Source organism: Phyllobacterium sp. 21LDTY02-6 (genome assembly GCF_023554255.2).
Taxonomy (GTDB): domain Bacteria; phylum Pseudomonadota; class Alphaproteobacteria; order Rhizobiales; family Rhizobiaceae; genus Phyllobacterium.
Genome location: NZ_JAMJWD020000002.1, coordinates 112,716 through 228,058, shown reverse-complemented (window position 1 = coordinate 228,058; position 115,343 = coordinate 112,716). Strand labels below are relative to the sequence as shown.

The window sequence follows — 115,343 nt, the reverse complement described above, 5'->3', positions numbered from 1 at the left end:
TCCGCTTGGAACGATATTCCGGCAATACGCAGGAGCGCCCGAGTTCGAGGAACCGCAGTTCCGGCTTGGCGGCGACGAGCCGCTCTATGTCATATTCGCCGGCGGAGTAGAAACCGCCGGTCTCGAAGGCCTTTTCCGACCGCAACAGGCGATAGGTGCCGACGATCTGCTTGTGCTTCGGCCCTGGGATGGCGGTGTCATAGACGAGGAGATGATCGCAGAACGGGTCGAAACGGTCGGCGTCCCGCTGTTCCAGCGTCGCGGAGCCGCGCGCGCCGAGCTCGTCGAAGAACACCTTGAAACGCAGCTGCTGGGACGATGCCACTTCATCCTCGGTTTGCGCCAGACACACTTCCAGCGTACCGATGCGGCCAAGCACCGATCCGAGCTGTATTGCCTTCAAGGGCGAAGGCGTTGAATCAACCTGCGACATCATCCCTTGATCTTTAGAGATTGAAGCAGGTTCAAGCAAGGCGATGTCCATGACGATTCGCTCTCTCAAGCAGTTGATTGCTGATGTACTTTGGCCTGAATACTACGGATCGATGACGACAGCATGACGCTGCCGACGCGCCTACTCGCCGCTGCGTGCGCGTCGCTCGCGCAGCCATACGGCCAGTTCCTCGAGGATCACCAGCGCCGCGCCTATGGAAATATAGGCATCCGCGAGGTTGAAGACCGCAAACGACCAGCTCGGCAGGTGGAACAGGACATAGTCGATCACATAGCCATGAAGGCTCCGGTCGATGAGGTTTCCGAGCGCCCCGCCAATGATCAGGGCAAAGCCGGCGCGGGAGATCCAGCGGGCGGTAGCCGTCGTCCACCACAGATAGCTGACGAAACCTATGACCGCCAATGTCAGCACGATCAGCGCCGTATCATGCAGATCGCTCAGCATCGAGAAGGCAATTCCATCATTATGGACGCGGAATAGCGCGAGAAATGGCAGGATATCGATCTGCTGGCGGTAATCCATGCCGGTTTCGACCAGATATTTGACGATCTGGTCGCTGGCGACCGCAAGCACGAGGATGAGCGCGAGGCTCTGGAAGCGATTGTCCTTCATGATGGGTCAGTCCGCCTTGTCGAGGGTGAGGGCGCCGCGCCTGATCTCGAACAGCATGACCCCGGTGGCGATCGCCAGATTGAGCGAATCGGCGCGTCCCTGCTGCGGGATGCGCGCCAGCCTGTCGCAATTCTTTGCCAGCGTGTCGGGCAATCCCTGCTGTTCATTGCCCATCAGCAGGATCACCGGGCGGCCGGCATAGTCGATCTTGCGGTAGTCGACGGCGCCCTTCAGATGCGTACCGACGACAAGCCCGCGGAAATCCTTGCGCCAGGCGAGGAATTCCTCCTCGCTGACCCGGGTGATCGGCATCGCGAATACGGAACCCATCGTTGCCCGCACCGTCTCCAGCGAAAACGGATCGGTCGTATCGCCGATGAGGATGAGACCTTTCGCACCCACGGCGTCCGCCGTGCGCAGGATCGTGCCGAGATTGCCCGGATCGCGCACCCGATCGAGCGCGATATAGACATCGTCGCCCTTCGGCTCGATGGCCGCCAGAGGCTGCAGTTTCTGCTGGAAGACGCCGACGACCATTTGCGGATTGTCGCGCCGGGTTATGGCGCCGATCACCTTTTCGCTCACCTCGAGCACGTCGCCGCCCTTGGCGATGGTCCGTGCGGCAACCTGTTCGACAGCCGCATTGCCCTTGCCGGCCTTGGAATAGACCAGCGTCCTGATCGTCCAGCCGAGATCCAGCGCGTCGATGACGAGCTTGAGGCCTTCCGCCAGGAACACCCGCTGCTGGTCGCGATATTTCTTCAGCGCCAGCGACCGCAACTCCTTGACGATTGGGTTGGTCAGGCTGGTGACTTCCTTGACCTTTCCGGGGCGGGCAATGCCCGGCTGCTGGTCGTCGATGCGGTTCATTTGGCGCTCCAGCGGCTGAAGAGTGAGGTAGACAGGGCGCGGCCGGCGGACCGTTCGCGCAGGATGAGTTCGCCGGATTGAAGATTGCCGCCAAGCCCGGTGAAGACGTCCCGCATCAGTTCGTGAATGGCGAAGAACGACGCCCGGATCGAATAGGCGGTGAGGACGACGGCGAGCGGCTGCGGCGTGAGGATGTAGCGGCACAGATCGACCATGTCGGGCAGATTGTCGAACAATTGCCAGACCTCGCCATTCGGGCCGCGGCCATAGGCGGGCGGATCGAGCAGGATGATGTCGTAGAAGCTGCCGCGGCGTTCCTCCCGCGCGACGAATTTCATGGCGTCTTCGCAGATCCAGCGTATCGGTTTGCCGCCGAGCCCTGCCATTTCCTGGTTTTCGCGGGCCCAGCCTATGGCTTTCCTGGAGGCATCCACATGGGTGACCTCGGCCCCGGCCCGGGCCGCCACCAGCGAGGCAACACCCGTATAGCCGAACAGATTGAGGACGCGCACCGTTCGCCCGGCATTGCGGATGAGCGTCTCCATATGGTTCCAGTGCGTGCCCTGTTCCGGAAAGACGCCCACATGGCGGAACGAGGTGAAGCGCCCGAGAAACGGCATTCCCTCATGGGCGAGCGGCCATGTCTCTCCGAGTGGAACCTTGGGGAAGTGCCAGCGGCCGACCCCTTCCTCATCGGTATTGCCGGTGAATATGGCGTCTGCCTTGTCCCATTCGCGTCTGTCCCAGGCGGGCAGCCAGATGGCCTGTCCTTCCGGCCTTACGATGCGCAAGGGGCCGTATTGTTCGAGCTTGAGGCCGTTGCCGCTGTCGAGCAGCGCATAATCGGCCGATGGCTCGGTCTCGAGGATGATCGCCGTCTGCTCGCTCGGGCGCGGCCCCGTCCTGCGGGCGGTCAGCCGGGGAGCGGCATTCTCCGCCTGTACTGCCGCGCGCGCCGGAGCCGACTCGGACTGCGAGGGCTTGGCAAATTGCGGACGCGGGCGGCTCGATGGCGCACGGAAGGGCTTTGCATCCTTCGGCGCGCCGGTTTTCCCGCCGCTGGCCTTGGCCTTCCTGTTTTTCCCGCCGGCTGGTTTCAAGTCACGGTCCTTCGCAAATCTGTTCGAAGGTTCCTAAGCCAAGAGCATCGATGACGGAAGCAAAAATGTTCAGGAGCCGGCGGAGTTGGACTTTTCATAGACGAGAATGCCCGCGGCCAGATCCTCCAGCGCGGCGCCGACCGATTTGAACAGCGTGATCTCATCGGATGAGCCGCGTCCGCCGATCGTGCCCCGGGTGAGGTCGTAGAGGTCGCCGACGACATGGTTCTCGTCGATGATCCCCGCCTTGATGGGCTGCACGATGTCACCGCCCTCCTTGAGCGCACCTTCCCTCGTGTCGACGAAAACCCGCGCACGCTTGACGCATTCGTCATCGCTTTCGCGCATATGGGGCGTGAATGCGCCGATCAGGTCGATATGTGTGCCGGGCCGGACATGCCTGCCGAGGATCAGCGGTTCGGTGGACAGCGTGCCGGCCGAAATTATATCGGCCTCCGCCACGGCCTGTTCCTTGTCCTCGACGGCGCTGGCATCGAAGCCCTCGGCAGCCAGCGTCGAAGCGATCTTCTCCGCGCCGGCCAGGTTCCTGTTCCAGATCGATATGCGCTTGATCGGTCGCACCGCGCTGTGCGCCCGCGCGAGGAACGCCGACAGCGCCCCGGCGCCGAGAACCAGGAGATGCTCCGCATCCTCCCTCGCGAGATAGCGCGCAGCAAGGGCGGAAGCGCCCGCCGTGCGCCAGAGCGTCAGCCTTTGCCCGTCGACGATCGCCTTCGGCTCGCCGGTCTTGCCGTCGAGGAGCAGGTAGACGCCCATGACGGCAGGCTTGGATACGAGGCCATTATCGGGGGAGACGGTGACGATCTTCACGCCCATATAGCCCTTGGCGGAATCCCCGAGGGCATCGAAATCGGACCATGCGGGCATGAGCAGCAGCGTCGAGGCGGCGCCGTCGGGTCGATCGACCGTATGGTGATGGCGCACCGGCTGGATCATGCCCCGGCGAAAGGCGTCGCCGATCGCATCGACCATGTCAGGCCATGTCAAAAGCTGGTCGACCTCGGCGGGGGAGATGATTTTCATGATTGATTCCCGAATGAAGGCTACGGATTGCCGGGCGCCGACGATGCCCGGAATATCCTGAGGCAGGGCGTTCTAGTGAAGAGACGGAAGGTTCGGCGTCGATCCGGTTTCGGCGGAGGCCCGCCGGGCTTCCTTGCGCAGCATCTCCGCTTCGAGCCTGCGCTGGCGCGCCGCCTTGCGGTACCGGCCCTGATTGTACCAGGTCGCGAGGCTGCCGATGACAAGGCCGAGCATGAGCGCGGCGAACAGCCAGACGAAGAGCGGCGCGTTATAGGAAAGCGCCGGATTGCCCGGATTGAACGGATCGATCGTAAAGGAAACCGTGCTCCTGTTCGCGACCGACAGGGCGATCAGGATGATCGCCAGGGGTATCAGGATCACGACGACGACAATTCGATTGATCATGGACAATTCCCGGATCCGTTCCGTTCAAGCCATTTCAGCTATTGTTGGCGTTCAGCCGGTCACGCAGTTCCTTGCCCGTCTTGAAGAATGGAACCCATTTCTCCTCGACCTCGACGCTTTCGCCGGTGCGCGGGTTGCGTCCGCTGCGTGCAGGGCGGTTCTTGACCGAAAACGCTCCGAAGCCACGCAGTTCGACCCGGTTGCCCTCCGCCAGCGCGTCGGTGATCTCATCGAAGATGGCGCCGACTATATTTTCAACGTCGCGCTGAAACAAATGCGGATTGCGGTTGGCGATAATCTGCACAAGCTCGGATTTGATCACGGTGAGGTCCCTTCCGGTTCTGTGATCAGCAACATTCCATTATTATGAAATGCCGATATGTCACTGATCTTATGTATTATCTTATTGCCCCCCAACAGGCTTTCCGTCAACGTGCCAAACCGAAACAAGTCCGTCAAGAAAGATGCGCTTGCCCGTCACTTCTTCGAGTACGCCGGCGCTCTCCTGCGGAATGCCGAGATATTGCGCGATCATTTTCAGTGCCGATCGGGAAAAGAACATGCCCAGCGACGATTTCTCCGCCGGCTTCCATTCCAGCACCTTCAGATTGTCGGCGACGCCCTTCGTTTTCAGCCATGCCACGGCGGTGTCCTCGCCGCCGAGTTCATCGACGAGCTTGTTGGCCACGGCCTGACGGCCAGTGAACACCGAGCCATCGGCAAGCGCCAGCGTCTGCTCCCGGTTGAAATTCCGCCGTTCCTGGACGAGGCCGACGAACCAGTCGTAGGAATCGATGATCATCCGGTGGATCATCGCCTTGGCTTCGTCGCTGGCGGGATTGAAGAAATTCGGCTCTGCCTTGAGCGGGCTGGATTTGATCGTCTCGACCTTGACGCCGATCTTGGTCAGCAATTGCGAAACGTCCGGATACTGGAACAGCACGCCGATGGAGCCGATGATCGAGGACTGGCGCGCTACCACATGGTCCGAGGCGATCGCAATCATATATCCGGCCGAGGCCGCCAGCGTGCCTACCTGCGATACGACGGGCTTCTTCGCGGCGACCCGGCGCACGGCCTCATAGATCGCCTCGCCGCCGGCCGTGGTGCCGCCCGGTGAATCGATCGTCAGGATGACGCCCTTGACCGCATCCGATTCTTCGACCTCACGCAGACGCTTCAGCAATTCCTCGTCTTCGAGGATCGTTCCTTCGATGCGTACCTTGGCGATGTGCGGTGTCGAGCGGCCGGAATAGCCATCCGGGCCGCCACTCATCACCGACAGCACGACGAGGCCGAGCGCTACCAGGCAAAGCGTCAAGACGCGCCAGAAAGTGAGTTTCCGACGCATTTTCCGCCTGTCGATTATCGCCTCTGCTGTATCTGCCATGCTCGTTCATCCATCTTGCCGAATAGCCGTCATCTGTTCTGCGACATGCTGGAGCGGAAGTCCATACTGCGCGGATGCAGGAAGAGCCTCGTCGATTTGGTCTTGTAACGCACCCGTGGAAAGCATAGGTAAGGCCATTATTGGAGTTCGCAACGTTAAGCGCGGGTTCATCGAAAAATAACCATAATAGCGGCAGTATAGCTAGTTTACTCTATTCGGTAAAAGCAACCAGACCATGTCCACTCAGAGAATGCCCATCGATGCGGCGCCCAAAGAGGTTGCCAGTGCCGACCACCATGCCGAGGTGGCGCGGCAATTTGCGGGCTCGGACAAGGATTCCGCCATATTCAAGGCCGCCGAGCGCCATTCCCGCCGTGTCCGCCTGCTGAAATTCGCGTTGCCGGTCGTTGCCATCATCAGCGCGGTTGTGTTCTCCTGGTTCACCTTCTTCTCGGCAACGGGCCTTCCCAGCAATATCTCGCTCGACAAGGCGGACATCGAAGACGGCAAGCTCGTGATGACGAATCCAAAGCTCGATGGCTTCACGAAAGACAAATTGCCATATAAAATGAGCGCCTTGCGTGCCCTGCAGCAGGTTGGAAACAGTTCGGTCGTCTCGCTCGAAGGCATAGATGCCGAAATTCCGCTTGGAGACGAGTTGCGGGCGCAGGTGAAGGCGCGGACGGGCGTGTTCGACAATGCCAATCGGCAGTTGACGCTCGACAGCGACATACGGCTGGTAACGTCGGACGGTATGACGGCTGAGCTCAAATCGGCCAATATCGATATTGCCGGCAATACGATGTCCACCAACGATCCGGTGAGCATCACGAGCAAGGACGGCAGCATAGTCGCGGGCAGCATGCAGGTGAGCGAGGGCGGCAAGGTTGTGACCTTTGAGAAGCGCGTAAGGCTTGTCATTCAGCCCACAAAGCTGCAAGAAGGTGAAAAACCAGCCGCTTCGCCCGGATAGTATCGGGCGGACGCGGTTTCAACTTATTTCTCGGGTTAGGAGAGAGACGATGTCGTCTGGGGTTAGACTGTTCAGCATTTCGTCGCTTGCATTGGGCTTGGCCTTCGCCCTGGCGATGCCGGCGACCGCACAGCAGAATACGACCACGGCGCCCGGCGGCATCAAGCTTTCTGGCGACCAGCCGATCCAGATCGATTCAGACAAGGTCGTCCTCAACAATGACGCAGCCACCGCGACATTCACCGGCAATGTGACCGTGACGCAGGGCCCGACCCTGCTCAAGGCCGGCACGATGGTCGTCTACTACATCAAGAAGAAGGAAGGCGAGCCCAAGCAGGCTTCCGGAGAGCAGGCATCATCGGGTGTGGGCGCCGCCGGCTCGCAGGACATCGACCATCTCGAGGTCAGCGACAAGGTCTATGTGAAATCCGAGGATCAGGTTGCCACGGGCGACAAGGGCACGTTCGACATGAAGACCGAAGTGCTGGTGCTGACCGGCAGCAAGGTCGTCCTGTCGCAGGGCGACAATGTCGCCGTCGGCTGCAAGTTGACCGCCCAGTTGAAGACCGGGCAGGCCCAGCTTGAAAGCTGCAAGAGCGGCCAGACCGGACGAGTCTCGATCGTCGTGGCGCCGAATAATGACCAGAAAAACTGAGCCGCTGGAAATCCGTTAGTGTCCTTGTTCTCACGTTCACCCAACAAGGTTCAGGCGCGCACTGAATCGACTGTGACCCAGGAAATGCGGCCCGCCAGCAGCACGGCGGCGGATCGCATGAAGGGCACGCTGGTCGCCCGCGGCATCACCAAGAGCTATAATGGCCGCCAGGTGGTCAATGGCGTTTCGTTCGGCGTGCGCGCCGGCGAGGCCGTCGGCATTCTTGGCCCCAACGGCGCCGGCAAGACCACCTGCTTCTACATGGTGACCGGACTGGTGCCGGTGGACAGCGGCACCATCGAGATCGACGGTTTCGACGTCACCACCATGCCGATGTATCGCCGCTCGCGCCTCGGCATCGGCTATCTTCCCCAGGAAGCCTCCATTTTTCGTGGCCTTTCGGTGGAAAACAACATCAAGGCAGTGCTTGAGGTTGTCGAAAAGGACCGGCATGCGCGCGCGCAGGAGCTGGATTCCCTGCTCGAGGAGTTCCACATAGCCCATCTGCGCAAGGCGCCCGCAATTTCGCTGTCGGGCGGTGAGCGCCGGCGGCTCGAGATTGCCCGCGCCTTGGCGTCGCGCCCGAATTTCATGCTGCTCGATGAGCCCTTCGCCGGCGTGGATCCGATCGCCGTTGCCGATATCCAGCAATTGGTCCGGCACCTGACCGGACGCGGCATCGGCGTCCTGATCACCGATCACAATGTTCGCGAGACGTTGAAGCTGATCGACCGCGCCTATATCATCCATGCCGGCCAGGTGCTGACGCATGGGCGACCGGACGAAATCATCGCCAATCCCGATGTCCGCCGGCTCTATCTCGGCGACGAATTCCGACTCTGACCGCAATATTGGCGCGAAGCAGCGGTTATTCTGCAATCTTAGGTCGAAAAGCTGCTGATTTGATCGGAAACTGCCGCTCGATGGCAGTTTTTGTTTGACAAGCAAGGTTTGGGCCAGTTCTGTTTCCGGAGTAAATTTTCTTCGGAGTTTTTTCGGCCGCCATGGCTCTTTCGCCAAAACTCGACCTCAGGCAGACCCAAAGTCTGGTGATGACGCCGCAATTGATGCAGTCGATCCGGCTGCTTCAATTGACGCATGTCGAGCTTGAAAGCTTCATCGACCAGGAGATCGAAAAAAATCCGCTGCTGGAGCGCGCGCAGGCTGACGAACCCTTTGGCGGCGAAGTCGAGCAGGATGGCCGCGATGCGATGGACCTTGCCGAGCCGCAGGACGGCAGTGAGGAATGGCTGCCGGAATCGCCGGATCTTTCGGCCATGGCGGATACGTTCGACAGTTCGCTTGAGAACGTCTTCCCCGACGAGCCCGGCACGCGGGATTTTATCGGCGACAGTCTCGCCTCGCAGTGGAAATCGTCGGCCGGCGACGGTTATGTCTCGACAGGGGATGAGAACTTCAATCTGGAACTGGTCACGCCGGCGGCTATCACGCTGCGCGATCATGTGACGGAACAGGTCGCCTTCGCCTTCCGCGATACATCCGAGCGTCTCCTCGCCCATGAACTTGCCGAACATCTCGATGAATCGGGCTATTTCCGCGGCGATCTTGCCGAAATCGGTGAAAGATTGGGTGCCGGCCGCGCGGATATCGAGCGCGTTCTTTCAACCCTGCAGGGTTTCGATCCCGCCGGCCTGTTCGCGCGCGATCTTGCCGAATGCCTCGTCCTGCAGATGCGGGCGCGGGGCAGGTCGACGCCGGCGATGGAAATCCTGCTGGCGAATCTGGAATTGCTGGCAAAACGGGATTTTCACAGCCTGAAACGGTTGTGCCGTGTCAGCGAAGCGGAAATCCTCGCCATGCTGCGCGAGGTGCAGGGCCTTGATCCGAAGCCCGGCGCAGCCTTTGCATCCGATGTCGCCGACAGCATCGTTCCCGACATCCATGTCCGCCGCGATTCTGCCGGAGCCTGGCAGATCGAGCTCAATCCCGAGGCGCTGCCGCGCGTGCTGGTCAATAACAGCTATTATGCGCAGGTGATGCAGGGAAAAGTGTCTCCCGGCGACAAATCCTTCCTCGGAGAGTGCCTGCAGAATGCCAATTGGCTGACGCGAAGCCTCGACCAGCGGGCGCAGACCATCCTCAAGGTGGCAGGCGAGATCGTCCGGCGCCAGGAACAGTTCCTGCTGCATGGCGTAACGCAGCTCAAGCCGCTCAATCTGCGCGCCGTCGCCGATGCGATCGGCATGCATGAATCGACCGTCAGCCGCGTCACCGCCAACAAATACATGCTGACCGAGCGCGGCGTCTTCGAACTGCGCTATTTCTTCACCGCCGCCATCGCCGCCAATGACGGCCAGGACAATCATTCATCGCAATCCGTTCGCCACCAGATCAAGCAGCTCATCGACGCCGAAACGGCCGATGCGGTGCTTTCTGACGATACGATTGTGGATATCTTGAAAGCCCAGAATATCGACATCGCGCGCCGAACCGTGGCCAAATATCGGGAATCGATGAACATTGCCTCCTCGGTGCAGCGGCGGCGCGAGAAAAAAGCCCAGGCGGGAACGCGCGGTGCCAATCTCGGCTCTGGATTCATCACCCGGTCGAGTGTAGGATTGGAGCCAGTGGGCAAATAGACCGGGCCAAAAGAAGTCCGGCAGGGGAGAAAGCGCTGGTACCTGCGGCAATGAGCGAGAGCGCGCCTTTAAATGGAAACTCAGAGAACAGGATAATGTGATGGCCGTCTCTTCTGGAGACTGCGGGACGTCTTTGCTCGACCCTCAACACAGTGTAGATTGAATCGGGCAATGAAAAATCACAATGAAGGTGAGGTATCATGAGTCTGCGTGTATCTGGAAAACATATGGACATCGGCGATGCCTTTCGGGTCCGCATCGAAGAGCGCATATCCGAAACGGTTTCGAAATATTTCGACGGCGGCTTTTCCGGCCACGTGACGGTGGAAAAGCAGGGTTCACGCTTCATATCCGACTGCCTCATCCGGCTTGATACCGGTACGGTGCTTCAGGCTGCCGGCGAGGCCCAGGATCCGCAACTCGCCTTCGACGCCGCCTCCGAACGTATCGACAAGCGGCTGCGCCGCTACAAGCGCCGCCTGAAGTCGCACCAGGCGCCGGGCTCGAACGGCGTGTTCGACGATGTTTCCTATCGCGTCATGGCGCCCGTGCCGGACGATGACGAGGATATTCCGGAGGATTATGCGCCGACCATCGTCGCCGAAACCTCCGTGGCGCTCAGGAGCATGAGCGTCGCTTCGGCTGTCGTTGAGCTCGACCTGAAAGATAGTCCTGTGGTTGTGTTCCGCAACGCTGGCAGTACGCAGGTTAATATCGTATACCGCCGCCCTGATGGAAACATCGGCTGGATCGATCCCTCGGCGGTTCCCGGTCAGAATGCCTCCCGCTGAGATTGGGTAAGGCAAATTGAAATACCGTTCGCGCACGGCGCGCGGGCGGTAACTGGAAGGAATAGAAATAATGGATCTGGGTGATCTCATTCAGCCCGACGCTGTCCTGCCTGCAGTGAAAGTGAACTCCAAGAAGCAACTTTTGCAGATCATGTCCGAAAAAGCGGCCGCTTTGACTGGATTGAGCGAGCGTGAGATTTTCGACACGGTCCTGCAGCGGGAGCGGCTTGGCTCGACGGGCGTCGGAAACGGCATTGCTATTCCGCACGGCAAGCTGAACAGCGTCAAGCGGATCGCCGGCGTTTTCGCGCAGCTGGAGACACCTGTCGATTTCGAGGCGCTCGACGATCAGCCCGTCGATATCGTGTTCCTGCTTCTCGCACCCGAAAATGCAGGCGCGGATCATCTGAAGGCGCTTTCCCGCATCGCGCGCATGTTGCGCGACCCGGAGCGGATCGCGAAGTTGCGCACGGCCCATGATGCGACGCTGCTTTATGATCTGCTGACGTCCCAGCCGACGTCCAACGCTGCGTGAGTGCCACTCCGCAGCCGCAGCGATAAGGCCTGATCATACCAATCAGGCTTTGGCTTTCTTGATCTTTCTTCCATACAATTCGAGACGATGATGGACGATGTCATACCCGAGAGATCGGGCGATTTCGTCCTGGAGACGTTCGATCTTGTCGGACTGAAACTCGATGACCGCACCGCTGTCGATGTCGATCAGGTGATCATGGTGCTCGCCATGGGCCTGTTCGAAGCGTGACGGCCCGCCATTGAAGGCATGGCGGTGGATGGCGCCCATCTCTTCAAGCAGGTTCATCGTCCGGTAGACGGTGGAAAGCGAGATGCTGTCGTCGATCTCGATGGCGCGATGGAATATCTTCATCGCGTCGGGATGGTCTTCCGTCGATGTCAGGATATCGAGGATGACCCGCCGTTGCCGGGTGATCCGCACGCCGGCCCGGCGCAGCTCTTTCTCGTAATCCGGTTTGTTGCCACTCGCATTTGCCATGGTGCAACTATGCTCCAGATTGGCGCCAGTTGCAAAGATTCTCAACTGAGAATGGAGAAGAACAGCCTTCTATGAACAGAAATGGCGGCGCCCATGCCCCCTTGGATACGGGATGCGCTGCCGGACGTCAGGCATAGCCGACCCAGCCCTTGAAGCTGAGGCCGGCATAGAACAGGCTGACGCCGGTAAAGCCGGCTTCGCACAATAGCTTTTCGTCCTCCTCGGGCGACAGAATGGTCAGCCGGCTCGCAATGATGCGCTCTGCCTCCGTGGCGTTTGCAGTGCCGGCGAATGCGACGTGCCGCTTGATCCACATGGAACGTTCGGACGGGCTTTGCGGCAAGCTGACATGGGCAACGATGAACGGCGCGCCGGGCTTGAGGCGGCGGTGGATCTGGCTGAGTGTCTCCAGTCGCTCGGCGCGTGGAACGAAATGAAGCGTCAGCAGGCAGGTGCCGCCGTCAAAAGGCCCAGGCGGCGCAGCATCGATGTAGCCTTGATGCAGGCGTATCCGTTCCGAATGTGCGCCGGTCAAAGTCGCGGCTGCCTGCAGCATGTCCGCCGATGGATCGACGCCGTCGAAGGTCCAGGCCGGGTGATCGTCAGCCAGTGCCTTCAGTTCCAGGCCACCACCAGCGCCGACCACCAACAAGCGCCCATGCGGTGGGACGCGCTCGGCCAGCAGCATCGAAGTCATGCGGTGGAGATCGGCAAAGCCCGGTACCTGCCGGCGCGGCCCTTGCGCGTAATTCTGCGCATGGGCCGCGCCGAAGGCGTTCGCCTTGCTGTCGGTCATGCCGGTTGATCGCGGAAATCTATCATGTAACTATTATTGTTACATGCGTCTGTCCTGTCAACCGGCCACGACCGCAGCCATCATTTCTCAGCCGGAGGCTGCTTCCCCGACCGCGACAGCGCCGGCCGCTCTCTCGTCGAGCAGGATGCCGTCTTCCGGCTTGGCCAGCTTCTTGCCGTTGACCGTGATCGTCACCCCGCCCTTGGCAGTAGCCTTGACCACGATGGCATAGCTCGCGCCGCCATGGCGCAGCGTGAAGCTGAAACCCTCCCAGGCCGAGGGCAGCGCCGGCTTGACGAAGAGACGGTCGCCGCTGCGGCTGATGCCGAGAATGCCTTCCGTCGCCACGCGGTAGAGCCAGCCGGCCGAGCCGGTATACCAGGTCCAGCCGCCCCGGCCGCGCATGGGATCGACCGAATAGACGTCGGCAGCCACGACATAGGGTTCGACGCGGTAGGATTCGGCCTGTTCGGCATCCAGCGAGTGGTTGACGGGATTGAGCATGCTGAACCAGCGATATGCTTCATCGGCATTGCCGAGCTTTGCCATCGCCAGAACCGCCCAGGTCGCCGCATGGGTGTATTGGCCGCCATTCTCGCGCACGCCGACCGGATAACCCTTGATATAGCCCGGATCGTGATGCGTCTTGTTGAAGGGCGGCGTGAACAGCCTGATCAACTTCGCCTCGTCATCGACCAGATGCGTCGAAACCGACTGCATGGCCTGCCTCGAACGTTCCGGATCGCCAAAGCCCGAGATGACGCTCCAGGACTGGGCAATCGAGTCGATCTTGCATTCGTCGCTCTGCTTCGAGCCGAGCGGAGCGCCATCGTCGAAATAGCCGCGGCGATACCATTCGCCGTCCCAGCCGTTCTTCTCCAGCGCCTCTTTCAGGCGTTCGATATGGGCGCTCCAGCGCTTGGCGCGCTCGCTATCGTTGCGCCGCTCCGCAATCGGAATGACATCGCGCAGGGTGCTGATCAGGAACCAGCCGAGCCAGATGCTTTCGCCTTTCCCTTCTTCGCCGACGCGGTTCATGCCGTCGTTCCAGTCGCCCGTCAGCATCAGCGGCAAGCCGTGCTGGCCCGTCCGTTCGACCGCAAGATCGAGCGCGCGGGCCGCATGTTCATAGACGCTGACCACTTCCTCGGAGATGGTCGGCTGGTAGAAGGCATCGTGCTCGCCTTCCTCCAAGGCACGTCCCTCGATGAAGGGAACGGTTTCGTCGAGGATGGTAAAATCGCCGGTCACATCGGTGTAATGGGCTATGGCATAGCCCAGCCACACCACGTCGTCGGAGATGCGGGTCCGCACGCCGGCGCCCGTCGTCGGCAGCCACCAATGCTGAAGGTCGCCCTCGGTGAACTGCCGCGCCGAGACATTGAGGATCTGCTTGCGCGCCAGCGTCGGATCGAGGATCAGCATCGACAGCGAATCCTGCAACTGGTCGCGGCAGCCGAAGGCACCGCTGGCCTGGTAGAAGGCCGAGCGCGCCCAGATCCGGCAGGCAAGGCTCTGGTAGGGCAGCCAGCGATTGACCAGCACGTTGAATGCCTCGTCCGGCGTTTCCACCTGCAGGCCGCCGAGGAAATCGCTCCAGACATGCTTCGACGCCGCTAGCGTCTCCTCGAAGGGCTTCGCGGCATGGTCGGTGACGATCTGCACCGCCTCTTCCATGCTCGTTGCATCGCCGGTGTAGAACACGACTTCCTTCGTTTCGCCGGCGGCAAGCGTGAGGTCGACCGCCAGCGCGGAGCAGGGATCGCCCCCGGCCTCGACGCTGTTGGAAAGCGCCTTCGCTTCGAGGACCGCTGCCGGACGTTCGACCGTACCGAGGTTTCCGAAGAACTCGGCACGATCGGCGGTGACACTGGCAGGCTTGTCGCTGCAGGCGAAGAAGGCGATCTGGTCGCGGCGCTCGATGCCATAGGGGTTGCGCGCGAAGAGCACGCCCTTGCCGGCATCGTAGGACGGCACGATGAAGGGTGCCGTCTTCGACCTGGCGCTGCCGAGCATCCACTCGATGAAGCCATAGGCGCGCAGCTTCCTGCCGGCATTGCCGTGATTGGTAATCTTCAGGCGCGATAGCCGGACCGGATGCTCCGGATCCACCGTATGGATCAGTTCGAGCCCGATGGTCCCGTGCCGCGACGAGAAGATCGAATAGCCCTGCCCGTGCCGCGCTTCATAGACCACGGAGGGGTCGCGCAGGACGGAGGCAGTCGGAGCGAACGCCGTTCCATTGTCGAGGTCGGCGACATAGATCGCCTCGCCGGAGCGATTGACGACCGGATCGTTCGACCATTGCGTCAGCTGATAATCGCGGCTGTTGCCCGACCAGGTGAAGCCGGCGCCCTCGGCCGAAACATGGAAGCCGAATCCGGGATTGGAGATGACGTTGATCCAAGGCTGCGGTGTCGCGGCCGTACCGGCGAGGCGCACCACATATTCGCCGCTGGCGAGATCGAAGCCGCCAAAGCCGTTCCAGAACTCCAGGCCTTCGCCCGACGGCGAGGCAGCGGACTTCGAAATCAGCTGCAAGGGCGCGGGCTGGGCCACGCGCAGATCCTCCGTTTCCGTCTCCGCCGATTGTCTGGCGATCACGGGCGTGCTTTCCGCGGTGAGTTCCTCGTTGCGGTTCAGCTGTTCGGAGAGCGAGCCGTTCTGGGCGTGCAGCACGATGCGGGCCGAGGCCAGCAGCGTATTGTAGCTCGCATCGCTCATCTGGTCGCGGCGCACGGTGAAGATATGCACGCGCGGACCCATCTGCGCACCGCGGGCGCGGCTGTTTTCGCAGATCGCCTCCAGGCCACGCTGGAAATCCTGGGCGTAGGAGAACGAGCGCTCATTGATGACCACGACATCGACGACCAGGCCCTTGGCCCGCCAATATTCATGGGCTTTCAATATGTTCTTCAGCGTCTCCATATCCGCCTCGTCGTCGATGCGAAGGGCAAGGATCGGGAAATCGCCAGAGATCGACATGGGCCAGAGTTCCGACTGGCTGCCGAGCCCGCTGGCAATGCTTTCCGGCGGCAGGCGCAACGTCTTGTCCGGATAGATGAGGTTGGTGGCGACACGCTGGAACACGGCGGCTTCGTCCGGATTGATGCCGATATGGTGCAGCCGCACCTGCGAACTCGTCCAGGACAGCGAGAATTCCCGCGCGAAGCAATCCGGATGCCGGAACCGCGCAACGATGTCCTTGAGTTCCTTGCGGTCCTGGTGCACCAGCGTCCAGAACACAAGCGTGACCTTCTTGTGGGCGGGAACGCGGACGCGGCAGCGCAGCGAAGCGATGGGATCGAGCACGAAGCCATGGCTGCCGCTCAGCTTGGCATTCTCGTCGAAGGCGGCAGGATTGCGCAGCGAGCGGCCACGGCCGATGAAGCTGCGCCGGTCGGTTTCCGTCTCCACTTCGCGCATGGCGCCCGAGCCGTCGCTCACCAGATGGGCGACGTGGATGTCCGGATCGTCCGAGCCGCGTTTGCGGCGCGTCGCGTAGATCGTATCGCCGCGCTCGTCCGTTTCGGTCTCGACGAACATCTTTGCGAATGCCGGATGGGCCATGTCCGTCTGCTCGCTCGTCAGGACGAGCTCCGCATAGGACGTAACCTCCAGGACCCGGTCCTTGGAGCCCGTATTGGTGATGACGATACGCCGTCCCTCGCCATCGGAATCCGACGCGACGATGGTCTCGACCGTGCTGTGGATGGTGCCGACTTCCTTGATGAACTCCGCCTTGTAGTCGGTGAAGATCGTGGTGCTCTTCTCGGCGGCGATGCGCAATGGATCGCCGGTGGCCGACCACCAGTCGCCATTGTCGAGATCGCGCAGGAACAGGAAGGTGCCGTAGCCGCTTTCGAGCGGGTCCGGCTGGAACCGGGTGATGGCGAGGCCGTTCCAGCGGCTGTAGCCGCCGCCATTGGCGGTGACCATGACCGAATAGCGCCCGTTCGACATGACTTGCGTGGCGCGCGGCGCCGACAGCGGATTGGGCACGTAGCGGATCGAGGCCGGCTCCTCGGAGCTCTCGACCGCCTTGCGCATCGGATTGTCGGCCTTGGCCTGCAATACGGGGATTTCGCGCGGCGCCTTTTCTTGCAGCAGCAGTTCGGCGGCCTCGATCACCGGATCGGCATGGAAGCGCTCGCGCATCCGCCCCTCGAACACGACATTGTTCACCGCCACGATCGACATGCCGTGATGGTGCGCCATGTAATTGCGCACGACCGCATATTGCTGGTCTTCCGGCACGCGCGACTTGGTGAAGTCCACGGCGTCGTAGAAGCCGTATTTGCCGAGCGCACCCATGGCGCGCAGTCGTTGCAGGTTCTGCACGGCTGCGGCCGGCTGATACTGGCTGGCCATGATGCTGGCATAGGGCGCGACGACGTAATTCTTCGACAGGCCGCGCTTCAGGCCGAGCGTCGGCACGCCGAAATTGGTGTACTGATAGTTCATCTCGGGGTCGCGGGCATTGTACGCCGCTTCCGAAATGCCCCATGGGAGGCCCTTCGACTCGCCATATTCGATCTGGCGCTGGACGATGAGCTTGTTCGTCTGGTCCAGCATGCTGCCGAGCGGCTCGATCATGACGAGCGGCGGCATGAGATATTCGAACATCGATCCCGACCAGGAGATCAGCGCACCGCGCCAGCCCACCGGCACCAGCAGCCGCCCGAGCTTGAACCAGTGATCGACGGGAATGTCGCCCTTGGCGATGGCGAAGAGGCTGGCAAGACGCGCCTCGGAGGCCAGCAGATCGTAGCAGCTGGCATCGAGCTCATTGGTTTCGACGCGGAAGCCGATCGAGAGCAGCCGGCGTTCCTTGCGCTCGAGGAAGGTGAAGTCCATGTCGAAGGCAAGCTGCCGCGCCCGCGTGGCAAGCGTCACCAGCCGGTCGCGCAGCACGTCCGTGGCTTCGTGGGTGCCGATCGCGTCGTCGGTATGGCCCTGGCAGGTCTTGACCAGCAGCAGCGCCCATTCATTGGCGGCCTCGCTGACGCCAAGCGCAAGTTCGGCGTTCAGCTCCTCGGTAAGGCGCTGGATGTCGCTGGCAAAGAGCGAGAGATTGATTGTGCGCAGGGAAGCGGTTTCCGGTTCTTCCTTGATCGTCTTGATCGCACGGCGGAAATTGGCCACCCGCTCCTCGAGCCGGCGCCGGAGCGGGCGCAGGACACGGCGATCGTCCGGAATCTCGGCGATCGCCTCTTCAAGGATGTCGCTGACGTCGAGAATGCCGTCGAGCTCGCTCTGCAGATAGACCGAAGGCGCCTCGGCCCATTTTTCCAGCGCCGAAGACAGCGCCACGAGATGGCCGGCGAGATTGCCGCTGTCCACCGCCGAAACATAGAGCGGCAGCAGGGGGCGAAGCGTGGTCGTCTCGTACCAATTGTAGAGATGGCCGCGATATTTCTCCATCTTTTCCAGCGTTTCGAGCGTATCGTCGATGCGGGTCAGCGTTTCGTTGAAGCTGATCCAGCCGAAATCGCGCGCGGCGACCGTCGACAGCAGGTACATGCCGATATTGGTCGGCGAGGTGCGCGTGGCGATGACCGGATGCGGGTCCTCCTGGAAGTTGTCCGGAGGAATGAAGTTCTGCTCCTTGGTGACGAAAGTGTCGTAATAGTGCCAGGTGCGCCGGGCGAAACGGCGCAGTTCGCCCATGTCCGACGAGCGCACGATGAGATCGTCCAGCGGCTTGGCCGAGCGGCTGACGAGCCAGGCAATGACCGGCGAGAAGAACCAGATCAGCGCGAACGGAACCGCCAGCATCCAGGCACGGCTTTCATTGACGAGCGGCAGCGCAATGGCGACCAGCGCGACGATGACGGCCGGCCACATCAGCCGGACGTAATAGTTGAGCGTGTCCGGCGCGCTGGCCTTCGCCTGTGCCGCCGCACGCCATTCGAGCAGGTGGCGGCGCGAGACGAAGAGCCTGTAGAGCGTGCGCGCGATGGCATCCGCCATCAGGCAGGCCATGTTGGCAAGGAAGGTGATGCGCAGCGCTATATCGGCCGCGCCGGCGAATATATCCGTCAGGATCGTCTGGAAATGCCCCTTCAGGGACAGGTTCATGTCCGTCGGCACCAGATTGGTGAACAGGATCATCGTCGGGACGATGAACATGCTGAAGATCATGAAGAACTGCCACAGCGCCGCTATGCCGGGCGGGAGCAGGGTCCATGCGGCGATCGAGGCGACGATCCAGAAGATCGGCGTCAGCGAGCGGCGCAGATTGTCCACCATCTTCCAGCGCGTGACCGCGGTTACGCCGGGCTTGTTGCTGAAAAGGTAGGGCAGAAGCTGCCAGTCGCCGCGCGTCCAGCGATGGTGACGTGAAATATCGACATTGTATCCGGTCGGATAATCTTCCACGACCTCCACATCGCTGACGAGCGCGCTGCGCGCATAGCCGCCTTCGAGAAGGTCATGGCTGAGAATGGAGTTTTCGCCGATCTTGCCTTCAAGCGCATGTTCGAAGAAATCGACGTCGTAAAGCCCCTTGCCGGTGAAGGTGCCTTCGCCGACGAGGTCCTGATAAACGTCCGAGACCGCAAAGACATAAGGGTCGATGCCGCGGTTGACGGAGAACACCCGTTGCAGGAACGAGGCATCGTCGCCGGTGGTGAGCGAAGGCGTCACGCGCGGCTGCAGGATCGCATAGCCGCTGACGACGCGGCCGGATTTCGGATTGTAGATCGGGCGGTTCAACGGATGGCTGAGCTTGCCGGCCAGCCTGTTGACGGAATCCGGCGTCAGGCGCGTATCGGAGTCGAGCGTCATGACGAATTTGATGTCGCCGGGAAGCTCCTCGTTCGAAGGAAAATAGGTTGTATCCTTGTCGCCGCGCAACAGCAGGTTGAGCTCATGCAGCTTGCCGCGCTTGCGCTCCCAGCCCATCCAGCAATTTTCCTGGGCATTGAACAGCCGCTTGCGATGCAGAAGGAAGAAGCGCGGATTGCTCTGGGTGTAATGCTCGTTCAGCGCGGTGATCTTTTCGCGCGCATAGTCCAGGATGTCGAGGTCGTCGTCGGTCTGCTCGACCTTGCTGTCCGCCCAGTCCGTCAGAAGCGCGAAATAGACTTCGCCGCGCGGATTGGTCAGGTAATGCACTTCGAGATTGCGGATATGCTCATCCACGGAATCGCGCGACGTGATCAGCGTCGGCACGGCGACCAGCGTCTTCGCTTCCAGCGGCAGGCCGTTCTTGTATTCGAAGCCGATCAGCCGCGTCGGCGGCATGAACATCGGAATGATCCAGTTCACGAGGCCATTGGCCGTCTCCATGGCCGGGAAGACAGCGAGAAGGGTCAGGAGCAGCACCAGGCCATCGGAAAGGCCGGCGCGCGAAAGCCAGTAATGAACGAGGAACAGGATCGCGATCGAGAAGATCGAGGCCGGCACCCAGAGGCCGGCAAGGCCGAGGCTTCGGTAGAAACGCACCCAGCGCAATCCCGGCGGCGGCGTATATCCGCATTTCTCCTCGAGTTCCGGCCTTCCATCGCCGGCGAGATAGTAACCGACATCGCGCTTGCGCTGCTCGGTCACGCCGCCTTCCGTCCCGGTTTCCTCGGCGCTCTTGCGAGCGAGCTCGAGCGCGACCTGCGTAACGTCGTTTTCGTTCTTGCCGGCGCGGCGGGCGATTTTCTCGATCGCGACGCGGTAGGCGTTGCGCGAATGGAAATCCAGCGCGTCGAAATTCGAATTCTCGCGCAGCACCGCATCGACGCCGCTGACGGTCTCGAACCAGGTGATCCAGTCGACGTCGTCAATGGCCTTGAGGCTGCGGATGAGATTGCCCATGGTGACGCCGCCGGTGGATTGGCGCGTATGTTCCTGGATGATGGCGCTCTCGGCGTCGCTGCCGTTTTTCTCGAGTTCCTCTTCCAGCCAGGCAACCGCGGCGCCCGAATGCATGGCGCCGCCGCGCAGCCGGTAGAGAAGGTGGGTCGCGAAAGTACTATCCTTCGCCGCCGTCGCATATTGCGCCAGCAATTGCGGCAGCGCGTCCTTCTCGGCGTTCAGGGTGATCTCGTCGGCGACGCTGTTGGCATAGGCGCGCATGCCGCGCGCACGCTCGACGCGCAGCGACAGGCGCCGCGCATTTTCGATCAGGATGAAGCGCACCGCCGAAGGCAGCGCCCACAATTCGCCGATGTGGAGCGGCTCGATGGCCTGGAAGCCCTCGACGATGGCGCTGAGGCTGTTGAGCGAGAACTGGCTGTCCGTATGGGCGACATAAAGCCAGGCGAGGGCCATGACGCGCGGGATTTCCGGGCGGCCGTGCAGGGTGGGCAATTGGCGGATGAATTTCTTCGGCAGATCGCGCTCGACCTGCTGGATGTTCTGGTCGACGAGATAGTAATTGTCGAGAAGCCATTGCGCCGCCGGGGTGATGGTCTCGCCCTTGCGGGCCGCCGCATCCGACGAGCGGTAGACGTGAAGTATCAGCTTCGCATTCTCGACCGTGCGCTGCTCGAATGTCAGCGGTTCGTAGTCGGGAAGATGGACATTCTCCCCCTTGGCAACCATTCCGCCGAGAACCCGGAGATCGTCGATCGACTTGTAGTGCGCCCGGATAGGATTGGGCTGCACGGCGAATATCTGACTGACCGTTTTCTTCTGAGATGCGAAGGCTGGAAGAAAGCTTAACAACGCCATTTGCTTCTTTTCGGTTGGAAGAAGGACATTCTTCGGATTGCGGTATTGCTGAGGTTTGGCCTCAGTTTGATGATCTAATCGGTTAACAGCAATGAAGCTATCACCACTTTTGCTGATAGCGATCAGTTTTGATGAAAATGAGTCAGATTGCCATGGAAGATTTGCATTGCAAATGCCGCGGCCGCCATTTGGCGGCCGCGTGATGGAGGGATGCAAATGTCAGAATCGGGCCACTAGGCCTTCGGAAAGGCCCGCCAGTGCTTTGGCCGGAAAGCTATGTGGTCGCCGACATTGGCGGGATGTTCCGCATCGATGCCGATCTCGACAAGGGTGTCGCTGCCGTCGATCGCGAGTTCCGCCCTGCGGCTTGCGCCGACACGCCGGCTGGCCACCACCGTGCCGGCCAGCGCGGCGCTGCCGTCGGTGACGATCTCGACGTCGTGCGGCCGGAAATAAAGCACGGTCGCGCCATCCGCCTCGCCGCCGGCAAGCCCGATGGGTTTTCCCGCCAGGCGCAATTCGCCTTTCGCCGCCTCCAGTTCAAGCGAGCTGGACTCGCCGATGAAACTGTAGACGAAGGGAGAATTCGGCCGATCATAGACCTCGTCCGGCGTGCCGATCTGTTCGATGCGGCCCTGGCTCATGACGACGACCCGATCCGCGAGCTCGAGCGCTTCGTCCTGGTCATGCGTCACGAAGACGGTCGTATGCTTGGTCTTGTCGTGCAGCTCGCGCAGCCAGCGCCGCAATTCCTTGCGCACCTTGGCATCGAGCGCGCCGAACGGTTCGTCGAGCAGCAGGACGCGCGGCTCGATGGCCATGGCGCGGGCGAGGGCCACTCGCTGGCGCTGGCCGCCGGAAAGCTGGGCCGGATAGCGCTTTTCCAGGCCGGAAAGCTGAACGAAATCCAGAAGCTCGGCCGAGCGCCGGCGGATTTCCTCCTTGCTTGGCCGCGTCGCACCCGGCCGCACCTTGAGGCCGAAACCGACATTGTCGAGCACGGTCATATGCCGGAACAGGGCGTAATGCTGGAAGACGAAGCCTACATTGCGCTCCTGCACCGATTTCAGCGATGCGTCTTCGTCGCCGAAGAAGACCTTGCCTTCCGTCGGCACTTCGAGGCCGGCGATCAGGCGCAGCAAGGTCGTCTTGCCGGAACCGGACGGGCCGAGCAATGCGATCAGCTCGCCCGAATCTATATCCAGAGATACATCATGCAAGGCCGGAAACCGGTCGAACTCCTTACGCACCCCACTTACGCGAACTTCCATATTCAGTCCCTTCAATGCCCGCCGGCGGCCCGCAATTCCGACCCATACCGCAACTCGAGCAGAGTCTTTAGTATGAGCGTCACCAGCGCCAGAAGCGCCAGAAGCGATGCCACGGCAAAGGCAGCAACAAAATTATATTCATTATAGAGAATTTCGACGTGCAGCGGCATCGTGTTCGTCAGCCCGCGAATATGACCGGACACCACCGAAACAGCGCCGAATTCTCCCATTGCCCGGGCGTTGCACAAAAGCACGCCATAGAGCAAGCCCCATTTCATGTTCGGCAGCGTCACATAGCGGAATGTCTGCCAGCCATTGGCGCCGAGCGAAAGCGCCGCTTCCTCGTCGGCCGTGCCCTGGTCCTGCATCAGCGGAATGAGCTCGCGGGCCACGAAGGGAAAGGTGACGAAGACTGTCGCGAGAACAATGCCCGGCACGGCGAAGAGCACCTCGACCCCATGCGATTTCAGCCAGGGGCCGAGCACGCTGTTCGCGCCGAAAAGCAGGACGTAGACGAGGCCCGATATGACCGGCGAGACGGAGAAGGGAAGGTCGATCAGCGTGGTGAGAAACGCCTTGCCCTTGAACTCGAACTTGGCGATGGCCCAGGCGGCGGCAACGCCGAACAGCACGTTCAGCGGCACCGCGATGGCCGCGACCAGCAGCGTCAGCCGGATGGCGGCCAGCGCATCGGGTTCGGCAAAGGCCGCGAGATATTCCGCCGGGCCCTTGCGCAACGCCTCGACGAAGACGGAGATCAGCGGCAGCACCAGGAACAGGCCGAGAAAGGCCAGGGTGACGCCGATCAGTATATAGCGGGCGGTGCGGCTTTCCGTGGTCGCGGGGTGCCAGTTGCCGGCTGCGGCGTGCGGTTCATGTGCCATAGCCATACCTCCTGCGGCTCCATGCCTGGATCAGGTTGATCACCAGCAGCATGAGGAACGAGATGCCGAGCATGATGGTGGCAATGGCAGTCGCTCCCTTGTAGTCGAATTCCTCGAGCCGGATCACGATCAGCAGCGGGGCGATTTCGGAGACGTAGGGCAGGTTCCCCGCAATGAAGATCACCGAGCCATATTCGCCGACCGCCCGCGCAAAGGCCAGGGCGAAACCGGTCAGGATCGCCGGCTGGAGCCCCGGCAGCAACACCCGCGTGATCGTCTGGAAGCGCGATGCGCCGAGCGTCGCCGCTGCCTCTTCCACTTCCTTGCGGATCTCCTCCATCACCGGTTGCACGGTGCGCACGACGAAGGGAAGGCCGATGAAGATGAGGGCGATGATGATGCCGACGGGCGTGAAAGCGACTTTCACCCCAAGCGGTTCCAGCCATTGGCCGAGCCAGCCATTGCGGGCATAGAGCGCGGTGAGGGCGATGCCCGCCACCGCCGTCGGCAGCGCGAAGGGCAAGTCGACGATGGCGTCGATGATCCGCCTGCCGGGGAAGCGATAGCGCACCAGGACCCAGGCGACGATGACGCCGAAGACCACGTTGACGAGAGCGGCTATGAACGAGGCGCCGAAGCTGATCTTCAGCGCATTGACGGTTCGCGGGTCGAGCGCGACAGCCGAAAAGCCGGACCAGCCGAGGCCGGCCGAACGCCAGACGAGCCCGGCCAATGGAATGAGGACGATAAGGACCAGGTAGGCAAGTGTGAAGCCGAGTGTCAGTCCAAATCCTGGAATGACGCTCGGCCTCTTGAACCGCCAACCTGCATTCGCGCGGTTGGAAATCATGTCTTGTTACTGTTTCGGCTTGTAAATCTGGTCAAATGTGCCGCCATCTCCAAAGTGGTAGGGCTGCGCTTTGGCCCATCCGCCGAAGATTGGATCATCTATCGTCACCAGTTTCAACTCCGGAAGCTTCTTGATAAGTTCGGCCGGAACGAGACTGGGCTCGGCGGGGCGATAATAATGTTTCGCTGCAAGGGTTTGCCCCTCCTGCGAATAAAGATATTGCAGATAGGCTTCCGCCGCCTTGCGGGTGCCCTTCGCATCGACATTGGCATCGACGACGGCGACCGGCGGCTCTGCCAGGATCGACTGCGGCGGAACCACGATGTCGAAATTGTCTTCGCCGAACTCGGCCAGCGACAGATAGGCCTCGTTTTCCCAGGCGAGCAGCACGTCGCCGAGCTGGCGCTGGGCGAATGTGGTAGTCGAACCGCGCGCGCCGGTATCGAGCACCGGCACATGCTGGAACAGCGTGCCGATATATTCCTTGATCTTGGCTTCGTCGCCGCCGAACTGGCCATGCGCCCAGGCCCAGGCGGCGAGATAGTTCCAGCGCGCGCCGCCGGAGGTCTTGGGGTTCGGGGTAATGACTTCGACGCCATCCTTGATCAGGTCACCCCAATCCTTGATCCCTTTCGGGTTGCCCTTGCGGACGAGGAAAACGATCGTCGACGTGTAGGGCGCGGAATTGTGCGGGAACTTGCTGCGCCAATCCGGATTGATTTTCTTCGTATTGTCGACGATTGCGGCAATATCGCTTTCCAGCGCCAGCGTGACGACATCCGCGTCGAGCCCGTCGATCACCGCGCGGGCCTGCTTGCCGGAACCGCCATGCGATGCCTGCACGGTAAGCGTTTCGCCGGTGTCGGTCTTCCACTTGGCCGCGAAGGCAGCATTGAATTCCTTGTAGAATTCACGTGTCGGGTCATAGGAAACATTGAGCAAGGTCGTGTCGGCCATGGCGGCGGACATGATGCTATTGGTGCTTGCCGTTGCAAAGAGCAGCGTCGCCGCTACGGCCAGTATCAGTCTGGAACTTTTCATGCCTGCCTCCGTGTCGTTGTAACCGAAGCGTAGCAGAGGCGCCCGAAAGAAGGGCGTTAGAAAGAATTCCTTTTATCCCGAAAAGATAGAATATTCTACCCGGACGCTATACCTTACTGAAATTGTCGTCTAACCAGAGCCTGTGCTGGCCGTGGATGGCGAATGAGCTTCTCACAGGCTCCCCGCCATCATTTGCGAATGGTCAGCGCGGTTTCGGCATAGGCGAGGTGCACTACGACCGGTTTCAGGTCGGCGATCGGTGCGTGCTGGTACGGTGTTTTCAGCGGAATGACGAAGATCGCCGCCGTGAGCAGCAAGGTTGCCGCTATGGAAAGCTGGCGCTCGGTGCGTGATGTGATTGCCATGATTCGGTTCCCTTTTCAGTGATATTTGGCCCGCAAAGGGCGAGAAATTATGTCATCGATGGCGAACCTCGGGATCGGCAGCAATATCTGGTCCATTTCCGCCAGCGTTTCGGCAAAGCCGATGGCCGCGTTCTCCAGTTCTTCGCTCGACGCAGGACATGCCATGGCATTGAGGCAGGTTCTTGCCGCAACCATGTCGCAATTTTGAAGCCCCGCGATCAGCCCCAGCGTCAGGCACTCCTCGCGGCAGACATGATGCGAGCCGAACGGAAATGTCTTCAGCGGCACCAGTGCCTTGTGGCGCAGCGTGCGCACGAAGAAGGACAGGTCTGCGAGGGCGCGATTGCCGTTCCGGCTTCCGAGTATCTCGCTATAGAGCCCATAGGCCATCTCCCAGGCTACGACGGACCCGGTTTCGAAGCCGGCGATCCAGCGGCGATAGCCCTCGAGTACGAGTTTTTCCGGCGCGCGGTCGAAATAGCAGCCCGTGCCTGCATTGGTCTCAGACATGTGCGGAAACATCGCTGCTCCCATCGTCACAGAGGTTTCGATGACTGGCCAATGGCAAGCCGCGCGCGACTGTCGTCGGCAAGCCGCATACGACTGTCGTCGGTAAGCCACGCGCAACTGTCGTCGTCGGTCGGCTGCGGGTGACGAGGCCGGCAATGAAAGGCGACTCCCGGCCATGCAATAGTGAAACCACGCGTCGGCGTGGCATAAAAAGACCTATCATAGGGTCCTCCAATCGAACGGGTTCAAGGCCCGGGCATCAAAGGCTGCGCTTGGCGCTATCGCATAAATGCTCGACCGGGAGGCAATGTCAAACATTAAATTTCAAAACAGATAAAAATATCAATAGCTTAGAATGATTCTAGAAAATTATGAGTATTTTGGTATACAAATGTTCGATCCAGGGCAATTTTGTTTCGTTCCGCCCCGCCACATCCCGCCTCGCCGCCACATCTCGTCCGGGCGAGGCGAAAGCGTATGGGCGAGGCGGAAGCGAATTCATCCTGCGATCAGCAGGCGCAGTTTCTTCAGGGCGACGTCCGGGCTCTCCTTGTAGTCGATGGTGCTTTTCAGCTTTCCGTCGCGATCGAGCAGCATCACCGATGCAGTGTGATCCATGGTATAGCTGCCGTCGTCGGTCGGCACCTTCTTGGCATAGATGCGCCAGCTCTTGACCAGTTTCGTCACGTCCTCGGGCTTGCCGGTGATCCCGGTGATCCGGCTGGTGAAGCCGGACGTATAATTCTTCATCACTTCGGGCGTGTCCCTTTCCGGGTCGACGGTGATGAAGAACACGCGCAGGTCCTTGCCTTCATCGCCGAGCTGGTCCAGCCAGCCGGCCATTTCGAACAGCGTGGTCGGGCAGACCTCGGGGCAGTGGGTGAAGCCGAAGAAGAGCGCGCTGGGATGGCCCGTCAACGCGGCCTCGGTGATCGGCGCGCCGTTCTGGTCGGTGAGGGTGAAGGGGCTGCCGAGCTGCACCGGATCTGGGCGCCGGCTCTGGCCCGCATAGAAATAAGTATAGACCAGGAAGGCAACGAGGACGGCGATTGCACCCCAGAGCCCCAGTCGTACGGCACGATAATTCATCATTTATGCTCCATTCCCGCGCCATTGGCCGGTCCAACCATGAATTCCAGCTCGACCTTGCCGGATTTTTCGAATTCGAGCGTAACCGGCAGCATTTCGCCTTCCTTCAGGGGTTGCTTCAGCCCCATCAGCATCAGGTGCAGGCCGCCCGGTGCCAGCTGGACAGTTTCGCCCGCCGGAATGGCAAGGCCTTCCTTCAACTTTCGCATCTGCATGATATTGCCGTCCATCTTCATCTCATGCACCTCGACATGGGAGGCAACGGCCGTGGAGCCGCCAAGAAGCCGGTCCGCCTCGCTCCCGGTATTGGCAATGGTGACATAGGCCCCGCCGACCTTGGCGCCCGGCAGGGTGGCCCGGGCAAAGGCATTGCCGATCGTCAGTTCGCCGGCCTTGGTATCGCCCATCTCATGGCCTTCCGCGGCGGCGGGTTCGGCGCCGGTCATGGCGGAATGATCATGGGCGAAGGCGGCAGGCGGCATCTGGGCGAGAAGCAATGCCATGGCTGCGGCTGAAAGAATGTTCTTCATCGTAAGCTCCATCAGGAAGAGAAAATGCGTTGCAGGGGGGAAGCGGCGCGGCCGACCAGCTGGTCCGCGACCAGCATGGCGAGTATGGCGAAGCCGGTGAGGGGAAATGCGATGCCGAAAGCCAGGATCACGGCTGTCAGCGTGGCGAATACGCGCTTGCGCGCCGGCATGGGCGGCACTCCCAGCCGGCCCGAGGGACGGCGTTTCCACCACATGACGATCGCCGAAGTGCAGGCAAGCACGATGGCGAGGCAGGTGATGAGCATGACGATCTGGTTGGCGAGGCCGAAATACTGGCCGAGATGCACGCCGACACCGAATTCGATCAGCTTTCCGCCGGCACCATAGTCGGCGAACCTGATGTCCGCCAGCGGCTGGCCGCTATAGCGGTCATAATGGATGGTCCGCTGCCTGGCTATGTCGTCGGGGAAGATGGCGGCCGTATAGACGCCCGACTTTCCCGAGGGCATCGAGACTTCGAAGCCGGCGGTCATGCCCGCCGCCGTTGCGGCAGCCACGATATCGTCAAGCTGCGGCGCCGTTTTGCCGGGCCGGGCGACAGATGCCGGAACCGGCGCATTTTCCATGGTCCAGGCGGCATCCGGGACGACGGTCTTCAGCGGCGCCGACGATGCCGGAACCTCGTCCCACAGCGCGGTCGGATAGCCGAGGCCGGCATTCGAGATGAGTTGATTGGCCTTGCCGCCCCAATAGCCCGACCATGGCATGCCGGAAATGGCGAGGAAGAAGATCAGGGCGCCGGCGCCGGCGCCGGTCACCGCATGGATATCGCGCCAGAACACGCGCTTCGACGCCGTACCGCGGATACTGACGACCCCGCCGGTCTGCTGGCGCGGCCACCAGAGATAGAAGCCGGTGACGACGAGGATCAGCGCCAGGCCGCCGACCGCTTCGACGATGCGGTTGAAGCTGACGCCGAAATATTCGAGGCTGTGGATCTTCTTGACCACCCAGTTGAACTCGTTCTTCTCCGCCACGCTGCCGAGCACCGCGCCGCTGTAGGGGTCGAGAAAGACCAGCAGATTGCCTCCGGGCGTCGCCATCGTGACACGCGCGGAATGGTGCGCATCGGCGGGCGTCCTGTAGCGGACGAGCTTTGCGCCGGGCGTCGCGGCCCTGGCGTTTTCGACGAGCACCGAGGGCGGCAGCGGTTCGCCCCGCATCTGCACGATGTTGCGGCCGGCAAAGACCGTATTGTCGATCTCGTCCTTGAACAGATAGAGCGAGCCGGTCACCGCGAGGTTGATCATGAAAGGCACGACCAGCAGGCCGGCGAAGAAATGCCAGCGCCAGATGGCCCTGTAGAGGGAGATGCTTGCTTCTTTGGGCTGCCGGGCAGCCGCACTTGAAATGGACATGATTGCTCCATTCGTCTGACGGATTTCGGCCCATGGGCGGGCCGTCAACTGGCGCGGAAGCGCCGAGGCTGTCAGGCGAAGGGCGGTGCGTGCGGTGGTGCCGCGGGTGGATAGGCGCTGCGTGCGATCAGCGCGGCTTCGCGCTTGACGTTCAGCGATGGCAGGGGAACGACCGACGGATCGTTCGCCTTCGGCGGCACCGGCAAGATGAACGATGCCGAAAGACGGCAGGCCTCGCAGCCCGTGCCGTGCCAGGACGATTTATGGTCGTCGTCGCTGCCCTGGTCGGTCAGGCAAAGCGTCGGCAGCGTCCCGTCGGGAAGCGCATAGGCGGCGAGATCGATGGGAGCGGGGTCGGCGATGGCAACCGGCTTATGGGCAAAAGCGACGAGCACGAGCGCCAATGCGCATAGAATGCGCACCGTCTGCCGCCAATGGTCCCATGCTCCAAGCATATCCGCCTCATCCTGCTCCATGCTGATTTAAACCAGCGCGCGGCAAAAATCCATGCGGCAAAGAGGATGAGCCGGCAATATGTGCCGCAACCGGCACCGGCAGGTTGCATATTGATGATGAATGCCATTGGCGTTTCCGGGCAACTGCATTATCTCAGTCGTGTGAACGACAGGATTGGAAATGCGATGACAGGCGTGACGAAAGATCAGGTGCTGGACCGGTTGAAGACGGTCACGGGTCCCGATTTCAACAGCAACATAGTCGAACTCGGTCTCGTTTCGGATATTTTCATAGCGGATGGCAAGGTTTTCTTCTCGATAACCGTGCCCGCCGACCGGGCGCAGGAACTGGAGCCGCTGCGCGCGGCCGCCGAACGGGTGGTGAAGTCCATGCCCGGCGTTGCCGGCGCGGTGGTTGCCCTGACGGCCGAGAAGCGCGGCGGGCCGACCAGCGATGACGCGCCGCCGCGCCCGGCCGCCCGTCCTGCCCAGAGTCCAGCCGCCCACGCCCATCCGGCCCAGCGCCCGGCCCAGCGTCCGGCCCCGGCAGGTGCGGTGCCGCCGCAACGCGTGCCGGCGGCAGCGGCGCATCAACATGCCCCGTCATCCGCCAAGGCCGGCGTGCCCGGCGTCGGTGCCATCATCGCCGTCGCATCGGGCAAGGGCGGCGTCGGCAAGTCGACCACCGCCGTCAATCTGGCGCTGGGGTTGAGCGCCAATGGTCAGAGGGTCGGCATATTGGATGCGGACATTTACGGGCCTTCCCTGCCGCGCCTGATGCATCTTTCGGGCAGGCCGGAGGTGATTTCCGGACGCACCCTCAAGCCGATGGAAGGCTATGGGCTCAAGGTCATGTCGATCGGTTTCCTCGTCGAGGAAGAGACGCCGATGATCTGGCGTGGTCCGATGGTCATGTCGGCGCTGACGCAGATGCTGCGCGAGGTGCAATGGGGCGAACTCGACGTACTGGTGGTCGACATGCCGCCCGGCACCGGCGATGCGCAGCTGACCATGGCGCAGCAGGTGCCGCTTGCCGGCGCCGTCATCGTCTCCACCCCGCAGGATCTGGCGCTGATCGATGCCCGCAAGGGCCTCAACATGTTCAGGAAGGTCGATGTGCCGCTGCTCGGCATCGTCGAGAACATGAGCTATTTCATCGCCCCGGATACGGGTGCCCGCTACGATATATTCGGCCATGGCGGCGCGCGGTCCGAGGCGGAGCGGCTCGGCGTTCCCTTCCTCGGCGAAGTGCCGCTGGTCATGGAAATCAGGGAAACCTCGGATGCCGGAACGCCGGTCGTCGTCAGCAATCCGGATGGCGAACAGGCAAGGGTCTATCGCGAGATCGCCGCAAAGGTCTGGGAGCAATTGAGTTCAGGCAAGGGCGGCCGCTCTGCACCGGCGATCGTTTTCGAATGATCGTTCGGCAGGGCTGATGCTGGCTTGAGCCAAGCTCAGCATGAGGGTGGTGGTTGGTGGCAGGGGGATAGTTCTGCGAGGTTTCCAACCTGGGCTCCCTGCTTTTCTGCAATCAAATCAATCATCCTCATCCTGAGCCCCTCGAAAGCACGAAGGACCCCACAACGGTGATGCAACACCCGTCCCCTCTGGTGGGATAAATGGAAACTTATCCCACCACTTTGAAACCGGGTTATTGTGATTCGGTCCTTTCCAGTGGGGGAGCAGCTTCCGGAGCTGTTTCGACAAGCTGGGAAAGGGTGGCGTTGCCGGACGGTCGGAAGTGACAACCCCGATCGACCGGCAAACTGCAGAAGGAAACGGAGGTGGCGCTTCGTTTTCCGGGTTGTTGCGTCTGACAAGCGCAATGATAGCAGGCAAAGACGTCGCGGGCGGTCTTCGGACCTCGACCCTGATACAATACTGACGCGCTGAAGACCGCCCGTCTCCCCCATTTCAATGACCAGACGCGATTTTGCGGGCGTGGTGAGGGTTTTGCTTATTCTGCATCTCGAAAAGGGATTGCAGCCCACCTCCCTCATGCTGAACTTGTCGAAGCACGCACTATCTTGATGCAGCTTCCCAAAAAAGGGACTGCACAAACGTTGCTGCGCCCTTCGACAAGCTCAGGATGAGGGATTGGGTTTGATTGCAAGGAGGTAGTTTTGAGAGGTTTCAATCTCGGACCCCCTCCGTTTCCGCGATCAACAATTCTCCCTCATGCTGAGCCTGTCGAAGCACGCAACAACATATTGCAGTCTCCCTGGAACACTGCAGCGAGCCCACCATGAGGGTTGGCTCACCACAAGCGAAGGGCGGGATCAGGTGATGACGCTGGGCTTGTCGCGCTTGGTGTGCGCCTTGATTTCGGCGATCGCCTCGGCGGCGCGGATGAGATCGGCCAGCGCCTCCTGTGTCTCCATATCGTGGCGGGCGGGATCGGGCTCATACCGTTCGATATAGACGCGAACGGTGGCGCCGGAGGTTCCGGTGCCCGAAAGGCGGAACACGACGCGCGAGCCGCCCTCGAACAGGACGCGGATGCCCTGATGCTCGCTGACGGACTTGTCGACCGGGTCGTGATAGGCGAAATCGTCGGCTGCGGCGACGGTCAGGCCGTCGAATGCCTTGCCCTTCAGGCTGGTCAGTTTCGCCCGCAGCGCTTCCATCATTGCATTGGCGCCGGCGCTGTCCACACCCTCATAATCATGGCGCGCATAGTAATTGCGGCCATAGGTCGCCCAATGTTCCTGCGCGATGTTCCTGACGCTGGTGCGGCGGACCGCCAGAATGTTGAGCCAGAGCAGCACGGCCCAGAGCCCGTCCTTTTCCCGCACATGGTTCGAGCCGGTGCCGGCGCTCTCCTCGCCGCAGATTGTGGCCATGTCCGCATCGAGCAGATTGCCGAAGAACTTCCAGCCTGTCGGCGTTTCGTAGAGGCCGATGCCGAGCTTCTCCGCCACGCGGTCGGCCGCGCCGCTCGTCGGCATGGAACGGGCAATGCCCTTCAGCCCCGACTTGTAGCCGGGCGCAAGCTGCGCATTGGCGGCAAGCATGGCCAGCGAATCCGAGGGGGTGATGAAGATGCCCTTGCCGATGATCAGGTTGCGGTCGCCATCGCCATCCGAGGCAGCGCCGAAATCGGGGCCGTCCTCCGACATCAGCAGATCATAGAGTTCTTTCGCATGGACGAGATTAGGGTCCGGATGATGCCCGCCGAAATCGGCAAGCGGCTCGAAATTGAGGCAGGTGCCATCCGGAGCGCCAAGGCGCTTCTCGAGGATCTCCTTGCCATAGGGGCCGGTGACCGCGTGCATGGAATCGAAACGCAGGGTGAAGCCGGATTTGATGAGCGCGCGGATGGCGTCGAAATCGAAGAGGGTTTCCATCAGTTCGGCATAGTCGGCGACCGGATCGATGACATCGATCTCCATGTCGGCGAGCGTCTGCCGGCCGATCGTGTCGATATCGACGTCCGGCGCATCGGCTATGCGGTATTCATCGATCGATCTGGAACGGGCGAAGATCGCTTCGGTGATCTTTTCCGGCGCCGGGCCGCCATTGCCGATATTGTACTTGATGCCGAAATCCTCGTTCGGCCCGCCCGGATTGTGGCTGGCCGACAGGATGATGCCGCCAAAGGCCTTGTACTTGCGGATGACGTTGGACGCCGCCGGCGTCGAGAGTATGCCGCCCTTGCCGACGAGCACGCGGCCGAAACCATTGGCTGCGGCCATCTTCATGGCAATCTGGATGACCTCGCGATTGTAATAGCGGCCGTCGCCGCCGATCACGAGAGTCTTGCCCTCGAAACCCTCGAGCGAATCGAAAACGGACTGGATGAAGTTTTCGGCATAATTGGGCTGCTGAAAGACCGGGACCTTCTTGCGCAAGCCCGATGTGCCGGGCTTCTGGTCGTCATAGGGTTTCGTGGAAACGGTTTTGAACATTGGCGCCTTTCCAGTTTATGCAATCGTTCTTCAATCTAGAGCCTATATCTCGCAAAAGACCAGCCCTGACCATGGGAATGGCAGGACATTACAACCGAAACGTGACAAAGGCCCGACATGAATTGTCGCCCGGCCCGGCCGCAAGGCAGGCGGCGATTGAATGGCCGGCTCCGGGGATCGGGATCGCTACCCCCAGAACGCAGGAAGAGGGCGCCGGGGGCACCCTCTTCACGCACTACTGGACGACCTGCCAGCCTATTTCACGATCACCTTCGCGCCGACCTGCGCGCGATTGTAGAGATCGATGATGTCCTGGTTCATGAGCCTGATGCAGCCCGACGACATGGCCTTGCCGATAGACCACCATTCGGGGGTGCCATGCAGGCGGTAGCCGGTATCGCCGCGCTTGTTGAACAGGTAAAGCGCGCGGGCGCCGAGCGGATTCTGCAGGCCCGGCTCCATTCCGCCGCGGAATTCGGCGAGCTCCGGCTTGCGCTTGATCATTTCGGAAGGCGGCGTCCACCGCGGCCATTCACGCTTCAGCGCTACCCGTGCCGTGCCGTTCCACTCGAAGCCTTCCTTGCCGACGCCGATACCGTAGCGCATGGCCTTGCCGCCACCGAGGACGAGATAGAGGAACTTCGCACCCGTATCGACGATGATCGTGCCCGGCTCTTCGGCGCCGTCATAGCGAACCTCCTGGCGCAGATATTGCGGCGGCACCTTGGCCCTCGGTATGGCCGGAAGCACATAGCCAGCATCGGTCACCGAACTATAGGAAGCGGTAGAATAGTTGAGCCCAATAGTGGAACAGCCGGAAATAGCGGTTGCCCCCATCAGCCCAACCGCCAGGAAAGCAGTCTTAAATCGCATGGTCACCCCAGAAAGTTGTTCGAATCGCGGTAAATCTTATTGTTGCCTCTCTAGGGCCATTATTGTTAATGCTTCATTAACCGTAAAGCTTAGTTTCCCGTTAACCGTGGATATTGCCGCTGCGCTGTGAAAAATTTTGCGCATGGTTGCAATTTTGCCGATAATGCTTCGATCATGCCGCTCGTAAGTCCCGTTCGCTCCAGCCCGCTCGTCGATGGACGGCAATCGGAAAACGCCATGCTCGTCAGGCGTGGCGCGCAGCGGCTTTTTCTCGAAATGGGGCTGGCCGTCGTGCCGGAACTGCCGCTCGCCTCTGGGCGCCGCGCCGATCTGGTCGCCCTCACGCGCAGCGGCGAAATATGGATCGTGGAGATCAAGTCGTCGATCGAGGATTGGAAGGCCGACAGGAAATGGCCGATCTATCGCGACCATTGCGATCGGCTGTTCTTCGCCACGCATCCCGGCGTGCCGGCCGACATCTTCCCGGCCGATTGCGGCTTCATCCTGTCCGACGGCTACGGTGCGGAGATCATCCGCGACGCGCCCGAACACAGGCTCGCCGGCGCGACGCGCAAGGCCATGACGTTGAGGTTTGCACGGGTGAGTGCCGCGCGCATGACCCTGGCCGAATTGTCGGGCATCGACCTGCCCGACACGGACATGGAATAGGGTCACCAGCAATATATGCTACTAGCGCGGCGCCCGCTTGGCCAGTATCCGCTGCAGCGTGCGGCGGTGCATGTTCAGCCGGCGTGCCGTCTCCGAAACATTGCGATCGCACATTTCGTAGACGCGCTGGATATGCTCCCAGCGCACGCGATCGGCCGACATGGGGTTTTCGGGCGGCGCGACCTTTTCGCCGGAACGCCGGGTCAGGGCGGCGAAGACTTCATCCGCATCGGCCGGCTTGGACAGGTAGTCGATCGCGCCGAGCTTGACGGCATTGACCGCCGTCGCGATGTTGCCGTAGCCGGTGAGAATGACCGCGCGCGTATCTTCGCGCCGCGCCCGGATGGCTTCGATGATGTCGAGGCCGTTACCATCGCCAAGGCGCATGTCGACGACGGCATAGGCGGGGGCATGCGTCTTGACGCTTGCCAGTCCGGCCTCCACCGATTCTGCCGTTGCGACCGTGAAGCCGCGCGATTCCATTGCTCGCGCCAGGCGTTGTAGGAATGGCTTGTCGTCATCGACAAGAAGAAGTGTGGGATCGTCGCCTATGGCGGCAATATCGTCCTGATCCGTAGTATCCATCAGGGTTTCCTGCTCTTTTGTCATCATTATTCGCTGTTAATGGGTCCCGGCGAGCGAAAAGTCAAAGCCTTCAATGATTTTTGTACGGTTTCGGCGGTATAATGCCGCTATTCGGCAATGATGGCGCCGCGCGGCCAGGAAACGATGACTTCGGCGCCCTGGCCGGGATCGTTGCGGTTGCGGAACGTGATGGTGGCGCCGGAGCGTTCGAGCAGGGTCTTGGCGATGAAGAGCCCGAGCCCCAGTCCGCCGCCATGTTCGTTGAGCGTCCGGTCGCGTCCGGTCGTATAGGGCTCGCCGATCCTGTCGAGTATATCGAGCGCGAAGCCCTTGCCATCGTCGCTGACGATGATCTCGATGGTGCGCTCGTTCCAGCCCCACCGCACCTGGACCGTATTGGTGGCGAAGTCCACCGCGTTCTCGACGAGATTGCCGAGGCCGTAGATGATGCCCGGATTGCGCCGGACCACCGGTTCGTTGCCCTCGCCGGAAAGCTTCGTCACCTCGATGCCTATGCCGAAATTGCGGTTCGGCTCGATGACCTCCTCGATCAGCGAGGAGATCTTCAGCCGCGACATATGTTCTTCGCTGGTGGAGGAAAGGCTGGTCAGCCGCTTGAGGATCTCGCGGCAGCGATCCGTCTGCGAACGCAAGAGTTCGACGTCCTCGGCGAAGCGGTCATCCTGCTTCAGCGCGCGCTCCATTTCCTTGGCGACGAGCGCGATGGTCGCGAGCGGCGTGCCGAGTTCATGCGCCGCCGCCGCCGCCAGCCCATCGAGCGCGGAAAGGTGCTGTTCGCGCTGCAGCGTCAGTTCGGTTGCCGTCAGCGCATCGGCGAGAAGCCGGGCCTCCTCGGCGACGCGATAGGCATAGACGGCGGTGAAGGCCAGTGCGGAAACCACCGAGCACCAGACACCGGCGATGAAGACCAGCGGCAATTGCATGACCTGGCCCGGATACCAGGGCAGGGGGAGATAGACATAGGCAAGAACCGTCGCGCACAGCGTGACGAGCGCCCCGAGCGCCATGGTCGAACGCGAGGGCAGCGACGTCGCCGAAATGATCACCGGCACGATCATCAGCACGGCGAAGGGATTTTGCAGCCCTCCGGTCATGTAGAGCAGCCCCGCCACCTGCAAGATGTCGAAGGCCAGCACCGTTATGGCGGCGCGCGGCTCGAGGCGATGATTGATCGGATAGCGGAAGGACATCAACAGGTTCAGCCATGCCGAGCAGGCGATGAGCGCGAAGCAGATGCTGACCGGGAAGGGAAATTTGAGATAGAGCGCGACGAAAAGCACCGCGACGCTCTGGCCGGCGACGGCGAGCCAACGCAGGCGGATGAGCGTCGTCAGCCGCAGACGCCGTGACAGATAGGAAGAACGTATCCCGATATCCTGAACCATGCGGCTGCTTTAGAGCAATCGCCGCGCAAAGGGAATTGGGAATTGCGGGCTGCTGGCCGAGACCATTGGCCGAGACTATTGGCCAAGACGATTGACCGGTCAACTGCCGCGGGGTTTGGCGCGGCTGGTCGCCGCTGCGGTGGCGGGATCGTCGGGCCAGACATGGCGGGGATAGCGGCCGCGCATCTCGCTGCGCACGTCCGACCAGGACCCCTTCCAGAACCCCGGCAGGTCGCGGGTGATCTGGATCGGCCGGTGCGCCGGCGACAGCAGTTCCAGCAATAGCGGCACGGTGCCGTTGGCTATCGCCGGATGGGTGGCAAGCCCGTAGAGTTCCTGCACGCGCACGCTCAGCACCGGCTCCTCTTCCTCGTAGCGGATGGGGATGTTCGAACCCGTCGGCACGGTGAAATGCGTCGGCGCCAGCGTATCGATCCTGCGCTGCAATTCATGCGGCACCAGCGATCTCAGCCCGTTGGTGATGGCGCCGGCGCCTATGTCGTTCAGCCGCGGCGTGCCGCCGAGAAACGGCAGCAGCCAGTCCTCCAGCGTCTGCAGCAGCGCTTCGTCCGACATGGCCGGCCATGGCGCGCCGAGGCCGCTATGCAGCCAGGCGAGGCGCCGCCGCAGGATCGATGCTTCCTTCGGCCAGGGCAGGATGTCGAGGCCATGGGCGCGGATCGCCTCGATCACGCCGAGATTCGCCTCGTCCCCACCAGGCGCGGGCAATGTTCGTTCCGCCAGGACCAGCGCCCCGATGCGCACCGTCTCGCGCGTCGAAAGCGCATTGCGGGCGCTGTCATAGGCGGTCTGCCGCGCGGTGACGATCTTGCCGGCCAGTGCCTCGGCGATGTCGGCCTCGGAAACTTCTGCGGCGGCGAGGATGCGCGCGCGCCCCGCTCTGCCCGCCATATCCGCGACCACCAGGAACGCGGCCCGGGCCAGCGGCGATATGGTATCGACCTCGCCGCCGCGACCATTGGCGAGGGTGAACTGGCCGTTGCCGCGCGATTTGGCGACGCGGTCCGGATAGGCGTCGAGCAGCAGCCGGCCGGCATGGACCATCGCCGCGGCCTTGTTGGCGCCGGGTCCCGCCAGTCTTTGCGCCAGGGCTCGCGCCGCCCTTGCCCGCTCGCCGCGATCACGGCGGAAATTTGCGAGCCGCGCGTCGAGATCGGTATCATTGCCGCCAAGGCCGCGTTCGGTGACGAGAACGGCGAGTTCGGCCGCCTGCAGGGCTTCGCCGCGCTCCCGCGCAAGCAAGACCATGTGGGCGAGGCGGGCCGGCAAGGCCAGGCCGCGCATGGCCTTGCCGATCGGCGTGAGCCGCTCGTCCTCCAGCGCCCCGAGTTCATTGAGCAGCAGCCGCGCTTCATTGAGCGCGGGACGCGGCGGCGCATCGAGAAACCGCAGGCCGGCGGGGTCGGCAAGCCCCCATGCCGCACAGTCGAGCAAGAGCCCGGTGAGGTCGGCCTGCAGTATTTCGGGGGTAGTGAAGGCTTCGAGGGCGGCGGTCTGCTCGGCCCGCCAGAGACGCAGGGCGATGCCGGGTTCGGTCCGGCCTGCGCGGCCCGCCCGCTGATCGACCGCCGCTCGAGAAGCGCGAACCGTTTCGAGCCGCGTCAGTCCGGTGGCGGCCTCGAATCTCGGCAGCCGCGCCAGCCCGCTGTCGATGACGATGCGAACGCCGTCGATGGTGATGGAGGTTTCGGCTATCGACGTCGCCAGCACGATCTTCCGCTTGCCGGGCGGCGCCGGTTTGATGGCCGCATCCTGCATCGCGGCTTCGAGCGCGCCGTAGAGCGGCACGATGAAGCAATCCGCCGGAAGATCATCCGCCAGCAGCTGCGCCGTTCGCTCGATCTCGCGCTGGCCGGGCAGGAAAGCGAGGATGCTGCCCGGCTCCGCATGGACCATGTCGCGGATGGCCTTGGCCATGGCGGCCTCTATGCGTTCCTCCGGGCGCCGCTCGCGATGGCGGATGTCGATCGGATAGGAGCGCCCTTCGCTTTCGAGGACGGGCGCATCGCCGAGGAGCCGTGCGATCCGCGCGCCATCGAGCGTTGCCGACATGACCAGCAGTTTCAGGTCCGGCCGCAGCGCTCCCTGCACGTCCAGCGCCAGCGCCAGGCCGAAATCGGCATCGAGGCTGCGCTCATGGAATTCGTCGAAAAGCACCGCCGCTATGCCGGCAAGCATCGGATCGTCGAGCACCATGCGGGCGAATACGCCTTCGGTCACGACGATGATGCGGCTTTGCGCGGACACCTTGCTGTCGAGCCGCATACGGTAGCCGACCGTCGCCCCGACATCCTCGCCGAGAAGGCCGGCCATCCGCCTTGCCGCCGCCCGCGCCGCCAGCCGTCGCGGCTCGAGCAGCACGATGGTGCCGTCGCCGCGCCAATCGGCCTGCAACAGATGCAAGGGGACGAGCGTCGTCTTGCCGGCACCCGGCGGCGCCACCAGCACGGCGCTGTTTTTCGTTGCCAGCGCCTGGTCCAGCGCTGGAAAAATCTCGGTGACGGGAAGGAGGGGCAGGTCGTTCAAGCGCTTCGTCCGGGGCTGGTTGTGCCGGGTTTTTGACAGGCTTTGCCCGGAAATGTCCAGCCCCCAGGGAGGGTTCGCCGGTGGGTTCGCGGGCGAGTTCGCCGGTGAGTTCGGAGACGAGTTCGGGGACGGGCGGGGCAAACGCCTTTCATGGCCTGGCACGAGGACTGGCACTAGGACCGGCAGGAGACAGTATTGTTCGACGCGCCGCCTCATACCTTCGCCGTATAAATCTCGGAGACGCCGGAGCTATGTATATGAAATATAACACATTTCTTTCCTAAGAACTTTGCCGGCAGTCGGTTGATCCGTGACCATAGACTTTCGACCAATTGACGCTGCCGTAGCTGTTGGAAATGCTGTCCCTTTCAAAAGAGGGGTATTTCAACAAAATGAATTACAGAGCTTTTTCCCTTGCCGTTCTGGCTTTCCTGGCCGCATGCGACGATAGCCAGGAGAACGCATCAGAAAGCAATTTTACTCCTCCGGCGGAAATCGTCGCAGCCCTGCCGGTGGTGATACAGGCCGCGGAACCAGCGCAGGTAAAGCCGCCACTAACGCCGGAAGAGGCGTTCAACGCTGCCGCACCGCCTGACACGGTAATAGATGAGAAAACACATTTCGACACGACGGCAGATGGAAGCGTCGCGCTTGCCGACGTAAGCCAGAAGGCTTCAGCGAAACGCCACAATATGGTGCTTGACGGAAAGACCATATATTTCACTGCCCGTGCAGGTCATCTGGTCACCTACGATGCGGACAAGAAAAATCCGGAAGCGGCGGTGTTTTACACCGCCTATACGAGGGATGATCTGCCCAAGGAAAAACGTCCAGTGACGTTCTTCTGGAACGGTGGCCCCGGGTCGTCCTCCATTTGGCTGCACATGGGGTCCTGGGCGCCAAAAAGGTTGAAATCCGATGCGCCCAACATTCCAGAAAGCGATTATGCCAAACAGCCGGAAAGCTTTCCGTTTCTGGACAATGATATCAGCCTGCTTGGACAATCTGACCTGGTCTTTGTCGATCCCCCCGGCGCGGGTTACTCGGCGGCAATCGCGCCGCTGAAGAACAGGGATCTATGGGGAACGGATATCGATGCCAAGGTGGTTGCCGACTTCATTACCCGTTATAACAACGTCAACGGTCGCCAAAGTTCGCCGAAATATCTCTATGGCGAATCCTATGGCGGCATTCGCACACCCATCGTCGCCAATCTGCTCCAGGCAGCCGGAACCAGCCGTTTCGAACCGGACAGCTCGGGCAAGGCTCCCGTGGTGCTCTCCGGTTACATTCTCAACTCACCGCTCGTCGATTACACATCGAACTGCCATATGCGGAATACCTTCGGAACCGCCGCTGAAAAGGCAAAATATTGGAGCTGCGCCGGATTTATCCCATCCTATGCGATGACAGCGGATTATTTCCACAAATCAATTCGCAAAAATGAGACGAAGGCCGATTTTCTGACGGCAATGAAGACCTATACGCGAGACGTTTATACTCCCATATTCGATGAGTACATTGTAGATGGGTATATAAAGGAATCCGAATGGGAGAATTTCCAACAAACGAAGCCGGGGAAGGATTTTCAAAAGGACTTGAGTGACCGGTTCGTGGAAGATCAGCTTTTCTGGGATACGGATCGGAGGCCTTTGGATCTGCGGCCACACTTCTTTCAGCTGCGCTATACAGATGAGAAGGGAAAGAACGGCTTTCGTACTGGTCGCTTCGATGCACGGATGAAGGTTCCGCTTGTCAATGGCGAAACGGCCTATGCTGCCGATGATTACATCGACAAGGCGTTCCTTAACCAGTTCAAGACCTATCTGCCGGACTTCGCCAATTATAATGCCGTGTCCGATTACCAGCCGTCGAACAGTGTAGCGCGCGGCAACTGGGCCTGGAAGCGCGCCAGTCAAGCTTCCAACATGCCTACCAGCACACCTGATATTCTAAGTGCCCTGACTTACAATCCTGGGTTAAAACTGCTGATCCTGCATGGGTATCAGGATATCGCCACACCGGGCTTCCAGACGGAGCTCGATCTGGAAGCTGTCGGCCTGTTGGACCGTATTCCGGTTAAATGGTTCGAAGGCGGACATATGATCTATAATGACGAGTCATCACGTCCCTTGTTGAAAAAGACGCTGGATCAATATTACGAAGGCGCTCCCTATGACGCCGAAGCCGCCGTGGCGGTGCAGTCGATGCAGCAATCCAGAATCGTCTCGGCGAAGCGGCTGGTCGATGCCGCCGCTGCAAACTAGGAGCCATATGTCATGAAACATTCCCTGATCGCCATACTCGCTGCCGGTCTGGTCTTGGCCGCTACGTCGCTCACGATGGCTTTTGATGATATAGGCCAGCCTCCTCCCGATCCGGTCGGAACGGTATATCCGGAAATGACGCCGGAACTGGTCCAGAAGAAGGTCGAGGAACAGATACGGGCACAATTCGAAAAGGCTGCGGGCCCGAGCGGCTATCTGATCGATGCCCAACAGGCGCAAGCCAGTGGCTGGGGGTTTGTCGTCGATCATTTCGCGCAGATCGACAAGAATGGTGACGGGTCGGTGTCCCTTTCCGATATCTCGAATTTTCTCTCGGCCCGAACCCCGCAAGCCTTGATGAGGGCGGCCCGGCAGAACCTCAATCAAAGGAGCGGCACCCAAATCATAGAGTAAACAGGCTGGTATGGTTCCACGACCTTGCCTGTGACCCCCAATCGGATCGGCGGCATTTCGACAACCAAATGTCGCCGCTTCGATTGACGGGCTCCCCTGCGATCCTGATAGTGCGGAAAAGCAAATCAGCAATCGCAAGTCGCATCGGGAGACAGTCATATGAAATCGCGCGCAGCCGTCGCATGGGAAGCCAACAAGCCACTGACCATCGAAACGGTGGAGATCGGCGGCCCCAAGCCGGGCGAAGTGCTGGTCGAGATCATGGCGACCGGCGTCTGCCACACGGATGCCTATACGCTGTCGGGGCTCGATTCGGAGGGGAAGTTCCCGGCCATTCTCGGCCATGAGGGCGCGGGCGTCGTGCGCGAGATCGGCGCCGGCGTGACGTCGCTGAAGGTCGGCGATCACGTCATTCCGCTCTATACGCCGGAGTGCCGCCAGTGCAAGACCTGCCTTTCGCAGCGGTCGAACCTGTGCACCTCCATCCGCGCGACGCAGGGCCAGGGCGTGATGCCGGACGGCACCAGCCGCTTCTCCTGCGATGGCGGTGAAGTGTTTCACTATATGGGCTGCTCGACATTCTCCAATTTCACCGTGCTGCCGGAGATTGCGCTGGCGAAAGTCCGTGAAGACGCGCCCTTCGACAAGATCTGCTATATCGGCTGCGGCGTCACCACCGGCATCGGCGCCGTGATCTATACCGGCAAGGTCTGGCCCGGGGCCAATGTCGTCGTCTTCGGCCTCGGCGGCATCGGGCTCAACGTCATCCAGGGCGCCCGCATGGTCGGCGCCGACAAGATCGTCGGGGTCGACATCAATCCGGGCAAGGTGGAGATGGCGCGCAAATTCGGCATGACGCATTTCGTCAATCCGAAGGAGGTCGGCAATGACAAGGTGGTCCAGGCCATCCAGGACCTGACCGATGGCGGCGCCGATTTCTCCTTCGATGCCACCGGCAATACCAATGTCATGCGCCAGGCGCTGGAGTGCTGCCATCGCGGCTGGGGCACCAGCATCGTCATCGGCGTCGCCGAAGCCGGCAAGGAAATATCGACGCGGCCGTTCCAACTGGTGACGGGCCGCAACTGGCGCGGCACTGCCTTTGGCGGCGCGCGCGGTCGCACGGACGTGCCGAAGATCGTCGACTGGTACATGGAGGGCAAGATCGACATCGACAGCCTCATCACCCACACCATGCCGCTCGACGAGATCAACACGGCGTTCGATCTCATGCATGAGGGCAAATCCATCCGCAGCGTCGTGACGTTCTGATGGCGGATTACCGCGTCATCCTCAGCGGTCTCGAGCAGATGTCGGCGCGCGATCTCTACGAGGTCATGAAGCTGCGCGTCGATGTATTCGTCGTCGAGCAGAAATGCCCTTATCCCGAGCTCGACGGCAAGGATATCGATGCGCTCCACCTGCGGCTGATGCAGGGGAGCGAACTTCTGGGCTATGCCCGTATCCGCGGCGGCACGCCGGCCGATCCGACGCCGCGGATCGGGCGCGTCGTCGTCTCGCCCGCGCATCGCGGCAGGCGTCTCGGCGACAGGCTGATGGCCGAAGCGGTCAGCCAGTGCGAGCGGCTCTATGCCGCCCAGCCGATCCGCCTGTCGGCGCAGAGCCATCTGACGGAGTTTTACGGGTCGTTCGGCTTCGTCGCGGTATCGGATGAATATCTCGAGGACGATATTCCGCATATCGACATGCAGCGGCCAGCCATGATGCTGACGGAGTAGGCGGCATGTCGCGGCACCAGCCCTTTTTCATCGGCGCCATCGGTGGAATTGCCGGCTTTGTCGTCGCCCTCTGGCTGGCGCCGCGGCTGTCCTATCTGGTGGCCGCGAACCTGTTCTTCATTCTTTATCTGGTGCTGACTTCGATCCGGCTTCCGGCGCTGACGGCGGATTATCTGCGCCGCAATGCCGCCCGCTCCGATGTGCCGGTGTGGCTCATCTTCGCCGTGACGCTCGGCGCCGTCATCGTCGCGGTCGGCTCGCTCTTTGCACTCATCAATTCGGCACAGCGCCCGCATCCCGTCGATCTTGCGCTGGCGCTCGCCTCGGTGCCGCTCGGCTGGCTGACGATCCACATGATGGCGGCCATCCACTATGCCCATCTCTATTGGCAACCCGGCGCCGGTCATGGCAGCCCGCATGCCGGCGGGCTGGGTTTCCCCGGCGGCACGGAGCCCGGCGGCATCGAGTTCCTGTATTTCTCCTTCGTCATCGGCATGACCGGACAGACGTCGGATACCGCGATCACGACGACAGATATGCGCAAGGTCAATCTCGTACATTCGGTCGTATCGTTCTTTTTCAACACGGTTCTGGTAGCAGCGGCGGTCAATGTCGCCGTCTCGCTCGGCCAATAGACAGGAGCAGGCCCATGGAAACGCTTTCCCTCGCCCGGAGTTTTGCCGGAACCCAAGGGGTCTATCGCCACAGGAGCGAGGCATGCCAATGCGACATGACCTTCGCGGTCTTCCTGCCGCCGCAGGCGAAACAGGGCTCGGTTCCGGCGCTCTGGTACCTTTCCGGGCTGACCTGCACCCATCAGAATGTCATGGACAAGGGCGAGTACCGGCAGGCGGCCGCCGAACTGGGCATCGCCATCATCTGCCCGGATACCAGCCCGCGCGGCGAAACCGTGCCCGACGAAAAGGACAATTGGCAGTTCGGCAGCGGCGCCGGCTTCTATCTCGATGCGACGCAGCAGCCCTGGGCCGCCAATTACAACATGGAGAGCTATGTCGCGGCGGAGCTGCCGGCGCTCATCGCCGAAAATTTCCCGCTGGATATGGAGCGGCAGGCGATTTTCGGCCACTCCATGGGCGGCCATGGCGCGATAACGCTGGCATTGAAGAACCCCGGCCGCTTCCGCTCGGTTTCGGCGTTCGCGCCGATAGCGCGCCCGATGGTCGCCGGCTGGTCGCGTCCGGCCTTCGAGAAATATCTCGGCCCGGACGAAAATGCCTGGCGCGCCTATGACAGCGTGGCGCTGATCGAAGACGGGTTCCGCATACCGGAGCTGCTTGTCGACCAGGGCAAGGCGGATGGATTCCTGGATGACGGCCTGCGGCCCTGGCTGCTGGAGGACGCCTGCAAGGCGGCGGGCATACCGCTGACGCTCAACATGCGCGACGGCTACGACCACTCCTATTTCTTCATCTCGACCTTCATGGCCGAGCACATCGGCTGGCATGCGCAAAGACTGGGCTGAGGGGAATCCCGGCCGGACGCGGCGACGCCCGCCGAAGCCGAGGCGCAGGTCGACATTGGTCGAGGCCGGTGTGGCCCGAAATCAATATTGCTGGCCGCTTTCCGTATCGAAGCTGATATTGATCTCGGTGCCCGGATCGAGGCGGACGACTTCGAGACTGGCGTTCAGCCCTCCAATCAGCGAGCGGACGATCTGCCCGCCGAGACTGCCGCTTTCGGGCCAGTTCCTGCCCTCGGGAATGCCATTGCCATTGTCGCGGACGCGCAGCTTGATCCGGTCGTCGTTCCGTTTCACCTGGATGCGGATGGTGCCGTTCTGCCGCTCGGCGAAGGCATGCTGATAGGCATTGGTCAGGATCTCCGACAGGAGCAGGCCGATATGAGCGGCGGTCTCCGTCCTTATGGCGATCGGCGGAACGATGACCTCGGTGCGAATGGTCCGGCTCAGCGCAAGCCCGCTCATCGTCGTCACGATGCGCTGGATGTAGCTGGAAAGATCGGTCATGGCCGAGGATTCCAGGTCCGACTTCGCTTCCGATAGTTCGTGATAGAGGATCTGCAGCGATTCCACGCGGCGGGCGAGATTGGTGTAGTCCGCCTGCGGATCGTCCGAGCGGCTCCTCGCCTGCAGGCGTATGAGGCTCACCACCATCGCCAGGTGGTTCTTCACCCTGTGGGTCATCTCGCGCAGCGGCTGATCCTCGGTGCCGCCGACGATGGTCGCCTCCCGGCGATTTCCAAGGATGCGCTGTACGCCAAGGAAGAAACGCAGATCGCCGTCCTTGCCAAAGAGCGGCGTGATGTGAAGGCGGTTCCAGAACGGTTCGCCATCGGCACGATAATTCAGGATATCGATGGTGAATTCCTGTCGATTGCCGATATTGCGGGCGATTTCGGAGGTTGTCTCGGGGTCCGTGTCCGGCCCCTGGAGAAAGCGGCAATTGCGGCCCACGGAAGCGAGCTTGCTGTATCCTGTCGCGTTTTCGAAGGTCCGGTTTACATAAATCAGCGGATTGTCGGGCAAGTGTGGATTCGTCAGCACCACCGAAAGCGGTATGTTCTCCAGGGCAAGATAAAGCGCCTCATCTTCCAAGCGGGCAAGGCCTGCCGACTCCATATCCAGTTCCTCATCGTCGGGGTATCACAACCATTGGTAGACCACCATCCGGCTGCGTGGTCAACTTCTGCACCGGCCAGGGCTGCGTTTCGTCGGCCATGTCGAAACGGTAGCGATGAAGCAGGATGGCGAGTGCGATAACCGCCTCCTGCAATGCGAAACTGGCGCCGATGCACACCCGGGGCCCGGCGCCGAAGGGCAGATACTGGAAGCGGTCGATCCTGGATCGGTTTTCCGGATGAAACCGCGAGGGCAGGAAGGCATCCGGCTGTTCCCAATAGAGCCGGTGGCGATGCACCGTCCACGGCATGACGAGCACGGCCGCGCCTTTCGGCAGCAGCAGGTCCTGATATCTGTCGTCTTCGACCGGCTCGCGGTTGATGGAGGGAGCCGGCGGGTAAAGCCGCATCGCCTCCTCGAAGGCCGCCCGCGTCAGCGGCAGGGCGTCCAGCCATTCATGCGGCGGCGGCAGGTCGCGCCGGTCCATGAAATCGTCGATCTCCTGCTCGATGCCGTCGCGTTCCCACGGCGCCTTCGACAGGAGATAGAGCGTCCACCCGAGCGCGCGGGCGGTGGTCTCGTGCCCGGCGCCGATGAATGTGATGATATTGTCCTCGATCTCCGCGCGGGAGAGCCCGTCCGGCCCTTCCGTGCGCAACAGGAGCGTGAGGAAATCGCTGGGCACCGCATCGCCGTCCCGATCGATGCGCGCCTTGCGCATTTCGATGGTGCTGGCGACGATCTGGCGGAAGAAGGCGAGCGCCCTGCGTCCGCGCAACTGGGTAAAGCGCGGCAGCCATTGCGGCGCGCCGAGAAGATCGAGCGGATCGACGCGGCCCATCGTCTCGAAAAGCCGGTCCACCTCGTGCGAAAAACTGTCTGGATCACCCGCGATCTCGCCGGAAAACAGCGTCTCGGCCAGAATATCGTAGGTCAGCATCGTCATGTCGCGGGAGACGTCAACCGGGCCGCGCGCATCCGCATATCGGTCGGCGAAGCTCTCGGTCGTTTTCTTCATCGCCTCGGCGAAGCCGTGAATATGGCGCGGGGTGAAAACGGGAGCCATGGCCTTGCGGGACCGCTTCCACGTCTCGCCTTCGGCGGTCAGCAGCCCATCGCGCAGGATCGGCCGCAATATGCGCTGGCGCACGGCGGCCATGCGGTAGTTCCTGGCGTTGTCGACGAGCACGTGCCGGATGAGACCCGGATCATTGGCGATGATCGTATGGGCGAAGGACCATTCGATCGATACCCATGGTTCATTGTAGGAAGGCTCGCCCCACAGTTCCAGCGGGTTGCGATACACGGTCCGGATCAATTGCAGCGTGCCGACGGGACCCGTGCGGGGAACAGGGGCGGGCGGGGTGAAAACGGGTCGTGGCGTATCCATGGGACCGATGTGGGTATGATGGCGCCGGAAGTCCATAAGTCCTTGGTATCGTATCGGCCGGAACCGCCCGGGAGCCGCCGATAATCCCTGTTGACGTTGGCCTCGCGAAGGGCTTCTATCGAGCCGCCTACGGTCTTTTCATTACCTCTTCGATTTTTACTACCAAAGTTTCATCATGATTATTGTGAGGTCTTTCATGAGATTGCGCTCGTTTTCGTTTGCGCTGGCCTTGATCCTGTCCGCCTGTGACGGCGGCTCCGACTCCGACATTTCTCCACCGAAATCAGTATCGGCAGTATCGGCATTCCCGGCATTCCCGGTGGCCGCGCCGCCAGTGTCGAACGACGAGCTGCCCGATGCAGCCGAGACGTCCGACCGGCCCTATGACGCCTATGATTCGGTGGACTATGCGCAGGTGAGCCAGACGCCATCCAGCCGGCGCCACACGGCCACCATCAACGGGGCGACGATAGCGTATACGGCCACGGCCGGTCACCTCGTCGCCTATGATCTGACGAAGATGAAGATTCGGCCGAACAGCGCGCCTCCGGAAGGGGCGGCAGAGGCCGCGATCTTCTACACGGCCTATACGAGCGACGACGCCAGGGACAAGGATTTGCGGCCCGTGACCTTTGTCTTCAACGGCGGCCCCGGTGCCTCCTCGGCAGCGCTGGATTTCGGCGCGCTCGGCCCCAAGGATGCCGGCAATGGTTCGTATCAAGACAATCCCGCCAGCCTGCTCGACAGGACCGACCTCGTTTTCGTCGATCCGGTGGGAACGGGCTATTCGGCGGCGATCCTGCCCCATATGAACAGGGACTTCTGGGGCGTCGACAGCGATGCCAAGGTCCTGCGCGATTTCATCATCAGCTATATCAATGCCAACAATCGCCAGTCCTCGCCGAAATACATCTATGGCGTGTCCTATGGCGGCATGCGCGCGCCGATCATGGCCAGGCTGCTGCTCGAAGAGGGTTCGCGGAATTATGCGGCCGATCCCGGCGGCAAGCCGGCCAACATCCTGTCGGGGCTGATCCTGAATTCGCCCTATCTCAACGGCAATAGCGATTGCGACGCGCATGCAGTCAGTTGCGCAGGAAATTTTCCGACCTATCTGCTCATCGCGCGCCATCACAAGAAAGCGGAGCGGCTCGTCATAAGCCTCGCAACCGCGGAGCAGGAAATGTTCGAATTCAGCGACCGGTTCACCACGCTGTACTGGAGGGTCTTCGATACGGTCTATGACGATGAGGCGCGGCCCGGCTATGACCGGACCAGATGGGACGCCTATCTGAAGACCGCGGCGGCAAAGTCCTTCATCGACACGCTCCATGCCATGACGGGCATAGGCAAGTCCTATGAGCCTGGTGCCGGCCCTGCGGACAATCCATGGGTCCGGGCGCCCAATATGTCGGCGCAGCGCTTTCGAGTGCTGTTCGCCCCGGAAAAGGGCGTCCTCAGCATTAATGACGGGCGGAAGTTCATCGAACCCTCGCGGCATGACCCGGCGTTCGTGGCGGGCGACATATATTACGATGCGATCAAACCCTATCAGGAGGCAATGACGGGATACAGGACGAAGGCGCATTATCTCGATCAGAACGCGCGCGGACCAGTGATCTGGGACTACAAGCCCGACAGCAGGCTGGCTCTCGGGGCCGACCGTACCGCGACGTGCCTGGTCGATCTTGCCTATGCCCTGCGGTTGAACGCCAGGCTCAAGGTGCTGGTGCAGCACGGGTATTTCGATCTGAACACGCCCTACCACCGGACGCGGCAGGATCTCGCGGATGCCGATCTGGCAACGCTGGTCTCGTTGTCGCTTTATCCAGCGGGCCATGCGTTGGTGGCCATGCCGGCAGAAGCCTTCGGCAGGTCAATGGTGGAACTGCGCGGATTTTACGATGACAGGAGCGCGGGCGTGGTCGCCGCGTCTCGTCCGGCCGGGAGCGTCAACTGATGCGGCGCGCTCTTGCCCTGGCGATGGTCTCCTTCGCCATCTTGGCCGTCCCTGCGGGCGCGGCGGAGGCCGAGCGGGTGACCATGCGCGAAAACCCGGCCCTCAGCGTCCCCCGGCCGATCCTGCCGCCGCGGCCAACTTCGCCGCCGATCACGCCCGAATTCATCAAGAGCTCCCTCGATGCGCATATGCGACAGCGTCTCGAGGCGGCGGCGGACCCGGCGACCGGGCTGGTGAGCGTTGAATCGGCAGCGAGATATGGCTGGGGCTATCTGATCGACCACTTCGCCGAGATCGACAGCGACCATGATGGCGACATCACCGCCGAGGAAGGGGCAACATTCTTCGGGATGAGCCCGCCGGTCGCCCGACCCGCCTCCGCCGAAATCCAGTTCGTCGAATGAGTGATCGCTGACGCAAGCGGGGCCCGCAGGCCCCGCGGGCCTGTTCCTGCGCCGCCATGCGTGTTATACCATTGGCGGAGAAGTGAAATCCGCGTCGCGCATGGCCCATGCAGGCTCCAGGCAGGCTCGGACATGAATAATCCATAGTCCGGGTCCAATTGGTCGATCATCCGTGGATGAAGGATCGCGCGAATTGGAAACGGAGACATTAATCACTATATCTAGAAGTGATATGGGGACTTGATTCGCCCAGCTTTTGTACAGCTGCGCCATTCTCGGCGCCGGGAAAAGATTGAATATATATGAGTGATACACCCGAGATGACAGTCGAAACGTCGCCGGAATACGGCGCGGAGTCCATCAAGGTTCTGAAGGGGCTCGATGCGGTACGCAAGCGCCCCGGCATGTATATCGGCGATACGGATGACGGCTCCGGCCTTCATCACATGGTTTACGAAGTCGTCGACAATGCCATCGACGAAGCGCTGGCAGGCCATGCCACGCGCGTCACGGTCACGCTCAACCCCGACGGTTCCTGCACGGTCACCGACAATGGGCGCGGCATTCCGACGGACATGCACTCGGAAGGCGTCTCGGCCGCCGAGGTCATCATGACCCAGCTGCACGCCGGCGGCAAGTTCGACCAGAATTCCTACAAGGTATCCGGCGGTCTCCATGGCGTCGGCGTTTCGGTGGTCAATGCGCTTTCGGTCTGGCTGCGGCTGAAGATCCGCCGCCAGGGCAAGATCCATGAAATGAGCTTCACCCATGGCGTCGCCGACGCACCGCTGCGCGTCACGGGCGATGCGGGCGGCGAGACCGGCACGGAGGTTTCGTTCCTGCCCTCGAGCGATACGTTCAGCATGGTGGAATTCGACTTCAAGACGCTCGAGCACCGGCTGCGCGAACTCGCCTTCCTGAATTCCGGCGTTCGCATCCTGCTGGCGGACCGCCGCCACGCCGATCCCGAGGAGCTCGAACTCTTCTACGAGGGCGGCCTGACCGCCTATGTGCGCTATCTCGACCGCAGCAAGAAGGAACTGATCAACGATCCGATCTATATTCGCGGCGAGCGCGACGATACGACGGTCGAAGTGGCTATGTGGTGGAATGACAGCTACCACGAGAATGTCCTTTGCTTCACCAACAACATTCCGCAGCGCGACGGCGGCACCCATCTCGCCGGTTTTCGCGGCGCGCTGACGCGGCAGATGACCTCCTATGCGGAAACTTCCGGCCAGACCAAGAAGGCCAAGGTATCGCTGACCGGCGACGATTGCCGCGAGGGGCTGACGGCGGTGCTGTCGGTCAAGGTTCCCGATCCAAAATTCTCGTCGCAGACCAAGGACAAGCTGGTGTCCTCCGAGGTTCGCCCGGTCGTCGAAAGCCTGGTGAACGAGGCGCTGTCCACATGGCTCGAGGAACATCCCGCCGAAGGGCGCGCGCTGGTCGAGAAAGTGATCCAGGCGGCGTCGGCGCGTGAAGCCGCCCGCAAGGCGCGCGACATCACCCGCAAGAACACGCTGAGCATCAGCTCGCTGCCGGGCAAGCTTGCCGATTGCCAGGAGAAGGACCCGGCGAAATCGGAAATCTTCATCGTCGAGGGCGATAGCGCCGGCGGCTCGGCCAAGGGTGGGCGTTCGCGCCAGAACCAGGCGATCCTGCCGCTGCGCGGCAAGATTCTCAACGTCGAAAGGGTCAAGCTCGACCGCATGCTGTCATCCGACCAGATCGGCACGCTGATCCTCGCGCTCGGCACCAGCATCGGCAAGGACGAGTTCAATCCGGACAAGCTGCGCTACCACAAGATCATCATCATGACCGACGCCGACGTGGACGGTGCGCATATCAGGACGCTGCTTCTGACGTTCTTCTTCCGCCAGATGCCGGAATTGATCGAACGCGGCCATATCTATATCGCCCAGCCGCCGCTCTACAAGGTGACGCGCGGCAAGTCCTCGCAATACATCAAGAATGAAGAGGCCTTCGAACAGTTCCTCGTCGATTCGGGTCTGGAAGAGGCCTCCCTGTCGCTGGATACCGGCGAGGTCAGGATGGGGGCGGATCTGCGCAGCGTCATCAATGACGCGCTGGCGGTGCGCCATCTCCTCAATGGGTTGAACACGCGCTACAACCGTTCCGTCGTCGAACAGGCGACGATCGCCGGCGCGCTCAATCCCGAGGCGCTGTCCGATCCCGCGCGTTCGGAGGAATTGGCCGCCGAAGTGGCCGGACGTCTCGATATCATCGCCGAGGAAACGGAGAAGGGCTGGACCGGCCGTGTCGCCCTGGCTGCCGATGGCGTCGACGGCTATATTTTCGAGCGCTCGCTGCGCGGCGTGAAGGAGACGGTGACGCTGGACATGGCGCTGCTGGGTTCGGCCGATGCGCGCCAGCTCGATCGCTATACGGCCCGCCTGCACGATATCTATTCGCGGCCGCCGGTGCTGCGCCGCAAGGAGAAGATCGATACGGTCGCCGGGCCCATCGCCCTGCTCGAAGCCGTCTTCGCCGCCGGCCGCAAGGGGCTTTCGCTCCAGCGCTACAAGGGTCTCGGCGAGATGAATGCCGACCAGTTGTGGGAAACGACGCTCGACCCGAATGCGCGCTCGCTCCTGCAGGTCAAGGTCAACGATGCGACGGATGCGGACAGCCTCTTCGCCCGGCTGATGGGCGATGAAGTCGAGCCGCGCCGCGAATTCATCCAGGACAACGCGCTCAGCGTCGCCAATCTCGACGTCTGACGGCGAGTCCTGCCCGCTTCCCGCGCAGGCAGGGTTCTCCATCGCGACAGCGTTCCTCTACGGGCGTGGCGCCTTACCGGCGCCGCGCCCGGTGTCGTTTGGTCGCTCTTCTCCTCGAAACTATACTTTTGTCTAATAACTTCTTGAATGTTCCCCGGGGCCATGATCTTTTGGCCCGAATTTGCCGCGTTCCGCGAGCCGCCCGGCTCGCAGGGGCTGCTGTTTTCGTGGAATAGCCGGAGTTGAAATGCAGTCTGTCTTCGATGGTCACAACGATGTCCTCTACCGCTTGTGGAAACACTCGAAAGAAGGCGCCGATCCCGTCCGGGAATTCATCGATGGCACGCCGACCGGCCACATAGACAAGCGGAGGGCGATCAAGGGCGGGCTCGCCGGCGGCCTCTGCGCGATCTACGTGCCCTCCGGCGATCTCGCCTTCCGCGCTCCCGATGCCAACGGCCATTATTCGACGCCGCTGGCTGCGCCGCTCGAACGGGCGCCGTCGCTCGATATCGCCGTCGAAATGGCTTCGATCGCCTTGCGCATGGACAGGGCCGGGGCCTGGAAGCTCTGCCGCAGCACCGCCGACATCAGGCAATGTATGGAGGACGACATGTTCGCTGCCGTCCTGCACATGGAAGGTTGCGAAGCGATCGGCGAAGACCTCGCCGCGCTGGACCTGTTCCATGCGGCCGGGTTGCGCAGCCTCGGGCCGGTCTGGAGCCGCCACAACATATTCGGCCATGGCGTGCCGTTTGCCTATCCGATGAGCCCCGATACCGGCGACGGGCTGACGCATGCGGGCGAGGAACTGGTGCGCCGCTGCAACCAGCTCGGCATATTGGTCGATCTGGCGCATATCACCGAAAAAGGCTTCTGGGACGTGGCGCGCATCAGCGACCAGCCGCTGGTCGCCAGCCATTCCAACGTGCATTCGCTGACCCCCGTGGCGCGCAACCTGACGGACAGGCAGCTCGACGCCATCCGCGAGTCGAAGGGCGTTGCGGGCCTGAATTACGCGGTGGCCATGCTGCGGCCCGATGCGCGCGAAAACGCCGAAACGCCGCTTTCCGACATGGTCCGCCATATCGACTATATGGTGCAGAGGATGGGTATCGACTGCGTGGCCCTTGGTTCTGACTTCGATGGTGCTAAAATCCCCGCGGAAATCGCCGATGCCGCCGGAAATCAGAGATTGGTGACGGCGCTGCAAAAGGCGGGATACGGGCAAGAGGATCTCGCAAAGATCTGCCGGGACAACTGGTTGCGCGTGCTGCGCTCCGCATGGCACGAAGACAATTAAAAACAACTGCTCTAGAACAGGGAACCGAACGACATGTTTATGCAAAGGATCAACCCCAAATTCCGGCTCATGTTGAGCGGCGCGGCGCTTTCCGCGCTGGTGTTCTCCAGCATTCCGGCATTGGCCGAAACGCCGCCGGACACGCTGGTCGAAGCTTTCGCCATCGACGACGTCATCACGCTCGATCCGGCGGAAGCCTTCGAGCTGACGATGGGCGAGATCAATGGCAACACCTATGACAAGCTCGTGCGGCTCGACGTCAACGATCCGTCCAAGATCGTCGCCGACCTCGCCGAAAGCTGGACGGTGTCGGACGATGGCCTGACCTATACGTTCAAGCTGAAGCAGGGGCTGAAGTTCGCTTCCGGCAATCCCCTCACTGCCGAGGACGTGGCCTATTCCTTCGAGCGTGCCATCAAGCTCGACAAGTCCCCGGCATTCATCCTGACTCAGTTCGGCCTCAAGCCCGACAATGTCGCGGAAAAGGCCAAGGCGACCGATCCTTCGACATTCGTGTTCACGGTGGACCAGGCCTATGCGCCGAGCTTCGTGCTCAACTGCCTGACATCGACCGTCGCTTCGGTGGTCGACAAGAAGCTGATCCTCGAACACGTCGTCAATGACGATTTCGGCAATGCCTGGATGAAGACCGCCTATGCCGGTTCCGGCCCGATGAAGATCCGCGACTGGCGCGCCAACGAGATCATCGTCCTCGAGCGCAACGACAATTATTATGGCGAGAAGGCACCGCTCACCCGCGTGATCTACCGCCATGTGAAGGAAAGCGCGGCGCAGCGCCTGCTCCTCGAGAAGGGCGATATCGACATCGCGCGCAATCTGGAGCCGAACGATCTCGAACAGGTCACCAAGAACAGCGACATCACCACGGTCAGCGCGCCCAAGGGCACAATCTATTATTTCAGCCTCAACCAGAAGAACGAGAACCTGGCGAAGCCGGAAGTGCGCCAGGCGCTGAAATATCTGGTCGATTATGATGCGATCGGCGAAAAGCTGATCAAGGGCATCGGCGAGATACACCAGACCTTCCTGCCGAAGAACATTCTCGGCCAGCTCGACGAAAAGCCGTTCAAGCTCGACGTGGCGAAGGCCAAGGAGCTTCTGGAAAAGGCCGGTCTCAAGGACGGCTTCACCGTCACCATGGACGTGCGCAACAACCAGCCGGTCACCGGCATCGCCGAGTCCGTGCAGCAGAGCTTCGCGCAGGCTGGCGTCAAGCTCGAGATCATCCCCGGCGATGGCAAGCAGACACTGACGAAATTCCGCGCCCGCACGCACGACATGTATATCGGCCAGTGGGGCGTCGATTATTGGGACCCGCATTCCAATGCGGAAACCTTCACCAGCAATCCCGACAATGCCGATACCGGCACCAACAAGACGCTGGCCTGGCGCAATGCCTGGGACGTGCCCGAGCTGACCAAGGAGACCAGGCAGGCCTTGCTGGAACGCGATCCGGAGAAGCGCGCCACCATGTATCAGGACCTGCAGCGCAAGGTGCTGGAGACGAGCCCGTTCGTCATGCTGTTCCAGCAGATCGAGGTCGCCGGGGTGCGGGCGAATGTCAAGAACCTGAAGCTCGGGCCGTCATTCGACACCAATTACGTGTTCAATGTCTCCAAGTGATTGGGGTCTCCAAGTGATTGGGTTTCCAAGTGATTGGGACATGAATCGGTGACTATCCCTGATATCAATCCGGGGTCCGGGCGCTCTGGCGCCTGGGCTTCGACCTTCGCCTGGGCGCTTGGACGTTTCCTGCTCATCGGCGCGATCACATTCCTCGGGCTGCTGGCGGTCACGTTCTTCATCGGCCGTGTCATCCCGATCGATCCGGCCATCGCCATCGTCGGCGACCGCGCACCGGCCCATGTGGTCGAGCGCGTGCGGGAGGAACTCGGGCTCAACCTGCCGCTCTACCAGCAGTTCGTCCTCTATGTGAAAGGCGTGCTTCAGGGCGATTTCGGCAATTCCGTGCTGACCACCAATCCGGTCATGGCCGACATCCGCCGCGTCTTTCCGGCCACGATGGAGCTTGCCACCTTCGGCACGCTCATCGGCGCGGTGTTCGGCATCCCGCTTGGCGTGCTTGCCGCCGTCAAGCGCGGCAGCCTCATCGACCAGATCGTCCGCATCATCGGCCTCATCGGCTATTCGGTGCCGATCTTCTGGCTCGGCCTGCTCGGACTGCTGCTGTTCTATGCCAAGCTCGGCTGGACATCCGGCCCCGGCCGCATCGACGTCGTCTACGAATATACGTTCACTCCGATCACCGGCTTCTACCTGCTCGACGCCATCCTGCAGAACAATTGGGACGCTTTCCGCAACATATTCAGCTTCATCATCCTGCCGGCATCGCTGCTCGGCTATTTCTCGCTGGCCTATATCAGCCGCATGACGCGTTCCTTCATGCTCAATGAGCTGGAGCAGGAATATGTCATCACCGCCCGCGCCAAGGGCCTGTCCGAAACGCGCATCATCTGGGCCCATGCGCTGCGCAATGCCGCCGTGCCGCTCGTGACCGTGATCGCCCTGTCCTATGCCGGGCTGCTCGAAGGTTCGGTGCTGACGGAAACGGTGTTCTCCTGGCCGGGCCTCGGCAGCTACATCACCAATTCGCTGCAGAATGCCGACATGAACGCCGTGCTTGGCGGCACGATCGTCATCGGCGCGGTGTTCATCGCAGTCAACCTCCTGTCAGATCTGCTCTATCGGGCCCTCGACCCACGGACGCGCAAACGATGAACGCTCCCCCACGCAGCATGACCCGCCGGGAATGGCTCACGACAGACAGGCCGCAATCGCGCCTGCAGGCAAGGCTTGGCCGCGCCTATCTCGTATGGAGCCGCTTTGCCAGCAACAGGCTGGCCGTTGCAGGCCTCGCCATCATCGTCGCGCTTCTCCTTGTCGCCATCTTCGCGGGCTACCTCGCGCCGCATTCGCCGGTCAGCGGCGACCTGCGCAATGCACGGCTATTGCCCCCCGGCGGCGAATACTGGCTCGGGACGGACGATCAGGGCCGCGATATCCTCTCGCGCCTCATCTATGGCTCCCGGCTCACGCTCTACGTCGTCGTGCTGGTCGCCATCATCGCCGCGCCCATCGGCCTGCTCGTCGGCACCGTGTCCGGCTATGCCGGTGGCTGGGTCGATGCCATCCTGATGCGGATCACCGACATCTTCCTGGCATTCCCGAAACTCATTCTCGCACTGGCCTTCGTCGCCGCCCTCGGACCGGGCATCGAGAATGCCGTCATCGCCATCGCCATAACCTCGTGGCCGCCCTATGCGCGCATCGCCCGCGCCGAGACGCTGACGGTGCGCAATTCCGATTACATCGCCGCGGTGCAATTGATGGGCGCTTCGCCGCTGCGGATCGTCCTGCGCCACATCATGCCGCTCTGCCTGTCTTCGCTGATCGTCCGGGTGACGCTCGACATGGCCGGCATCATCCTCACCGCCGCCGGCCTCGGCTTTCTCGGCCTCGGCGCGCAGCCGCCTCTGCCGGAATGGGGCGCGATGATCGCGTCCGGCCGCCGCTTCATCCTCGATCAATGGTGGGTGGCGGCAGCGCCCGGCTTCGCCATCCTCGTCGTCAGCCTCGGCTTCAACCTCCTCGGCGACGGCCTGCGCGACGCGCTCGATCCGCGGGGGAGCACCCAATGACGCTGCTGACGGTCGAAAACCTGCGGGTGCAGTTTCCGACGCGCACCGGCGTGGTCGATGCGGTACGCGGCGTGTCCTTCACGCTCGGCCGGGAGCGGCTCGGCATCGTCGGCGAATCCGGCTCCGGCAAGTCGCAGACCGGGCGCGCCATCATGGGGCTGACGCCGCCCCATGCGCGCATATCCGCCGACAGGCTCGAATTCGACGGAACCGACATGCTGGCCGCTCCGGCAAGGGAACGGCGGGCGCTGCGCGGCAACAGGATCGCGATGGTCCTGCAGGACCCGAAATATTCGCTCAATCCGGTGATGAGCATCGGGCGCCAGATCGTGGAGACGCTGCGGACGCATGAGCGCGTGAGCCGCGGCGAGGCACGCCGCCGGGCGCTCGACATGCTGGCCGCCGTGCAGATCCGGGATCCGGAACGTGTCTTCGACCTGCATCCGCACGAGGTGTCGGGCGGCATGGGACAAAGGGCGATGATCGCCATGATGCTGATCACGGGCCCGGAACTGCTGATCGCCGACGAGCCGACTTCGGCGCTGGACGTAACCGTGCAGCTCGATGTCCTGCGCATCCTCGACGATCTGGTGCGCGACCGCGGCATGGGGCTGATCTTCATTTCACACGATCTGCGTCTCGTCTCGTCGTTCTGCGACCGCGTCATCGTCATGTATGCCGGCCGCATCGTCGAGGAGATCGCCGCGATGGAACTCGGCAATGCGAAGCACCCTTATACGCAGGGACTGTTGAACTGCATGCCGCAGATCGGCGCCGACAGGCATCCGCTTCCCGTCCTCGAAAGAAAGCCGGAGTGGGCCTCATGACCAAGCCGTTGATCATCGAAAACCTGCAGGTGACCTATGACGGGTTCCATGCCCTGCGCGGTGTCAGCCTCGACGTCAATGCCGGCGAATCCTTCGGGCTGGTCGGGGAATCGGGCTCGGGGAAATCGACGCTCCTGCGCGCGGTGGCAGGTCTTGCTCCCGTGACCGGCGGGACAATCACAGTCAATGGCAATCCCCTGGGCAGCACCAGGACCAAGGCCTTCTACCGCGATGTCCAGATGGTGTTCCAGGACCCCTATGGCTCCCTGCATCCGCGCCAGACCGTGGACCGGCTGCTGCTCGAACCGCTGGCGATCCATGGTTTCGACGATGCGGAGCGGCGCATCCTGCGGGCGCTCGACGAGGTCGGCCTCGGCTCGAGCTTCCGCTTCCGCTATTCGCACCAGCTTTCGGGCGGCCAGCGCCAGCGCGTGGCGATTGCCCGCGCGCTGATCCTCGAACCTTCGATCCTGCTGCTCGACGAACCGACTTCGGCCCTCGACGCCTCGGTGCAGGCAGAAGTCCTCAACCTGCTGGAGCAGATCAGGCGCGACCGGGATCTCACCTTCGTCATGGTCAGCCATGATCTCGCCGTCGTCACCCATATGTGCGACCGGCTGATGGTGATGCAGAACGGCGCGGAGGTCGAGCGGCTGACGGCGGGGGCGCTGGCGCAGCAGGCCGTCACCCAGGACTATACCCGCAATCTCCTCGTCGCGAGCAAGGGCTTCGTGCGGCCCTGACATCGGGCCACGGCAGATGGGCCGATCGAGGCGGCAGCGCATTGACTTCGCCCGCGCGCCGCCCCATCATGGCTTCATTCCGAGGGGGGCATCCTACGATGCTGAGATGGCGGTGAGCCGGACCCTTGAACCTGATCCGGGTCATGCCGGCGTAGGAACGGGAATGGACATTCATCACGCTGTCTCAGCCTCGCCTTCGCACTTGTCCGGATCTCCAATCGATGGAGTGCCGAAGTGCCAGATGTAGATTACCGCCTCAATGCCATTGTCGATTTCGACGCCATAGGACCTGCGAAGGACCTCGGCGCGCTGGCGCTGGCTGCCGCCAGGGGCGGCGCGACGATCATCCAGTATCGCGACAAGAATTCGCCGACGCGCCAGATGGTGGAGCGAGCCCGCGCCATCCACGCGGCGCTGCGGGGAACAGGCGTGCCGCTCGTCGTCAATGATCGCATCGACGTCGCCCTCGCTTCCGGCGTCGAAGGTGTCCATGTTGGCCGCGAGGACATGCTGGTGGCCGATGCGCGCCGTCTGCTCGGGCGGGACAGGATCATCGGCCTCACGGTCAAGAACGAGGACGATGCGCGGGCGGCGCTGGACGGCGATATCGACTATGCCTGCATAGGCGGTCTCTTCGAGACGCCGACCAAGCACAATCTCAGCCCCATCGGCTTTGACGGTTTCCGCCGCCTGGCCGCGCTGATCCGCCAGGGCAAGCCAGAGTTGCCGATCGGCGCCATTGCCGGGATCGGCCTTGCGCGCACGCCGCAGGCCATCGAAGCGGGCGCCGATGGCGTTGCCGTCATCTCCGCCATCTTCCGCCAGCCCGATGCCGAGGCGGCAGCACGGCAATTGCGCGAGGCGGTCGATGCGGCGTTGACGGTTCGCGCATGACCGCCATCGCCCTGACCATCGCCGGCTCCGACAGTGGTGGCGGCGCCGGCATCCAGGCCGACCTGAAAACCTTCTCGGCCCTCGGCGTCTATGGCGCCAGCGTGCTGACTGCCGTCACCGCGCAGAATACGCTCGGCGTCCATGCGGTCGAAAACCTGTCGCCTTCGATCATCCGCGCCCAGATCGATGCTGTGCTCGCCGATATCGCCGTACGGTCGATAAAGGTCGGCATGGTGTCCTCCGTCGCGACCATCGAGACCATAGCGTCGGCGCTGTCCGACCGGTGCCGGATGGTGGTGTTCGATCCGGTCATGGTCGCCACCTCCGGCGACCGCCTGCTGGAGGATGGCGCGATCGAGGCGCTTCGGTCGCTGCTTCTGCCGCGCTCGCTGCTGTTGACGCCAAACCTCGCCGAAGCCGCCTTGCTGACCGGCGAAACCATTGCGCAGGATGAGCGCGCGATGATCCGCCAGGCTGAGCTCATGCTGGCGCAGGGGCCGGAGGCCGTACTGATGAAGGGCGGCCATGGCACGGGTGAGGACAGCACAGATGTGCTTGTGCGCCCGTCCGGCGTCCAGCGCTTCAGCGCCAGGCGGATCGATACCAGCAATGATCATGGAACGGGCTGCACGCTGTCGGCGGCCATTGCCGCGGAACTCGCCAAGGGCCAGCCGCTCGAGCAGGCTGTCGGCGCCGCAAAGGACTATCTGACGTCAGCCATGGCGGCTGCGACGAATATCAAAGTGGGGCAGGGCCGGGGGCCGGTGCACCATTTCCATCATTGGTGGAAGTAGCGGCGCTGGCCGGTTACGGGCGGGTCGTCGGCAGGGGAACCGCGGCGGGCGATGCCGCTGCCGGCTCGGCGCCATAGGCCATCTGGGCCGGTGTCGCCTGGGCCTGTGTCGCTCGGGCCAGTGTCGCCTGGGCCGGTACAGTCTGCGCGGGTGCGCTCTCTGCCGTCATGACCGCCGGCTTTGTCGTTGCCGTGCTCGAGGGCTTCAGTCCGGTCTCTTCGAGCAGGCCCTTGCGCTTGGCCTGGTAATAATAGCCACGGGAATAGAGCCGAACCGCCTGGTCCGGATTGCCGTCGGCAACCATATAGGCTCCGGCGAGATATTTGACGCCGTATTTGAGATTGGTTTCCGCGTCGAGCAGATCCTTGGCGCTGCCCTTGTGGCCCATGCCGCGCGCGGTTGCGGGCAGCATCTGCATCAGGCCCCAATAGGGTCCGTTGCGCGCCGCGGGATTGAAGCGGCTTTCGCGATGCACGACGCGGCGGACGAGCGATTCCGGTACCGAATAGGCAACCGAATATTTGGATATGAGGCTGTCGAGGGCCGGGTCCGGCGCCTTGAAGGCTGCCGAGGCCGCTGCTGGCTTGCTGGCCGGGGCGAGAGCAAGTTCCCTGGTTCCGGCCTGCGCGCTATCGGCCGCCGCGACGGCCTGCGAGGCTCCTGCCTCGGCGGTGCGGGGCGAGGGCTGCGGTACCGGCAGCGAGGACGCCTGCGGCAGTTTTGGATCGGTCGTGGTGCAGGCCCCGAGAGCGAGGCCAAGACCAAGACAGGCAAAGGTGCCGAGCAAGCGAATTTCAGACAGCATTTCTCACCGGTTTGACGATGGATCATCGAGTGGATGTCTCTTAGCCTGTTCGTGGCGGCACCCGGCAATCACTTTCTGATACAATGTGTAACAGCTGCCCGATGCCAACCGGCCGGCAGCGCCGCAATTCAAGGCTGCGAGGCAAGAAAGCCCGCAACGCGGCGACGAGTTGACTCGCGCATATATATCAATGTATCAGTTGGCTATTGGTAAGACCAGTTTACCAGTCGGCGCAGAAGGGAGACTGCGCGGGAGGGAACATGTTTGCAGCCATCCAGCCGCGCCGGCTCTACCGGCAAGTGGCCGACCAGATCCGGCAAAGGATCGAGGGCGGAGCATTTTCGGTCGGCGAGCGACTGCCCGGCGAGCGCGAGCTGGCCGAGGAACTGAGCGTTTCCCGTCCCACCGTGCGCGAGGCGCTCATCGCTCTCGAGGTCGAAGGCCTCATCCACATCCGCATGGGCTCGGGCATCTATGTCGCGCGGCAGACGCGGGACCGGCCGCTTTCGCTTCACTCCGAGGAGCTGGAAGGGCCGTTCGAGCTGCTGCGCGCCCGCACGCTCATCGAATGCGCCATCGTCGAGGAGGCCGCGCTGGCGATAACGCCGGCCCATGTCGCGGCAATGGACGATGTGCTGACGCGCATGGCGCGAACCTTCAAGGATCCGCACCAGTCCATCATGCTGGACAGGCTGTTCCACACCACCATTTGCAGCATCATCGGCAATGCGGCGCTCGACCGCGTGGTCGGCGACCTGTTCGACCAGCGCCTGACGCCCTATTTCACCAGGCTCGCCAGCCATTTCGAAAGCCCGGCCTCGTGGCGCGAGGCGTTCGAGGAGCACCGCGCCATCCGCGATGCCATCGCGGCGGGCGATCCTGCGCGGGCGCGGTCGGTGATGCGCCATCATCTGCAGCAATCGCAATCGAGATTTTCCAGGAGCTTCGACGGGGAACTGGAAAGTGAGAGGGGGCGAACCAGCCCGACATAAACCGAGACGATCCAATTCAATCTGGGAGGAGAATGAACGTGAAGATCAAATTTGCAAGCTTACTGGGCGCTGCGGCAGCGCTGGCATTTTCGGCAATGGCCGCCCATGCCCAAACGACGCTGAAATGGGCGCATGTCTACGAGACGTCGGAACCGTTCCACACGGAATCCGTCTGGGCAGCCGAGGAAATCGCCAAGCGCACCAATGGCCGCTACAAGATCGACGTATTCCCGGCCTCGCAGCTCGGCAAGGAAGCGGATATCAACCAGGGCCTGCGGCTCGGAACGGTCGATATCATCATTTCCGGATCGAGCTTCGCCGCCCGCGATTACAAGCCGATCGGCGTGACCTATTTCCCCTATATCTTCCGTGATCCGGATCACCTCATCGCCTATACGAAGAGCGATATCTTCAAGCGGCTCGCCGCAGGCTACGAGGAAAAGACCGGCAACCACATCACGGCCGTCAGCTATTACGGCACGCGCCATACCACGGCGAACAAGCCCATCGCCAAATGTTCCGACATGCAGGGCCTGAAGATCCGCGTGCCGGACGTGCCGGCCTATCTCGCAATGCCGCGTGCCTGCGGCGCGAACACGACCCCCATCGCCTTTGCCGAAGTCTATCTCGCGCTTCAGAACGGCACGGTCGAGGCGCAGGAAAATCCGCTGACCACCATCGAGGCGAAGAAGTTCTTCGAGGTGCAGAAGAACATCGTCCTCACCGGCCATATCGTCGATCACCTGAATACGGTGGTTTCCAAGCAGCTCTGGGCCAGCCTTTCCGACGAGGACAAGAAGATCTTCGAGGAAGTCATGCAGCAGGCTGCCGAGAAGACCACGAAGAACATCGCCGCCAAGGAAACGGAACTCGTCGCGGGCTTCAAGGAGCGCGGCCTGTCGGTCACCGAAGTGGACAAGGCCGATTTCGAGAAGACGGTTCTCGAAAAGGTGAAGTTCGAGGATTTCGGCTACGAGAAGTCCGATTGGGAAGCCATTCGCGCCATCAAATAGTCTTCGCGCAAGCATTTCGCACAGTGCCGGGCGGCATGGTCCGCCCGGTCGCCAGCTGACCTGACCACCGGAGACCGGCATGTCGAAAGAAGAGATCCATACCCAAGTGACGGCGGAAGAACTGGCGCATTCCTTCGAGGATGTGGCGCCCGTCGCCCGCATGTCCGATTACGCGGTGGAGGACTGGCTCACGCTCGTCGTGTTCTGGCTGATGACGGCCTGCGTCTTCCTGCAGTTCTTCACGCGCTACGTCCTCAATGACAGCTATGCCTGGACCGAGGAAATCGCCATCAACTGCCTTGTCGGCGTGGTCTTCCTCGGCTCCGTCATGTGTGCCCGCCTGTCGCGCCATATCCAGGTCGACGTGCTCTATCACTACCTGCCCGCAGGGGTGGCGCGGGTGCTCGCGACCTTCGTCGATATCGTGCGCATCGGCTTCTTCGCCTATGCCGTCTGGCTGATGTGGCGCTATGTCGAGATCGTCGCCGACGAGCGCATGGTGACGATCGACCTTCCGCGCAACATCGTGTTCTACGGCGTGCTCTTGTCCTTCATCCTGATGCTGCTGCGCTCGATACAGGTCTTCATCGCCAATCTGCGCCGGGGCTATTCCGTGCTGGAGCGGCCCGAAATGTTCCAGAACCTGGGGGATTGATTCATGTTGTTGCTGGTTGGATCATTCCTGGTCCTGATGCTCGTCGGCGTACCCGTCGCCATTTCGATGGCGGTCGCCTCGGTGCTCTATCTCGTCTTCTTCGGCGTCGCGCCGGATATCATCGTCGCACAGCGCATGATCGCCGGCGTCGAGAGCTTTCCGCTCCTCGCCGTGCCGTTCTTCATCCTTGCGGGCAATCTGATGAACTCCGCCGGCGTCACCGGCCGCATCTATTCCTTCGCCGTCGCCCTCGTCGGCTGGATGAAGGGCGGCCTGGCGCAGGTCAATATTGTCGGCTCCGTCATCTTCTCGGGCATGTCCGGCACCGCGCTCGCCGATGCGGCGGGTATCGGCACCATCGAGATCAAGGCGATGAAGGACCATGGCTATCCGGTGGAAGCCGCCGTCGGCGTCACCGCCGCCTCGGCAACGCTCGGGCCGATCTTCCCGCCCTCGCTGCCCTTCGTCATCTATGGGATGATGGCGAATGTGTCGATCGGCGCGCTGTTCATGGCCGGCATCCTGCCCGGCATCGTCATGACCGTGCTGATGATGGTGACGGTCGCCATCTTCGCCTATCGCCGCAGCTGGGGTTCGGATGCGCCGTTCCAGATCAAGCAATTGCTCGAGGCGTCGCTTGAAATCGTCGTCGTCGCCTGCGTCCCGGTCCTCATCTATCTTCTCACCCTGACCGGGCTTTCCATCAATGCCTCGGTCGGCATCGCGCTGGTGCTGCTGCTCGCCGCCGACTGGTATTTCGACTTCTCCGCCGTCATGGCGCTGATGACGCCGGTCATCCTGATCGGTGGCATGACGATGGGCTGGTTCACCCCGACGGAAGCCGCCGTCGCCGCCGTGCTCTGGTCGCTGTTCCTCGGCCTGGTGCGCTATCGCACCATGACGCTTTCCAGCCTCGCCAAGGCGAGTTTCGATACGATCGAGACCACCGCGTCGGTGCTGTTCATCGTCACCGCCGCCTCCGTCTTCGCCTGGCTCCTGACGGTCAGCCAGGCAGCGCAGCTGCTGTCGACGGCGATCCTTTCGATCACCGAGAACAAATGGGTCTTCCTCATCCTCGTCAATCTCCTGATGCTGTTCGTCGGCTGCTTCCTCGACACGATCGCCGCAATCACCATCCTCGTGCCGATCCTGCTGCCGCTGGTGATCAAGTTCGGCATCGATCCGGTGCATTTCGGCCTGATCATGACACTAAACCTGATGATCGGCCTGCTGCATCCGCCGCTGGGGATGGTGCTCTTCGTGCTCTCCCGCGTGGCGAAACTCTCGGTCGAGCGCACCACCATGGCGATCCTGCCCTGGCTCGTGCCGCTCTTCATCGCGCTGATCGCCATCACGTTCGTCCCGGCCATCACGCTTTGGCTGCCGACCCAGCTGGGCCTGGTGAAATGAGCGCGAAAACCATCGCGGCAACGCTGTTCGGCGCCGAGGATCTGCGCGTCGTCGAAACCGAGCTTGGTCCGCTTGCGCCCGGCATGGTGCGGGTGAAGTTCGGCGCCGGCGGCATTTGCGGCTCGGACATGCACTATTTCCGCCATGCCCGCACCGGAGATTTCGTGGTGAAATCGCCGCTGATCCTCGGCCACGAGGTCGCCGGCGAGGTGGTGGAACTCGGTTCCGCCACCTCCGGCCTTGCGGTCGGCGACAGGGTGGCGGTCAATCCCTCGCGCTGGTGCGGCACCTGCGCCTATTGCCATGAAGGCCGGCCGAACCTGTGCGAGAACATTTTCTTCATGGGTTCCGCCTCGAAGACGCCGCACATGCAGGGCGGGTTCGCCGCCCTGTTCGATGCGACCGCGGCGCAATGCGTCAAGGTTCCGGCGGAGCTGCCGTTCCAGGCGGCCGCGCTGGCGGAGCCGCTTGCCGTCTGCCTCCATGCGGTACGCCGCGCCGGCCACGTCAAGGGCGCCTCGACGATCATCTTCGGCTCCGGTCCCATCGGGCTGCTGACGCTGCTTGCGCTCAAACATGCCGGCGCCCGGTCGGTCGCCATGGTCGACATCGCGGCGGCGCCGCTGAAATTCGCCCGCGAGCTCGGTGCCGACCAGACGATCGACATTTCCGGCGGCGCCGACGAACTCGCCGCCTATGCCGCGGCGACGCCCTATGACATGGCGTTCGAGATATCCGGCACGGCTGCCGGCCTTGCATCCGCCATCCGCACTGTCCGCCGCGGCGGGCGCGTCATCCAGGTCGGCAATCTTGCCGGCGGCATGATCGAGCTTCCGGCCAATGCGATCATGGCCAAGGAACTCGACCTCGTCGGCACGTTCCGCTTCGGCGAGGAGTTCTTCGAGGCGGTGGAACTGATCGTCGACAACAGGATCGACGTTCTTCGCCTCGTCACCGGCGAATACAGGCTGGAAGATGCGCCGGCGGCGTTCCGCACCGCGCTCGATCGTTCGCGCAGCGTGAAGGTCATGCTGACGGCATAGGCCCGGCCCGGACAGGCACCGCCGGATAGCATGGCTTGGACAGGCATGGCTTGGCGCGGATCGAGAAATAGGCTAACAACCGGGCAGCAAGGGCGGCGCCGCGCCGCCCGGCCCATCCGTAGTCAATTGCCGCCGCGAGTGTCCATGTTTCCCATTTCCTTCGTCAAGATCGCGCTCGCCCTCTGTTTCGCATTGAGCCTGGCGAGCGGTTGCAGCTCGACGTCGCGCGATCCGGTGGGCGCAATCACGCTTGCTCCCGTATCCGAAAAGTCGGCCTCCATCGTCGTGGACGGCAGCACCGGAGCCGTGCTGCAGCAATCGAGTGCCGACCTGCCGCGCATCCCGGCCTCGCTGACCAAGATGATGACGCTCTATCTGGTGTTCGAGGCGCTGGAATCGGGGCGGATCACCAAGACGACGCCCATTCCCGTCTCGGCCCACGCGGCTTCGCAGCCGCCGAGCCGGCTGAGGCTCAAGCCCGGCCAGTCGATCGATGTCGATACGGCGATCAAGGCGTTGGTGGTGAAATCGGCCAATGACGTGGCGGTGGCGCTGGGCGAATATCTCGGCGGCACGGAGGAACAGTTCGCGGCGCGGATGACGGCCAAGGCGCGGCAGCTCGGACTGCGCAGCACCGTCTTCCGCAATGCGTCGGGCCTGCCGGACAGCCAGCAGGTGACCACCGCGCGCGACATGGCGCTGCTCGGGCTTTCGCTGCGCAAGCATCATCCGCAATATTACTACTACTTCGGCGAGAAGGACTTCATGTTCAACGGCAAGTTGATCCGCGGCCATAATCGCGTCCTGGCGCAGGTCGAAGGCGCCGACGGCATCAAGACCGGCTATGTGCGCGCATCCGGCTTCAACATCGTCACCTCCATCAATGACAATGGCCGCCAGCTGGTCGCCGTGGTCATGGGCGGCGAAACAGCCCGGCAGCGCGACGCCCAGGTGGTCAGCCTCGTCAATGCCTACCTGCCGCAGGTCGCCTCGCGCTAGCCAGGTCGCTTCTCGGTCAAATGCCGATACGGGGTTGAAATCCTCCCCCCCGCCATTGCATCTTGGCGCGCACGAGTCGTTTTGATTGGCAATTGGCGGGAGGGAGGCCAGCCATGAGATCGCATCTGATGGCGTTTCGCAGCAAGGCCGCGGCCTGGCTGACAGCGGGGATAGGTTCGTTCCTGGCGCTCGGCGTCGCCTTTGCCCTTGGCGCCTTCGAAGCCATGCCGAAGGACACTCTGCCCAAACTGACCGCCGGGGAGACCATGGAGGCGGGAAAATGGCGCATAAAGCCGCTGCGGCTCTGGTCCACCGACAAGAAGGTCTTCAGCACGACGCCGAAAGAGGGCCAGCGGGCGCTGGTGCTGGAGGCGGAAGTCATGAACCGTTCCGTCAAGTCGGACAGCGGCTATGCCACGGCCCTGCGCCTGCCGATCGAATTTGCCGCGGTCGAGCAGCCGATGGTCTACCTCATGCGCGATGAAACGCTGATGCCCGACCTGCAGCCCGGAATGCCGGAAAAGATGACCTATGTCTGGCTCATGCCCGCTGATGCCATGCCGAAGGACCGCATGATCTTCGGCATCGAGGCGTTCCAGTTCAAATATCGCAACAATCTGACCGGGACGCCCGGCTGGTGGAACAAGCACATTGCCGGCACGCTGGAAATGCCGCTGGCGGCGGAGCAGGGCTGATGCGCCGGCTTGTCAATGTCGCCGTCCTGCTGGTGGCGATCGGCGTCCTCTTCGCCATGCAGCAGACCAAGCCGCGCTATGGCGAGTTGACCGGCGCCATTCCGGTCCATGGCAAGATGCACGAGAAGGTGCGGGCGCGGCAATTCGAGGTGACGCTGGACGAGGTGATATTCGCGCGCGAACTGGCGGTCACCGAATTCGGCAAGACCCGCATCGCGACGACATCCGGGCTCTGGGCGATCGTCACGGCGGAACTCGGCGCCACCGAAAGCTCGACGGGCGTCTCGTCGGCGATCTGGAAGGGCCCGACCGGGCTGCTCTTCAACCTCAGCGACAGGGGCGGATCCTCCGGCGACCAGCAACCGCCCTTCCTGGTCGAGCCCGGCCTGCCGAAAAAGGTGCGTTTCGTCTTCGAGATCAATCCGGATCAGGTCAATGGCGCCACCCTGCTCGTTTCCAGCAAGATGGAGCCGGTGCTCGATTCGGAGGCCCGCATTTCCATCGACGATTTCCGGAAGTTCAATGATGGCGCGCCGCTGACCGTGGACCGTTTCGACCTGTCCCGTCCGGTAAACATTGCGGGGAATTGAGCCATGGCGAACCCAGTTCAGACCGGTGAAAGCCCCGAGCGGGTCTGGCGGCGGCGCAGCCTGCTGGCGCTGGTCGTCGTCGTGCCTCTGGCGCTGGTCGTAACATCCTATCGCGACGTGCTCGAACTGTCGAAATATCGTGACGTCTTCGCCACGGATATCGCGCCCGGCGAAACGGCGGACTATGCCGGCAGCCGCTGGCAATTTCTCGGCATTCGCAATGCGACGGGCGAAATGCGGCCCGGACGGCAGCCGCCGAAGGGAGCCGTGCCGGTCATTGCCCGTTTCGCTGTCGAGATCGGCGATCCCGACCTGCGCAATCTGTGGCTGATGTGCTCCGTCAGGCTCTACGACAAGGCCGGGCGCTCCTGGCTGCCGGCCAATGTCAACGGCCTGCCGCGGGCGCAGGAGGGCATCCAGACCTGCATGTCGGCAACCTTTTCGGGCGCGGCGCAGGGCGACCGCATGGTGATCGAGGAACGCTATCTCGTGCCCGAGAATGTCGTGCCGGAACTCTATCCGACCATCGGCGTCCATAGCCAGCGTCCAGGCTATCTGCGCTTTGCCGCGCCCTGAAAAGGTTCAGGCCCTGGCTTCACACGCTGGCTTCACGCGCTGGCGGGGGCCGGCGAAGCCTGGTCGGCCGGGGCCTTGCGGGTCATCGAGAATGCGGTTTCCAGCACGGCGGCGAGGAAGCAGATGCGCAACGGCTCGATGAGGATGCCGGTCGATGAATCCTGCAGCGGGCTTCCGAACAGGAAGCTGACGAAATTGCCGAGCACCGACCATTCATTGAGGCCATGCGGGCCGATGAGCCGCGCGGCGCCGAGCCACAGCCACGCGCCGGCCCATTCGATGAAGCGATAGCCGAGGATCAGCGTGATGATGAGGAGCAGGCCGGAATTCAGCGTCAGCCGCACGCCATTGGCGATCGGCAGATAGCGCGAGCGATAGCCGCCGATGAAGTGCTCGACGAAATCGCGCAGGAATTTCGGGATCGACTTGTAGCGCTCGCCAAACCGCTCCACCCGGCGGTGGATGCGCAGCAGTTCCTGCTCGTCGCGCACGTCATAGCCATAGACGATGGCGACCATGACCAGCCAGATCACCGGCAGCAGGGCGTGGAAGAACAGGCTGACGGCGAGCGTTCCGGCGCTTTCGGGAACCTGTTCCACGGCCACCATGGCGGCCGCATGGGCATGGCCGATCGGCTGCACCAGCACAGCCAGCAATTGCTCGAACCACGACCAGAGCCGGCCTTCGACCAGCATGTTCATCCACTGGTCCTTCCAGCGGCTGATGATGTAGAGACCGATGAAGATCCAGTTCGTCTCGCAGATGACCATGACGATCTGCCAGATCGCCTTGCCGGTGCGCTCCCTCATCGTCTTGGCGAAGCGGCGCACGGCCCAGGATATGACCACGGACAGGAGGATCCATTTCGAATCGAGCACGTCCAGCACATTGCCGCTCTCGCCGCCAAACGGCATCATGGCCAGGGCGAGGCGCGAATATTGCCGCACCGTATCGCCGAGGAAGCCCCAGGCGGCGTAATAGGCGAAGAAGGGAAGCAGCGCCACGCCGATGATCGTCGCAAGGCGCGAAAGGCCGCCGGGGCCAGCATCGCCCGTGGTTCGAGTGTCGCCGTCGCCCTGCGCCGCCATGACGGAGGGCAGGCCGGGGCGGACGATGAGGATGAGGGAAACCGTGGTCACCAATTGCGCGAGGGCGACCAGCGTCAGCACGCCAAGGCCGAGATAATGGTTCACATAGGCGGCCCGGACGGCGAGGTACATCAACAGATCCGTCGCCATCAGGCCGAGCAGGAGGACGAGGACGAGCTGTGGCCAGAACCTCAGCCAGAGTCGCATTGTCAGTCTGATCGGCAGAGCCATTTCGGCCAGCATGGAACGCCTCCCTCACGAATCCCATGCCGACCTTAACTGTTTTTGCGGCTATGCCAAGATTGGGCCAAGCTTGGGCAAGGCTTGGCCTCGCCCTCAGGCATGGGCCAGCGCCACCTGCCCCTCGCGCCGGTCGAGCAGATGGCTCCAGATCGTCAGCACCATGGCGCCGAGGACGAGCAGCGAGCCCACCCATGGCGTTGCGCCGAGCCCGAGCGGCGATGCCACCACGATGCCGCCGAGGAACGCGCCGCCGGCTATGCCGAGATTGAAGGCGGCGATGTTGAGCGCGGAGGCCACGTCGACGGCACCCGGCCGGTGGAGCTTCGCCAGCTGCACCACATAGAGCTGGAGGCCGGGAACGTTCGAGAACGACAGGGCGCCGAGCACCGCCAGCGTCACCAGCGACCATACCGGCGAGACGGCGGTGAAGGTCAGGATGGCGAGGGCGATGGCCTGCAGCAGGAACATTACCATCAGCGCCTTGACCGGATTGCCGTCGGCCAGGCGTCCGCCCGCCATGTTGCCGATGGCGATGGACAGGCCATAGAGCACGAGCACCAGGCTGACGGTCGAATTGGCAAAGCCGGTGATTTCCTCGAGCATCGAGGCAAGGTAGGTGAACATGACGAAGGTGCCGCCATAGCCGAGCGCCGTCATGGCGAAGGCAAGGATCAGCCGGCCGCTGCCGAGCACGCGCAGCTGGTCCATGAGGCGGGCGGGCGGCGCCTTGGCGATGGTGGAAGGCAGCAGGAAGGCGATGGCGAGGAAGGCGATGACGCCGAGCAGCGACACGGCCCAGAATGTGGCGCGCCAGCCGAGCTGCTGGCCGATGAAGGTGCCGAGCGGGACGCCGGTGACGATGGCGACGGTGAGGCCGAGAAACATCGTGGCGATGGCGGAAGCGCGCCGGTTGGGCGCCACGAGATCGGCCGCTATGGTCGCGCCGACGGAGAAGAATACGCCATGAGCAAAGGCGCTCAGCACGCGGGCGACGAGCAGCATCGCATAGGTCGGCGAGAGCGCGGCGGCGCTGTTGCCGATGATGAAGAGCGCCATCAGGCCGAGCAGCAGCGGCTTGCGCTCGACGCGGCCGGTGAGGGCGGTGAGGATCGGGGCGCCGAAGGTGACGCCGAGCGCGTAGACGCTGACGATGAGGCCGGCCAGCGGCAGGCTGATGCCGAGATCTGCGGCTACGGTCGGCAGCAGTCCGACAATGACGAATTCGGTCGTTCCTATGGCATAGGCGCTGATCGTCAGCGCCAGAAGGGCAAGAGGCATGGTCTTTTCCTCGGATCAAGGTTGAATGGGGCCCGGCGACAGCCGCCGGTCACGTTGCAGCCAATATGGCGCGCGGCGATTGCATTGATAACCGAGCTGCAACGCTCAACCTTTGTGAAGCGAATTCACAGATGAGGGTGGTAGTTGGTGGCAGGGGGATAGTTCTGCGAGGTTTCAGATCATGGCTCCCTGCTTTTCTGCAATCAAATCAATCATCCTCATCCTGAGCCCCTCATGCTGAGGCTGTCGAAGCACGAAGCACGCACATCATTTATGCAACACACGCCCCTCCTGGTGGGATAAATGGAAACTTATCCCACCACTTTGAAACCGGGTTATTGTGATTCGGTCCTTTCCAGTGGGGGAGCAGCTTCCGGTGCTGTTTCGACAAGCTGGGAAAGGATGGCGTTGCCGGATAGTCGGAAGTGACAACCCCGATTGGCCGGCAAACTGCAGAAGGAAACGGAGGTGGCGCTTCGTTTTCCGGGTTGTTGCGTCTGACAAGCGCAGCAACAGCAGGCAAAGACGTCGCGGGCGGTCTTCGGACCTCGACCCTGATACCACTACGACGCGCTGAAGACCGCCCGTCTCCCCCCATTTCAATGACCAGACGCGATTTGCGCGGGCGTGGTGAGGGTTTTTTGTATTCAACAGGTGTTGCACCACCGTTGTTGCGCCCTTCGTGGTTCGACAAGCTCACCATGAGGGCTCAGGATGAGGGAGAGTAGAGTTTTGCAGGGTTGTAGGTCTGCGAGCTCAACACCCGCCAACCTGTCAGAACCACCACCAAGCCAAACTCCCCTCAGCGGTCCCAGTCGGGAGCGAGGTGGCCGGGATTGACGATGCGCCCGTCCGGCCGGGCCAGAGCGTGCAGTGCCTGCATCTCCGTCTCCGAAAGCACGAAATCGAATATGTCGAAATTGCTGCGCAGACGATCCTCGCTGACGGTTTTCGACAGCGCGATCACGCCGTCCTGCTGCACGAGCCAGCGCAGCACGACCTGCGCTTCGGATTTGCCATGGGCCGCGGCGATGGCCTTGATCGCCGGATCGCCGATCACCTTGCCATCGGCCATGGCGTAATAGGCGGTGATGCTCATGCCGCTGCGCCGTGCCGCTTCCAGCACTACCGTCTGGTCGAGATAGGGGTGATATTCGATCTGGTTGGTGACGATCGGCGCCTTGCTCAGCGATGCGGCCTCGGCCATGAGCGCCGTGCTGAAATTGCTGACGCCGATATGCCGGACCTTGCCCGCATCGCGGACCTCGTTGAGCGCGCCGATGCGCTCCGCCAGCGGAACGGGGCTCTTCGGCCAGTGCAGCAGCAGCAGGTCGATGTAGTCCGTCCGCAATTTCCCGAGGCTCTCGTCGACGGAGGCGATGAGATCCGCATGGGCATATTTGTCGACCCAGACCTTCGTCGTCAGGAATACATCCTCGCGCCGCACGCCCGAACCCGCGATCGCCTCGCCGACCTCGCTTTCATTGCCATAGATCTGCGCGGTATCGACATGGCGGTAGCCGAGCTTCAGCGCCGCCGGCACCATGCGCAGCACGTCCGCACCGGGCATGCGGTATGTGCCGAAACCGATTGCGGGAATGGCGGCTCCATTGGCGTCAACATTGAACATCGATCTTCCTTTCAATAATGGGCTTTCAACAATGGGCGTCCAACAACGGGAACTGTCATGCGCTCTTGCGGGCGCAATCCGGGAGTGGATATGGGACGTTCGATTGCCTATGATAATCGCAGCTTATCGCTTAACTCCTGTGAATGGAATTCATAGGTCGAAAGGTTCTGCCCGATGGACAACAGGATAGGGGAAATGGACGTGTTCGTCACGGCGGTCGAACTCGACAGTTTCTCGGCTGCCGGCCGCCGCCTTGGCCTGTCGCCCTCCGCCGTCAGCAAGATGATCCGCCGCATCGAGGACCGGCTCGGCACGCGGCTTCTCGTCCGCTCCACCCGCTCGCTGCAATTGACGCCCGAGGGTGAAATCTACCGCCAGCGGGCGAGGCGCATCATCGCCGAGATCGAGGAGACGGAGCGGGTCGTGGCTTCCGGCGCCTCGGTCGCGCCGCGCGGCCTGCTGCGGGTCAATTCCTCCGTCGCCGTCGGCCAGAGCCTCATCCTGCCGCTGATGCCGAAATTCCTCGAACTCTACCCGGAGGTGGAGCTCGATATGACGCTGAGCGAAAGGGTGGTGGACCTGATCGGCGAACGCGCCGATATCGGCATCCGCGTCGGCCCGATGCGCGATTCCAACCTCAAGGCGCGCAAGCTCTGCGAAAGCCGGAAAGTGGTGGTCGCGGCGCCCGAATATCTGCGGCGGCACGGTACGCCGCAGCATCCGGACGAACTCGAGAACCACAATTGCCTGAACTTCAATTTCCGCCGCGCCGTCGAGGAATGGCCGTTCATGGATCCGAAGAGCGGTATTGTCGAGATGATCCCGATCTCGGGAAATTTCCTCGCCAGCAGCGGCGCGATCAACCGCCAGATGTGCCTGGCGGGCCTGGGCATCACCCGGCTCGGCGCCTTCCACCTTGCCGACGATATTCGCGAGGGCAGGCTGGTGGTGATCCTCGAGGATTACAATCCGGGTGATCTTGAGCAGATCAATGCCGTCTTCGTCGGCCATGATTATCTCGCCACCCGCGTGCGCACCTTCATCGATTTCCTCGTCGAGCACATGGGCGCGCGGTGATCGCCCGGAACGGTATGGAGAACGACATGGATATTGGAACTCCCGGCCTGAATTTGCCTTTATCTGTGCATACGCGCATCATGAAAAAGCGAAGGAGCATGGCATGGGAAACGAAGCGATAGTCCGGCTTCAGCGGCACGCTGACCTGGTGCAGCAGCTCGTCAAACAGGTTCCGGCCGCGCTGAACCGGCCAAATCTGACATTCGAACAGGCCTCGCGCCTGCATGGCGTGATCGACAAGGGCGTGCGCGATTTCGGCGAGGTGGAAGCCATGATCGGCCAGTCGGAGGTGGACGCCTCCTATCGGCGCGCCGCCGCCAGCCTGGCGAAGATCTGGGCCCATCTCGCCAGTTCCGCCGAGGCAAGGGTGCAGGCGCTGCGGCCGGCGGAGGATGTCGAGGATGCCATTGCCGTGCAGGAGGACGAGCCATAGCGCCCGGCATGGCCCGGTTCACGGCTTCGCCGGCGGCTTGCGGTTCTTCAGGTTGAGCGCATTGCCGCACAGGATCAGCGCCGCTCCGGCGGCGGTGTAGATGTCGATCTGTTCCGCATAGAGCAGCCAGCCGACGACCGCCGTCAGCGGCACCCGCAGGAAGTCCATGGGCACCACCACGGTCGCATCCGCATGGTTGAGCGCGCGGGCCATGCAATAATGCGAGAACGTGCCGGTGAAGGCGATGATGATGATCCACGGCATCACTTCGAGGCTCGGCCAGCGCCAGAACCAGGCGGCGGGCAGGAAGCCGATGGCGGACTGGATGACGAGCATCCAGAAGATGATGCGCACCGCGCTGTCCGTGCGCGTCAGCGATTTGACCATGGTGAAGGAAATGCCGAAGGTCAGCGCCGCGCCGAGCACGATCAACTGGCCGGTCTCGATCGAGGCCATTCCGGGCCGGACGATGATGACGACGCCGATGATGCCGAGGAGAACGGTGAGGGCGCGCCACAGGGTGAGGCGCTCGCCGAGAAAGGCCACCGCCAGCAGCGCCGTCCACGCCGGCGTGGTGAATTCTATGGCGATCAGCTGCGCCAGCGGGATGAGCGAGAGCGCCTGGAGCCAGGCGAACTGGCCGGTGTAATGCGCGGTATTGCGCGCAATGTGCAGCCACATCCGGCTGGTCTGCATGGCGCGCAATCCGCCGGCGGCGCGTACCAGCGGATACAGCATGACCAGGCCGATCAGCGAGCGCATTTCCATGATCTGGAAGACGTTGAGCTCGCGCGAGGCCTCGCGGCCCGACACCGCCATCAGGATGATGGCGACGAGCGAGCCGGCCATCCACAGGGCCGCCCTGATATTCGATTGCTGGGGTTCCATGGCGAGCGCCGCTTGCCGGCCTATCTGGCGTAGATGCCGGCGAAGTCGGCAAAGCCCTTGACCTCGATGGGATTGCCCGAGGGATCGCGGAAGAACATGGTCCATTGCTCGCCCGGCTCGCCCTGGAAGCGCACGACGGGCGGCATGACGAAATCCACCGAATGCTGCTTCAGCCGCTCCGCCAGCGCGTTCCAGTCGTCGAGCGGCAGGATCACGCCGAAATGCGGCATCGGCACCATGTGGTCGCCCACCTTGCCGGTATTGGCGGTGGCGAATGGCTGGCCGAGATGCAGCGAGATCTGATGGCCGAAGAAATCGAAATCCACCCATGTGTCGGTGCTGCGGCCCTCGGTGCAGCCAAGGACGCCGCCATAGAAGCGCCGGGCCTCGTCAAGATCGGTTACATGATAGGCGAAATGGAAAAGTGAGGGCATGGCGTGATTCCGAACGGGTGAGGGAGCCGCAGGCTATCAGCTTGGCGCCCTCCTAACAATCTCGGCTTGCTGAGGATGAGAGAAGCGGGGCTGCCGGAACCAATCGCCCGGGACGGGAGTTTAGTAGCGCTACACTTACATTGATCTCAAAACAGGAAATTGAAATGTCGATCTTGATCAGTCTTTTGATCACCGTTCTGGTGATTTTCCTAGTCCTTTATCTCATCCAGATGCTGCCGCTCGATGGCCGGGCAAAGCAGATCGCCCAGGTCATCGTGGTCGTCATCGGCATCATCTCGCTGCTGCGCTATCTCGCCATATTCTGATCCGGCAGCCGGAGCGGCCGCGGCGGCCGTTCCGCGCTTCTGAAGCGCCATCCATCCTCGAACTAGCCATCCTCGAGCTGGCCCAGCAGCCAATCCCTGAAGGCCCGGATCTTGGGGACATTGCGCCGCGTCTCCTTGTAGACCAGCCAGTAATAGAGGCCCTCGCTGCCGACGATGTCGAAGGGCTGGATAAGCTGTCCTTGTTCGAGCTCCGTCTGGTAGAACACCGGCGACAGAATGCCGACGCCCATTCCGGCAAGCACGGCCTTGCCCTCCAGATGCTGGTCGCCGAAGCGGCTGCGCGGATTGCCGAGCAGGTTCGGCTCGGGGATGCCGACGGCGCCGAACCACAATTTCCACCAGCTGTCGCTCGGGTCGACGATCGGCAGTTTCAGCAGATCTTCCGGCTTATGAATGCCGCCGATCGACTCCGCCAGCGCCGGCGTCAGCATCGGCGTGAACTGCGCATCGAATATCCTGTGCGCGGTCAGCCCCGGCCATTTCCCATGGCCCGAGCGCACGCCGACATCTGCCTCCTGCCCATTGAAATCGATCAGGTCGCGCGTGGCTTTCAGCCGTACGGCAAGGTTTGGATGCGCCAGCTGGAACGAGCCGAGCCGCGGCACGAGCCAATTCGCCGCGAAGGTCGGAATGGTGGTGATGGCGAGGATGCCATCGGCGTTTTCGCGGGACGAGGCGATCGCGCCGCGGATCAGGTCGAAGGCTTCGCTGATTGCCGGCGAAAGCCGCGCGCCGACCTCGGTGAGGATGACCTGACGCGGCCTGCGCAGGAAAAGCGGCGCGTCGATGCGCTCCTCCAGAAGCTTGATCTGGTAGCTCACCGCCGCCTGGGTCATGCCGAGTTCCTCGGCCGCGCGGGTGAAGCTGCCAAGCCTGGCGGCGGCCTCGAAGACGCGGATTGCGGATAGGGGCGGAAGCTGCATCGATCGTCTCGCATAAGCTGTACTTATGTATGCTAATCGGGGTTTTGTTGGAATACAAGCACGGGAGCGCGCATCTTGCCGCCATCAAACGGGCCCCGGAGCGGCCCGGCGAGCGGAGTTGAAACGATGAGCAACATGGCAATTCAGACGTGGCGGCCGGCGGCGAAGGAAAGCTGGTGGCAGCGCATTCGCGGCCGTTTCGGCAAGGGCAGCACGGCCATCATTCGCGCCGAGGAACTATCGGATCACATGTTGCGCGACCTCGGCCTGCTCGACGGCCGCGACAGGAAGGGCGACGAGCGGAGCAGCCATGTGGATGGCGCGCGGTTCTAGGAGTCGAAATCGGTCTCGAGGCGCTTTTCCAGCGCCACGAGATCGTCGGGCAGGGGCATGCCCATCGCCTTCAGCTCGTTCAGCTGCTCGCGCAGTCTTTCGTGAATCTCATGCGCATCCGCTGGCCGGGAGACCATGTCCTCCATCAGAAGTGCGATCCTGGCTTTGATGTCTTCGAAGGCCATGCCTGTTCTCCCATTGATGCAACGGCGCTGCATCCGACCATGCTAGACCAAATTTTGTTTATTTAAAGCCGCATCCGGCTTCAGGCGTCGACTTCCTCGTCGGCGGCGGGCGCCGCGGAGAGCACCGAGGCCAGAAACCCCGGAAAACGCGCCTCCAGGTCGCCGCGGCGCAGGCTGAGCAGGCGCTTGGTGCCGTCGGGACGAACATTGATGATGCCGGCCTCGCGCAGCTTGGCGATATGGTAGCTCAGTGCCGTCTTCGAGCCGAGATTGAGGAAATAGCTGCATGTCACGTTGCGCTCGCTCTCGCCATGGCGGGAGAGGATCGAGACGATGGCGAGCCGCGTTTCGTCGCCAAGGGCGCCAAGCACGGCGGGCAATGTGATGTCTTCCTTCGAGGGGTGATGAAGCACATTGGTCATGCCCAATGAATAGCAATTGGCAGGAGAGTTTTCAATGTTCAATATTCGTTGAACTTTCCCTTGACAGACGATGCTGCGGTCGTAATAGTTCAACATTCATTGAACATCGAGGCGCAGCATGGATATTCGGCTCATCGGATTGGCACTGGGGACTTTTGCCATCGGCATCGAGGGCTTCGTCGTCGCCAGCCTTCTGCCGCAGATCGCCGGCGATACGGGCGTCACGCTCGTCCAGGCCGGCTATCTGGTCGTGACCTATGCCTTTGCCTATGCCATCGGTGCGCCGATCGTCGCGGCGATCACCGGGTCGCTCGACCGGCGCAGCATATTGGCCGGCAGCGCGCTGGTTTTCGTCGCGGGCTCGCTACTGGCCGCCATCTCTCCGAATTATATCCTGCTCATGGCGGCACGGCTGCTGATCGCCGTCGTCGCGGGGCTTTACGCCGCCACCGCCCAGGCGACCGCCGTCGCCATATCGGAGCCGCATCACCGCGGACGGGCGATTTCGGCCATCGTCGCCGGCACCACGCTCGCCGTCGCCTTCGGCGCGCCGCTCGGCGCTTTCATCAGCGGCCTTGCCGGCTGGCGCGGCACCTATCTGTTCATCGCGCTCGTCGGCATGCTGGCAAGCCTCATCGTCTGGTGGGTGCTGCCGGCCGGCCTGCGCGCCGACAGGCTGAGCCTGAAGCAGAGGCTTGCGGTGATCCGGCATCCGGGGCTGCTGCCGGCACTCCTGACCATGCTGCTCTATATGACCGGGGCTTTCGCGGTCTATACCTATATCGCCGCCATCGCGCTGGACGGTGTCGGCCTTGGCCGCGAACTCCTGCCGGTCATCCTCCTCGCCTTCGGCGTCGGCGCGGCGCTCGGCAATTTCCTCGGCGGCCAGCTTGCCGATCGTTTCGGCGCGACGCGCACGGTCGTCCTCTCATCCGTACTGAGCACGCTGACGCTGGCGGCGGTCAGCTGGATCATGGCGTTGCCGCAGGATATTGCCGGTCCGGTACTGATTGCCCATATGGTGCTGTGGGGCGTCATCGCCTGGATGTTCGCCCCGGCGCAGGCGAGCCGCATCCTCTCCATCGCGCCGGAAAGCGCTCCGCTCGCGCTGTCGCTCAACTATTCGGCGCTCTATCTCGGCGTCGCCATAGGCTCGATGATCGGCGGTGTGGTCATTGCCGAGTTCGGCCTGCAGCAATTGGGATGGATCGGAGCGATCTTCCCCGTCCTTGGCCTTGCCGTCATGCGGCTTGCCCGCACCACGCGACCGCGCGATCTGTCGCTCGCCTGACGCGCGCCCCGTTCATTCGGGCAGCTTCTTCGGCAGCCATTTCCAGACGACGAGGCCGACGAGCAGCCGAAGCGCGCAGCTCGTTGGTGCAACCCGCTGTCCGGGCGGGACGGACATGATCCTTTAGGCTTACTTGTGTTCACGAACAGTTGATCGTAAGCTGAGACGAATGTCGACCATCGGTCGTCAAGGCGACCTTCAGACGTCCGACCAACCCGGTGTTCAGGCAAGCAATGATCGAATTGGCCGCCATAAAACTGTTCATTCCGCTGCGCTGCGAGGAATGCGGCTATTGTCACGATACGATTCCGCTGGAAGATGCGCATGATTCCCCCGTTCACTGCCGGGAATGCGGCGCCTTCATGTGCGCGTGGGAGGATCTGGAACAGCGCCGCCTCGCCCGCACCGGCAGCTGAACACGGCTGCCGCGCGCGGGCCCGGCATGTCCTCAGGCCAGGATGGCGGTGACGCGGATTTCCACGCGCATCTGCGGCAGTCCCAGCGCCTCGACGCCGAGCTGCGTCCAGATGGGCGCATGATCCGGCATATATTGCCGGTAGAACTTGACCATCGCGGCGTTGACCTCGGGCGGGAAGCCGCCGACATGGTAGGAATTGACGTGGACGACGTCCTTCCAGCTCGCCCCGGCCGTCGCCAGCGTCCGCTCGAGATTGCGGAATGCCTGGGCGATCTCCTCCTCCAGTGCCTCGGGAATGTTGAAATCGTCGTCCCAGCCGCCCTGGCCCGACGTTTCGACGCGATTGCCGATCTTTACCGCCTGCGAATAATGCAATTCCTTGCGTAGATAGTCGCCATAGCCGGGGGTGACGAAGAATTCAGGTTTTTCCATGGGATTTCCTCTTGAGCGATGGACCGGCAGCGCATGGCCGGGCACATTTCCGCAGGCCCTATGTGGTGTCGCCCGCTGAAACTGCAATGCGCCGCGGCACATGCGCGGGACATCAATGCGATGCGCCGGAACCACCGACGGCGACGATCGAGAAGGGCTGGCCCTCGACGGCGATGCTGCGCACTTCCTTCAGGCTTTCCGCATCGACGATCCGGACCAGCGAATGGCGCGGATCGGTAATGGCGATATGTCCGTCAGCCGCAGCCAGCCGCGGTCGCGGATCGCGCCAATGGCCGTCCTTGCTATAGGGTTCGGTAACCCGCGCCTTGCGGACTATCTCGCCCTTGACCACGTCCAGCACATGCAGGTCGCCATCTTCCGTCAATATATAGGCGTTGCGCGGCGCCGCGGGATCGAGCAGGAAATCGACCCGCCGCGTCGGCAGTTCGACCAGCCGGAAATGCCGGTCGCTGTCCGGATCGATGAGAACGAGCTTGTCCTCGCCGTAATTGCCGAGGAAGAACTGCAGCGTCTTGCCGCCGAGCAGCGTGCCGGTATGGCCCTTCGGAAGCTCGGCGGGGTAGGGCAGCATCTCCAGCCTGGGACCGTTGGCACCGCCGCCCGGCCGGGCGACCAGCACGCCCTCCTTGCAGCCAAAGGCGACGAGCCGCGCCGATGTGGCCTCGCCATGCAGGTCGGTGCATTGTGCCGTCTCGCCGACCTGCTCGCCCTTGTCGTCGACGACGCGCAGGCCGATGCGCGGCGGCAGCGTGTCCGGCTTGGTCTCCACCTCGGTGTCCGGCGCCGAGACGAGGACGAAGCGCCCCATCGTCACCGCGACGCCATGATGCGGCTTGATGGTGCTGACGCTGCGCTTCTCGACCTTCCCGTCGAGAATGGCCGCTTCCTCGACGATTTCGGCCTTGTCGGCGTGATCGTAGAACAGGGCCAGCTGGCCGTCATGCGGCACGACATGGCCGGGGCGCTTGCCTTCGAAGGTGACGGGCAGCAGCGCCGGATCGGAAATTTCGAGGTCGCGATGCTCGCCATGATCGGTGAAATCGATGCCGGTCCTGATGGCGTGGATGATGTCGGCCTCGGTCTGCGCGGCATAGACCGTCCGGCCCGAAGCGCTCACCGTCAGGGCGGCATAGGCCTTGATGTCATAGCGGCCGAGCTCCTTGCCGCTCTCGAAGTCGATGGCGCGCACGACCGGGCTGGTGTGATCGGCGACGAAAAGGCGCCAGGCTTCCCGGGTGGCGTGATCGTCCTCGGCAAAAGCGCCGGGCGCAAAGGCGAGGCTCGCCGCGACGGCAGCCAGCAAACGGTTTCGGGCGAGAGACAGTTGCATCTGGTGTCCTTCCTTCAAGTTTCATCGCCGGCGAGCGCGACCCGCCCGCCGGTATGGATCGTTATAGTATTACGTCTGTTTAAACGTAATAACATTACTGATGCGCCCGGTGTCAATGCCGAATTGCCGGGGTGGTGGATTTGCCTGTGGAGGGGAGCGGTTGCAGATTGGCGGGCTGCACGAACGTTGCTGCGTGTTCGACAGGCTGAGGCTGAGGGGGACGCGACAAGGAGGTTGATCGCGCACGGCACTCTGGGCAGTATGGTGCCAGCAGGGAGGAACGGCGATGGCAATTGCAAAAAACACGATTTGCGTATGGTACGACAAGGAGGCGGAGGAGGCGGCGCGCTTCTACGCCGAGACTTTCCCGGACAGCGCGGTGACGGGGGTTCACCACGCTCCCACGGACTATCCGTCGGGCAAGAAGGGCGACGTGCTGACGGTGGAGTTCACCGTCGCGGGCATCCCCTGCCTCGGCCTCAATGGCGGCCCGGCATTCAAGCATAATCAGGCATTCTCGTTCCAGATCGCCACCGACGACCAGGAGGAGACGGACCGCTACTGGAATGCCATCGTCGACAATGGCGGGACTGCCAATGTGTGCGGCTGGTGCCAGGACAAATGGGGCATCTCGTGGCAGATCACCCCGCGCGTGCTGACCGAGGCGATGTTTGCCGGCGGCGACGAGGCGAGGCGCGCCTTCGAGGCAATGATGAAGATGGGCAAGATCGACGTCGCCGCCATCGAGGCGGCGCGTCGCGGCTGAGGCTCAAGGCTCCAGTTCGACGCTGGCGCGGATGGTGTCGAGGATTTCGGCCCTGGACAGGAGGTTTTTCTCCACCGCCAGTTCGACGAAGGGCCGTTTCTGCGCTTGCGCTTCCTTCACCAGCCTGGAAACTTCGGCATAGCCGAGCTTGCCGGCGAAGAAGGTTGCGATCGCCGGGGATTGCATGAGGTTCCGACTGGTTTGCTCGCGGTCCGGCTCGATGCCCGCCACGCAGCGTTCGGTGAATATGCGGATGGCGCGAAGCATGAGGTCGAGCGAGTCGAAGATGCGGGAGGCGATGGCCGGCTCGAAATGGTTGATCTCGAGCTGTCCCTGCAGGCAGGCCAGCGAAACCGTCATGTCGTTGCCGATCACCGCGATGGCGACCTGCTGCATCATCATCGGCAGGACGGGATTGACCTTGCCGGGCATGATCGACGAACCCGCCTGAACCGGCGGCAGCATCAATTCGCCAATGCCGCTTTCGGGGTCCGACGCCAGGATGGCGAGATCGGAGGCGATCTTGCCGAGAACCTCGGCGCAGACCCGTAAATCCGCCGAAATGCGCGAGAAAACGTCGGCATTCTGCATGGCGTCGAACATGTTCCCCGCCGGCTGGACCTCCTCGCCGACGATGGCCCGAAGACGCTCATAGACGCGGGCGCGGTAAGCCGGAACCGCCCCGAGGCCGGTGCCTATGGCGGTGCCGCCCAGCGGCAGAACAAGCAATTGACGCCGGGTTTCCGCCAGCCTGTCGGCCTGCCGGCGGATGCCGGCCGCATAGCCGCCGAATGCCTGGCCGAGCAGCATCGGCTGGCCCGCCTGCAGGCAGGTGCGGCCGACCCGCAGCACGTCCGGGAAGGTCTCGGCGCGCTCGGCGAAGGCGTCGGCGAGACCGCCCAGTACTTGCAGCAGATCGTGGCTTTTGTCGAAGATCGCCAGTTTCAGCGCCGATGGAACGACGTCGTTCGTCGATTGCCCGGCATTGACATGATCGTTGGGGTGGAGGCGGGAATAGGTCCCCGGCGCCTCGCCCATGAGTTGCAGGGCCCGGTTCGCCAGCACCTCGTTCATGTTCATGTTGATCGAGGTGCCGCCGGAACCTTCGAGCAGGTCGATGACGAAATGCCCGGCGTGTTCGCCGCGCTCCACCTCGATGGCAGCCGCCGCGATCGCATCCGCCAGCGGCCGGGGGATGACGCCCAGATCGCGATTGGCCTGCGCAGCGGCGCGCTTGATCTGCGCCAGCGCCTTGACCAGCTGGGGGATGTGGCGCAGCTTCACGGCGGAGATGTCGAAATTCTCCAGTCCGCGCAGCGTGGCAATGCCGTAGAGAGCGTCCGACGCCACCTGCCGCGTGCCCAGGCTGTCGGTCTCGGTTCTGGTCGCGGTCATCGGCGGTCGTCTCAATTTCCGCTCAGCTTCGCCAAGATGCGCACCCAGCTGCGGATGCCCTTGCGCAGCCGCTCCACATCATAGCGCTCATTGGGCGCGTGGATCGCATCATCGGCGAGGATGAAACCGGTGACGATGCAATCCACGCCGAGCCGGTCCGTCAGGAGTTCGACCAGCGGAATGGTTCCTCCCGTTCCCTTGAGGAGCGGCGGCAGGTTCCATTCCGTTTCGAGCGCGGCTGCGGTGGCGGCGACATAGGCACTGGCGTCGTTCACCGACACGGCGGCGGTTCCGCCACTGCCTTCGAATTCGGCGCGGCAACCTGCGGGTAGCCTCGCTTCGACGAAGCTGCGGAACGCGGCGCGGATCTGCTCCGGGCGCTGCCGGCCGACGAGGCGGAACGATAGCCGCGCCGTGGCCGATCCGGGCAGGACCGAGCGCTCGCCCGGGCCCGTATTGCCGGCAACGAGGCCGTTGAAGTCGATGCCGGGGCGGCCCCACATCAGCTCTATCGTGCCCAAACCGCCTTCATCGGGCCCGCCCGCGATCGAAACGCCCGCCAGCGCTTCCTCGACATCGAGCGCCTGCCATTGCTGCCGCAGTGTCGACGGCACGGCCTCGACGCCTTCGTAGAAACCGTCAATGGTCACGCGCCCTTCATCGTCATGGATCGCGGCGAGGACCCTCGCCAGCACCCGCACCGGATTGACCGCGACATTGCCGAAATGGCCCGAATGGAGATCGCCGTTCGGCGCATGGATCGTGAGCTTCTCATGCACCAGGCCCTTCAGGCGCGTGGTGATCGCCGGTCTCGTCGCGGACCACATGTCGCTGTCGCAAATGAAGGCGACGTCGCAGCTGAGTTCGTCGCGATAGGCCTCTATGAAGTCCGGCAGGCTGGGCGAGCCCGTCTCCTCCTCGCCTTCGAAGAGGAGGGTGGCATCGATGGGCAGGTCGCCCACGGTTTTCCTCCATGCCCGAAACGCCTCGACGACGGACCAGACCTGGCTCTTGCTGTCCGAAGCGCCGCGCGCATAGATGCGCTGCAGGCCGTCCTCGTCCCGGATATCGGCCTCGAATGGCGGCGTGTCCCAGGCGTCGAGCGGTTCGGCGGGCTGGACATCGTAATGGCCGTAGAACAGCACTCGCGGACCGCTGCCCGAACCCATGCGCGCCATGACCAGCGGATGGCCGGCCGTGGCGATGACCCGGACGTCGGTGCAAAGCTCGCCGAGCTCCGATTTCAGCCAGTCGGCGCAGGCGATAATGCCGGGCTTGCCGTCAGGCTGGCTGGAGACCGATGGAAAGGCCAGGAACTGCCGCAGCTTTTCGACCGAACCCGGCAGATTGGCATCCACATGGCCAAGAATTGCATCAAGTTCGCTCATGGCGTCTCCATCGGGATTGGTATGGCGTTCAGGCAAAGTCAGCTCCTAGAAGACCTTGGAGAGGAATGCCCGGGTACGGGCCTCGCCCGGGTTCGAGAGCACCTCCTGCGGCCTGCCGCTTTCGACGATGGCGCCATTGTCCATGAACACCAGATGGTCGGCGACCTCGCGGGCGAAGCCGATTTCATGGGTGACCAGCATCATGGTCATCCCGGCGCGGGCGAGATCCTTGATGACGTCGAGAACTTCGCCCACGAGTTCCGGATCGAGCGCCGATGTAGGCTCGTCGAACAGCATGACTTCCGGGTCCATCGCCAGGGCGCGGGCAATGGCGACGCGCTGCTGCTGGCCGCCGGAAAGCTGGTTCGGATAGCGGTTGCCGAGCCCGCCGAGGCCGACGCGCTCCAGCAGTGCGTTGCCCTCTTCCTTCGCCAGCTTGCTCGGCCGTCCCTTGACGTGCACCGGTCCCTCGGTGACGTTCTGCAGCGCCGTCATGTGCGGAAACAGGTTGAAGCGCTGGAACACCATGCCGGTGCGGCGGCGCTGTTCGGCGATCTGGCGCGCCGAGAGCTGGTGCAGCCTGCCATCGATCTCCCTGTAACCCTGAAGCTCGCCATTGAGGCTTATCCGGCCGGCGGAGACGATCTCAAGCTGGTTTATGCAGCGCAGCAGGGTGGATTTTCCCGATCCCGACGGACCGATGGCGACGCAGACCTCGCCCTTGCCGATGGTCAGGTCGACGCCGCACAGGGCGTGGAAGTCGCCATAGAACTTGTGCACGGCCTGGAGCTCGACCGTGGGTTTCAACGGGATGCCATGCATCAGCGCGGCCCTCCCTTGACGGCGATGACATCATGGCCGCGCCCGAAATGACGTTCGAGATAATACTGGCCGACCATGAGCAGCGAGGTTATCGCCAGATACCACGTTGCGGCGACCAGCAGCAGCGGCACGGGCAGGTATGTGCGGTTGGCTATGGCATTGGTGGCGAACATGAGGTCGAGCGTGAAGGGCACGGCGAGCACCAGCGAGGTCATTTTCAACATGCCGATGGTCTCGTTGCCGGTCGGCGGGATGATCGTCCGCATGGCCTGGGGGATCAGGATGCGCCGCCAGATCTTGGCCTGCGACATGCCGATGGCCTGCGCCGCCTCCGTCTGGCCGCGATCGATGGCGCGGAAGCCGGCGCGGAATATCTCCGCCAGATAGGCGCTTTCGTTGAAGCTCAGGCCGACGATGGCGGCGACTGCCGGGGTTACGATCAGGCGGCTGTCGATGCTGAACAGTTCCGGGCCGAACGGCACGGCGAGCGAGATGCGCGGAAACAGCACGGCGAACAGGCCCCAGAATGCGAGCTGCGTATAGACCGGCGTGCCGCGGAAGAACCAGACCCAGAACCAGGCGACGCCGCCAAGGATGGGATTGCCGCTGTCGCGCATGATCACCAAGGCGAGCGCGAGCGGAATGGCGATCGCCATCGCGATGACGGTCAGCAGCAATGTCCATCCGACGCCGCGCAGGACGAATGGCGAGAACAGGTGCTCCGCATAGGTAGCCCAATGGAAATTGGGATTGGTGGCGACGCCATGCGCCGCCTGGATGCAGATGACGAGGATGAGCGCCACCGCCACCCAGCGTCCCGGATGCCGCCTCGGCACCACCTCGTTGCGGACGAAATCCTGCGGCTTCCCGCCCTTGTCCAGTTGTCCGCCCTTGCCCGCCAGTTCGATGCTGGTCTCGCTCACATCAATGCTCCGATGCAGGATTGATATGGGCCTTGTCGACGGCAACGGCGCGCATGCCCCAGGCATCGAGGATCGCCGTATAGGTTCCATCCTCGATCAGCACGTTGAGCGTGTCGGCGATGAGCTTGGCGAGTTCCGTATCCTTCTTGGCAAAGGCCAGGCCATTGAGGCCCCTGACATTGAGCGCCGCGCCGACCGGCCGCACGGTTTCCAGCGTTCCCTTGGAGATGAAGGCGGCATAGAGCGCCGTCGCGCTGCCGGTTACGGTCGCAGCCGCACCGCCGGTGGCGACGCGGGTAACGGCCTCGGTCTGGGTCTTGAACGGCAGCAGGACGAGCTTGGCCTTGCCGGCATCCGTGCATTCCTTGTCGACGATGCCGAGGCGCTCCTCGTGGCGGCTGCCGCTCTGCACGGCGATCTGCCGGCCGCATATGTCGTTCGGGTCGAAACCGGTCGGATTGCCCGCCTTGATGATCCATTCATTGCCGGTCTCGGCATAGGAGACGAAATCGACGACCTTCTTGCGTTCTTCCGTGATCGAGAAGGCGGAGAGGCCGAGATCGTAATTGGTGCCGAGCGATGGCAGGATCGTGGTGAACTGCGCCGTCCGCGATTCATATTTGAGCCCGAGCTTGGCGGCGATCGCCTTGCCGATGTCGATGTCGATCCCTTCCGGCGTCTGGCCGTCTTCGCCCGCCAGATATTCCCACGGCGCATAGTCATTGTCCGACCCGCCGACGAGCACGCCCGCCTTGCGGATGTCCTCGGGCACCCGCGCGGCGAGTTCCTCGCTGATCTTTACGCCGGAAGTATCATAGCCGAGGGCCACGGCCTGGCCGGCAGGGCCGGTGGCGGCCATGAAGGCAGCCAGAGATGTCGCTTTTATCCAATTGCTGATGTTGCGCATGTTCGTTCCCCTTTGTTATCCGTCGCCCGTTCCCGCGGGCGATCGCCGATATGCTCAATGCCCGGCCCGCAAGCCGTCATGCCACCTCCGCCTTCGCCGTGCTGGTCGCAGCCGGTTCGAGGGCCTTAAAAAACCGTTCCAGATCGGCCAGTATGTCGGCCGGATGTTCGAGCCCGACGCTGAGCCGCAGCAGATGATCCGGCCCCGTCCATGGCCGCGCGGTGCGCAGGCTCCTGATCGAGGTCGGCGCGATCAGGCTCTTCGTGCCGCCCCAGGAGGCGCCGATGGAGATCAGCTCAAGCGCATCCAGCGCTTTTCCGGCGCCGGCGCTCACGGAACCGACGAGCGAGAATGTCAGCACGCCGCAGGAGCCGGCGAAATCGCGCTTCCAGATGTCATGGCCGGGGCTGCCGGGGACGGCTGGAAACAACACTTCTTCCACCAGCGGATGCTGCACCAGCCAGTCGACGATCGTGCCGGCCGAGCCTGCCGCCCGGTTGAGGCGCACGGGCAGGGTTTCGATGCCGCGCAGCACCAGCGCGCAATCGTCCGGCGATACGCCGATGCCGATGCGGCCGAACGCTGCCTTGAGCTTGTAGCCCAGCGCTTCGTCGGCGACGGTCACCGACCCCATGAGAATATCCGAATGGCCGCTGAAATGCTTGCTGAGCGCTTCGACGACGATATCCGCGCCATGGTCGAGCGGCCTGAAGTTCAACGGCGTCGCCCAGGTATTGTCGCAACCGACCAGGATGTCTTTTCCTCGCGCCAGAGCCACGATGGCCGGCAAATCCTGCACCTCCATGGTGACGGAGCCCGGCGATTCCACCCAGATCATGCGCGTCCGCTCGTCGACAAGCGCTGCAAGCGCACCGAGATCGCAGGGATCGTAGAAAACAGCCTCGATGCCGAGAGCGGCGAGCTCGTGCCGGGCGAAATCGCGCACCGGCCCATAGGCCGTGTCGGGGATCAGCACCCTGTCGCCGGAATGGAGCAGCGCCAGGAAGGTGCTGGTGATGGCCGCCTGTCCCGATGGCGCCAGCACGGTGCGCACGCCGCCTTCGAGCTCGGTGATCTTGTATTCGAGATAGCGGTGGGTGGGCGTGCCGTAGAGCCCGTAGACATAGCTGTCCGCATCCCGTTCGAAGCGCGCCGTGAAGGAAGCCGCATCGGGATAACGGATCGTGGAAGCCCGGTAGACCGGCACCGTCAGGCTGTCATAACCCTCAAGGCTGACCTCCGCCCGGCTGACATATTTGGTTTCGTCCCGCATTCTTTCGCATCTCCAGAAGGTGACGCATGTTGACATGCGGGCGGCAATTCAGTCCAATACTAAGATAGCGCCAATCTATTCCATTCAGTTATAGGTGCCGCCATGGATGTCAGACAGATCGAGACCTATCAGGCGGTCATGACCTATGGCACCACGTCGCGCGCGGCGGAAGCGCTCGGCATGTCCCAGCCGGCGGTGAGCAAGGCGATCATGACGCTGGAGCGCTCGATAGGGTTCAAGCTCTTCGACCGGGAAAAGGGCCGCATGACGCCCTCGGCGGAGGGGCAGCTGTTTTTCCGCGAGGTCCAGATGTCGCTGGCCGGTCTCGCCAAGCTCAGGAGCGCCGCGGCGAGGATTCGCGATTATGGCTCGGGCGATATCCGCATCGCCTGCCTCTCGGCCTTCAGCACCAATCTCGTCCCCGGCGCCATCGCCCGCTTCCGCAGGAAACATCCCGGCATCGCCGTTTCCCTCGCGGTGAGCGGATCGTCGATCATCCGCGACATGGTCGCCGCCAATCAGCTCGACATCGCCGTCACCGCCGACGAGATCGATACCAGCGGCGTCGAGGCCGAGCCATTCGCGACGATCGCGGCGGTCCTCGCCATGCCGGCCGGGCACCCGCTTGCCGCAAGGCAGGTCATTACCCCGGCCGACCTCGACCGGCTGCCCTTTGTTGCGCTTGCGCCGGAGGATACGACGCGGCACGAGGCCGAGGCGATTTTCCTCGCCCATGGCGTCGCGCCGCAGATCGTCGTCGAGACGGCCTATTCCTCGACCATCTGCGCGCTGGTGCTCGCCGGCGTCGGTTGCGGCATCGTCGATCCGGTCACGGCGACCGGATATCTGGAGCGCGGCCTTGTATTGCGCCCGATGCGCCCCTCGGTCAGCTTCCGCACGCTGATGCTGTTCCCGACGCAGAAGCGATCGCGGATCGTGCTCGACATGGCGGATGCCTTGCGCGCGGAGCAGGCCACGCTGCAATGAACTTGCGAATCCCGGACGGGAAATTCGGCCGGGCAATTCAGGCAGGGCTATGGCCGGGCGAACCTATGCCCGCCCGGGCGCTTCTCCTGCCCACCCGTTTCATCGGCCTATTCGTTGATCTCCGGTTCGACGAGCCGGGCGAGGTTGCGCAGCGATTCCTGCCAGCCGAGGTAGCAGGCTTCCGCCGGAATGACATCCGGCACGCCTTCCTGGGTGATGTTCACATCCGTTCCGACCGAGACCTTCTTCAGGAGCACGGTCACCTGTATCTCGCCCGGCAGGTTCGGATCGTCGAACCTGTCCGTATAGCGCAGGCGCTCGCCCGGGACGAGTTCGAGGAATTCGCCGCCGAACGAATGGCTGTTGCCGGTGGTGAAATTGCGGAACGACATCTTGAACGCGCCGCCGACGCTGGCCTCGAAACTGTGGACGGTGCAGGTGAAACCGTGCGGCGGCAGCCATTTGGCCAGCGCATCGGCTTCGGTGAAGGCCCGGTAGAGCTTGTCGGGGCTGGTCGCAAAGACGCGGTGCAGGCGTATCGTGCTTGGCATGGTCATTGTCCTTCTGTCTCGTGCTGTCGATAAGCCAAGGACGGGCGGGGATTCTGATTTCCGACAATGCCGGGCGATTTTTTTACATGATTGAGCAGCAGGCCCCACCGAATCACCGCCCCACCGAATCACCGCCCTGCGAATCCCTACCTCCCTCATGCCGATCTCTACCTCCCTCATGCCGAGCCCACCCCCCTCATGCTGAGCCCACACCCCCCTCATGCTGAGCCTGTCGAAGCACGCGGTACATTATTGCAATCCTTTTTTCCCATCGAGTTCACCTGGTGCAGGATTTTTCGAGCGTGGGTTGAAATGTCGCAGCCGTCATGAATCGGATCGCGCAACGGCAATTTTCCGGCCCGGCAGTGCTCGATGGCGAGATGCAGCAACCTCAACTATCCTCCGCATAGCACAAAGAATAATTGCATATTGTTGCTTGAATATATTGCAAAGTTCTGGTTTGCAGCAAGAAGCGGGCGCCGGAACTATTGCGGCTCGACACCTGAAATCCGGCGCACTTCGGAGTCGCCACCCGCTGACGTCATTCAGCAACACCGGTCCGAATGCGCCCACGGCAGCGGTACAATCCTGCATCTCCGCCGGATTCTTTTCCACAATGCTACGAACGTCGAAGAGACAAGCGCTTTTTCATCGCGTAGAAGCGAACCATATTGCCAATATACCTATTGCGGGGGGAATCCGACCACCATTGCGGTCACGATGCCCTCTGGCTGCCCATAAGCCGGATCTCGATGTTTGAACTTCGGCCCTTAGTTTTAGAACCGGAGAACTGTTTTTTACTTCACCAATAATGCCAGGTGCGCCCGAATATTCTGCGTCCCAGAATATTGGTGCCCCGGAATAATGACGGCGCCAAAACATTGGCGCCAATGAATGAATCCCTGCCTCATTTGAGCAAGACGCTGCGGACATCCGGGTCGGATGCCTCCGGCCGCAGGTAAGGAATGCCGGACTCCGCTTTGGCGCGGTCCATCTACGGGAAAACCAGCGCCGACGGCCGCGATTCAGGCAGCAGGATGCGCATGTCTGATGAAAATATTCTCTGCGATTTCAAGGGATGAATTGATGTCTTCGAAAGTTGTATTGCCGCATTCCAATATTGTTTCGCGTTCTGCCCGCCGCCGCCTGATGGCTTTGCTGCGCCGTGCCTGCCTTATGCTTGGCCCGCGCCGCAAAAGACTTGGCCTTGGTCTCGCTGCCGGCCGCTGTTTGCTTGCCGCAACGCTGCTCGTTGCAGCGCCGGTCATTGTCATGCCTGTCGATATGGCATTGGCGCAGACCAAGTATACGTTTGAGTTTGAATATATGTGGGCGCGGGCGTTGGAAGCACAGTGGATAAAGAGGGAGAGAATAGCCAGAATCCAAGCCTATACCACGCAGCAGCTGCTGGATAAGACGCCTGCCGAATATGCCGAGCTGGAATCAGATCTAACCCAGGCCCAGAAGAGCGACTACGTGGCTGCCAAGAAGAGGATCGCCGACCAGAAGATTATCGATGATCTGGCGGCGGCCAGGAAGATTATCGATGATCGGGCGGCCGCCAGAAGGGCTACAATCCAGGCCTATACCACGCGGCAGTTGCTGGATAAGACGAATGCCGAATATGCCGAGCTGGCGCCAGATCTAACCCAGGCCCAGAAGAGCGACTACGTGGCCGCCAAGAAAAAGATCGCCGACCAGAAGATTATCGATGATCTGGCGGCCGCCAAAAGGGCTACAATCCAAGCCTATACCACGCAGCAGCTGCTGGATATGTCGGCCACTGACTATATGGCCATCAGGGCGGATCTGAGCGCTCAGCAGAAGACAAGCTTGGCCGCTGTTCGGGCTGATGAGATCGACGCGGCTGGACGCTTGAAATCCTGGCTGTCCGATAAGGTCAACAATGTATGGACCAAGAAGGTGGAACTCGATGCCACGGGCCTCCCAACTACCAGATTTACCGATTACCGCGATGGTGGCTATCAGAAGCGGGAGGATCTCGATTCCAAAGGGGACAGGATCGCAGAATGGACCACGCTGATAGACGGCTATTACGCCCAGAAAGACACCTTTGTGGACGGCGTCCGGTCTAGCTTTGAATTGCTGCGCAAAGGATTGGTGACGGCTCGGTATTCAAAAATGGTCGGTGGCGAGTGGACCGAAATAGAAATCTACACAAATAAGGTGCTGACCAAGATCACGACACGCGTCAACGGCAAGGATGTGATCGAGTTCACCGACTTTGTCGACGGCAAACCCAAATCCGTGGTGTTCAGGACGGATGATGGTACGTTTATCGCCGAGGGCAGGCGTGATGCCAATGGTGCCTGGACCGACAAATGGATCGACGAAAAGGGCAATCCGCTGCCGGACTCGGTCCGTCCATTGCTGGCCGGCCTTGCTCCCACGGCACAACCTTCCGAACGGGCGGCGTTGAGCGCGTTCCTCGCTGCGGCGATCCCGGCCGAAGCTGCCTTGGAAGCTGCCTTGAAAGCCGCCAAGCTCGAACTGCGCAAGGCGTTCGATGCCTACAAGACGGGGGACGATGCCGGCCTTGATGGGCTCAGGACGGCCCGCGATAAGTTGAAAGAACAGGTCGACAATCGATCGAAGCATTGGAAGAAGCTTGTCGGCATAGCGACAGACAAGGGCGCGTCGGAGGTTGCCGTTTCGGCAATCATGAAGGAAGGCGAGCGGCCGGATACCGAGCGCGATGTTCTGCTGGCAGGTGCCGACAATTCTCTCACGCTGGGCGAAGAGGTCGTCAAGACGCTCGAAGCGGCCAAGGATTCGGCCGAGGCTGCGGTCGTTGCGGCAAAGGCGATAAACGAGCCAGGCGCCGGCAAGCGTGATATCGCCGCCCTTGAGGCGCAGGTGAAGACATTCACCGACGCGAAGACGACGGCGGACACGGCTCGGAAGGCATACAGCGAGGCCATGACCGCTGCCGGCAAGACCAAGGACGCCGTCAAGGCGGCATTGGGAAAGCTGTCCGGGCCGGATGCGACGGCGGACACTGCCCTCGAGGGTCTCAAAACGACGATTGCCGACAGGAAGCTGGCGGAAGAAGGCACGCCGGCGGCGATCGCCGCACTGTCGGACGCCACACGCGAGCGGGTCAATCCGTATCTGACGCCGGAGAAGCTTGCTGACGTCAAGAAGGTGGAAGATATCCAGAAGCTGGACGTGAAGGTTATCGCTGCCGGCACGCAGGACCAGATCGATGCCCAGAAGCCCTATCTAAGCACGGCGCAACTTGAGGCACTTCCCGCTGCCCAGGAGGCGCACAAGCTTGAGCTGCAACTCGCAGACGACAAGAAGCTGGCGGAAGGCACGCCGGCGGCGATCGCCGCACTGTCGGACGACACACGCGAGCGGGTCAAGCTGCATCTGACGGCGGAGAAGCTTGCTGACGTCAAGAAGGTGGAAGAGGACCAGGCGAAGACGGTGGAGCAACTCGTTGCAATGTCGAAGGACGAGCGCGATGCGATCCAGGTCAATCTGACGGATGCGCAGAAGACGGCGGAACAGGAAAAGACCGACGCGATCAGGGCGATGTCGCCTGCCGATCTTGCCCGCCAGTCCGAAGCGACGCTGGCGATCTACAAGCGGCATTTGACGCAGGAGCAGACGGACGCTCTTCCGGCGGCGCGCCAATTGCTTGCAGACGACAAGAAGCTGGCGGAAGGCACGCCGGCGGCGATCGCCGCACTGTCGGACGACACACGCGAGCGGGTCAAGGCGGAACTTGCCCAGGACAACAAGGACAAGCTCGCCGAAGTCGAAAAGGCGGAAGAAATCCAGAAGCTGACGACGGCGGAACTATTGGCGAAAACGGCTGAGGCTCTGGCGGCTGTGCAGCATTACCTGACGCCCAAGCAGATCGAGGATCTCACCGTCGCCGTCGAAGCTGCTATCATGGCAGCGAATCCGACGGACGTCGCGACCGACGGGGAAAACCCCGATGCCGAGCGTGGCGTCCTGGTGCCGCAGCCGACGCCTGTGATCGAGGAGGAGGTGACGATCGATGACGGCATAGTCCTGCTCGACAGACGCATGGGCAATGCGGTGATCAAGGATGGCGGCGTGCTTAGCGGTGCCGGCACGGTTGCCTCGCTTGCGGCGCAAGCGGGCGGCGCGGTTTCGCCGGGCCATGGCATTGGTACGATGCATGTCGAGCGCGATGCGACTTTCGACAAGGGCAGCCTGCTGGATATCGAGGTCGGGAAGGCGGGCGCCGATCAGCTCGCGGTCAAGGGCGATCTCAATCTCCTCGGCGGCGTTGTCACGCTGCGGCTCGAAGATGCGTCGCAAGCCTTGACGCCACAGGAAACCGTGGCGCTGATCGGCCAGAGCCACAAGATCGTCACCTTCGAGGGCAAGCGCTCCGGCACGTTCGACAAGGCCGAGCCTGGCTATGTCTTCATCGGAGCCACGCTCGCCTATAATCCGCATGACATCACGGCCACATTGGAGCGCAACGGCACAAGCTTCAGCACCCATGGCCGCACCGGCAACCAGCGGGCGATGCTCGACGGCATCGAATCGCTCGGCTTCGGCAATGAACTGCATGATGCCATCGTCGTGTCGAAGGACAGCGCCGCGCCATCGGCGATCGCAGCACCCCTCGTTGCAGATATCCAGGCCAATGTGAAAAGTGCGCTGATCAGCGGCAGCCGTTTCATCGCCGATGCGGCAAGTGCGCGGGTGCGGGCGGCTTTCGACGGCGTGGTAATCAAGCCGCAGCAGTCCGAAGCAGCGGGAAATGGCGCGGCGCAACGACTGGCGTTCGGACCGGAGACGGGCAAGCCCGAGGGCAGCGCGGCATTCGATCTGATGAACACGGGTTCGCTGCCGGATGCGACCACCATGGCGCTATGGGGGCAGGCCTATGGCAACTGGTCCCATGTGACCGGCGATGGCAATGCGGCGGGCTATAGCGGCAGCACCGGCGGTTTCGTCACCGGCTTCGACGGCGTCGTCGCCGACAGCTGGCGGCTCGGTATCCTTGCCGCCCATGGCGATACGTCGCTGCAGAGCGCCGGCAACAAGGCTTCGATCGACAGCTATCAGGTCGGCATCTATGGCGGAACGCAGTTCGATGCACTCGGCCTTCGCTTCGGCGCCAATATCGCCCGGCATGAAATCGACAGCAAACGCAACGCCCGTTTTGGCGAGGCGAGCAATACGCATCGTGCCTCCTACGATGCGCAGAGCGTGCAATTGTTCGGCGAAGTGGGTTACCGGATCGACCGGCCCTATGCCACGTTCGAACCATTTGCAGCGGCGAGCTACGTGCATCTGCGGTCGAGCGGCTTCACCGAAGATGGCGCGATCAGCAACTTGACCGGAATGGCAGGCTCGACCGACGTGGAAACGACGGTCCTGGGGCTGCGGGTCTCGCATGATTTCGCCATCAGTAAGAGCATGACGCTGACGGCCCGCGGCATGGTGGGCTGGAGCCACACATTCGGCGACACGACGCCGGAACAGCGCCTGTCCTTCAGAGGTGGACGGGAGTTCACGGCTCAGGGCGTGGCGACCGCGCGCAACATCGCACTGGTCGAAGCCGGTATCGACGTCAATATCGGCAGGAACACCAGCGTGGGCATTTCCTATACCGGGCAATTCTCGCCGGATGCCAAGGACAACTCCATCAAGGCGGATCTGTCGGTGCAATTCTAGCGTCCATGACGATCGGCTGGCGGGTGCAGATCCGCCAGCGGAGCTTGAGCGACGCGCGCCAGGGTCGTCGTATGGTGGGTTGCGCCGCTGCAGCACGCATTTGCTTCGAAGCTGCGTATTGGTGTTTCCGGCCGTCCTGTGTCGCCCAACTGCGGCGCCAATTATTCCATTGCATAAAGTTGACATTCTTATACAAGAATTAATCGCGGGCGTGAGGGTGAACGTCCGACCTTAGAATTTGTCTAATTATTTGTGATTGCTAGGAATTTTTTTAACGTCTTTTCAATGGAAGGTTTTCCAGGGGGAGCCACATGCGTGTAGCTGAGATCAATGAATAGTCGCGTGGGGGACATCGAGAGACTTTACAATGATGAGCATTTGCGGCTCGAACGCCAGATTCGACACAAGGTCGGATGTGCGGCGACCGCCCGTGATCTCGTACAGGATATCTTCCTGCGAATCTGGGGCCGGGCGATCGAATGTACCGGTAATCAATCGGCCTTTCTCAACCGCTGTGCGCGCAACGCTGCCATAGATCACCTCCGCGCAGAAAAGGCGCGTGCGCGTTTTCTGGAAGGCATACTTCCTGAACAATATGCAGGAGTCCAGTCAACTCCGTTGGACGAAATGGTTGTGCGGGACAGCATCCGGACAATCGATCAAACATTGGCGGCGCTGCCCACCAGGACCAGACATATCTTCCTGCTCAATCGCATACACGGTCGCAGTTTCGTGGACATCGCCGGCGCTTTCGATATCTCCGAACGTGCCGTTGCCAAGCATATGTCCCGTGCCGTTTCCGCATGCGAGATGGCGCTAGCCGACAATATGGTATGAGAGTGGGTTCCTATTGTCCGAAAGACGGTTCATGCGGATCAATGTCTTGCTGGATAAGGTGACCGATCTGAGATTTCATGAAACAATCTGACACTCATATCCGCCGTGAAGCGAGGCAGTGGTTCCTCCGATTGCGTGAAACTGGCAAGGGTGTAGATCACCAGGACTTCCAGCTTTGGCTTCAGGCGAGCGAGGAGCATGAACGTGCGTTTCGCCTGGTCGAGGAAGCATGGAATGCAACAGAGGCACCCGGCGTCCGATTGGCAGAGCAAGAGGCCGCCCAACTCTCTCGGTACCTCCAGGCAATGGACCGCGGAAAAGCACAGCGGCGGGTTTCTAAACGGTTGGGTGGCGCCGCCGCTTTACTGTGTCTCTTGCTGGGGGTCGGTCTCTGGCTTGAACAGCCCAACATTCTGCAAAATCTAACCGCCGATTATAGCTCCGGCAAAGGTGAGCGTCGAAGCATCAATCTGTCCGACGGCTCGGTCGCACTTCTTGATGCTGATAGTGCGCTTGCGGTGCACTACACAACTGATGAGCGGCGCGTTCGCCTCCTGCGGGGTGCTGTCTTTTTCGACGTGAGCCATACCGGTTTGCCGTTCATCGTCGAGACGGATTTCGGTGATATCAGGGTTCTAGGGACGCGTTTTGATGTGCGTTTGCTCGACGATGAGGGGGTCGTTACGCTTGAACGCGGCAAGGTTTTGATAGCATCTGAAAATCCGCAACAACAGCCCATTCTGGAACCGGGGCAGCGGGCTCGCCTCGATCGAAAAGGCGTGGCAGCAGTCGAGAACATCAGTATCGACGATGCTTTGGCTTGGCACAATGGTCGATTTGTTTTCTATCGCGCTCGCCTTTCGGATGTCGTCAAAGAGATAGAACGATACCGTCCCGGAAGGATCGTCATTGTAACGGCCGGCCTGGCCAGTGAACGGGTTACCGGCAGCTTTTCGCTCGGCGATCCCGATGCTGCGCTTCTATCCCTGCAAGCCAGTGTCGGGTTTCAGATCAATACGGTTGCAAACCGGCTGACGATATTGCGACCGTAATAGAAAGCCGTTCATTTACAGCGTTCCACACTCCCCCGGATTTTTTATCTCTTTTGGTTCAGTGGACGGCCATTCCAAACGTGGAGCTTACAAAGACGGTTATGTGCGACTTGCAGCCGTCTTGCCTGGTGAAGCTAAGGGGCGGCTATATGCGCGATACGAAAATAATACAGACACAGGGCTTGTTATCGGTTGCAGTTCTTCTGCTGACGGTCAGTCCGGTTTCAATCTCCGCCGCTCAGCAAGCGCCGGTGACCCAGCAGAGATTCTCATTTCACATCGCCGCCAAACCTGTACCTCAAGGTGTGAACGATATCGGCCGGATCACAGGTCTGTCAGTTGTCTTTCGTGAAAACGCGCCCATTTCAGCATCGGGAAAGCCGCTGAACGGATCAATGACCGCGCAACAGGCCCTGGTGACATTGCTGTCGGGAACCGGTCTGACCTACCGTTTTGCAAACAACAATACCGTGATGGTTTTCAATGCAGGCAAAGTAGCAGGCAATGATGGGGTTGGTGCAGATGGATCCATCGTGCTTGAACCCATCACTATCCAGGGCCGTTCGGAACAATGGGGACGAACCGATGGTTTTGTCGCGGCGAAGAGCGTAAGTGGCACAAAGACTGACACGCCGCTTATCGAAACGCCTCAGTCGGTCACAGTCGTTTCACGGAAAGAAATAGAGACGCGTCAGGCGCAAAGTGTGCCCGAAGTTCTGAGTTACACGCCAGGCGTCGTCGAACCTTTCGGGCGGTCTGGCCAGCGTGACGACATTTATTCGCGTGGATTCGCGGTGAGCCAGTATCTCAATGGCCTGAGGCTGACAGATGGGACCTGGGGCATCAATCAGATCGATCCCTATCTGCTTGAGCGTGTGGAACGAATTGGCGGCCCAGCATCGGTACTCTATGGGCAAGCTTCGCCCGGTGGCGTCATCGAACTCGTCAGCAAGCGGCCAACCGATGAACCCCTGCACGAAGTATCATTGCAAACCGGCAGTTACGGACGTGCACAGGGAACCTTTGACTTCTCAGGTCCGGTGGACAAGGAAGGTCAGTGGTCCTACCGGCTCACAGGGATTGGGCGAGTGACCGATACGCAGATCGACTATACGAGGGATCGGCGCATCGCCATCGCGCCCGCTCTGACATGGGCGCCGGATGCAGACACGACGTTGACGTTTCTTGCCTCCTATCAGAATGATCCTGACCTCGGAAATTATTATACCTTGCCTTCGCAAGGTACTGTGCTGCGCAATCCGCTGGGCCAGATACCAACCAGCTTCTATGGTGGGGATCCAAGCTTCAACGAATATTCGCGTGAGAGTACAAGTATTGGCTATGCGTTGGAACACCGGATCAATCCGAACTGGGTTGTCCGGCAGAATCTGCGATACCGCCATATGAAAGCGGTACTCGGGGCGGTATTTGATTTCGGGTTAGGCGAGGACAACCGTACACTCAAGCGCTACGCGCTGTACGATGAGGACAAGTTGGGGCAGTTCACCGTCGACAACCAGTCGGAGTTCAAATTCGACACAGGCCCGCTTCAGCATACTCTGCTGATGGGTCTGGACTATCAGCGCACCACGCTGGAACAGACTTATGGCTTGAACTTCGGCCTACCCGGTCTGGATATATTCAAGCCGGTATATAATATCGGTATAACGCGACCTGCCATCAGCGGGCACACCGACCAAGTCCGCAGCCAGTTGGGGATTTATGCGCAGGATCAGTTGAAGATCGACAATCTCTCGATCGTTGGCGGTTTGCGCCAGGACTGGATAAGCGGCAAAACAACGAACAAGATCGAAGGGGTCGTTACCGATGATGCGGATGATAACGCACTGACGGGACGCATTGGCGCGGTCTACATGTTCAGCAATGGCCTCGCGCCATATATTAGCTACTCAACCTCATTCCAACCGACCGGAGGTACCGACGCCAACAAAAATGCCTTCAAGCCGACCGAAGGCAAGCAATACGAAGCCGGCGTCAAATATCAGCCGGATGGATACGAGAGTTTCATCACGGCTGCGGTATTCGATCTGAAGCAGACAAATGTCAAGACGACAGATCCAGACAATCCCACCTTCAGCAACCAGATTGGTGAAGTCCATGCAAGGGGTGTGGAACTGTCCGCCGTCGCCAGCGTGTTGGATAATCTCAATGTGCGGGCGAGCTACACCCATATCACCAATGTTGTATCAAGGTCGCTCGATCCCAGCTGGGTTGGCAATGATCTAGTTGGCCTGCCGCGCGACATGGCGTCAATATGGGCCGATTACACTTTTGCGGAGGGCAAGGCATCGGGGCTCAAGCTTGGGTTGGGGATCCGGTACGAAGGCAAGCGAAATGGCAATGAGACGAACACGCTGACCATTCCAGCTTTCACATTGGTGGATGCGGCAATCGGTTATGACTTCGGTATTGCGAATAGCAAGTTGAAGGGGTGGAACGTTGCGCTTAATGCCACCAATCTCTTCGACAAGAAATACGTTGCATCGTGTAATGGCGACACGATTTGTTATTACGGACTGCGTCGCAGTGTTCTGGGTACTATGTCCTATAAATGGTAACATGGCTTGCCGTTTTGAATCGCCGGCGATTTCTCCATGTGTCGGCCGGCCTGCCACTCGGCTGTACTATTGCCACAGCCAAGGCGGTGCCCGGCACGCCAAAGCCTGACCGTATCGCCGTTCTTGACTGGACCCTGGCGGAGATGGCTTTGCAACTTGGTTTGAACACGGTGGCATTGACCGAGACCGATGGCTATCATCAATGGGTTGGTTTGCCGAAACTTCCTGCCAGCACGGTCGAGCTCGGTCTACGCTCGACTCCCAACCTCGAGATGCTCATACAGGTCAAGCCTGATCTCATCCTCTTGAACGAAGGTCAGGCGGGTGCGATACCCGCGCTTGCACTCATTGCGCCCTGTATTTCAGCCGCGATCTATACGTCGAATGGTCAACCTTATGTCAAGGCGCAATCTGAACTTCGACATTTGGGCGCTTTGTTCGGCAGAAGCGAGGCCGCCGAAATAGCAATCAACCTGGCGGAGGCAGCCATTGCTCGGGGTCGCGCTGCGATGCGAGGCTATGCAAGGCCGGTCTATCTCGCCCGCTTCATCGACGAACGCAATGTGATGGTCTTTGGCCGGAACAGCCTATTTCAGGACGTGTTGGATCGCATGGGTGTCATCAATGCGTGGACCGGGAAAACCAATCCATGGGGATATGCCATCGTCGGTATAGACCGGCTGGCCAGCGCAAACGAGGCACATCTTCTCTATCTCGGGCTCAGCGATACTGACCTGATCCAGGTGGAAGCGAAAAGTGCGGTATGGAGGAACCTGCCGTTTGTCCGGCACAATCGCATCAGCGTGTTGCCCGGCATGTGGTTCTTCGGTGCGGTAGCAAGCGCGGAAAAGTTTGCTCATGGTGTCGTCGCCGCCCTGCTCAGCGGCGGTGTTCCATGATCGTCGATCGAATACCGACCGCCCGCCCAAGGCTTATCTATTCAAAGTTGACCGGTAGAGGCGCCCTGTTCTTGTTGGGGGTGTTCGCACTGATGCTGACTATCGGCAACGCAGAGAGAATCATGCCGGGTGGGCGATGGACGGCTGCGATCCTTTCGCCTGACGGCAGTGACATAAACCAGATCATCATCCACCACGGTTTCATCCCCCGCCTCGTTGTTGCAGCCCTCTGCGGCTGGGCACTGGGTCTGGCGGGTTCCATTTTCCAGCATGTCCTACGCAATCGGATAGCTGAGCCGACAACGCTTGGCGTATCTGCCGGCGCGCAACTGGCGCTGGTAATTGCTGCTCTATGGGCTCCGGGAGTGCTGGAATTCAGCCGGGAAATGGTGGCCTTCTGCGGTTCAATGGTCGCTTTGCTGATCGTATTCGCCGTGGCCTGGGACAAAGCATTGTCACCGGACAGGCTGACCCTGGCCGGCCTTTTTGTCTGCTTGTATTTTGGGGCGCTGGGCACCCTTTTCTATCTGCTGGATCAGGAAGCGATCCGTTCGTATTTCATTTGGGGCAGTGGCTCTCTGATTCAGAATGACTGGTCTGGCGCGTTCTATCTTTTGCCTCGAATTGTGGTCGCGTCGGTTCTTGCCATCCTCTTCGCAAGGCCGTTTGGTTTGCTTACGCTCAACGATGACTGCGCGACAAACCTTGGCATGAACGTATTCCTCGGTCGCCTGTCCGCCCTTGCCATAGCAACTGGTATTTCTGCCATTGTCGTGAGTGCGGTAGGTGTGATTGGGTTCATAGGCATGGCAGCTCCGACGCTCGCCCACCTCTCGGGCGCAAGGCGATTTAGCGACGAGATATTTGTATCGCCGATGATAGGCGCCTTGCTCCTCTGGTTTGCGGATCAAGGTGTGCAGGCGCTTGCTCAGGATGGAATGGAAATACCTACGGGCGTTGCCGTTGCATTTCTTGGTGCACCATTGCTGGTGTGGCTGATTGCGAGATCTCGCTCTGCCGAGCCGTTGCCGCAACGGCTAGTCACACCCCGGCGCATGACTCGCCCATCTGTCTGGATAACAGTTATGAGCATTCTGCTTGCCACTGTCGTCTGGTTGAGCCTGCATTTGGGGCAAGGACCACAAGGCCTGCATCTCAGTACGTCGTCCGAACTGGTTCAGCTCTATCCGTTTCGTTTTCCGCGCGTATTGGCATCGTGTTCTGCAGGGGCCATGCTGGCGATTGCGGGGATATTGATGCAGCGACTCACGGGAAACTCCATGGCTTCGCCGGAATTTCTTGGGATTTCATCTGGCGCTTGCTTCGGTGTCATCGTGGTCATTTTCGCAACGTCGACCGTCGATTTGACAAGTCTCATGATCGGCGCTGATGTGGGCGCCTTTCTCGCCTTACTCGTGGCATTGATACTGGCCAGGCGTCATAATTTTTCTCCAAATCGACTGTTGCTGACAGGAATAGGGATTGGAACCGCACTGTCCGCCTTGGTCACTTTGCTGATTGCGAGCGGTGATCCTCGAATGCAAATGCTGCTCGGCTGGATGGCTGGATCAACCTATTATGTCGGTGAGCAACAAGCCAAAGCCGCCTTCGTTTCCTGTATTGTTCTATTGGCCATGGCAGCATCGATGTCGCGCTGGCTTGAGCTTTTGCCACTCGGCGATGCGGTCAGGCGAGCCGTCGGATTGAGCTTGGGCCGAAGTCGTTTGGCTATCGTTCTTGTAGCCGCCTTATTGACGGCCGCCGGCACCCTTGTCGTGGGACCTTTGAGTTTCGTGGGGCTGCTTGGTCCGCATTTGGTTAAACTTAGCGGTATCGGGCGACCGCTTCCGCAGCTATTGGCGGCAGCCGTCACGGGCGCGCTCATTATGACCGTTGCAGATTGGTTGGGCCGCACGTTGATATTTCCCTTCGACATACCTGCGGGGCTATTCGCCACCTTTCTCGGCGGGCCGATTCTGCTGATCCTGATGTGGTGCAGAGGCCGTTGAACAAGTTGGGGGGATCGGGCTATCAGTATTAGGAAATCATCCACGTCGATGCCGACGCTGCGGCCACCACGCTGATCAGCAGTTCTCAAATAGCCATATCGAGGAATATTTGGCGCACCCGACAGGATTCGAACCTGTGACCTCTGCCTTCGGAGGGCAGCACTCTATCCAGCTGAGCTACGGGTGCATGGGCCGCGAAAGCTCGCATGCGCGAAGCGGTTCTAGCCGATGCTGCGTTCCGCATCAATGGCGAATTTCGCTTAACGCATGAAACCCGCAGCCGTCGCGGGCAGGCAGGGCAATTCCCGTTGCGTGCCGGGCGTCGGCGTCGGTCGTCACTCATCCACAGCTTGCATGGAGGGAAGCGACACACGCCATTGAACATAAGCACTGAAAAAGACACACTTGTTCCAGCACAGAGGAGAGGTGTCATGTCAGGAACGAGTGTTGCAACAGGCCGCAGCAGCCGCGGCTGGAACCGCTTGAGGAAGGCGGCGCTGGTGGGGTCGGCATTTGCCGCGATGGCGCTGCCCGCGGCTGCACAGGACTATCCGCATGCGGGGGAGAAGATCGGCACGGTCGAGCAGATCTATGACGGGGCGATGCTGCCTGATCTTGCCGTCAGCACCTACCGCAACATAGACAGGCTCTTTCCCACCCGCATGATCAAGGCGGGCACGAAGCCTCACCCCTTGCCGCAAGCCGACAAGCAGCTCGGCGATGTCCGCTTCAAATATGAGGGCAAGGATTACGACCTCTATGACTTTGTGGCGCTCGACAATATCACCGCGATGCTGGTGCTGAAGAATGGCAAGATCGCCTATGAAACCTACCAGCGCGGCAATAGCGAAAAGACGCGCTGGATGTCGATGTCGGTGGCGAAGTCGATCAGTTCCACCTTGGCCGGCATCGCCATCAAGGAAGGGCTGATCAAGGGCCTGGATGCGCAGGTGGTCGATTACGTGCCGGAGCTGAAGGGCAGCGCCTATGACGGCGTCAGTGTCAGGGACGTGCTGATGATGTCGTCCGGGGTCAAATGGAACGAGACCTATACCGATCCGCAATCGGATCGCCGCGCGCTTCTGCGGGCGCAGATATCGCAGAAGCCCGGTTCGGCAGTGGAGTTGATGGGAAAGCTGCCGCGCGCCGCCGAGCCCGGTACGGTCAATACCTATAGTACCGGCGAGACCCAGATCCTTGGCGAGATCGTGCATGGCGCGGTGAAGAAGCCGCTGGCCGACTATCTGTCGGAGAAGATCTGGCAGCCCTTCGGCATGGAAAGCGATGCGAACTGGTGGCTGGATTCGCCCGATGGCGTCGAGATCGGCGGCAGCGGCATCAGCGCGACGCTGCGCGATTACGGGCGGTTCGGGCTGTTCTTCCTCGGCAATGGCGTGATCGACGGGAAATCGATCCTGCCGGATGGCTGGGTGAAGGAAGCAACCACCCCGAAGACATTGAAGGGCGGGGCCAAGCTCGACTATGGCTATATGTGGTGGACGGCCTGGACCGAGCCTTCGATCAAGCATGGCTCGTTTTCCGCCATCGGCATCCATGGCCAGAATATCTATATAGACCCGGTCGAAAACGTCGTCATCGTCACCTTCGGCGCCCAGCCGAAGCCTGTCGGCAAGGAGCCGATAGACCCGAACGCGTTCTTCGACGCGGTGGTCGAGGCGCTGAAGGATTGAGTCGCGATGCGGCGGGATGCTCAGCCGACGCGGTTGAGTATCCTGCCGAGCGGAAATCTGGCCGGGATCATGCGTTCGGAGAGTTCGCGCAGAATCTGCCGCAGCTTCGGCATCAGCGGGCGCTCGAAATAATAGGATACCAGCCAGGAAACGAAGAGCAGCAGCGCGATCAGCGCCACGAGCGGCAATGTGCCCGTGAAACCGGTCCCGAGCTGCTGGATGGCGATATAGCCGATCTGCTGGTGCAGGAGATAAAGCGGATAGGTCAATCCGCCGAGGAATGTCAGCCAGGCTGCCGGCAACAGGGGACGGTCGGCAAAGGCCGCCACGGTGAAGAGGCCATAGCCGCCGAGCAGCGTCAGCGCGGCCACCGACGGTTCGAATGTGACGCCGACGGCGTCGGTTATGGCGCGGGTGCCGACGATGGTCGCGATCATCGAGTGGGCAAAGGCTGCTGCCAGGAGCAGGCGCGTGACGATGCGCCCGTCGCCGCTTCGGATACGGTAGATCAGGATGCCGGCGGCGAAGAAGCCGCAGAATTCCGTGATGAACAATTGCCGGAACGTGGCGACGTTCAGCACGAATTCGGCAATGGTCGAAAATCCGAGCCAGATGGCGATGATCGCCAGCTGGTAGCGCTGGAACAGCCCCAGGGTCAGCAGCACGAAGACCCAGAAATAGAAGACAAGCTCGAGCGTGATCGACCAATAGGCGCCGTCCATGTATTTCTGGCCGAAAGCCGGGGCCATCATGGTCAGATTGGCGAGATATTGCTGCGAGCCGGTGTAGAAATGCGGCGCGCCGAAGAGCAATGTCACCAGCGCCGTCAGGCTCATGATCAGCGCGAATGTCGGGTAGAGCCTGGTGAAGCGGGCAATGGCGAATTCGAGGGCGGAGCGGCCATTGGCGGAATAGGCGATGACATAGCCGCTGATGAGGAAGAAGACGCTGACGCCGAGATAGCCATATTGCGCCGCACCGATCATCCAGCCGCTGCGCTCCACCGCCGGTATGGTTTGCATGACCGGGCCATGGAAGACGAAATGGAACAGGACGACGGCCATGGCCGCGACGAGACGCAGGCCATCGAGGTTGTAAATCCGTTGCCCGCTCATTTCTCTCTCCGGATTGCGTGCCGAGACGCGGATGATTAGGCGCGTTTATCGCCACGGGGGCAAGGATTGGGCCGCTAATCCATTAGACGTAAGTCGCATCCTTGCAACGCCATTCGATCCGCCCGATGATCTTCATGGAACCGATCGCCACGAATTTCGGTTGAAGGCATATCCCCCGACCATCCAAGGAGAAGATTCATGCAACTCAATCGCCGCCACATGCTGGCCGTGTCCGGTGCGGCCGTTGCCGCCACATTGTTCGCTCCCGCCGTGCGCGTGCGGGCGGCAGCTCGCTTCGAGCAGCCACCGCTGCCCTATGATGAACAGGCTTTGGCTCCGGTCATATCGGCGAGGACTGTCGGGCTGCATTTCGGCAAGCATCATGCGGGCTACTTCAAGAAGCTCAACACCCTGTCGGAAAACACGCCCTTCGCCGAATTGCCGCTGGAAGAGGTGGTCGTTCGCGCCAGCAAGGAAGACAAGGCCGATATCTTCAACAATGCCGCGCAGGCATGGAACCACAATTTCTACTGGATGCAGTTCAAGGGCGGGCCCGCAGCGGCGGACGGCGCCTTCGGCGACGCGGTGAAGGCTTCATTCGGCAGTATTGACGAAATGCAGAAGCAGATCGTCGCCGCTTCAGACAAGGTCTTCGGCACCGGCTGGGTCTGGCTGGTGAAGGATGGCGATGGCCTCGCCATCACCGGCATGCAGGATGCGGGCAATCCGCTGGCGGAAGGCAGGAAGCCGTTGCTGGGAATCGATGTCTGGGAACACGCCTATTATCTCGACTACGAGAACCGGCGCACGGAACATGTCGATGCGGTCTTGAAGAAGCTGGTCAACTGGCAGTTCGTCGGCGAGCAGTTCCAGGCCGCCTGACAGGCCGGGGCTCCATGCGTTCGCGCGGAGCCCCTCGTCATCATCAGTCGATGTCGAAGGACACGCCCTGTGCCAGCGGCAGGGCGGTCGAGTAGTTCACCGTATTGGTGGCGCGGCGCATATAGGCCTTCCACGCATCCGAGCCCGACTCGCGTCCGCCGCCGGTTTCCTTCTCGCCACCGAAGGCACCGCCGATTTCGGCGCCCGACGTGCCGATATTGACGTTGGCTATGCCGCAATCCGAGCCATCCGCGCCGAGGAAGCGTTCCGCTTCCTGCAGGTTCAGGGTGAAGATGGAGGAGGAAAGCCCCGCCCCGACGGCATTGTGGTCGGCAAGCGCCTGGTCGAAGTCGGAATATTTCATGACATAGAGGATCGGCGCGAACGTCTCTTCAAGCACCGGCCCTTCATGCTTCGGCATTTCGACGAGGGCAGGGCGGACATAATAGGCGTTGGCATGTTCCGTTTCGACGCGTGCGCCGCCGGTGGCCTTGCCGCCATGCTTTGCAGCCTCGGCCAGCGACTTTTGCATATTGTCGAAGGCAGCCTTGTCGATCAGCGGGCCGACCAGCGCCGAAGTCGTCAGCGGACTGCCGACCGATACGCTCTCATAGGCCTTCTTCAGGCGCGGAACGAGCGCATCATAGACGCTGTCGTGAACGAAGAGGCGGCGCAGCGTGGTGCAGCGCTGGCCGGCCGTGCCCATGGCGCCGAATGCTATGGCGCGCAGCGCCATGTCGAGATCGGCCGAGGGACAGACGATGCCGGCATTGTTGCCGCCGAGTTCGAGGATCGACCGGGCAAAGCGCTTGGCGAGGCGGGGTCCGACCTCGCGGCCCATGCGCGTCGAGCCCGTTGCCGAGACGAGTGCGACTTTCGGATTATCGACGAGGGCTTCGCCGACGCTACGGTCGCCGATGATCGTCTGGGCCAGCCCGGACGGAACTTCGCCGAAACGCTTGGCGGCCCGATCAAAGATCGCCTGGCAGGCAAGGGCGGTCAGCGGTGTCTTCTCGGACGGTTTCCAGACGACTGCATCGCCGCATACGAGCGCGAGGGCCGTGTTCCAGGACCACACCGCGACGGGGAAATTGAAGGCCGAGATGACGCCGACGACGCCGAGCGGGTGCCAGGTTTCCATCATGCGGTGGCCGGGCCGTTCGGTGGCTATGGTCAGGCCGTAGAGCTGGCGGGAGAGGCCGACGGCGAAATCGCAGATGTCGATCATCTCCTGCACTTCGCCGAGACCCTCGGAAGGGATCTTGCCGGCTTCGATGGAAACGAGACGCCCGAGATCGGACTTATGGGCCCGCAGTTCCTCGCCGAACAGCCGGACGAGTTCGCCGCGCTTCGGCGCCGGCACCAGCCGCCACTGCCTGAAAGCCTCCTGGGCGAGGTCGATGGCCTTGTTGGTATCGTCGAGCGAATGGACTGCCACATCGGCGACCTTCTCGCCGCTGACCGGACTGAACGAGGCCATAGAGCCGCCAACATAGGCAGATTCCGCCACGCCGAGCTTGGCGAGGAGCGTTTTTACGTCTTGAGCAATGGTCATTTGGTACCCTTGATTTCACACTTTGATGGATTGGCAGGGCTTTTATCAGCCTTGCCGCATTTTTTAAACGGCTGTCCCGGCCGATACTGTCAGCTTGCCAGGGCGACGGGGGAGAAATGCCGCAGGCAGGCTTCGACGGAATCCTTTTCCAGCCGGGCATAATGTTCGAACTCGTCGAGAACCGCCGCGCCGAGATGCGCCTCGAACTCTTTCTGGCTGGGACTTGCCGAAAATTGCTGGCTGGCGCCGTCGCCGAGGTTGGACTGGAAGATTCCCGCCGCGCTTACGGGAAGGAAATCCTCGTAGACGATGGGGTCGAATTGCACGGCACCGAGCGCGATCAATGTTTCGAGGTCCGAATTGTCACCGGTCGAAACCTTGGCGCCGCTCACAGGACTATAGCGGAAATATCCGAGACCCTGTTCGCGGATGGCCGCCCAGTCATCGGGGAAAGCCTTGAACGTGTTTGCAAGCGCTGAAATATAGGCTTCCGCATTTGAACCATCTGCCGCAGGGCGGGCAAGCTTGCGGGTCTCGGTCAGAAGCCGGTCATAGAGCGCGCGCCCTTTTGGCGTCAGCGCTATGCCGCGCTGCTCGATTTCGCCGAAACGCGCCGTATGCGAGCCTTTCTCCCATTCGCCCGTCGCATTGCGGAACGAAACCTGCTCTTCGAGCGCCTTGAATGACGTCTGGCGCAGCAATATCGGGCAAGTGCGGCTGGGCGGACCTTCGATCACCGCCTTCGGCGCTATGCCATGATCCGGCATGAGTTCCTGCACGGCGTCGATGTCGAGCGTGCGCGGCGTGAGATGGTTGATGTGCGGGCCCTTGAACGAAACGACATCGGCGACGAGACGATGCGCATCGTGCAGGCGGCGGTAGAGATCGCTGCTCACGCTCGCCTGGTCGTGCCAGCGGAACGTCTCGATGATCTCCTTGACGAAGCGCGCCGCATCCTCCTCGCCGAGGCCGCCTTGCGCTTCGGCTTTTTCGACGAGCTCAAGCGCGCCGGGCGTGAAGATCCGCCTTGCCTTCAGGGTCGCCGCCGCCTCTTCGCGTAGCGCCGCATCCCCGATCAGATCGAGCCGCAGGAGCGAGGTGAAGACGCGGAACGGATTGATCTTCAATGCCGCATCGCCAACGGGACGGAAAGCCGTCGAATGGACGGGAACGCCCGCTTCGCTCAAATCATAATAGCCGACCGGGTACATCCCCATGACCGCAAAGACCCGCCGCAGCATCGACAGTTCTTCCGGAGTCCCGACGCGAATGGCGCCGTGGCGCTCTTCCGAGATGCGATCGAGCGTATCGGTCTGCTCGAGGCGCTGCTTCAGTCCGGGCTGCGTGTCCAGGGTCCTGCTGTTCACTTCGGCGACGAGCGACAGCAGCGTGCCATAGGCCGGCACTTCACTACGATACATGGCCGACATGGCGGAGGAGAATGCCCCGCGAATGGCATCGGCGCTGATATGGCGATCAGATTTCATGGAATGTTCCGCATAGTTTGTGTGAGAGGATATCTATCCTGTCATGCTCGATCTGGATTATATAAGGAAACGACACCAGCATATGACGACGATTCAAACTAGGTTGATGCGAGGCCAGAATGAAGTTGAGCAGACGCCTGATACCCGACATTGATATTCTGCAGACGTTCGAATGCGCCGCCCGCCATGGCAGCTTCACGCAGGCCGCAAAGGAGCTCAGCCTGACCCAAAGCGCCGTCAGCCGCCAGATGAGCGAACTGGAACATCAGATCGGCGTGCTGCTTTTCGAACGCATCCGCCAGCGCGTGGTGCTTTCCGATGCGGGACAGAAGTTCCTGCCCGAGGTCAGGCGTCTGCTGGGGCTGACGGAGGAGACGATGCTGCGCGCCATGGCGGCGTCGCAATCGGCGTCATCGCTGAGCATAGCCACCCTGCCGACCTTCGGCAGCCGCTGGCTGATGCCTCGGCTACCGGCCTTTCTGAAGAATCACCCGGAAATGGCGCTCAGCGTCGCCTCGCGCTCGCAGCCCTTCGATTTCGAGGAGGAGCCTTTCGACCTTGCCATCCATTACGGCCAGCCGGTCTGGGCCCATGCCGTCTGCACCTATCTTTGCAGCGAATCGATCGTGCCGGTCGGCAGCCCGGCTTTGATCGAGGAGAACCCGGTCGAGACGCCCGTCGCGCTGGCGAGTTCCGCGCCGCTGCTGCACCTTTCGACCCGGCCAAAGGCCTGGGCGTCATGGTTCGAGATCCAGAATGCTGAGGTCGTGAGCCCCTATAAGGGCCACCGTTTCGAGCATTTCTCCATGGTCATCGAGGCGGCGCTCGCCGGACTAGGCTACGCGCTTCTCCCGCGCTACCTCATCGAGCAGGAACTGCAATCGGGAACGCTTCGGGTTCTTTTCGACCAGCCATTGCAGACGGAGAACAGCTATTATCTCGTGGTGCCGGACCACAAGAAGGAAAATGCGCTCGTCCAGAGCTTCATCGGCTGGATCGTCAACGAGGTCGGGCCGCAATAGCATCGGTTCATTCCGCTTGTGCATCACATCGTCAATGATTTTCATTTCCGCCGCCGGGACGTCGTTCTATAACGGCATTGGCGGCGAGGCCGCCCTTCAGCAATTTCTGGTGACACATGCTCAATGACGACCGCTCCCACGGCCTGTGGGAAAAGACAGCCCCTCCCGCGCCGGAAACGCAGCGGCTACGCAGCGATCTATCCGTTGATGTCGCCATTGTCGGTGCCGGCTTTACCGGGCTGTCGGCGGCGCTTCATCTTGCGGAAGCCGGCGCGAAGGTCGCCGTTCTCGACGCCGCGGAGATCGGCTTCGGCGGTTCGGGCCGCAATGTCGGTCTTGTGAACGCCGGGATGTGGGTGATGCCCGACGACCTGCCGAAGGTGCTCGGTTCGCTCCACGGCGAAAGATTGCTGCAACTCCTCGGCGATGCGCCGAAATCGGTTTTCCATCTCGTCGACAAGCACGGGATCGAATGCGAACTCGAGCGCAATGGCACGCTGCACTGCGCCGTCGGCGAAAGCGGCTTGCGGCAGCTCGAGGAACGGACCAGGCAGTGGCAGGCCCGCGCTGCCGATGTCACGCTGCTGGATGCGGCGGAGACTGCCGCCAGGGTCGGTTCGGGCGCTTATGCCGGTTCGCTGCTGGACAGGCGTGCCGGTACGATCCAGCCGCTCGCCTATGTGCGCGGACTGGCCCGCGCGGCGATGGCGGCGGGCGCGGCGGTCCATACGGACACGAGGGTCACCGCCACCGAAAAGTCCGGCGACCGCTGGCTCGTACGCACCCCGGAAGCGAACGTCACCGCCGATTGGATCATCATGGCCACCAATGCCTATACGACGGCGCCATGGCCACAGCTGCGCGCGGAAATCGTGCATCTGCCCTATTTCAACTTTGCCACCAAGCCGTTGACGGCCAATCTGCGCAAATCGATCCTGCCGGAGCGGCAGGGAGCATGGGACACGAAGGAGATACTCAGCTCGTTCCGCATGGACAAGGCCGGCCGGCTGGTTTTCGGCAGCGTCGGCGCCCTGCGCGGCACCGGCATGGCAGTGCATCGCGCCTGGGCCGCGCGGTCCATCCGCAAATTGTTTCCGCAACTGGGCGAAATCGAGTTCGAGGCCGGCTGGTATGGCAAGATCGGCATGACCAGCGATCATCTGCCCCGTTTCCATGTCCTGGCGCCGAAGATCATCAGTTTCAACGGCTATAATGGCCGGGGAATTGCGCCCGGAACTGTTTTTGGACGCGTTCTGGCAGAGCACATCACCGGCACGACGACAACCGACGAGCTGCCGCTTCCCGTCAGTGCGCCGGGCGACGAGAAGTTCCGCTCGGTCAAGGAAGGCTATTACGAGGCCGGTTCGCAGGTCGCGCATCTCGTCGGAAACAGGTTCTGACCGCTTTGCGGCCGGACGACGACGTCTTTGCTTGCCAATCAGGGGATGTGGACCTATCTCTTGTGAATGGACAGCAAGAAGCCTGCGCGGCAGTCAAAGCCCAGCGTGTCAGCCAGCATCCTAGCGGCCGTCAGGAACCGCCACAGACGCTCCGCCACCATCGAGCGCGCGCTGCGTGGCGACCTGCTCATCGCCTCGTACAATGTTCACAAATGTATCGGTGTCGACAAGCGCTTCGATCCTGATCGGGTGGCGCGGGTGATCGGCGAGATCGGCGCCGACATCATCGCCATACAGGAAGCGGACAAGCGCTTCGGCGAGCGCAGCGGTCTCCTCAACCTCGAGCGGCTGCACCGCGAAAACAGCCTCATCCCGGTTCCGGTGACTTCTCTCTATCCGCAGGGCCATGGATGGCACGGCAATCTGCTTCTGTTCCGCGAGGGCGCGGTGCGGCGGGTGCAGCAGCTGGTTCTGCCGGGGCTCGAACCGCGGGGCGCGCTTGTCGTCGATATCGATGTCGCCACCGGCCCCTTGCGCATCATTGCCGCCCATTTCGGCCTGCTCAAACATTCACGGCAGCAGCAATCGGAAGCAATCCTCAATGCGGTTGCCGCAGACCCGACGCGGCCGACGCTGCTGATCGGCGATCTGAATGAATGGCGTGTCGGCAAGGGATCGTCGCTGCATTTCCTCAGGCCGATGTTCGATCCGGCCCGGAATGCGGTGCCGAGCTTCCCGTCGCGCTTTCCGGTGCTCGCGCTCGACCGCATATTGGGCCATCCGCATGAACTCGTCAGCGCCATCGAGGTGCATGACACGCCGCTCGCACGCGTGGCGTCGGATCACCTGCCGATAAAGGCTCACATCGCGCTCAAGGATGCTCTGCCGGCGCTGGCCGTTACAGATAGGGCGAGCCTAGCCAGATAATCCGGTCGATGAGGCGCACCCAGAACGAGCGCGCGCGCAATTCCTGCAGCAGAACCGGGGTTGCTCCCTCCATGGCGTGCTCGACGAGATGGACGACGTGGGCGGCGAATTCGGCGTCCAGAACTTCGAGATCGACCTCGAAATT

Annotated in this window: 104 protein-coding genes, 1 tRNA gene, 1 pseudogene and 1 riboswitch (2 of these 107 cut by a window edge); of the genes and pseudogenes, 54 read left to right on the top strand and 52 right to left on the bottom strand. The window is 61.9% G+C overall.

Annotated elements, in window-relative coordinates; translation table 11 throughout:
- The 8 genes from M8997_RS07550 to sppA all read right to left on the bottom strand — a co-directional run.
- Positions 1–433: the 5' portion of a GNAT family N-acetyltransferase gene (locus M8997_RS07550; protein WP_256473246.1), read on the bottom strand. The gene continues 407 nt to the left of window position 1, outside the view; the window shows 433 of its 840 coding nt (coding positions 1–433); it begins with the start codon at positions 431–433; its stop codon lies off the left edge, out of view.
- Between the two features lie 141 nt (positions 434–574).
- The gene (lspA, locus tag M8997_RS07545) at positions 575–1,066 is read right to left on the bottom strand and encodes a signal peptidase II (RefSeq protein WP_250019394.1); all 492 of its coding nucleotides are present in this window, start codon (positions 1,064–1,066) and stop codon (positions 575–577) included.
- A gap of 6 nt (positions 1,067–1,072) precedes the next feature.
- Entirely contained in the window at positions 1,073–1,936 is an 864-nt protein-coding gene (locus M8997_RS07540) for an RNA methyltransferase (RefSeq protein WP_250019393.1), read from the bottom strand.
- Entirely contained in the window at positions 1,933–3,036 is a 1,104-nt protein-coding gene (locus M8997_RS07535) for a class I SAM-dependent methyltransferase (protein ID WP_250019392.1), read from the bottom strand. Before M8997_RS07535 ends, M8997_RS07540 begins: the two co-directional genes overlap by 4 nt.
- 69 nt (positions 3,037–3,105) lie before the next feature.
- Positions 3,106–4,080, bottom strand: coding sequence for an ornithine cyclodeaminase family protein (locus tag M8997_RS07530; protein ID WP_250019391.1), 975 nt, complete (start codon positions 4,078–4,080; stop codon positions 3,106–3,108).
- 72 nt (positions 4,081–4,152) lie between these two features.
- Positions 4,153–4,485 carry a LapA family protein gene (locus M8997_RS07525; protein ID WP_250019390.1) on the bottom strand — a complete coding sequence of 111 codons (333 nt, stop codon included), beginning with the start codon at positions 4,483–4,485 and terminating at the stop codon, positions 4,153–4,155.
- A gap of 34 nt (positions 4,486–4,519) precedes the next feature.
- Complete coding sequence (locus tag M8997_RS07520; RefSeq protein WP_250019389.1) at positions 4,520–4,807, bottom strand: integration host factor subunit beta; 288 nt, start codon at positions 4,805–4,807, stop codon at positions 4,520–4,522.
- A gap of 81 nt (positions 4,808–4,888) precedes the next feature.
- Entirely contained in the window at positions 4,889–5,875 is a 987-nt protein-coding gene (sppA, locus tag M8997_RS07515) for a signal peptide peptidase SppA (RefSeq protein WP_250019388.1), read from the bottom strand.
- Between the two features lie 235 nt (positions 5,876–6,110).
- Here sppA and lptC point away from each other — a divergent pair, with 235 nt between their 5' ends.
- The 6 genes and pseudogenes from lptC (at position 6,111) to ptsN (ending at position 11,429) form a co-directional block, all read left to right on the top strand.
- Positions 6,111–6,848 carry an LPS export ABC transporter periplasmic protein LptC gene (lptC, locus tag M8997_RS07510; protein ID WP_250019387.1) on the top strand — a complete coding sequence of 246 codons (738 nt, stop codon included), beginning with the start codon at positions 6,111–6,113 and terminating at the stop codon, positions 6,846–6,848.
- A gap of 49 nt (positions 6,849–6,897) precedes the next feature.
- Positions 6,898–7,503, top strand: coding sequence for an LptA/OstA family protein (locus M8997_RS07505; RefSeq protein ID WP_250019386.1), 606 nt, complete (start codon positions 6,898–6,900; stop codon positions 7,501–7,503).
- Positions 7,504–7,611: 108 nt separating this feature from the next.
- Positions 7,612–8,346 (top strand): annotated as a pseudogene (gene lptB, locus M8997_RS07500) (LPS export ABC transporter ATP-binding protein); the annotation flags it as partial.
- A 161-nt stretch (positions 8,347–8,507) separates the two neighbouring features.
- Positions 8,508–10,103 carry an RNA polymerase factor sigma-54 gene (gene rpoN / locus M8997_RS07495; RefSeq protein ID WP_250019385.1) on the top strand — a complete coding sequence of 532 codons (1,596 nt, stop codon included), beginning with the start codon at positions 8,508–8,510 and terminating at the stop codon, positions 10,101–10,103.
- A gap of 200 nt (positions 10,104–10,303) precedes the next feature.
- Entirely contained in the window at positions 10,304–10,894 is a 591-nt protein-coding gene (gene hpf, locus M8997_RS07490; RefSeq protein ID WP_250019384.1) for a ribosome hibernation-promoting factor, HPF/YfiA family, read from the top strand.
- A 70-nt stretch (positions 10,895–10,964) separates the two neighbouring features.
- Positions 10,965–11,429 carry a PTS IIA-like nitrogen regulatory protein PtsN gene (ptsN, locus tag M8997_RS07485; RefSeq protein ID WP_250019383.1) on the top strand — a complete coding sequence of 155 codons (465 nt, stop codon included), beginning with the start codon at positions 10,965–10,967 and terminating at the stop codon, positions 11,427–11,429.
- 42 nt (positions 11,430–11,471) lie between these two features.
- Here the strand turns inward: ptsN and M8997_RS07480 are convergent, their stop codons facing one another.
- From M8997_RS07480 to M8997_RS07420, 13 genes are all read right to left on the bottom strand, one after another.
- Positions 11,472–11,909 (bottom strand): Fur family transcriptional regulator, encoded by a 438-nt coding sequence (locus M8997_RS07480; protein WP_250019382.1) that lies wholly within the window; start codon positions 11,907–11,909, stop codon positions 11,472–11,474.
- 127 nt (positions 11,910–12,036) lie between these two features.
- Positions 12,037–12,705: a class I SAM-dependent methyltransferase gene (locus tag M8997_RS07475; RefSeq protein WP_250019381.1), complete on the bottom strand. Its 669-nt coding sequence runs from the start codon at positions 12,703–12,705 to the stop codon at positions 12,037–12,039.
- Positions 12,706–12,792: 87 nt separating this feature from the next.
- Complete coding sequence (locus M8997_RS07470) at positions 12,793–21,372, bottom strand: GH36-type glycosyl hydrolase domain-containing protein (RefSeq protein WP_250019380.1); 8,580 nt, start codon at positions 21,370–21,372, stop codon at positions 12,793–12,795.
- Positions 21,373–21,605: 233 nt separating this feature from the next.
- Complete coding sequence (locus M8997_RS07465; protein WP_250019379.1) at positions 21,606–22,643, bottom strand: sulfate/molybdate ABC transporter ATP-binding protein; 1,038 nt, start codon at positions 22,641–22,643, stop codon at positions 21,606–21,608.
- Between the two features lie 11 nt (positions 22,644–22,654).
- On the bottom strand, positions 22,655–23,527 hold the full coding sequence (gene cysW / locus M8997_RS07460) for a sulfate ABC transporter permease subunit CysW (protein ID WP_250019378.1): 873 nt from the start codon (positions 23,525–23,527) through the stop codon (positions 22,655–22,657).
- A complete protein-coding gene (gene cysT / locus M8997_RS07455; protein WP_250019377.1) occupies positions 23,517–24,377 on the bottom strand; it encodes a sulfate ABC transporter permease subunit CysT in 861 nt (286 codons plus the stop codon). Before cysT ends, cysW begins: the two co-directional genes overlap by 11 nt.
- A gap of 6 nt (positions 24,378–24,383) precedes the next feature.
- Positions 24,384–25,346 (bottom strand): sulfate ABC transporter substrate-binding protein, encoded by a 963-nt coding sequence (locus M8997_RS07450; RefSeq protein WP_371929557.1) that lies wholly within the window; start codon positions 25,344–25,346, stop codon positions 24,384–24,386.
- A gap of 260 nt (positions 25,347–25,606) precedes the next feature.
- On the bottom strand, positions 25,607–25,783 hold the full coding sequence (locus M8997_RS07445) for a hypothetical protein (protein ID WP_250019375.1): 177 nt from the start codon (positions 25,781–25,783) through the stop codon (positions 25,607–25,609).
- A gap of 15 nt (positions 25,784–25,798) precedes the next feature.
- A complete protein-coding gene (locus M8997_RS07440; protein WP_250019374.1) occupies positions 25,799–26,305 on the bottom strand; it encodes a hypothetical protein in 507 nt (168 codons plus the stop codon).
- A gap of 486 nt (positions 26,306–26,791) precedes the next feature.
- Positions 26,792–27,382 (bottom strand): SCO family protein, encoded by a 591-nt coding sequence (locus tag M8997_RS07435; protein WP_250019479.1) that lies wholly within the window; start codon positions 27,380–27,382, stop codon positions 26,792–26,794.
- A complete protein-coding gene (locus M8997_RS07430; RefSeq protein ID WP_250019373.1) occupies positions 27,382–27,912 on the bottom strand; it encodes a copper chaperone PCu(A)C in 531 nt (176 codons plus the stop codon). Before M8997_RS07430 ends, M8997_RS07435 begins: the two co-directional genes overlap by 1 nt.
- An 11-nt stretch (positions 27,913–27,923) precedes the next feature.
- Positions 27,924–29,285, bottom strand: a complete 1,362-nt coding sequence (locus M8997_RS07425) for a PepSY domain-containing protein (protein ID WP_250019478.1) — start codon at positions 29,283–29,285, stop codon at positions 27,924–27,926.
- A 77-nt stretch (positions 29,286–29,362) separates the two neighbouring features.
- Complete coding sequence (locus tag M8997_RS07420) at positions 29,363–29,746, bottom strand: hypothetical protein (RefSeq protein WP_250019372.1); 384 nt, start codon at positions 29,744–29,746, stop codon at positions 29,363–29,365.
- A 186-nt stretch (positions 29,747–29,932) separates the two neighbouring features.
- Between M8997_RS07420 and M8997_RS07415 the strand changes: the two genes are divergently transcribed.
- Positions 29,933–31,165 carry an Mrp/NBP35 family ATP-binding protein gene (locus M8997_RS07415; RefSeq protein ID WP_250019477.1) on the top strand — a complete coding sequence of 411 codons (1,233 nt, stop codon included), beginning with the start codon at positions 29,933–29,935 and terminating at the stop codon, positions 31,163–31,165.
- Positions 31,166–32,025: 860 nt separating this feature from the next.
- Here M8997_RS07415 and M8997_RS07410 read toward each other — a convergent pair.
- Both M8997_RS07410 and M8997_RS07405 read right to left on the bottom strand, forming a co-directional pair.
- Entirely contained in the window at positions 32,026–33,654 is a 1,629-nt protein-coding gene (locus M8997_RS07410) for an alpha-D-glucose phosphate-specific phosphoglucomutase (protein ID WP_250020174.1), read from the bottom strand.
- Between the two features lie 255 nt (positions 33,655–33,909).
- Positions 33,910–34,527: a L,D-transpeptidase gene (locus M8997_RS07405; RefSeq protein ID WP_250020175.1), complete on the bottom strand. Its 618-nt coding sequence runs from the start codon at positions 34,525–34,527 to the stop codon at positions 33,910–33,912.
- A gap of 174 nt (positions 34,528–34,701) precedes the next feature.
- Here M8997_RS07405 and M8997_RS07400 point away from each other — a divergent pair, with 174 nt between their 5' ends.
- Positions 34,702–35,196 carry an MmcB family DNA repair protein gene (locus M8997_RS07400; protein WP_250020176.1) on the top strand — a complete coding sequence of 165 codons (495 nt, stop codon included), beginning with the start codon at positions 34,702–34,704 and terminating at the stop codon, positions 35,194–35,196.
- 21 nt (positions 35,197–35,217) lie between these two features.
- Here M8997_RS07400 and M8997_RS07395 read toward each other — a convergent pair whose 3' ends face one another.
- From M8997_RS07395 to hrpB, 3 genes are all read right to left on the bottom strand, one after another.
- Positions 35,218–35,781, bottom strand: a complete 564-nt coding sequence (locus M8997_RS07395; protein WP_250020177.1) for an ActR/PrrA/RegA family redox response regulator transcription factor — start codon at positions 35,779–35,781, stop codon at positions 35,218–35,220.
- 107 nt (positions 35,782–35,888) lie between these two features.
- Entirely contained in the window at positions 35,889–37,187 is a 1,299-nt protein-coding gene (locus M8997_RS07390) for an ActS/PrrB/RegB family redox-sensitive histidine kinase (protein WP_250020178.1), read from the bottom strand.
- Between the two features lie 99 nt (positions 37,188–37,286).
- Entirely contained in the window at positions 37,287–39,734 is a 2,448-nt protein-coding gene (gene hrpB / locus M8997_RS07385) for an ATP-dependent helicase HrpB (protein WP_250020179.1), read from the bottom strand.
- Between the two features lie 356 nt (positions 39,735–40,090).
- On the opposite strand from hrpB, the gene M8997_RS07380 reads away from it, so the two are divergent.
- The 6 genes from M8997_RS07380 to fghA all read left to right on the top strand — a co-directional run bounded on the left by M8997_RS07380 (position 40,091) and on the right by fghA (position 45,637).
- The gene (locus tag M8997_RS07380) at positions 40,091–42,001 is read left to right on the top strand and encodes a hypothetical protein (RefSeq protein ID WP_250020180.1); all 1,911 of its coding nucleotides are present in this window, start codon (positions 40,091–40,093) and stop codon (positions 41,999–42,001) included.
- Between the two features lie 12 nt (positions 42,002–42,013).
- The gene (locus M8997_RS07375; RefSeq protein ID WP_250020181.1) at positions 42,014–42,415 is read left to right on the top strand and encodes an EF-hand domain-containing protein; all 402 of its coding nucleotides are present in this window, start codon (positions 42,014–42,016) and stop codon (positions 42,413–42,415) included.
- 159 nt (positions 42,416–42,574) lie between these two features.
- On the top strand, positions 42,575–43,687 hold the full coding sequence (locus tag M8997_RS07370) for an S-(hydroxymethyl)glutathione dehydrogenase/class III alcohol dehydrogenase (protein ID WP_250020182.1): 1,113 nt from the start codon (positions 42,575–42,577) through the stop codon (positions 43,685–43,687).
- Positions 43,687–44,154: a GNAT family N-acetyltransferase gene (locus M8997_RS07365; RefSeq protein WP_250020183.1), complete on the top strand. Its 468-nt coding sequence runs from the start codon at positions 43,687–43,689 to the stop codon at positions 44,152–44,154. The genes M8997_RS07370 and M8997_RS07365 overlap by 1 nt, the downstream gene beginning before the upstream one ends.
- Positions 44,155–44,159: 5 nt before the next feature.
- Complete coding sequence (locus M8997_RS07360) at positions 44,160–44,789, top strand: DUF1345 domain-containing protein (RefSeq protein WP_250020184.1); 630 nt, start codon at positions 44,160–44,162, stop codon at positions 44,787–44,789.
- Positions 44,790–44,803: 14 nt separating this feature from the next.
- Positions 44,804–45,637, top strand: coding sequence for an S-formylglutathione hydrolase (gene fghA, locus M8997_RS07355; protein WP_250020185.1), 834 nt, complete (start codon positions 44,804–44,806; stop codon positions 45,635–45,637).
- Between the two features lie 81 nt (positions 45,638–45,718).
- On the opposite strand, the gene M8997_RS07350 is transcribed toward fghA, so the two are convergent.
- The gene (locus M8997_RS07350) at positions 45,719–46,753 is read right to left on the bottom strand and encodes a PAS domain-containing protein (RefSeq protein WP_250020186.1); all 1,035 of its coding nucleotides are present in this window, start codon (positions 46,751–46,753) and stop codon (positions 45,719–45,721) included.
- Positions 46,754–46,763: 10 nt separating this feature from the next.
- Positions 46,764–48,143 carry a cytochrome P450 gene (locus M8997_RS07345; RefSeq protein ID WP_250020187.1) on the bottom strand — a complete coding sequence of 460 codons (1,380 nt, stop codon included), beginning with the start codon at positions 48,141–48,143 and terminating at the stop codon, positions 46,764–46,766.
- A 196-nt stretch (positions 48,144–48,339) separates the two neighbouring features.
- Between M8997_RS07345 and M8997_RS07340 the strand changes: the two genes are divergently transcribed.
- The 11 genes from M8997_RS07340 to thiD all read left to right on the top strand — a co-directional run bounded on the left by M8997_RS07340 (position 48,340) and on the right by thiD (position 61,492).
- Complete coding sequence (locus tag M8997_RS07340; protein WP_250020188.1) at positions 48,340–50,103, top strand: hypothetical protein; 1,764 nt, start codon at positions 48,340–48,342, stop codon at positions 50,101–50,103.
- The gene (locus M8997_RS07335; RefSeq protein ID WP_250020189.1) at positions 50,103–50,507 is read left to right on the top strand and encodes a hypothetical protein; all 405 of its coding nucleotides are present in this window, start codon (positions 50,103–50,105) and stop codon (positions 50,505–50,507) included. The genes M8997_RS07340 and M8997_RS07335 overlap by 1 nt, the downstream gene beginning before the upstream one ends.
- A gap of 302 nt (positions 50,508–50,809) precedes the next feature.
- The gene (gene gyrB / locus M8997_RS07330; RefSeq protein ID WP_250020190.1) at positions 50,810–53,251 is read left to right on the top strand and encodes a DNA topoisomerase (ATP-hydrolyzing) subunit B; all 2,442 of its coding nucleotides are present in this window, start codon (positions 50,810–50,812) and stop codon (positions 53,249–53,251) included.
- 247 nt (positions 53,252–53,498) lie between these two features.
- Positions 53,499–54,554, top strand: a complete 1,056-nt coding sequence (locus M8997_RS07325; protein WP_250020191.1) for a dipeptidase — start codon at positions 53,499–53,501, stop codon at positions 54,552–54,554.
- A 33-nt stretch (positions 54,555–54,587) separates the two neighbouring features.
- A complete protein-coding gene (locus M8997_RS07320; RefSeq protein ID WP_250020192.1) occupies positions 54,588–56,198 on the top strand; it encodes an ABC transporter substrate-binding protein in 1,611 nt (536 codons plus the stop codon).
- A 63-nt stretch (positions 56,199–56,261) separates the two neighbouring features.
- A complete protein-coding gene (locus M8997_RS07315; protein WP_371929556.1) occupies positions 56,262–57,314 on the top strand; it encodes an ABC transporter permease in 1,053 nt (350 codons plus the stop codon).
- Positions 57,311–58,234, top strand: a complete 924-nt coding sequence (nikC, locus tag M8997_RS07310; protein WP_250020193.1) for a nickel transporter permease — start codon at positions 57,311–57,313, stop codon at positions 58,232–58,234. The genes M8997_RS07315 and nikC overlap by 4 nt, the downstream gene beginning before the upstream one ends.
- Entirely contained in the window at positions 58,231–59,061 is an 831-nt protein-coding gene (locus M8997_RS07305; RefSeq protein ID WP_250020194.1) for an ABC transporter ATP-binding protein, read from the top strand. Before nikC ends, M8997_RS07305 begins: the two co-directional genes overlap by 4 nt.
- A complete protein-coding gene (locus M8997_RS07300; protein WP_250020195.1) occupies positions 59,058–59,804 on the top strand; it encodes an ABC transporter ATP-binding protein in 747 nt (248 codons plus the stop codon). The genes M8997_RS07305 and M8997_RS07300 overlap by 4 nt, the downstream gene beginning before the upstream one ends.
- Positions 59,805–59,876: 72 nt before the next feature.
- A riboswitch (TPP riboswitch) is annotated at positions 59,877–59,979 on the top strand.
- 59 nt (positions 59,980–60,038) lie between these two features.
- Positions 60,039–60,698 carry a thiamine phosphate synthase gene (gene thiE / locus M8997_RS07295; RefSeq protein ID WP_250020196.1) on the top strand — a complete coding sequence of 220 codons (660 nt, stop codon included), beginning with the start codon at positions 60,039–60,041 and terminating at the stop codon, positions 60,696–60,698.
- Entirely contained in the window at positions 60,695–61,492 is a 798-nt protein-coding gene (gene thiD, locus M8997_RS07290) for a bifunctional hydroxymethylpyrimidine kinase/phosphomethylpyrimidine kinase (RefSeq protein WP_250020197.1), read from the top strand. Before thiE ends, thiD begins: the two co-directional genes overlap by 4 nt.
- A gap of 13 nt (positions 61,493–61,505) precedes the next feature.
- Here thiD and M8997_RS07285 read toward each other — a convergent pair whose 3' ends face one another.
- The gene (locus M8997_RS07285; protein WP_250020198.1) at positions 61,506–62,297 is read right to left on the bottom strand and encodes a lytic transglycosylase domain-containing protein; all 792 of its coding nucleotides are present in this window, start codon (positions 62,295–62,297) and stop codon (positions 61,506–61,508) included.
- Between the two features lie 260 nt (positions 62,298–62,557).
- Between M8997_RS07285 and M8997_RS07280 the strand changes: the two genes are divergently transcribed.
- The 9 genes from M8997_RS07280 (at position 62,558) to M8997_RS07240 (ending at position 70,270) form a co-directional block, all read left to right on the top strand.
- A complete protein-coding gene (locus tag M8997_RS07280; RefSeq protein WP_250020199.1) occupies positions 62,558–63,289 on the top strand; it encodes a FadR/GntR family transcriptional regulator in 732 nt (243 codons plus the stop codon).
- 95 nt (positions 63,290–63,384) lie between these two features.
- Complete coding sequence (locus M8997_RS07275; protein WP_256473244.1) at positions 63,385–64,302, top strand: sialic acid TRAP transporter substrate-binding protein SiaP; 918 nt, start codon at positions 63,385–63,387, stop codon at positions 64,300–64,302.
- A gap of 79 nt (positions 64,303–64,381) precedes the next feature.
- Entirely contained in the window at positions 64,382–64,957 is a 576-nt protein-coding gene (locus tag M8997_RS07270; protein ID WP_250020201.1) for a TRAP transporter small permease, read from the top strand.
- Positions 64,958–64,960: 3 nt separating this feature from the next.
- Positions 64,961–66,367, top strand: a complete 1,407-nt coding sequence (locus M8997_RS07265; RefSeq protein WP_250020202.1) for a TRAP transporter large permease — start codon at positions 64,961–64,963, stop codon at positions 66,365–66,367.
- The gene (locus M8997_RS07260; protein WP_250020203.1) at positions 66,364–67,410 is read left to right on the top strand and encodes an L-idonate 5-dehydrogenase; all 1,047 of its coding nucleotides are present in this window, start codon (positions 66,364–66,366) and stop codon (positions 67,408–67,410) included. The genes M8997_RS07265 and M8997_RS07260 overlap by 4 nt, the downstream gene beginning before the upstream one ends.
- Positions 67,411–67,554: 144 nt before the next feature.
- Entirely contained in the window at positions 67,555–68,409 is an 855-nt protein-coding gene (locus M8997_RS07255; RefSeq protein WP_250020204.1) for a D-alanyl-D-alanine carboxypeptidase family protein, read from the top strand.
- A gap of 113 nt (positions 68,410–68,522) precedes the next feature.
- Positions 68,523–69,104: a hypothetical protein gene (locus M8997_RS07250; RefSeq protein ID WP_250020205.1), complete on the top strand. Its 582-nt coding sequence runs from the start codon at positions 68,523–68,525 to the stop codon at positions 69,102–69,104.
- On the top strand, positions 69,104–69,694 hold the full coding sequence (locus tag M8997_RS07245) for a hypothetical protein (RefSeq protein WP_250020206.1): 591 nt from the start codon (positions 69,104–69,106) through the stop codon (positions 69,692–69,694). Before M8997_RS07250 ends, M8997_RS07245 begins: the two co-directional genes overlap by 1 nt.
- 3 nt (positions 69,695–69,697) lie before the next feature.
- Positions 69,698–70,270 (top strand): hypothetical protein, encoded by a 573-nt coding sequence (locus M8997_RS07240; RefSeq protein ID WP_250020207.1) that lies wholly within the window; start codon positions 69,698–69,700, stop codon positions 70,268–70,270.
- A gap of 32 nt (positions 70,271–70,302) precedes the next feature.
- On the opposite strand, the gene M8997_RS07235 is transcribed toward M8997_RS07240, so the two are convergent.
- From M8997_RS07235 to M8997_RS07225, 3 genes are all read right to left on the bottom strand, one after another.
- Positions 70,303–71,601 (bottom strand): hypothetical protein, encoded by a 1,299-nt coding sequence (locus tag M8997_RS07235; RefSeq protein WP_250020208.1) that lies wholly within the window; start codon positions 71,599–71,601, stop codon positions 70,303–70,305.
- 93 nt (positions 71,602–71,694) lie between these two features.
- Positions 71,695–72,879: an MFS transporter gene (locus M8997_RS07230; protein WP_250020209.1), complete on the bottom strand. Its 1,185-nt coding sequence runs from the start codon at positions 72,877–72,879 to the stop codon at positions 71,695–71,697.
- 802 nt (positions 72,880–73,681) lie between these two features.
- Entirely contained in the window at positions 73,682–74,509 is an 828-nt protein-coding gene (locus tag M8997_RS07225) for an aldo/keto reductase (protein WP_250020312.1), read from the bottom strand.
- 174 nt (positions 74,510–74,683) lie between these two features.
- Here M8997_RS07225 and M8997_RS07220 point away from each other — a divergent pair, with 174 nt between their 5' ends.
- Entirely contained in the window at positions 74,684–75,586 is a 903-nt protein-coding gene (locus tag M8997_RS07220; RefSeq protein WP_250020311.1) for a LysR family transcriptional regulator, read from the top strand.
- Positions 75,587–75,689: 103 nt separating this feature from the next.
- Positions 75,690–76,019, top strand: a complete 330-nt coding sequence (locus M8997_RS07215) for a hypothetical protein (protein WP_250020310.1) — start codon at positions 75,690–75,692, stop codon at positions 76,017–76,019.
- 18 nt (positions 76,020–76,037) lie between these two features.
- On the opposite strand, the gene M8997_RS07210 is transcribed toward M8997_RS07215, so the two are convergent.
- Positions 76,038–76,907: a DMT family transporter gene (locus tag M8997_RS07210; RefSeq protein WP_250020309.1), complete on the bottom strand. Its 870-nt coding sequence runs from the start codon at positions 76,905–76,907 to the stop codon at positions 76,038–76,040.
- A gap of 20 nt (positions 76,908–76,927) precedes the next feature.
- Positions 76,928–77,341 carry a VOC family protein gene (locus M8997_RS07205; protein ID WP_250020308.1) on the bottom strand — a complete coding sequence of 138 codons (414 nt, stop codon included), beginning with the start codon at positions 77,339–77,341 and terminating at the stop codon, positions 76,928–76,930.
- Positions 77,342–77,505: 164 nt separating this feature from the next.
- On the opposite strand from M8997_RS07205, the gene M8997_RS07200 reads away from it, so the two are divergent.
- Complete coding sequence (locus M8997_RS07200; RefSeq protein WP_250020307.1) at positions 77,506–77,667, top strand: Thivi_2564 family membrane protein; 162 nt, start codon at positions 77,506–77,508, stop codon at positions 77,665–77,667.
- A 62-nt stretch (positions 77,668–77,729) separates the two neighbouring features.
- On the opposite strand, the gene M8997_RS07195 is transcribed toward M8997_RS07200, so the two are convergent.
- Positions 77,730–78,611, bottom strand: coding sequence for a LysR substrate-binding domain-containing protein (locus tag M8997_RS07195; protein WP_250020306.1), 882 nt, complete (start codon positions 78,609–78,611; stop codon positions 77,730–77,732).
- Between the two features lie 126 nt (positions 78,612–78,737).
- On the opposite strand from M8997_RS07195, the gene M8997_RS07190 reads away from it, so the two are divergent.
- Positions 78,738–78,944 carry a hypothetical protein gene (locus M8997_RS07190; protein ID WP_250020305.1) on the top strand — a complete coding sequence of 69 codons (207 nt, stop codon included), beginning with the start codon at positions 78,738–78,740 and terminating at the stop codon, positions 78,942–78,944.
- Here M8997_RS07190 and M8997_RS07185 read toward each other — a convergent pair.
- Together M8997_RS07185 and M8997_RS07180 are read right to left on the bottom strand one after the other, a co-directional pair.
- Positions 78,941–79,129 carry a hypothetical protein gene (locus M8997_RS07185; RefSeq protein WP_250020304.1) on the bottom strand — a complete coding sequence of 63 codons (189 nt, stop codon included), beginning with the start codon at positions 79,127–79,129 and terminating at the stop codon, positions 78,941–78,943. The genes M8997_RS07190 and M8997_RS07185 overlap by 4 nt on opposite strands.
- Positions 79,130–79,209: 80 nt before the next feature.
- Positions 79,210–79,551, bottom strand: a complete 342-nt coding sequence (locus M8997_RS07180) for a helix-turn-helix transcriptional regulator (protein WP_250020314.1) — start codon at positions 79,549–79,551, stop codon at positions 79,210–79,212.
- A gap of 118 nt (positions 79,552–79,669) precedes the next feature.
- Between M8997_RS07180 and M8997_RS07175 the strand changes: the two genes are divergently transcribed.
- Both M8997_RS07175 and M8997_RS07170 read left to right on the top strand, forming a co-directional pair.
- Positions 79,670–80,842 (top strand): MFS transporter, encoded by a 1,173-nt coding sequence (locus M8997_RS07175; RefSeq protein ID WP_250020303.1) that lies wholly within the window; start codon positions 79,670–79,672, stop codon positions 80,840–80,842.
- Positions 80,843–81,075: 233 nt separating this feature from the next.
- Entirely contained in the window at positions 81,076–81,258 is a 183-nt protein-coding gene (locus M8997_RS07170; RefSeq protein WP_250020302.1) for a hypothetical protein, read from the top strand.
- 32 nt (positions 81,259–81,290) lie between these two features.
- Here M8997_RS07170 and M8997_RS07165 read toward each other — a convergent pair whose 3' ends face one another.
- Together M8997_RS07165 and aztD are read right to left on the bottom strand one after the other, a co-directional pair.
- Complete coding sequence (locus M8997_RS07165) at positions 81,291–81,692, bottom strand: RidA family protein (RefSeq protein ID WP_250020301.1); 402 nt, start codon at positions 81,690–81,692, stop codon at positions 81,291–81,293.
- 112 nt (positions 81,693–81,804) lie between these two features.
- Complete coding sequence (aztD, locus tag M8997_RS07160; protein WP_250020300.1) at positions 81,805–83,043, bottom strand: zinc metallochaperone AztD; 1,239 nt, start codon at positions 83,041–83,043, stop codon at positions 81,805–81,807.
- A gap of 292 nt (positions 83,044–83,335) precedes the next feature.
- Between aztD and M8997_RS07155 the strand changes: the two genes are divergently transcribed.
- Positions 83,336–83,809 carry a VOC family protein gene (locus M8997_RS07155; RefSeq protein WP_250020313.1) on the top strand — a complete coding sequence of 158 codons (474 nt, stop codon included), beginning with the start codon at positions 83,336–83,338 and terminating at the stop codon, positions 83,807–83,809.
- 3 nt (positions 83,810–83,812) lie between these two features.
- Here M8997_RS07155 and M8997_RS07150 read toward each other — a convergent pair whose 3' ends face one another.
- The 6 genes from M8997_RS07150 to M8997_RS07125 form a co-directional block, all read right to left on the bottom strand.
- On the bottom strand, positions 83,813–85,204 hold the full coding sequence (locus M8997_RS07150) for an aspartate ammonia-lyase (protein ID WP_250020299.1): 1,392 nt from the start codon (positions 85,202–85,204) through the stop codon (positions 83,813–83,815).
- An 11-nt stretch (positions 85,205–85,215) separates the two neighbouring features.
- Positions 85,216–86,592 carry a M20/M25/M40 family metallo-hydrolase gene (locus tag M8997_RS07145; protein WP_250020298.1) on the bottom strand — a complete coding sequence of 459 codons (1,377 nt, stop codon included), beginning with the start codon at positions 86,590–86,592 and terminating at the stop codon, positions 85,216–85,218.
- 45 nt (positions 86,593–86,637) lie between these two features.
- Positions 86,638–87,414: an amino acid ABC transporter ATP-binding protein gene (locus tag M8997_RS07140; protein ID WP_250020297.1), complete on the bottom strand. Its 777-nt coding sequence runs from the start codon at positions 87,412–87,414 to the stop codon at positions 86,638–86,640.
- Positions 87,414–88,337: an ABC transporter permease subunit gene (locus M8997_RS07135; RefSeq protein ID WP_250020296.1), complete on the bottom strand. Its 924-nt coding sequence runs from the start codon at positions 88,335–88,337 to the stop codon at positions 87,414–87,416. Before M8997_RS07135 ends, M8997_RS07140 begins: the two co-directional genes overlap by 1 nt.
- Before the next feature lies 1 nt (position 88,338).
- Positions 88,339–89,244: an ABC transporter substrate-binding protein gene (locus tag M8997_RS07130; protein ID WP_250020295.1), complete on the bottom strand. Its 906-nt coding sequence runs from the start codon at positions 89,242–89,244 to the stop codon at positions 88,339–88,341.
- Between the two features lie 76 nt (positions 89,245–89,320).
- Complete coding sequence (locus tag M8997_RS07125; protein ID WP_250020294.1) at positions 89,321–90,517, bottom strand: PLP-dependent aspartate aminotransferase family protein; 1,197 nt, start codon at positions 90,515–90,517, stop codon at positions 89,321–89,323.
- Between the two features lie 102 nt (positions 90,518–90,619).
- Here M8997_RS07125 and M8997_RS07120 point away from each other — a divergent pair, with 102 nt between their 5' ends.
- On the top strand, positions 90,620–91,504 hold the full coding sequence (locus M8997_RS07120) for a LysR substrate-binding domain-containing protein (RefSeq protein ID WP_250020293.1): 885 nt from the start codon (positions 90,620–90,622) through the stop codon (positions 91,502–91,504).
- 107 nt (positions 91,505–91,611) lie between these two features.
- Here the strand turns inward: M8997_RS07120 and M8997_RS07115 are convergent, their stop codons facing one another.
- Together M8997_RS07115 and M8997_RS07110 are read right to left on the bottom strand one after the other, a co-directional pair.
- Complete coding sequence (locus tag M8997_RS07115; RefSeq protein ID WP_250020292.1) at positions 91,612–92,055, bottom strand: SRPBCC family protein; 444 nt, start codon at positions 92,053–92,055, stop codon at positions 91,612–91,614.
- Between the two features lie 218 nt (positions 92,056–92,273).
- Positions 92,274–92,444 carry a hypothetical protein gene (locus tag M8997_RS07110; RefSeq protein WP_250020291.1) on the bottom strand — a complete coding sequence of 57 codons (171 nt, stop codon included), beginning with the start codon at positions 92,442–92,444 and terminating at the stop codon, positions 92,274–92,276.
- 697 nt (positions 92,445–93,141) lie between these two features.
- On the opposite strand from M8997_RS07110, the gene M8997_RS07105 reads away from it, so the two are divergent.
- From M8997_RS07105 to fhuB, 6 genes are all read left to right on the top strand, one after another.
- Entirely contained in the window at positions 93,142–97,743 is a 4,602-nt protein-coding gene (locus tag M8997_RS07105; RefSeq protein WP_252597193.1) for an autotransporter domain-containing protein, read from the top strand.
- Between the two features lie 330 nt (positions 97,744–98,073).
- On the top strand, positions 98,074–98,580 hold the full coding sequence (locus M8997_RS07100; protein ID WP_252597192.1) for an RNA polymerase sigma factor: 507 nt from the start codon (positions 98,074–98,076) through the stop codon (positions 98,578–98,580).
- 77 nt (positions 98,581–98,657) lie between these two features.
- The gene (locus M8997_RS07095; RefSeq protein WP_250019229.1) at positions 98,658–99,632 is read left to right on the top strand and encodes a FecR domain-containing protein; all 975 of its coding nucleotides are present in this window, start codon (positions 98,658–98,660) and stop codon (positions 99,630–99,632) included.
- Positions 99,633–99,781: 149 nt separating this feature from the next.
- Positions 99,782–102,211, top strand: coding sequence for a TonB-dependent siderophore receptor (locus M8997_RS07090; protein ID WP_250019228.1), 2,430 nt, complete (start codon positions 99,782–99,784; stop codon positions 102,209–102,211).
- On the top strand, positions 102,205–103,110 hold the full coding sequence (locus M8997_RS07085; RefSeq protein ID WP_250019227.1) for an ABC transporter substrate-binding protein: 906 nt from the start codon (positions 102,205–102,207) through the stop codon (positions 103,108–103,110). Before M8997_RS07090 ends, M8997_RS07085 begins: the two co-directional genes overlap by 7 nt.
- Complete coding sequence (fhuB, locus tag M8997_RS07080; RefSeq protein ID WP_250019226.1) at positions 103,107–105,119, top strand: Fe(3+)-hydroxamate ABC transporter permease FhuB; 2,013 nt, start codon at positions 103,107–103,109, stop codon at positions 105,117–105,119. Before M8997_RS07085 ends, fhuB begins: the two co-directional genes overlap by 4 nt.
- A gap of 110 nt (positions 105,120–105,229) precedes the next feature.
- Here the strand turns inward: fhuB and M8997_RS07075 are convergent.
- Positions 105,230–105,306, bottom strand: a tRNA-Arg gene (locus M8997_RS07075).
- A gap of 244 nt (positions 105,307–105,550) precedes the next feature.
- Between M8997_RS07075 and M8997_RS07070 the strand changes: the two genes are divergently transcribed.
- Positions 105,551–106,810 carry a serine hydrolase gene (locus M8997_RS07070; protein ID WP_250019225.1) on the top strand — a complete coding sequence of 420 codons (1,260 nt, stop codon included), beginning with the start codon at positions 105,551–105,553 and terminating at the stop codon, positions 106,808–106,810.
- 20 nt (positions 106,811–106,830) lie between these two features.
- On the opposite strand, the gene M8997_RS07065 is transcribed toward M8997_RS07070, so the two are convergent.
- Complete coding sequence (locus tag M8997_RS07065) at positions 106,831–107,925, bottom strand: acyltransferase (protein WP_250019224.1); 1,095 nt, start codon at positions 107,923–107,925, stop codon at positions 106,831–106,833.
- A 170-nt stretch (positions 107,926–108,095) separates the two neighbouring features.
- Here M8997_RS07065 and M8997_RS22240 point away from each other — a divergent pair, with 170 nt between their 5' ends.
- Together M8997_RS22240 and M8997_RS07060 are read left to right on the top strand one after the other, a co-directional pair.
- Positions 108,096–108,245 (top strand): MJ0042-type zinc finger domain-containing protein, encoded by a 150-nt coding sequence (locus M8997_RS22240; RefSeq protein ID WP_371929555.1) that lies wholly within the window; start codon positions 108,096–108,098, stop codon positions 108,243–108,245.
- Positions 108,181–108,807, top strand: coding sequence for a superoxide dismutase (locus tag M8997_RS07060; protein WP_371929554.1), 627 nt, complete (start codon positions 108,181–108,183; stop codon positions 108,805–108,807). Before M8997_RS22240 ends, M8997_RS07060 begins: the two co-directional genes overlap by 65 nt.
- A gap of 43 nt (positions 108,808–108,850) precedes the next feature.
- Here the strand turns inward: M8997_RS07060 and M8997_RS07055 are convergent, their stop codons facing one another.
- Positions 108,851–110,362 carry an aldehyde dehydrogenase family protein gene (locus M8997_RS07055; RefSeq protein ID WP_250019222.1) on the bottom strand — a complete coding sequence of 504 codons (1,512 nt, stop codon included), beginning with the start codon at positions 110,360–110,362 and terminating at the stop codon, positions 108,851–108,853.
- An 89-nt stretch (positions 110,363–110,451) separates the two neighbouring features.
- Positions 110,452–111,849: a VOC family protein gene (locus M8997_RS07050; protein ID WP_250019221.1), complete on the bottom strand. Its 1,398-nt coding sequence runs from the start codon at positions 111,847–111,849 to the stop codon at positions 110,452–110,454.
- 119 nt (positions 111,850–111,968) lie between these two features.
- On the opposite strand from M8997_RS07050, the gene M8997_RS07045 reads away from it, so the two are divergent.
- From M8997_RS07045 to M8997_RS07035, 3 genes are all read left to right on the top strand, one after another.
- Complete coding sequence (locus M8997_RS07045) at positions 111,969–112,871, top strand: LysR family transcriptional regulator (protein WP_250019220.1); 903 nt, start codon at positions 111,969–111,971, stop codon at positions 112,869–112,871.
- A 116-nt stretch (positions 112,872–112,987) separates the two neighbouring features.
- A complete protein-coding gene (locus M8997_RS07040) occupies positions 112,988–114,271 on the top strand; it encodes an FAD-binding oxidoreductase (RefSeq protein WP_250019219.1) in 1,284 nt (427 codons plus the stop codon).
- A gap of 66 nt (positions 114,272–114,337) precedes the next feature.
- On the top strand, positions 114,338–115,198 hold the full coding sequence (locus tag M8997_RS07035; RefSeq protein ID WP_250019218.1) for an endonuclease/exonuclease/phosphatase family protein: 861 nt from the start codon (positions 114,338–114,340) through the stop codon (positions 115,196–115,198).
- Here M8997_RS07035 and M8997_RS07030 read toward each other — a convergent pair.
- Positions 115,170–115,343: the final stretch of a phospholipase D-like domain-containing protein gene (locus M8997_RS07030; protein WP_250019217.1), read on the bottom strand. Its footprint extends 1,287 nt past the window's final position; 174 of the gene's 1,461 nt are visible here — the last part of the coding sequence; its start codon lies beyond the right edge, outside the window; the stop codon is at positions 115,170–115,172. The two genes, M8997_RS07035 and M8997_RS07030, sit on opposite strands and share 29 nt — an antisense overlap.

Excerpts from the sequence above, each read along its gene's own strand:
- ptsN (WP_250019383.1), top strand. The coding sequence starts at position 10,965 with ATGGATCTGGGTGATCTCATTCAGCCCGACGCTGTCCTGCCTGCAGTG.
- M8997_RS07175 (WP_250020303.1), top strand. The coding sequence starts at position 79,670 with ATGGATATTCGGCTCATCGGATTGGCACTGGGGACTTTTGCCATCGGC.
- M8997_RS07270 (WP_250020201.1), top strand. The coding sequence starts at position 64,382 with ATGTCGAAAGAAGAGATCCATACCCAAGTGACGGCGGAAGAACTGGCG.
- M8997_RS07090 (WP_250019228.1), top strand. The coding sequence starts at position 99,782 with ATGCGCGATACGAAAATAATACAGACACAGGGCTTGTTATCGGTTGCA.
- M8997_RS07285 (WP_250020198.1), bottom strand. The coding sequence starts at position 62,297 with ATGCTGTCTGAAATTCGCTTGCTCGGCACCTTTGCCTGTCTTGGTCTT.
- thiD (WP_250020197.1), top strand. The coding sequence starts at position 60,695 with ATGACCGCCATCGCCCTGACCATCGCCGGCTCCGACAGTGGTGGCGGC.
- sppA (WP_250019388.1), bottom strand. The coding sequence starts at position 5,875 with ATGGCAGATACAGCAGAGGCGATAATCGACAGGCGGAAAATGCGTCGG.
- M8997_RS07405 (WP_250020175.1), bottom strand. The coding sequence starts at position 34,527 with ATGCGATTTAAGACTGCTTTCCTGGCGGTTGGGCTGATGGGGGCAACC.
- M8997_RS07350 (WP_250020186.1), bottom strand. The coding sequence starts at position 46,753 with ATGGAGTCGGCAGGCCTTGCCCGCTTGGAAGATGAGGCGCTTTATCTT.
- M8997_RS07050 (WP_250019221.1), bottom strand. The coding sequence starts at position 111,849 with ATGAAATCTGATCGCCATATCAGCGCCGATGCCATTCGCGGGGCATTC.
- M8997_RS07215 (WP_250020310.1), top strand. The coding sequence starts at position 75,690 with ATGGGAAACGAAGCGATAGTCCGGCTTCAGCGGCACGCTGACCTGGTG.
- M8997_RS07435 (WP_250019479.1), bottom strand. The coding sequence starts at position 27,382 with ATGAATTATCGTGCCGTACGACTGGGGCTCTGGGGTGCAATCGCCGTC.
- M8997_RS07265 (WP_250020202.1), top strand. The coding sequence starts at position 64,961 with ATGTTGTTGCTGGTTGGATCATTCCTGGTCCTGATGCTCGTCGGCGTA.
- M8997_RS07370 (WP_250020182.1), top strand. The coding sequence starts at position 42,575 with ATGAAATCGCGCGCAGCCGTCGCATGGGAAGCCAACAAGCCACTGACC.
- M8997_RS07040 (WP_250019219.1), top strand. The coding sequence starts at position 112,988 with ATGCTCAATGACGACCGCTCCCACGGCCTGTGGGAAAAGACAGCCCCT.
- M8997_RS07375 (WP_250020181.1), top strand. The coding sequence starts at position 42,014 with ATGAAACATTCCCTGATCGCCATACTCGCTGCCGGTCTGGTCTTGGCC.
- M8997_RS07540 (WP_250019393.1), bottom strand. The coding sequence starts at position 1,936 with ATGAACCGCATCGACGACCAGCAGCCGGGCATTGCCCGCCCCGGAAAG.
- M8997_RS07245 (WP_250020206.1), top strand. The coding sequence starts at position 69,104 with ATGCGCCGGCTTGTCAATGTCGCCGTCCTGCTGGTGGCGATCGGCGTC.
- M8997_RS07165 (WP_250020301.1), bottom strand. The coding sequence starts at position 81,692 with ATGGAAAAACCTGAATTCTTCGTCACCCCCGGCTATGGCGACTATCTA.
- M8997_RS07190 (WP_250020305.1), top strand. The coding sequence starts at position 78,738 with ATGAGCAACATGGCAATTCAGACGTGGCGGCCGGCGGCGAAGGAAAGC.
- M8997_RS07395 (WP_250020177.1), bottom strand. The coding sequence starts at position 35,781 with ATGGATACTACGGATCAGGACGATATTGCCGCCATAGGCGACGATCCC.
- lptC (WP_250019387.1), top strand. The coding sequence starts at position 6,111 with ATGTCCACTCAGAGAATGCCCATCGATGCGGCGCCCAAAGAGGTTGCC.
- M8997_RS07410 (WP_250020174.1), bottom strand. The coding sequence starts at position 33,654 with ATGTTCAAAACCGTTTCCACGAAACCCTATGACGACCAGAAGCCCGGC.
- M8997_RS07120 (WP_250020293.1), top strand. The coding sequence starts at position 90,620 with ATGGATGTCAGACAGATCGAGACCTATCAGGCGGTCATGACCTATGGC.
- M8997_RS07130 (WP_250020295.1), bottom strand. The coding sequence starts at position 89,244 with ATGCGCAACATCAGCAATTGGATAAAAGCGACATCTCTGGCTGCCTTC.
- M8997_RS07205 (WP_250020308.1), bottom strand. The coding sequence starts at position 77,341 with ATGCCCTCACTTTTCCATTTCGCCTATCATGTAACCGATCTTGACGAG.
- M8997_RS07430 (WP_250019373.1), bottom strand. The coding sequence starts at position 27,912 with ATGAAGAACATTCTTTCAGCCGCAGCCATGGCATTGCTTCTCGCCCAG.
- M8997_RS07225 (WP_250020312.1), bottom strand. The coding sequence starts at position 74,509 with ATGTTCAATGTTGACGCCAATGGAGCCGCCATTCCCGCAATCGGTTTC.
- rpoN (WP_250019385.1), top strand. The coding sequence starts at position 8,508 with ATGGCTCTTTCGCCAAAACTCGACCTCAGGCAGACCCAAAGTCTGGTG.
- M8997_RS07345 (WP_250020187.1), bottom strand. The coding sequence starts at position 48,143 with ATGGATACGCCACGACCCGTTTTCACCCCGCCCGCCCCTGTTCCCCGC.
- M8997_RS07115 (WP_250020292.1), bottom strand. The coding sequence starts at position 92,055 with ATGCCAAGCACGATACGCCTGCACCGCGTCTTTGCGACCAGCCCCGAC.
- M8997_RS07230 (WP_250020209.1), bottom strand. The coding sequence starts at position 72,879 with ATGCCTCTTGCCCTTCTGGCGCTGACGATCAGCGCCTATGCCATAGGA.
- M8997_RS07360 (WP_250020184.1), top strand. The coding sequence starts at position 44,160 with ATGTCGCGGCACCAGCCCTTTTTCATCGGCGCCATCGGTGGAATTGCC.
- fhuB (WP_250019226.1), top strand. The coding sequence starts at position 103,107 with ATGATCGTCGATCGAATACCGACCGCCCGCCCAAGGCTTATCTATTCA.
- M8997_RS07125 (WP_250020294.1), bottom strand. The coding sequence starts at position 90,517 with ATGCGGGACGAAACCAAATATGTCAGCCGGGCGGAGGTCAGCCTTGAG.
- M8997_RS07505 (WP_250019386.1), top strand. The coding sequence starts at position 6,898 with ATGTCGTCTGGGGTTAGACTGTTCAGCATTTCGTCGCTTGCATTGGGC.
- M8997_RS07055 (WP_250019222.1), bottom strand. The coding sequence starts at position 110,362 with ATGACCATTGCTCAAGACGTAAAAACGCTCCTCGCCAAGCTCGGCGTG.
- M8997_RS07440 (WP_250019374.1), bottom strand. The coding sequence starts at position 26,305 with ATGTTTCCGCACATGTCTGAGACCAATGCAGGCACGGGCTGCTATTTC.
- M8997_RS07070 (WP_250019225.1), top strand. The coding sequence starts at position 105,551 with ATGTCAGGAACGAGTGTTGCAACAGGCCGCAGCAGCCGCGGCTGGAAC.
- M8997_RS07255 (WP_250020204.1), top strand. The coding sequence starts at position 67,555 with ATGTTTCCCATTTCCTTCGTCAAGATCGCGCTCGCCCTCTGTTTCGCA.
- M8997_RS07140 (WP_250020297.1), bottom strand. The coding sequence starts at position 87,414 with ATGCATGGCATCCCGTTGAAACCCACGGTCGAGCTCCAGGCCGTGCAC.
- M8997_RS07475 (WP_250019381.1), bottom strand. The coding sequence starts at position 12,705 with ATGACCGACAGCAAGGCGAACGCCTTCGGCGCGGCCCATGCGCAGAAT.
- M8997_RS07195 (WP_250020306.1), bottom strand. The coding sequence starts at position 78,611 with ATGCAGCTTCCGCCCCTATCCGCAATCCGCGTCTTCGAGGCCGCCGCC.
- M8997_RS07105 (WP_252597193.1), top strand. The coding sequence starts at position 93,142 with ATGTCTTCGAAAGTTGTATTGCCGCATTCCAATATTGTTTCGCGTTCT.
- M8997_RS07045 (WP_250019220.1), top strand. The coding sequence starts at position 111,969 with ATGAAGTTGAGCAGACGCCTGATACCCGACATTGATATTCTGCAGACG.
- M8997_RS07365 (WP_250020183.1), top strand. The coding sequence starts at position 43,687 with ATGGCGGATTACCGCGTCATCCTCAGCGGTCTCGAGCAGATGTCGGCG.
- M8997_RS07380 (WP_250020180.1), top strand. The coding sequence starts at position 40,091 with ATGCTGTCCCTTTCAAAAGAGGGGTATTTCAACAAAATGAATTACAGA.
- M8997_RS07185 (WP_250020304.1), bottom strand. The coding sequence starts at position 79,129 with ATGGCCTTCGAAGACATCAAAGCCAGGATCGCACTTCTGATGGAGGAC.
- M8997_RS07465 (WP_250019379.1), bottom strand. The coding sequence starts at position 22,643 with ATGGAAGTTCGCGTAAGTGGGGTGCGTAAGGAGTTCGACCGGTTTCCG.
- M8997_RS07275 (WP_256473244.1), top strand. The coding sequence starts at position 63,385 with ATGGCCGCCCATGCCCAAACGACGCTGAAATGGGCGCATGTCTACGAG.
- M8997_RS07220 (WP_250020311.1), top strand. The coding sequence starts at position 74,684 with ATGGACAACAGGATAGGGGAAATGGACGTGTTCGTCACGGCGGTCGAA.
- M8997_RS07100 (WP_252597192.1), top strand. The coding sequence starts at position 98,074 with ATGAATAGTCGCGTGGGGGACATCGAGAGACTTTACAATGATGAGCAT.
- M8997_RS07400 (WP_250020176.1), top strand. The coding sequence starts at position 34,702 with ATGCCGCTCGTAAGTCCCGTTCGCTCCAGCCCGCTCGTCGATGGACGG.
- cysT (WP_250019377.1), bottom strand. The coding sequence starts at position 24,377 with ATGATTTCCAACCGCGCGAATGCAGGTTGGCGGTTCAAGAGGCCGAGC.
- M8997_RS07280 (WP_250020199.1), top strand. The coding sequence starts at position 62,558 with ATGTTTGCAGCCATCCAGCCGCGCCGGCTCTACCGGCAAGTGGCCGAC.
- M8997_RS07300 (WP_250020195.1), top strand. The coding sequence starts at position 59,058 with ATGACCAAGCCGTTGATCATCGAAAACCTGCAGGTGACCTATGACGGG.
- M8997_RS07180 (WP_250020314.1), bottom strand. The coding sequence starts at position 79,551 with ATGACCAATGTGCTTCATCACCCCTCGAAGGAAGACATCACATTGCCC.
- M8997_RS07240 (WP_250020207.1), top strand. The coding sequence starts at position 69,698 with ATGGCGAACCCAGTTCAGACCGGTGAAAGCCCCGAGCGGGTCTGGCGG.
- M8997_RS07450 (WP_371929557.1), bottom strand. The coding sequence starts at position 25,346 with ATGTCCGCCGCCATGGCCGACACGACCTTGCTCAATGTTTCCTATGAC.
- M8997_RS07530 (WP_250019391.1), bottom strand. The coding sequence starts at position 4,080 with ATGAAAATCATCTCCCCCGCCGAGGTCGACCAGCTTTTGACATGGCCT.
- M8997_RS07235 (WP_250020208.1), bottom strand. The coding sequence starts at position 71,601 with ATGCTGGCCGAAATGGCTCTGCCGATCAGACTGACAATGCGACTCTGG.
- M8997_RS07340 (WP_250020188.1), top strand. The coding sequence starts at position 48,340 with ATGAGATTGCGCTCGTTTTCGTTTGCGCTGGCCTTGATCCTGTCCGCC.
- M8997_RS07445 (WP_250019375.1), bottom strand. The coding sequence starts at position 25,783 with ATGGCAATCACATCACGCACCGAGCGCCAGCTTTCCATAGCGGCAACC.
- nikC (WP_250020193.1), top strand. The coding sequence starts at position 57,311 with ATGAACGCTCCCCCACGCAGCATGACCCGCCGGGAATGGCTCACGACA.
- M8997_RS07415 (WP_250019477.1), top strand. The coding sequence starts at position 29,933 with ATGACAGGCGTGACGAAAGATCAGGTGCTGGACCGGTTGAAGACGGTC.
- M8997_RS07260 (WP_250020203.1), top strand. The coding sequence starts at position 66,364 with ATGAGCGCGAAAACCATCGCGGCAACGCTGTTCGGCGCCGAGGATCTG.
- M8997_RS07210 (WP_250020309.1), bottom strand. The coding sequence starts at position 76,907 with ATGGAACCCCAGCAATCGAATATCAGGGCGGCCCTGTGGATGGCCGGC.
- M8997_RS07250 (WP_250020205.1), top strand. The coding sequence starts at position 68,523 with ATGAGATCGCATCTGATGGCGTTTCGCAGCAAGGCCGCGGCCTGGCTG.
- gyrB (WP_250020190.1), top strand. The coding sequence starts at position 50,810 with ATGAGTGATACACCCGAGATGACAGTCGAAACGTCGCCGGAATACGGC.
- M8997_RS07470 (WP_250019380.1), bottom strand. The coding sequence starts at position 21,372 with ATGGCGTTGTTAAGCTTTCTTCCAGCCTTCGCATCTCAGAAGAAAACG.
- M8997_RS07390 (WP_250020178.1), bottom strand. The coding sequence starts at position 37,187 with ATGGTTCAGGATATCGGGATACGTTCTTCCTATCTGTCACGGCGTCTG.
- lspA (WP_250019394.1), bottom strand. The coding sequence starts at position 1,066 with ATGAAGGACAATCGCTTCCAGAGCCTCGCGCTCATCCTCGTGCTTGCG.
- M8997_RS07170 (WP_250020302.1), top strand. The coding sequence starts at position 81,076 with ATGATCGAATTGGCCGCCATAAAACTGTTCATTCCGCTGCGCTGCGAG.
- fghA (WP_250020185.1), top strand. The coding sequence starts at position 44,804 with ATGGAAACGCTTTCCCTCGCCCGGAGTTTTGCCGGAACCCAAGGGGTC.
- M8997_RS07480 (WP_250019382.1), bottom strand. The coding sequence starts at position 11,909 with ATGGCAAATGCGAGTGGCAACAAACCGGATTACGAGAAAGAGCTGCGC.
- cysW (WP_250019378.1), bottom strand. The coding sequence starts at position 23,527 with ATGGCACATGAACCGCACGCCGCAGCCGGCAACTGGCACCCCGCGACC.
- M8997_RS07065 (WP_250019224.1), bottom strand. The coding sequence starts at position 107,925 with ATGAGCGGGCAACGGATTTACAACCTCGATGGCCTGCGTCTCGTCGCG.
- M8997_RS07145 (WP_250020298.1), bottom strand. The coding sequence starts at position 86,592 with ATGAGCGAACTTGATGCAATTCTTGGCCATGTGGATGCCAATCTGCCG.
- M8997_RS07035 (WP_250019218.1), top strand. The coding sequence starts at position 114,338 with ATGGACAGCAAGAAGCCTGCGCGGCAGTCAAAGCCCAGCGTGTCAGCC.
- M8997_RS07200 (WP_250020307.1), top strand. The coding sequence starts at position 77,506 with ATGTCGATCTTGATCAGTCTTTTGATCACCGTTCTGGTGATTTTCCTA.
- M8997_RS07525 (WP_250019390.1), bottom strand. The coding sequence starts at position 4,485 with ATGATCAATCGAATTGTCGTCGTCGTGATCCTGATACCCCTGGCGATC.
- M8997_RS07305 (WP_250020194.1), top strand. The coding sequence starts at position 58,231 with ATGACGCTGCTGACGGTCGAAAACCTGCGGGTGCAGTTTCCGACGCGC.
- M8997_RS07420 (WP_250019372.1), bottom strand. The coding sequence starts at position 29,746 with ATGCTTGGAGCATGGGACCATTGGCGGCAGACGGTGCGCATTCTATGC.
- M8997_RS07150 (WP_250020299.1), bottom strand. The coding sequence starts at position 85,204 with ATGACCGCGACCAGAACCGAGACCGACAGCCTGGGCACGCGGCAGGTG.
- M8997_RS07320 (WP_250020192.1), top strand. The coding sequence starts at position 54,588 with ATGTTTATGCAAAGGATCAACCCCAAATTCCGGCTCATGTTGAGCGGC.
- hpf (WP_250019384.1), top strand. The coding sequence starts at position 10,304 with ATGAGTCTGCGTGTATCTGGAAAACATATGGACATCGGCGATGCCTTT.
- M8997_RS07085 (WP_250019227.1), top strand. The coding sequence starts at position 102,205 with ATGGTAACATGGCTTGCCGTTTTGAATCGCCGGCGATTTCTCCATGTG.
- M8997_RS07325 (WP_250020191.1), top strand. The coding sequence starts at position 53,499 with ATGCAGTCTGTCTTCGATGGTCACAACGATGTCCTCTACCGCTTGTGG.
- M8997_RS07095 (WP_250019229.1), top strand. The coding sequence starts at position 98,658 with ATGAAACAATCTGACACTCATATCCGCCGTGAAGCGAGGCAGTGGTTC.
- aztD (WP_250020300.1), bottom strand. The coding sequence starts at position 83,043 with ATGCAACTGTCTCTCGCCCGAAACCGTTTGCTGGCTGCCGTCGCGGCG.
- M8997_RS07335 (WP_250020189.1), top strand. The coding sequence starts at position 50,103 with ATGCGGCGCGCTCTTGCCCTGGCGATGGTCTCCTTCGCCATCTTGGCC.